We start from the raw sequence: 114,294 nt of genomic DNA, 5'->3' as shown, positions 1-114,294 counted from the left end.
CGCCAACTATCGTTTAGTCAACCCTTTGTTACCCCTTATCGAGCCATGGCGCCGACAAATGTGCCTTGCGCCATGTATTGCGTTTGCCGATACGTCTCATCCCTACACACGATTGGTCCAGCTTGCCGGCTTCCTCCATCTTGAGTGGCAAGTCGTGGCTCTAGCGTGCTGCCCGGCTCCCCTCACCGGTGTCCTGCCAACGCGCCGGAAGAACAATTTCAATGGAGTGGTAGTCATGAACATCATTGGCCTTGACGCGCTGGTATTTGGCGTCGATGACATTCAGGCATGTGCCGACTGTCTGCGGGATTACGGCCTGGCCGCTGTCGAGCTGAACGAAGGAGGAGGCCGCTTTGAAGCGCTCGATGGCACAGCCATCATCATTCGTCGGCATGACGATCCGACCCTGCCACCTGCCTTGGGGCCGGCACCTTCCCTTCGCGAAACCATCTATGGCGTCGAGTCGTCGGCCGACCTTGACGCGATTGCCGACGAACTCGGGCGTGACCGTGCTGTGCTGCGTGATGACCGGGGTGTCTTGCGTAGTGTCGACGACTTAGGCTTCGCCCTGGCGTTTCAGGTCACCTGCCGTCGAGCCTTCGAGGCTGAGGCTGACCTGACCAATGCGCCCGGTTCTGCTCCCCAGCGCCCGGCCAACAAGCCAGGCATCACGCCGGATATGCCTGCACTGCCACGTACGCTGTCGCATGTCGTGTATTTCGTGCCTGATGCCGCGAAAGGCGAGGCGTTCTACCGAGATCGTCTGGGCTTCGTCACCACCGATACCTTCGTCGGGGTCGGTCCGTTCATGCGCACCGGCGCAATGGACGATCACCACTGCCTATTCATGATCCAGACGCCACCGCACATGCGCGGTTGCGAACATTTCACCTTCCACATGGGCAGTGGCACCGAGGTGCTACTGGCTGGCCGGCGGTTCGAGCAAAAAGGCTGGACCAGTTTCTGGGGGCCGGGTCGTCATCTCTTCGGCTCCAACTGGTTCTGGTACTTCAACAGCCCGCTGGGGTGTCACATCGAATACGACGCAGACATGGACACTCATGATGATGAGTGGGTGGCCCGTCAAGCGCCGATGTCCGCGGATAACTCACAGCTATTCCTGTTCTCCTCCCGCGAGAAATGGGCCCCTGGCGGTCCGCCGCCCAAGCAGGGTTGAGCGTGTTTGTCGCGCTTTGCCGGCTCGATGAGCTGGTAGAGGGGCAGTCGCGTGGGTTCGACCCCTTGCAGCGTGGCAAGGATAGTCTTTTTGCCCTGCGTTACGCGGGGGCCCTGTACCTGTATCGCAACAGCTGCCCGCATCTGGATGTTCCTCTGCACTACCGCAAGGACCGCTTCCTGTCTGCCGATGGTTCTCGAATCATCTGCTATGCGCATGGCGCCCAATTCGTACCTGACACGGGTCTTTGCGTGTTCGGACCCTGTTTGGGGGAGCGGTTGGTGGCCGTACCTTGGAGGGAGCAGGAGGGGTGGCTGGCGGTCGATGAGCTGGCATTGCAGTGAGTTGAGGTATCGCGATCAACGATACATCGAATCCGAACATGCGATTAGTCAAATTCCTGATTTGGCCAGAAGCTGGTGGACAAGGTGCACAGCACCACGGCCAGCGGCCATTTCAAATAAGAACAAGAAGCGAGAAGTGCCATGAATTCAGTTAAGAGTGTTCTGGTCGTCGGTGGTGGAATTGGTGGTCTTTGCGCAGCCATCGCGCTGCGCCGCAAGGGTATTAGCGTCGACTTGGTCGAGCTTAAATCCGAGTGGACCGTTTATGGCGTCGGTATCATTCAGCAGAGCAATGTGGTGCGTGAGATGTCGCGCTTGGGCCTGCTCGATGCTTATCTCGATGCGGCCTATGCCTTCGAAGATGTCGCCATCTATACCACCGACGGGCAGCCGTTGGTGCGTATCCCCGGTCAGCGCCTGGCCGGTCCGCAGTACCCCGCCAATGTCGGTATTTCTCGACGTGCCCTGCACAAGGTACTGAGCGAGACGACCATCGAGCTCGGTGCCAAGGTGAGCCTTGGCACCACTGTGCAATCCCTGGAGCAGGATGAAGACGGCGTTGATGTCGTACTGACCGATGGCACCAGTGTTCGCTACGACCTCGTAGTTGGGGCGGACGGCCTCTACTCCAAGGTGCGCGAGATGCTGTTCGGCAACAAGTACATGCCGCGGTTCACGGGTCAGTCGGTATGGCGCTACAACTTCCCGCGTCTGCCGCAGATCAATCATCTGGCCAACTATCAGGGGCCTGCAGGTAACGCCGGTCTGGTGCCGCTGTCCGACGAGCTGATGTACATGTTCACCACCTCCCATGAGCCAGGTAATCCGTGGATGCCCAACGACTCCCTGGCAGCCGAAATGCGCCAGCGCCTGCAAGGCATGGGTGGACTGATCGCCGAGTTGCGTGAGCAGATTACTGACAATGAGCAGGTGGTCTACAAGCCGCTCGAAGCTGTCTTCGTCAACGAACCCTGGTATCGCGGTCGCGTCCTGATCATCGGTGACGCCGCGCATGCCACTACTCCCCATCTGGGCCAAGGTGCCGGCATGGCGATCGAAGATGCCCTGGTGCTTAGCGAGGAACTGACTGCCGAAGGGGATCTGAGTCAGCAGTTGGCGCGCTTCATGACCCGTCGCTTCGAGCGCTGTAAATACATCGGCGAGAAATCGCTACTGGCTGGTGAGAGGGAGATGGCGCGTGATCGCGACTTCGACCGTATCGGTCTGGTCAAGGAAATGCTGGAGGTCACCGCTCGACCGATTTGACGCCGTGAAGGCGGCCGTACTCGCCGATCTGCCGCCGGCGTGACCTTGCACAGGCGCTTTACACGATCCGCGTGACCTTGCAGCGATGTGTAAAAGAAGCAAAAAACGCTCATAAGAACAAAAAAGAGGCATATATCGATGGCAAATCGAGAGCTCGTTGCATCTTGGAGAAAGCTGGCTACCGAACGTCTGACGCTTACCGCAGCACTATTGGCCTGTACTAACCAGGCGCTTGCATTCCAGATTGATACTGGAAACCCCGATTTAAGTCTGCGTTGGGATAACACCGTAAAGTACAGCGCCGCCTGGCGTATGCAGGACCGCAGCAGCAAGCTTTCCGAGGGGACGGTCGCACGCAATCAGGATGATGGTGATCGTGCTTTCGGTAAAGGCCTGATCTCCAACCGCCTGGATATCCTCAGCGAACTGGACATTGGTTTGCGCGACTTCGGTGCCCGTGTCAGTGCCGCCGGTTGGTATGACACCGAGTACCAGAAAGACAACGACAACAATAATCCCACCCGCGCCAACGCCCGCTCGGTCGCCTATGACGAGTTCACCGCCGATACACGCCACCTGCATGGCGGGGACTCCGAACTACTCGACGCTTTCGCATATTGGAACGGCGAGCTTGCCGACAGAGCCCTGTCGGTGCGCTTGGGTCGCCATGGCTTGGTGTGGGGCGAGAGTATGTTCTTTGGCGCTAACGGCATTGCTGGCGGCATGGCGCCTGTCGATGTGGTCAAGGCGGTTTCGGTACCCAATACCCAGTTTAAGGAGATCACGCGTCCAGTCAGTCAAATCTCCACGACCTATCAACTTACAGATGATCTTTCGCTCGGCGCCTTCTATCAGTTCGAGTGGGAAGAGACACGCTTACCAGGAGCGGGTAGCTACTTCTCCGTGAGTGACACGATCGGCGAGGGCAATGAACGTTTGATCGTGGGTGATCCGTTTCCAGCATTCCTCGGTGGTAATCCGAACAGCCCAGCAGCGTTTTTCCACGGTAAAGACAAGAAGGCCAGAAGCTCCGGGCAGGGAGGGGTGCAGTTACGCATCACTGACGATACGGTCGAATACGGCGTGTATGCCATCCAATATCACGACAAGTCGCCCAAGCTCTACCTGAAACCCAGTGCCACCCCTGAGTTCAGTACCGGAAAGATCGGCGAGTATTACTGGGTCTACCCGGAAGATATCCGGGCGCTGGGAGCCAGCTTCATCACCACGGTGGGTGAGTACAGCTTCGCGGGTGAAGCCTCCATGCGCTGGAACATGCCACTCGTTTCCAATGGCCAGACGGTCCTTCCTGGCGTGGACGCGGACAATAACGATGACGCCCTTTACGCGGTCGGCCGAACCGCCCATGTCAACCTCAATATGATCGCGTCGTTCGGGCCGAATTTTATTGCCCAAGAGTCTGGACTGGTCGCCGAGGTCGCCTGGAACCGCCTGCTCAAGGTTACCCGGAATCGCAGTGCGCTGGACCCCAATGCGACTGACGACGCGGTTGGCATGAAGCTGGTGTACACCCCTACGTATCGCCAGGTCATGCCTGGCATCGATCTGAGTGTGCCAATTGGTGTCAGCTACTTCCCAATGGGTAAGTCCGCTGTAGTCGGCTCTTTCGGCCCAGACAAAGGCGGGGACTTCAACATTGGCGTGAGTGCCACCTACCTCGACCGCGTCACCCTCGGGCTGACTTACACACACTACTACGGCCCCGAGGATACCAATCTGAACGCGGCCACCCAGTTCAATTACAAGCAGTCGTTGAAAGATCGCGATTTCTTGGCCTTCTCCGTGAAAACCACATTCTGAGGATCGCGCACATGGCTATTCAGTTTGCACTCAAGACGTTTTGCCTGACGCTCGCAGGAGCGATGGCCCTGAGCTTGCAGCCAGTGATCGCTGCTAGCGCCGACGATCTTGGCAAAAGCCTGACCCCGTTTGGCGCTGAAGCATCCGGCAATGCCAATGGCAGTATCCCAGCCTGGACAGGCGGCATGACCACGGTCGATCCCTCCTTCAAACCCGGTGGCAAACGTAGCGATCCATTTGCCTCGGAAAAGCCGCTGTTCAGCATTACCGCGAAGAACATGGCCCAGTACGAAGGCAAGATTAGCGACGGCACCAAGGAGATGCTCAAGCGCTACCCAGACACCTATCGTCTGGATATCTACCCGACGCACCGCACTGCCGCTGCACCGCAGTGGGTGTACGACAACACCGCGAAGAATGCGCGTAACGCCAAGCTGGTCGAGAGCAGTGCGGGCCTTATCCCAGAGGGTGCCTATGGCGGTATTCCGTTCCCGGTACCGAAAAATGGCAGCGAGGCGATGTGGAACCACCTCCTGAACTGGCGTGGTACGCCGCTGGCCATGGATTTCCGGCATTACCTGGTAACTGCCGAGGGTACACCTGTCATGACCACGGACGGCAAGGCCATCCAAGAGATGCCCTACTACTATCAAGAGGGTTCGGCGGACACGTTCGATGGCGATTATTGGTTGTTCCGCTTGACCAACGTGGGTCCAGCTCTGCGTGCGGGCGAGCAAATCATGGGGCGCACTAACCTGAACGGCGACAAGAGTCAGGCGCACGTCTATCTGGCGGGGCAGAGACGTGTGCGTAAGCTGCCCAACGCCTGCTGCGACACGCCGACTCCGGCTACCGCCGGCGTCATGTCCTTCGATGAGTTGAATGTGTTCCAAGGACGCATGGACCGCTTCAATTGGAAGTTGGTCGGCAAGCAGGAAATGTACATCCCCTACAACACTAACAAAGTGCAAACGGCAAACAACCCAGAAGATGTATTGGGCAAGCACCATATGAACCCGGACTACGTGCGCTGGGAGCTGCACCGCGTATGGGTCGTCGAAGCTGACCTTGCCCCTGGCAAGCGCCATCAATTGCCGAAAGGGCGTTACTACCTCGACGAAGACACTTGGCAAGCCATTCTGGGTGATCGCTGGGATGCTAACGGCCGACTGTCCAAGAGTCTCTGGTCGCTACCAGCGGTCATGCCGGACATCCCCGCAGTGGCCCAACTGTCGTCTGGCTTCTACGACCTGACCTCCAACACCTGGTTCATCCAGAACCTCTATGCGGGCAAAGCGCAGCAGTACGCAATCGTCGATCGCTATAAGTCCTCCGAGTTTTCGCCAGCAGCGATGGCTGGCCGAGGCGTGCGCTAGAGCCTGATCGGGAGGGCCCATAAGCCCTCCCTGTTCGATGTAGTTCGAGGTGAATGATGAGCAGATCGAGATGGACAAGTGGCCTTCTTTTGACCCTTACCTTGCCCTTTTCGTTAGCCACCCATGCACAGCCATTGGCTGTAGCTGACGTGTTGCAAAGCCCTGCGATGCAGATATCGAATGCAGCGCATGCCGTTTTCAGCAGTGTCGTGCGTGCAGAGGATCGACTGGTTACCGTCGGCGAGCGTGGGTTGATCCTGCTGTCCGATGACAATGGCCTGACCTGGCGTCAGGCCCGCGTGCCGGTTTCGGTGGGTTTGACGGCAGTGCAGTTCGTTGACGCACGACATGGCTGGGCAGTAGGCCACTGCGGTGTGGTGTTGTTTAGTGAGGATGCTGGTGAAAACTGGCGGGTGCAGCTCGAAGGGCAGCGGGCCGCTGAGCTGGAATTGGTTGCGGCCCAGCAGGCGCTGGGCGTCGCGGCGGATGTCGACGCGGCTCAGGCGCGTGTCGATATGGCGCAGCGGTTGATGGATGAGGGGGCGGACAAGCCGTTCCTCAACCTGCACTTTACCGATCAACAACACGGCCTTGTTGTCGGCGCCTACGGTATGGCGCTGCGTACAGTCGATGGTGGAAGGTCTTGGCAGTCGGTGGCTGGCCAGATCGACAATCCGACAGGCCTGCATCTGTATGCGGTGGCTCAACAAGGCCTTGACTGGTACCTGGCCGGTGAGCAGGGCTTCCTCGCCCACTCCAGCGATGATGGTCAGCACTTTGAGCAACTACCAAGCCCCTATGAGGGCACGTTTTTTACGCTGGTACCGCGACAAGACGGTTCGCTGTTGCTGGGCGGTCTGAAAGGCAATGCTTTCCTCATCCGCAGCGCTGGCAAGCTAATCGAACCACTGGCGGTGACCATGCCGGTGTCCTTCAGCGATGGCACACGCCTTACCGATGGCCGTGTGCTGCTGGCCAACCAAGCCGGCGCCGTGTTCGTCCTCGAGGCTGCCGGCCACCGCTTGCAGCAACTGATACCAGCACAAGGGCGGCCTCTTGCCGGACTGACCCAGGCCGCCGACGGTAGTCTGGTCGCTGCTGGCTTCACCGGTCTGTCTCAGTTGTCTACATCTGCTGCGAAGGTTTCGGAGTGATTTCATGACTTTCAATACGTCTGCCTGCCAGCAAACCTTCGATCCGGGCTCCGGTTCGTTGATCGAGCGAGCCTTGTTCAATCACCGTCATTGGGTGCTGTTGGTTTGCCTGGTGAGCACGCTGCTGCTTGGCTGGCAATCGACCCGCCTCGAACTCAACGCCAGCTTCGAGAAAATGATTCCCACGGGGCACCCCTACATTGTCAACTACCTGGAGAACCAGAAAGAGTTGTCCGGCCTAGGCAACGCGCTGCGTATTGCTGTGGCTAATCAAAAGGGTGATATCTACGACGCCGACTACATGAAGACCCTGCAGGCACTGAGCGATCAGATCTACCTGCTGCCGGGCGTTGACCGCGCGTTCATGAAGTCGTTGTGGACTCCCGCCACACGTTGGGTATCGGTGACCGAAGAGGGCCTTGATGGAGGCCCGGTGATTCCTGACCAGTACGACGGCAGCCCTGCCTCGCTGGCGGAGCTGCGACGCAACGTGCAATTGTCCAACGAGATCGGCCAGTTGGTATCGTTCGATCAACGCTCCAGCATCATCTACGTACCACTGCTGGCGACCAGTGCCGATGGTCAGCCGCTCAATTATGCGCAACTGTCCGCTGAGGTCGAGGAACTGCGCAACCGCTTCCAGAGCGACCGTATTGCCATTCACGTGACTGGCTTTGCCAAAAAAATCGGCGACTTGATTGCCGGGCTGGAGCAGATTCTGCTGTTCTTCGCTGCCGCGATTCTGATTACAACGGTGGTGCTCTACAGCTACACCCGCTGCGTGCGTAGCACCTTGCTGGTGGTCATCTGCTCGCTGGTAGCGGTGGTCTGGCAGCTTGGCCTGCTGCCGTTGTTGGGGTATGAGCTGGATCCGTACTCGGTGCTGGTGCCGTTCCTAGTGTTCGCGATTGGAATGAGCCACGGCGCGCAGAAAATGAACGGAATCATGCAGGATATCGGTCGTGGCATGCATCGTTTGGTGGCCGCCCGTTTCACATTCCGACGTCTGTTCCTGGCCGGTCTTACCGCGCTACTGTGCGATGCCGTGGGCTTCGCGGTGCTGATGATCATCAAGATCCAGGTGATTCAGGATTTGGCCATCATCGCCAGCTTGGGCGTAGCGGTGCTGATCTTCACCAACCTTATCCTGTTGCCCGTGCTGCTTTCCTATGTGGGGGTGAGTGCGAAGGCTGCCCAACTCAGCCTCAAGAGCGAGCGAGCCGAGCAGTGCGGTCAGGCACGGCATCCCTTCTGGCGCTTCCTCGATCTGTTCACCCGTCGTCCTTGGGCTGGTATGTGTGTGGCAGTGAGCCTTGCGTTGGCGGTGCTGGGTTTCATCGTCAGCCTGCACCTGAGCGTTGGGGACCTCGATCCAGGCGCCCCGGAACTGCGTGCCGATTCGCGCTACAACCAGGACGATGCTTTTCTCACCCGTCACTACGGCGCCAGTAGCGACTTGTTCGCGGTGATGATCCATACACCGGCGGGTGCCTGCGCACGCTACGACATCTTGCGCAAGGTCGATCAGCTGGATTGGCAGTTGCGCAGCCTGCAAGGCGTGGATTCGACCAATTCACTGGCGTTGCTCAACCGTCGCATGCTGGTCGGGCTGTCCGAAGGCAGTCCGAAGTGGTACGAGCTGCAAAACAACCAGGCGACGCTGAACATGATTACCGCCAGCGCGCCTCGGGGGCTCTACAACGAGTCGTGCAACCTGCTGACCCTGTATGTCTACCTCACCGACCACAAGGCCGAGACGCTGACTCGCCTGGTCGATCATGTCGAAGCCTTTGCTGCTGCCAACAACACTGAAGAAGTGCAGTTCATGCTCGCCGCTGGCAACGCGGGTATCGAGGCAGCCACCAATATTGTCGTGAAACAGGCCAATCGCGAGATGCTGTTCTGGGTCTACGGTGCGGTGATTCTGCTGTGCCTGATCACCTTCCGTTCCTGGCGCGCAACACTGTGCGCTGTGATTCCGCTGATGCTCACCTCGATTCTTTGCGAGGCGCTGATGGTCTGGCTGGGCATTGGGGTGAAGGTCGCGACGCTGCCGGTCATCGCCCTGGGCGTGGGCATTGGTGTGGACTACGCGCTGTATGTCATGAGCATCATGCTCGGTCATTTGCGCGAGGGGACTAGCCTTTCGCAGGCCTATTACCGTGCGCTGCTCTCCACCGGCAAGGTGGTCATGCTGACCGGCGTCACCCTGGCTATCGGTGTGGGTACCTGGGCGTTCTCTCCCATCAAGTTTCAGGCCGACATGGGCATTCTTCTGGCATTCATGTTCGTCTGGAACATGGTCGGTGCGCTGCTGTTGCTCCCGGCCCTGGCCTATTTCCTTCTACCTGTCGGCAGGCGCAATACCCCGGTGGTCGAGCTTGCGCCCGAGCATCAGGCATACGCCCTACCGACAGAGCCGGTCGAGCCTGCGCCGCGCATTGCCCACGGCTGAACCCTTACCTTCTAAAACAACAATAGGCACCGCCAATGAAACGACTGACCTTGCTGCTCAATGGCCTCCACGAGGGGCTCATCGTCTATGGCGCCGCGTTCTCGGGCCTCCTGCCGGATGAGGTGAGTCATGCGCGCTGATCGCCAGGCGGGGCTCGCACAATCCGCGCTGCTGCTGTTCGGTAGCTGTCTGCCTGTGCTGGGGGCGGTATTGATCGCGCCGATCTTGCCGCGTATGCAGGCGCATTTTGCGGACACGCCGAGCGTAGCGATTCTGACGCCTATCGCGTTGACCATTCCAGCGCTAGTGATCGCATTGCTGGCCCCTTTTGCCGGGGTGATTGCTGACCGTTTAGGGCGAAAACCTCTGCTGCTCGGTTCGCTCATGCTGTACACGCTTTGCGGGCTGTTGCCTTTGTGGCTGGAGTCGTTGCCGGCGATCGTCGCCAGCCGGGCCGGACTTGGCTTGGCGGAGGCCGGCATCATGACCTGCTGTACCGCGCTGATGGGCGATTACTACCAGGGTTCGCGACGTGAACGGCTGTTCGCGTTACAGATGGTTGCCACCTCGCTTTCGGCAGCGGTGTTCATCGCCCTGGGCGGGACCTTGGGGCAGAACGATTGGCGCGTACCGTTCACGCTCTATGCCGCCGGGTTGTTGCTATTGCCGATTATGGCGCGGTGCCTCTGGGAACCACGTCCCTCGGAGGCAAACTCACAACAGGTCGCGCCAGCGAAGTTTCCATGGAATGCGCTGTTGCCGCTCTACGCGTTGACCATCTTGGCCGGTGTCAGCCTGTTCATCGTGCCGGTGCAGGCGGGCTATTTGCTCACCCTCCTGCAAGTGGACTCGCCCCAGCAGATTGGCATGACCATGGGCGCGAACCAGCTTGGGGTTCTGATCGGTGCTCTGCTTTTCCGGCTGCTGACAAGCCTGCGTCGGCAGAACGTGATGCTGCTGGCATTCGCCACTGCCGGGCTAGGCGGCATGCTGATGGCGAAAGCGGATAGTCATGGGTGGGTAATCGTCGCCGTGCTTATCAATGGTCTGGGGGTTGGTCTGATGCTGCCGACCCTGATCACCTGGGTGATGAGCAAGGTCAGCTTTGCCCAGCGTGGTCGCGCGGCTGGTGGCTTTACTGCGGCGCTGTTCGCCGGTGAGTTCATCAGCCCCTTGGTGGTGATTGCCTTCACAGGCGGCCAGCTTACCGCCTTGCCGACGGTGCTTTCCTGGATCGCCATCGCGCAGCTCGTGCTGGCGCTGGTTTGCCTGGTTTTGCACCGCGTATTCCGCGCCTTGGCCGAACCGGCCCCCGCGCTTGCTTGATCCGTTCGAGGTTGTCCATGAAACATCTGCTGAATTCCGCGATGCTCGACCAACTGTTTTTGACGGCTCGCTCGCATAACCGGTGGCAAGATCGCCCGGTGCCTACCGAACTGCTACATCAGCTCTATCAAGTTCTGCGACAGGGGCCGACCAGCAATAACTGTTGCCCTGCGCGTTTTGTTTTTCTGTCCAGCCTCGAGGCCAAGCACAAGCTGTTGCCGGCGCTCAAGGGGCACAACGGCGAGAAAATGCTGCAAGCACCTGTGACGGTCATCGTCGCCTGGGACAGTCGTTTCTTCGAGCACCTTCCCGAGCTGTTTCCGATTTATGACGCCGCTGCGGTTTTTCGTGACGACCCCCAGGCGACCTTTGTAGCGGGGCTTCGAAACAGCAGCTTGCAGGGCGCCTACCTGATGCTTGCCGCCCGGGCGCTGGGCCTGGATTGCGGACCGATGTCCGGCTTCGATGCAGGCCAGGTAGACGCCACCTTCTTCCCGGACGGACGCTGGCGCAGCAATTTCCTTTGCAGTCTGGGGTATGGCGATACAGCGAGCCTGCATCCGGGCGGGCCGCGATTGTCCTTCGAGCAAGCTTGTCAGGTGCTGTAAGTCCACGGTCTTAGGAGTCTTCGCATGCAAACACTTCCTGCATTCCGACGCATCGTTACGGGCCATGACGGCAAAGGCCGCGCGGTAGTCGCCATAGCCGGTGAAACACCGAATAAATTTCCGCTCAAGGCCGTGCCCGGCACGGTGTTTCACGAGGTATGGAACAGCCCCAACAGCCCAGCCCTTATAGACAACTCGGACGATCCCACTGGTAAACCTCTGCAACTCAGTCCGGCAGCCTCAGGCAGTGTCATCCGGGTGGTCGACATCCCGCCGGACAGCCTGCAGAACGAGGTTAGCGCCGAGGACGCTGCCGCTGCGTTCGCCGAGATTGGTCAAGCGCAGGCCGGCACCGGCAAGCCCGATTCGAAGCATAAGCTCATGCACCGCACCGAGACCTTGGACTACGGCATTGTCACCGAAGGCGAGGTCTGGCTGGTGCTCGATGGTGAGGATGTCCACCTCAAGCGCGGTGACATCGTGGTACAGCGCGGCACCAACCATGCGTGGAGTAACCGTACCGAACAGATGGCGCGCATGGTCTTCATTCTGCTCGATGGCCGCTATGCCGATGAATTAAAGGAGTTGGTTGAATGAAATTGGCAACGTTGAACGACGGCAGTCGTGATGGCCGCTTGCTGTTGGTCTCCCGCGACCTGGCGCGTGCTGTGAGTGCTGCCGATCTGGTGCCCACGCTACAGGCTGCCATCGAGCATTGGCAGAACGTCGAGCATGGGTTGCGACGTCGCTATGACGCGCTCAATCGCGGCGAAGCGCAGGACGCATTCGATTTCGATCCAGGCCAAGTGATGGCACCGCTGCCACGCGCCTGGCAATGGCTGGATGGATCGTGCTTTCTCAGCCATAGCGAGCTGATGCAACGCGCGTTCAACCTCGATCCTATCGAGGGGGTAGAGCACACGCCGCTGATGTATCAGGGGGCTGGCGACGACTTCCTCGGCCCGCGTCAGGACATCCCACTACCCAGCGAGGCCCACGGTATCGACTTTGAGGGTGAGTTCGCCGTACTGGTCGACGCGGTACCGATGGGTTGCACGGCTGAACAGGCACGCCAGCACATCAGGCTGTTAGTGCAGGTTAATGACGTCAGTCTGCGCGCACTGGCGCCGCGTGAGATGCGCACCGGCTTTGGCTTCGTCCAGGCCAAGTCGTCGTCAAGCTTTGCTCCCGTGGCGGTGACTCCCGACGAACTGGGTGCGAGCTGGTGCGATGCGCGCGTGCACCTGCCGTTGCAGGTCGAGTGGAACGGTGAGTGGTTTGGGCATCCGCACGGCGGTGCCATGCACTTCGGCTTTGATCAGTTGATTGCCCATGCAGCGCTCACTCGCCGCCTGAGTGCCGGCACGCTGATCGGTTCCGGAACGGTCTCTAACCGTGACCGTAGCGTCGGCTCGGCCTGCATTTCCGAGCGTCGGGCCATCGAGATGATTGAGCACGGTGCGCCCCGCACGGGTTTCATGCGCTTCGGAGATCGCATCCGCATGGAGGCGCGCTGTGCAGACGGCAGCCCGCTGTTCGGCGCCTTGGACCAGTGCGTGGTGCAAGAGGCAACCCTATGCGAGTGATGATCACCGGTGCTAACGGGTTCGTCGGGCGCGAGCTGGTAATGCGTCTGCTGGCCGATGGCGTGCTGCGTGGCCAGCCTGTGGAGGCTGTGCTGCTGCTGGATCGATCTCTGGATGGCTTTCCCGAAGAAAAGCGCATCCGCCGCTACTGCGGCAGCGTGACCGATGCCGCCTTGATGCGTCGCGCGCTTGCCGACGGTATCGATGTCGTGTTTCACCTGGTCAGTGTGCCGGGCGGCGCCGCCGAGGCAAATTACGAGCTGGGTTATGAAGTGAACCTGAAAGCCAGCCTGGAATTGCTGCATCAGTTGCGTAATGCGGCCCGTCCGCCACGCATGGTTTACGCCAGCAGCATCGCGGTGTACGGCAGCGATCTCGCGTTGCGTATGGATGAGGCGTCAGCCTGCTTGCCGCAGTTGTCCTACGCCAGTCACAAACTCATCGTAGAAACCCAGCTTGTCGACCTGGCTCGGCGTGGCGAGGTAGATGGGATCGCGCTGCGCTTGCCCGGTATCGTGGCCCGTCCGCGCCAGTCACGTGGGCTCAAGTCCGCCTTCATGAGCGACCTGCTGCAGGCCTTTGCGGCGGGAGAGCCCTACGTGTGTCCAGTGTCAGCGCAGGCCACGGCCTGGTGGATGTCGGTTCGTTGCTGTGTGGACAACTTGATGCACGCCGCTGAGCTGCAAGGCGAACTGGCCAGTCGGGTCGTCCAGTTGCCAGTGCTACAGCTGTCGATCGAGCAAGTGCTCGATGCGCTGTCGACCTGCTTCGGCGAGCAGCAACGCGCTCTGCTCAGCTTCGCTCCGGAGCCAGAGTTGGAGGCCCTGTTTGGCTGTTATCCGCCGCTGCGTACACCCCAGGCCAAGGCTATGGGGTTCCACCACGACGGCTCCGTGGCCGCTCTGCTGCGCAATGCCCTCCATCTACCTGCGACGCCGCGAGCGCGTCGTTTCGTTCCTACTCTTGCAGGAGCTTCATCATGAGCCAGAAGACGCGTCGCCTGGTTGATCTGTCAGTCACACTCGACAACAACCCCTACACTGACCCGCCGCCCTTGCTGCCCAAGATCGACTACATGGATCACCAGCAGGGCTGGCCAGAGATGGCTGCGATGTTCCCTGGCTTGCGCAAGGAGCAAATGCCGGGCGATGAGTCCTGGGCCGCAGAGCGCCTGAACATTACCACTCATAGCGGCACGCACATGGATGCGCCTTGGCATTACGCGTCGACCACAGATGGCGGCCAGCCCGCATTCGGTATCGATGAGCTGCCGCTGGAGTGGTGCTTGCAGCCAGGTGTCAAACTGGATTTCCGCCATCTTCCTGATGGTCATGTGGTGAGCGCAGCCCAAGTGGAGGCGGAGCTGGCGCGCATCGGGCATGATCTTCAACCGTTGGACATCGTGCTGGTCAACACGCGTGCTGGCAGCCTATTTGGTCAGCCGGGCTACTTGGACGCTGGTGTTGGCATGGGCCGCGAGGCCACCCTGTATCTGCTGGAACGCGGGGTGCGTGTGGTCGGGACCGATGCCTGGAGCTGGGACGCCCCGTTTAAATACACGCGTCAGCGTTTCGAAGAAACCGGTGATGCCTCGCTGATCTGGGAGGGGCACAAGGCTGGGCGAGATATCGGCTACGGGCAGATGGAAAAACTCGCCAACTTGCAGCTGTTGCCGGCCAACGGTTTCCAGGTTTCGTGTTTCCCCTACAAGATCAGGCATGCCTCGGCGGGCTTTGTGCGCGCCGTGGCGATCTTCGAAGAATAAAAAGGAGTTTACTGTGCGCCTTTGTGCCTTGCTTACCGTCGCGATTTGCCTGGCAAGTGCCAGCGTCGTGGCCGCCGAACGTCCCAATATTTTGCTGATCGTCGCAGACGATCTTGGTTATTCCGATCTGGGGGCATTTGGTGGTGAGATCAAAACGCCCAATCTGGATCGGTTGGCCGCCGATGGCCTGCAACTGACCAGCATGTACGCGGCGCCGACCTGCTCGCCGACCCGAGCCATGCTGATGTCCGGCACGGACAACCATTTGGCAGGTCTGGGCACGATGGCCGAGGCTATCCAGCCGTTCCAGCGAGGCAAGCCGGGTTACGAGGGCTACCTCAGCCAACAAGCGCACTCCATCGCCGAGCTGCTGCGCGATGGTGGTTATCGAACCAGCATGGTAGGCAAATGGCACCTGGGCCTGGCACCCGAACAAGGGCCAGATCGCCGTGGCTTCGAACAGTCGTTCACGCTGCTAGAGGGCGGTGGCGTGCACTTCAAACCCACACCTGGATCCACAGCGAAGATCGAGCAAATTACCTACCGCGAGAACGGCCAGCCGGTGGAGTTGCCGGAGAGTTTCTATTCCACCGATTTCTATACCGACAAGCTAATCGACTATCTCAAGACCGGAGAGGGCAGCGCCAAACCGTTCTTTGCGTATGCCGCCTATACCTCACCCCATTGGCCCCTGCAGGCGCCTGACGCCTACCTCGACAAATACCGCGGTCGCTATGACGGCGGCTACGACGAAGTACGGCTGGCGCGTATTGAGCGGATGAAAGAAAAGGGCTTGTTGCCTCCTGATTTCCAAGCGGCGGAGCCACTGCCAGTGACCCCGCTGTTACCTGGCTGGCAACAGTTGGATACGCAGCAGCGGCAGGTCGAGGCACGCAAGATGGAGATCTACGCTGCCATGGTGGACAACCTTGATCACAACATCGGACGGTTGCTCGACTACTTGCGTAAGAGCGGACAGCTGGACAATACCTTAATCGTGTTCATGTCTGACAACGGCGCAGCCGGGGAGCGCCACGAGCTGTTCTATCCGGCCGCTCCAGATACCGACAATAGCCTGAAAAACCTGGGACGACGCGGTTCGCAGATCGACTATGGACTACGTTGGGCCGAGGTCAGCGCTGCACCGTTGCGCCTTTTCAAGGGCACTACCGCCGAGGGCGGCATCAGCGTTCCGGCCATCGTTCAGCTTCCCGTCAGCCTGCGGCGTCAAGGTTTGGAGCGCAGCGTGGCACGCGTTGATGACCTGGCGCCGACCTTCCTCGCTCTGGCGGCGTTGCCGGATCCAGGCGATACCTATCGAGGCCAGGCCAAGCATCCCATCACGGGCCGCTCGATGCTTCCGATGCTACAGGGCAAAGCCCGTGATGAAGGGGTCATGGCGGGCGAACTGTTCGGTAGCCGCTACTACCGCGAAGGTAACATGAAGTTGCTGGGTCTGGTCCCGTGGGCGAAGCCGGGGGAAGCTCCGCAGCCTCTACGTTGGCAACTGTTCGATCTCGCGCGTGATCGTGGCGAGCAGCACGATCTGTCGGATAGTCAGCCGCAGACCACGGAGCGTCTCAAACAGGCCTGGCAGGCCTATGCACGCCAGGTTGGCGTGGTCACGCCACCGCAAGCCGCCAAGCCATGAAGCGCTGGTTGGTCAGCAGTTTTATCCTGGCGGGCGTTTTATGGGCGGTGGCCGCCTTATGGCCACGTCCCGTGCCGACGTTGGGTAGTCGTACCGCCTGCGAGGCTTATGACGGCTTGCCCAACGGCTGGGGAAGCGATCCACTGGCCGGCATGGTCCGTGTTAGTGGGGGGCGTTTCACGCCCGGCAACGAAGCGGGATACCCGGATGAACGTCCCTTGGGAGCGGTGGATGTAGGAAACTTCTGGATTGATCGCAGCGAGGTGACACGCGCCCAGTTCGGTGCCTTCGTGGCCGCCACCGGCTACGTCACCGAGGCCGAACGCGCGGGCGTAGGCGCCGTGTTCAGGCCGTCACAGGAGGGGGCCCAAGATACCACCCCACTTAACTGGTGGAAGCTGGTCAAAGGGGCTGACTGGCGCCATCCCGATGGCCCTGATGCTCCCCCTGCCGCCCTTGATGGGCGGCCTGTCACCTTGGTGACTTTGGCGGACGCCCAGGCCTATGCAAACTGGCGCGGCAATCAGTTGCCCAGTGAGGCTGAATGGGAGTACGCCGCGCGTGCAGGTTCCGCCTCGCAACGGTTGGGCGAGCTACCGTTAGATGCCCATGGTAAGCCGGCTGCCAACTATTGGCAGGGCATATTTCCGCTGATGGACATGGGTGAAGACGGTTACACCGGCTTGGCCCCGGTCGGTTGTTTTGCCCCTAACGCCTTTGGTCTGTTCGACATGATTGGCAACGTTTGGGAGTGGACCACCGATACGCAGTGGGGGCCTTTGATGAGTCATGCCAATGGCGATCCCGGCCAGTTGCGGGCAATCACAGGTCGATCAGCTTCCCGGATCATCAAAGGTGGTTCTTATCTGTGCGCGGACAACTACTGTGCACGCTATCGCACGGCGGCACGGGAACGCCAGGAAGCTGATTTAGCGACCTCGCATGTAGGTTTTCGCACCATTCGCCCTATCGTTCCCTAGGGATAACCGCCGTGGAGTGAAAACAATGTGTGCTCGTCGATAACCAAGCTAACAGCGGCAGTTTTAGTTCCAGATCCACTATTGGCGTGAGCCACGGTATGGGATCTGGACGAACAAATCTATCTGATATGAATCGCGGCCACTGGACTGTGCGCTAACTGATGCTGCGTGGAGCCGATTGGGTTTCTATGGGCATGGGCCGTACGTCTGAGCGTACATAGGAGTTGGAAATGCGTTTGATGACATTCTTTTGTAGTGCCTTGTTGTTGCTGAGTCACGGTTTTGCGAGCGCCGATGAACAGCAGCGCGCCCGGCAACTGCTCCAGCGCGCGGTGGAATACTACCGCGTTCAGGGCGATGTCGCCTTTGCAGCATTCAGCCGCCAGGGAGAGTTCATCGACGACGAGCATTATGTGTTCGTCGTCGACACCACCGGCACCCTGTTGGCAAGCGGCGGTACGTCGGCGACCTGGATTGGTCGGGATGTAACCGAGGCATTTGAGCCCGAGGTGCGCGACGGATTTCGCCAGGCGCTATCTGGTGCGGAAGGGCAAGTGTTGTCTGCAGAATACCGCTGGATGAATGCGCAGGACGGCAGGGTCGAACGCAAGCGGGTGTTCTTCGAACGAGTCGGTGATCGCGTACTCGCCGTTGGAATGTACCTGCCGCGCGCAACAGCAGATCAAGCCAAGGCGTTTCTGAACCGAGCGGTAGAAGCCATTGAGCGTGAGCCCGAAGCCAGCCTGCGGGCCATCAATAGCCTGTCTGCGCGTTTCAATGAGGACGACCTGTACCTGTTCATCATCGACCTGCGCAATGGTCGTTACCTGGCCCACGGCTACAACCGTCGGCTGCTGGGCGTCGAGTTCGCAACGGTCAAGGATCCAGACGGCAAACCAGTCGGCGCGCCCATCCTTGAAATGATGAAGAGCCGGTCTGAAGGGGGGTACGGTTACCGCTGGCGTAACCCCGTGACGGGCAAGGTTGAAGACAAATATGCGCTGCTGCGCAAAACTGGCCATCTGCTCGTGGCGACGGGGTATTACCTGAGGGCCGAATAAGCGAAACCCGCTGTGGATCTAAGCGTGGCAAGGCTGCAACAGCGGGTTGCTGAGGTTGTGCTCGTTGCTGAAACCTCGGATCGGAGTGAGCGCTGTAGATGAATTGGGCGAACTATGTTGTGAGCCCTTTAGTTATCGTTGCACAGAATGGGTTGAACTATTTTTTCATTAAATCCGCAAGAGCAGCGAACGGATTATGAGTTGCCTTAGCGGTAGTGGGGGTCTTTAAAGAATCGTCGGAAAAGTACTGCTGATCGGTATAGCGCGAGTGCTCGTTATCGTGGCAGTACAGGCACAGCAACTCCCAGTTGGAGCCATCCTGCGGGTTGTTGTCGTGGTTGTGGTCGCGGTGGTGCACGGTCAGTTCGCTCAGGCGCTTGCCGGAGAACTCGCGGGTGCAGCGGCCGCAGACGTGCGGGTACATCTTCAGCGCTTTGTCGCGATAGCCCATTTCCTTGTCGCGCTTGGCGTCGGCAAGGATGCGGTCGAGGCGGGCGGTGGCGGCGGAGGTGGAGCTCATGGGGATACCTTTGTTCTGGTCAGGCCGGTAATAACCTTGAGTCTAGCGCGCCAGTGGCCTGGGCGGACAGGCAAAAACCGCAGGATCGGCATAGCCTGTAGAGACACACACGACAGGAGGCTGCCATGCTGCCCGCGATGCTCGCCACGCTGCTGCTCGCCGCCGTGCCGATTGCCCATGCAGGTGGCCAGCAGGCCGGGCCGTTGACCCAGGTTCCCGGCGCGCCCGGCACGCCGACGCCTAGCCCGTACCCGCAAATCACCCCCAGCACGCCCCCCAAGGCCGGCGACAGCCAAGCCGGCGCTCCGTTATTGCCGCCCATGCCCTTGCCGGCACCGCCGAAGGATCAGCCATTGCCAGGCTTGCAGCCTGAGGTGCAAACACCGTCGCCAAAAGCCGACTAGGCCAGGCGCTGGCCATCGTGCATGCGCAGGCGTTTGGACAGCGTCACGGCCAGCACCCGGATGATCCGTGCGCCGATACGGGGCGCTTCGTTGAGCATCTTGTCCAGCGAGTCCTTGCCCAACGTCAGCAGTTGGCAGGGCGTCGCCGCCACGCAGGTAGCCGAGCGGCGTTCGCCGTCGAGCACGGCCATTTCACCGAAGGTACGGCCTTTGCGCAGGTTGGCGATTTCCACCTGCGCGCCGTGGCTGTCGGTCTTGCGTACCGAGACCACGCCATGCTGCAAGATGCACATGAAGGTTCCGGCGTCGCCTTCGTGGAAGATGGTCTGGCCTTGCTCGATACTGGCAAGGCTGAAGTACCCTGCGGCGGTGGCGAAGTCACCGGGCTGGAGGCTGTCGAACAGGCCGCAATCCATGAGCATGTCGCGAATTTCGGCGTTCAGGTGCAGTTCGTCGGGCATGTGTTGTTCTTCTTTGATGTCAGGTGGGCGCCGCTCCCACAAGCTCCGGCACCTCACTTCAGGGTGAGCAAACCCTATGACAATGAAAAACGCTTTTTACACCACCCCCAGCTCATTGAGCACGAACGCATATTCCAGCGCCACGTCACGCAGCCCTTGATAGCGGCCGCTCATGCCGCCGTGGCCGGCGCCCATCTCGGTCTTGAGCAAAAGCAGGTGGTCGTCGGTCTTCAGGGTACGTAGTCGCGCCACCCATTTGGCCGCTTCCCAGTACTGCACCCGGCTGTCGTTGTAGCCGGCGATCACCAGCATGGCCGGGTAGGCCTGGGCGCTGACGTTCTCGTACGGTGCATAGCCCTTGATCCGGGCGTACACCTCCGGCACTTCAGGGTTGCCCCATTCGTCGTACTCAGTGACGGTCAACGGCAGGTCGGGGTCGAGCATGGTGTTGAGCACGTCGACGAACGGTACTTCAGCGATGGCGCAGCGGAACAGTTCCGGGCGCAGGTTGAGCACCGCGCCAATCAACAGGCCCCCGGCACTGCCGCCGCTGATGGCCAGGCGTTCGCGGGTGGTAACGCCTTCGCTGAGCAGGTGCTCGGCGCAAGCGATGAAGTCGTCGAAACTGTTGTGCTTGTGTGCCTGCTTGCCGGCCCGATACCAGGCTTCGCCCAGCTCGCCACCGCCGCGCACGTGGGCGATGGCGAAGGCCACGCCGCGCTCCAGCAGGCTCAGGCGGGCGTGGGAGAACCACGGGTCGAGGCTTTCGCCGTAGGCACCGTAGCCGTAGAGGTACAGCGCCGTGGTGCGGCCCAGATCGGCGCGGCGGCGCACCAGGCTGATCGGCACGCGGGTGCCGTCCTTGGCCACCGCCCACAGCCGCTCGCTGACATAGTCGTCGGCATCGAACGTGCCCAGCACCGGGGTCTGCTTGAGCACCTGCTGGGCGCCCGTGGCCAGCTCCAGCTGACGCACCTGGGCTGGGCGATTGAGTGCCTCGTAGCGCAGGCGGATGCGGTCGCTGGCGAACTCCAGGCTGTCCTGAACGTAAAGGCTGTAGGCCGCATCGGGCAACTCGACGCGGTAGGCCGCCAACCCCTGCGGATGCACCTCGATGATCGGCAAACCGCCTTCACGCAGGCTCAGCGACAGCGCTGCGGCGTTCAGACTGAGGCCTTCGAGCATCACGTCGTCGCGGTGCGCCACCAGCACCTGCCACTGCTCACGGCTCGGCACCTGATCGGCCGGGGCGTGGTAAAGGGCGAAGTTGATACCCTGCTGATTGCTGCGAATGAACCAGCGCCACTGACCGTCTAGCAGGCCGTGGTCGGGGAAGTATTCATGGCCTTCGACCCGCGCTGCCAGGCAGGTGAAGGCCGCCTGTGGGGTCGCGGCGTCGAGCACCCAGGCTTCGCTGGTGGTCTTGCTGTTGAGCAGCAGCACCAGCTGACGCTCGGAGCTGGCGCGGTAACAGTGCAGGAAGAAGCGCCCGTCGGGCTCTTCGAACACGCACTCGGCGCCTGCCGTGCCAAGCGTATGGCGGCGCAGGCGCCAGGGGCGGTGGGTGTCGTCCAGCTCGGCGAAGAACAGCGTCTGGCCGTCGTTGGCCCAGGTCATGCTGCCATCGCAGTCGTCGAAGGGCAGGGTGGTCAGGGCTGCGCTGGCCAAGTCCTTGACGTACAGGGTGTAGACCTCGTCGCCACTGATATCGAGGCTGTAGGCCAGCAGGCGGTGGTCGGGGCTGACGCTGAAGGCGCCCAGGGACAGGAAGCCGCCGTCCGCCAGGGCGTTGGGGTCCAACAGCAGTTCTTCGCGGCTCTCATCGACGCGGTTGCTGTCGTCTGCCGGACGTGGGCAACGGTAGTGGCGCGGGTACTCGTCGCCTGCGGTGGTGCGGGTGTAGTACAGGTACGGGCCCCAGGGCGATGGAAGCGACAGGTCGGTTTCGAGGATGCGGCCCTTGATCTCTTCGAACAGCTGTTCGCGCAGCGGCGCCTGCTCGGCCAGGCAGGCCTCCTGATAGGCGTTTTCTTGTTGCAGGTAGTCGAGGACTTCGGGGGTGTCGCGTTGTTGCAGCCAGGCGTAGGGATCGGTGGCTTGTTCCTTGCGGGCGACGGGAGGCTTGATCTGCATGCTGGATCTCTTGATTAGGGTCGCCTGTGCCGGCCTCTTCGCGGGTAAGCCCGTGAATAGGCCGGCGCGGTCCTGAATAGGATGGGGGCGCCTGCGCCAGTAAAAGTGTTTATCATAGGCGCCTCTTTGCCTGGCTTGCACGAACACCATGACCGAACACGACTATCTGCTGGCCTGGGGCCTATACGCCGTTGCCGCCCTGGGTTGCCTGCTGGTGGCTTTCAAGTTCACCGGCTGGATGTGGCGCTGGCTGCGCGAGCCATTGCGGGTGATCGTCGCCGTGTTGCTGTTGAGCCCGACCGTGGTCGATCCGGTCAAGGACAGCTTCGCTCCGGCCATTGCCATCACCACCCTGGATCTCGCGTTCAAGGTCGGCAACAACGCCTGGCGCGCCGCTTCCGACCTTGCCATGTACGGCATGATCGCTTTCGCCTTGTACTTCGTCTTCGTGCTGATCCGCTGGCCGCTGGAAAGGCGCGCCAGGGAGCGCCGCGCGCAGCGCGAGGCCGCTGCCCAGCGTCAGAAGCAGGAGGATGACCAGATGATGGCCGAGACCTCGCTGGCCGCTGAGCGTAACGACCGCTACCGCGATGAGCCGCCACCTGCCGCCGTGCGCCGCGCAGGCCCGGACCAAGGCCGCGTCGAGCCACGCCTGTAAACGGAGCTGCGAACATGTGCGAATTGCTGGGCATGAGCGCCAACGTCCCCACCGACATCGTCTTCAGCTTCACCGGCCTGATGCAGCGCGGCGGGCGCACCGGCCCGCACCGCGACGGCTGGGGCATTGGTTTCTACGAGGGGCGCGGCCTGCGCCTGTTCCAGGACCCGGCGGCGAGCAGCGAGTCGGAGGTGGCCAACCTGGTGCAACGCTATCCGATCAAGAGCGAAGTGGTCATTGGCCATATTCGCCAGGCCAACGTCGGCAAGGTCTGTCTGTCCAATACCCACCCGTTCGTGCGCGAGCTGTGGGGGCGCAACTGGTGCTTTGCGCACAATGGCCAGCTCGGCGATTTCAGCGGCTTGCGTACCTTTTACCGGCCCGTTGGTGACACCGACAGCGAAGCGGCCTTCTGCGACCTGCTCAACCGCGTGCGCGAAGCTTTCCCGGAGCCGGTTGCGATCGAGCAACTGCTGCCCGTGCTGGTCGAGGCGTGTAACGAGTACCGTGGCCAGGGCGTGTTCAACTGCCTGCTCAGCGACGGTGACTGGCTGTTCTGCTTCTGCTCCACCAAGCTTGTACACATCACCCGTCGCGCCCCGTTCGGCGCCGCGCGGCTGAAGGACGTCGACCTGATCGTCGACTTCCACACGCAAACCACCCCCAACGACGTGGTCACGGTGATCGCTACCGAGGCCTTGACCGAGAACGAAACCTGGCAGCGCTACGCGCCGGGCGAATGGGCCCTGTGGCGGCACGGCGAGTGCACCGCCCACGGACAAAGCCAAGGACGCTGAATGTTCAGAAGTTACCTGCGGTTGCTGTTGTTCACCTTTGGTCTGCTGGCCGGTGTCCAGGTGCCCGGGCTGGTCAAGGACTATAGCCAGCGGGTCGAGGCGCATGTGCTCGAATCGCGCCAGGCCTTGGATGGCTTCCGCCAGACTGCCCAGCGCTTTTTCAACGGCGATCTCGAGGCTCTGGTGCGGCATTACCGCAGCAGCGATGACCCTGTGTTCAACAGCGATGCCAACAGCATCGAGAGTCTGCTGATCCGCAACCAGTTGCTCGAGCGCGAATGGCAGGCGCTGCAAGGTTCGTGGCTGAGCCGTACCTGGCATGTGCTGGTGCAGCCAGAGCCGGCGCTGCGTGAAGAGACGCTCAAGGGCTACAGCTACCAGGTTCTGCTGGTGCCCGAGGCGATCGGCTGGGGCATCGGCGCCGGGTTCGTGCTGGCGTTCGTGGTCGAGAGCCTGTTGCTGGTGATCGGCTGGGTGATCCTGGGTGGACGGCGCAAGGCGGTCAAGGAAAGCTGGCGCTGAGGGCAATGCCAGTCAGCTAAGCCAATGGGGCCGCTACGCGACCCTTTCGCGACGCAAGGCCGATCCTACAGCCGGTATTCATGAGGATCACACGGTCGTGTAGGAGCTGCCTCGCGCCGCGAAAGGGTCGCGCAGCGGCCCCAACTGTTGATAGCTTTCCACAAACACGCGGCAAACAGTTGCAGGCGCGTTAATGTAGGCCATATGAACATGCACATGGGAGGCCGCCAAGTGAATCGCCTGCTGCTCAATTGCGACATGGGTGAAAGTTTCGGCAACTGGCGCATGGGCCTGGATGCCGAGGTGATGCCGTACATCGACTGCGCCAACATCGCCTGCGGCTACCACGCCGGCGACCCTGGCAGCATGCGCAGCACCGTGGCACTGGCGCTTGAGCATGGGGTGAGCATCGGCGCGCACCCGGCCTACCCGGATCTGGTTGGCTTTGGTCGCCGCTCCATGGCTTGCAGCGTCGAGGAGATCCGCGACCTGCTGCACTACCAGATCGGCGCCCTGGATGGCATCTGCAAGGTACTTGGCGCCAAGGTGAGCTACATCAAGCCGCATGGCGCGCTGTACAACGACATGATGGCCGATCCGCTCAAGCTGCGTGCGGTGCTCGAAGCCGTGGCGGCCTATGGCAGCGATCTGCCGCTGATGCTGATGGCCACCGCCGACGATAGCGCCGCCCAGGCATTGGGTGACGAGATCGGCGTGCCGCTGTGGTTCGAAGCGTTCGCCGACCGCGCCTACACCGCCAGTGGCCACTTGGTCTCGCGGCGTCTGCCAGGGGCCGTGCACCACGACCCGGCGCGGGTGGTCGAGCAGGCCGTGCGCCTGGCCCGTGGCCAAGCGCTGGTGGCCGATGATGGCAGTGCACTGCTGCTGAACGCCGCAACCCTCTGTGTGCACGGCGACAACGACAGCTCCGTGGCCGCCGTGCGCCAGATTCGCCAGGCCCTCGATGCGCTGGAGGCGCGATGAAGCTGCGTATCGAAGTCGTGGCCATCGACAGCCTGATGGTGCGCTTGTTCGACCGTATCGACGAAGCCAACATGCCGTGGATCCTTGCCGCCAGTCAGCGCCTTAGCGCGGCGTTCGGCGCGCACTTGCTCGACCTGGTGCCGTCCTATACCACGCTGATGGTGCAGTTCGATCTGCCACCGGCTCAGGCGCGGGCGCTGATCACCCAGGCACTGGACGGGTTGCAGCCAGACACCGGCAGTGCAGGTCGGCGTCATGATATCCCGGTGTGGTACCACGCCAGCGTCGGCCCGGAACTGCCCGTGCTGGCAGCGCGCAGCGGGCTGAGTGAAGCCGAGGTGATCCGCTTGCACTGTGAACGTGAATACCCGGTGTTCGCCCTGGGTTTCGCACCCGGTTTCGGCTTCATGGGGCTGGTCGACGAACGCCTGGCCAGCCCGCGCCTGAACACCCCGCGCAAGCGTGTGGCGGCTGGCAGCGTCGGTATCGCCGAACGCCAGACGGCGGCTTATCCGGCAGTGTCGCCGGGAGGCTGGAACCTGATCGGGCGCACCCCGGTACGCCTGTTCGACCGCGAACGTGAAGGCTACAGCCTGCTACAGCCAGGGGACCGGGTGCGTTTCGTGGCGGTATCGCGGGAGGAATTTCTGGCCTTGGGCGGCGATGTGGAGGCGCAAGGGTGAAGCGCTTGAGGATCGAGGCCAGTACCGCCTTGTGCCAGTTGCAGGATGCCGGGCGCGTTGGTGTGCGTCATCTGGGCGTGACACAGGGCGGCGCGCTGGATTGGGTGGCGATGTATTGGGCCAACTGGTTGCTGGGCAACCCACTGGGGGCGCCGCTGGTAGAGGTGGCGCTGGGTGGTTTTGCGCTGGTGGCCGAGCAGGATTGCGTGCTGGCGCTGGCCGGGGCAGACCTGGATGCACGGGTGGATGATCAGCCAGTGCTGCCATGGCGTAGCGTGCGTTTGGCTAAAGGGCAGCGCTTGATCCTGAAACAGCCGAAGCAGGGTGTACGGGCGTATCTGGCCGCCCCGGGCGGGTTTCTTGGTGACGCTGTGTTGGGCAGCTGTGCCACGGTCGTGCGCGAGGAACTGGGCGGGATCGATGGGCGAGGGGCAGCGTTAGCTAAGGGGCAGGTGCTTTCCTTTGCCGGTGATTCGCCGGCCTTGCGCGAAGTACCGGCGGCCCTGTGCCCGTGCCATGTGGCCAAGCCGGTACTCGACTTGGTGATGGGCGCACAGATCGGTGACTTCAGCGGGACCAGCCTGTTCGAGGCGTTCAATCGTGGCTGGACACTGGACAGTCGCGCCGATCGCATGGGCATTCGTCTACTGGGCCCGCAACTGGTGTACCAGGGCGCACCGATGATCTCCGAAGGCATCCCGCTGGGGGCCGTGCAGGTGCCGCCGGATGGGCAGCCGATCGTGCTGCTCAATGACCGGCAGACTATTGGCGGGTATCCGCGATTGGGGGCTTTGACGCCGTTGGCGTTGGCACAGTTGGCGCAGTGCATGCCAGGTGCGGTGGTGCGGTTCAGGGCGGTGGTGCAGGACGAGGCGTGGCGCGAGCAGCAGGCTTACCTGGAACGTTGGTCGTAAGGTGGCTGGCCTATTCGCGGGTAAACCCGCTCCCACAGAATGGGCCAGCACAGGCTGCGTCACTTGGACAGGTAGCGCATGCCGTCTTCCAACCCTTGCAAGGTCAGCGGGAACATCTTGTCCTCGATCAAATCGCGTACCAGATGGGTCGAGGCGGTGTAGTCCCAGGTTTGCCTGGGGTAGGGGTTGATCCAGATGATGCGCTTGAATTTCTCCATGAAGCGCTGCATCCACACGTAGCCTGCCTCTTCGTTCCAATGCTCGACGCTGCCACCGGGCTGGGTGATTTCATACGGCGCCATGGCCGCGTCACCAACGAACACGACCTTGTAGTCGTCGCCGTACTTGTGCAGCAGGTCGAAGGTCGCGAAGCGTTCAGAGGTGCGCCGCAGGTTGTTCTTCCACACTGACTCATAGATGAAGTTGTGGAAGTAGTAGTACTCCAGGTGCTTGAACTCGGTCTTGCAGGCCGAGAACAGCTCTTCGCACACCTTCACGTGGGCATCCATCGAACCACCGATGTCGAACAGCAACAGCAGCTTCACCGTGTTGCGCCGCTCGGGGCGCATCTGGATGTTCAACAGGCCCGCGTCACGCGCGGTGTGGTCGATCGTGCCGTCGATGTCCAACTCCTCGGCGGCGCCCTCGCGGGCGAACTTGCGCAGGCGGCGCAGGGCCAGCTTGATGTTGCGCGTGCCCAGTTCGACCTGATCGTCGAGGTTCTTATACTCGCGCTGGTCCCATACCTTGACCGCCTTGCCCTGGCGTTTGCCGGCCTCGCCGACGCGGATGCCCTCAGGGTTAAAGCCCCCAGAGCCGAACGGGCTGGTGCCGCCGGTGCCGATCCACTTGTTGCCGCCGGCATGGCGTTCCTTCTGTTCTTCCAGGCGTTGCTTGAACGCCTCGATCAGCTTGTCCAGGCCGCCCAGTGACTGGATCTGCGCGCGCTCCTCGTCGCTGAGCGAACGTTCGAACTCCTTGCGCAGCCAGTCTTCCGGGATCAGTGCCTCGATATGCCGGTCGAGGTTTTCCAAACCCTTGAAGTAGGCGGCGAAGGCTCGGTCGAACTTGTCGAAGTGGCGCTCGTCTTTGACCAGGATTGCGCGGGCGAGGTAGTAGAACTCGTCCATGTCGGCGAACACCACGCGCTTTTCCAGGGCATGATGCAAATCAAGCAGCTCGCGCACCGATACCGGCACCTTGGCTGCACGCATTTCATTGAACAGGTTGAGCAGCATGGCCCGGCTCCTGTCAGCGGTTGCCGCGCCGGCTCATGAAGGCCAGGCGCTCGAGCAGTTGCACATCTTGCTCGTTCTTGACCAGGGCGCCGGCCAGCGGCGGGATGGCCTTGGTCGGATCGCGCTCGCGCAGCACCGCTTCACCGATGTGGTCGGCCATCAGCAGCTTGAGCCAGTCGACCAGCTCGGAGGTGGAGGGTTTTTTCTTCAGGCCCGGCACCTTGCGCACGTCGAAGAACACGTCCAGCGCTTCGCTGACCAGCGACTGGCTGATGTTCGGGTAGTGTACGTCGACGATGCGCTGCAGGGTGTCGCGGTCGGGGAAGGCGATGTAGTGGAAGAAGCAGCGGCGCAGGAAGGCGTCGGGCAGCTCCTTTTCGTTGTTGGAGGTGATGATGATGATCGGGCGCTGCTTGGCCTTGATGGTCTCGTCGATTTCGTAGACGTAGAACTCCATCTTGTCGAGTTCTTGCAACAGGTCGTTGGGGAACTCGATGTCGGCCTTGTCGATTTCGTCGATCAGCAGAATGACTCGCTCGTCGGCCTCGAAGGCTTCCCACAACTTGCCTTTTTTCAGGTAGTTGCGCACGTCATGGACCTTGTCCACACCCAGTTGCGAGTCGCGCAGGCGGCTGACCGCGTCGTACTCGTACAGGCCCTGGTGGGCTTTGGTGGTGGACTTGATATGCCAGGTGATCAGGCGTGCGCCGAAGGAGGCGGCCAGTTGCTCGGCAAGCATGGTCTTGCCGGTGCCCGGTTCACCCTTGACCAGCAGCGGGCGCTCCAGGGTGATGGCCGCGTTGACCGCCAGTTTCAGGTCGTCTGTGGCGACGTAGTCGCGGGTGCCTTCGAACTTCATGAAGCGGGTCCTCTGGAAGGCCTCATTGCGGGGCCAGGAAGGTTTACGAGTATTCAGCGACTATAACCCCGGCCCTGCGCGCTGAAAACGCAGACCGGGTATTCAGTCCCTGAATGGTGCGTCACTCGGCCCTCGCCGCTCACTTGGCTTTGCGGTATCGGGCTTTCATCAGCGGCTCTTCAGCATCAGGTGAGCGCTTGACCGTCGCCGGCCCGGTCGAGTTCGAACGGGCTTTACGCACCTAGGCCATGGGCTTACCCTGCGCTTTTAAGCAGCATCATCCGACTTTTCAAGGACCCTGCCATGAGCCGTATCTACGCAGACAACGCCCACTCCATCGGCAACACGCCATTGGTGCAGATCAACCGTATCGCCCCGCGCGGGGTGACCATTCTGGCCAAGATCGAAGGGCGCAACCCGGGCTATTCGGTGAAATGCCGGATCGGCGCGAACATGGTCTGGGACGCCGAAGGCAGCGGCAAGCTCAAGCCGGGCATGACCATCGTCGAGCCTACTTCGGGCAACACCGGCATTGGCCTGGCCTTCGTCGCTGCGGCGCGTGGCTACAAGCTGATGCTGACCATGCCGGCCTCGATGAGCCTGGAACGGCGCAAGGTGCTCAAGGCCCTGGGCGCGGAACTGGTTTTGACCGATCCGGCCAAGGGCATGAAGGGGGCCATCGAGAAAGCCAACGAGATCGTCGCATCCGACCCTGCCTTGTACTTCCTGCCCGGCCAGTTCGAGAACCCGGCCAACCCGGCGATTCACGAAAAGACCACCGGCCCGGAAATCTGGAACGACACCGACGGCGCGGTGGACGTACTGGTCGCTGGCGTGGGCACTGGCGGCACCATCACCGGGGTGTCGCGCTACATCAAGCACACCCAGGGCAAGTCGATCCTCTCGGTGGCGGTGGAGCCGACGAGTTCGCCACTGATCAGCCAGACCCTGGCCGGCGAGGAACTCAAGCCCAGCCCGCACAAGATCCAGGGCATCGGCGCAGGCTTCGTGCCGAAGAACCTCGACCTGTCGATCGTCGACCAGGTCGAGACAGTGACCGACGATGAAGCCAAGGCCATGGCCATCCGCCTGATGCAGGAGGAGGGCATACTCTGCGGTATCTCCTGTGGCGCGGCGATGGCGGCTGCGGTGCGACTGGCCGAGAAGCCGGAAATGCAGGGCAAGACCCTGGTGGTGATTCTGCCGGACTCCGGCGAACGCTACCTGTCGAGCATGCTGTTCAGCGACCTGTTCAGCGAGCAGGAAAACCAGCAGTAAGCGGCAAGTTGCAAGCTTCAAGCCGCACGATCATGGCCTGCATTGACGTAGATCAGCTTGCCGCTTGCAGCTAGAAGCTTGCAGCGCCCCCGGAGGGGGTTATCATGTCCGGCTATCTGGGGATGGCCTGATTTCCCCTCCAAGGAGTGTTGCATGACCTTTTCCTTCGTCGCCAAGGCGGGTGTCCTGCTGGTGTTCATCTCCAGCGTGCTGTTCGTTCACCTGCGCGGCAAGGCGCGCCTGCCGGTGCTGCGCCAGTTCGTCAACCATTCGGCGCTGTTCGCCCCCTACAACGCCCTGATGTACCTGTTCTCCGGCGTGCCGTCCAAGCCTTACCTGGACCGCGAGCGCTTCCCCGAGCTGGACGTGCTCAAGCACAACTGGCAAACCATCCGTGAAGAAGCCATGCGCTTGTTCGACGAGGGCTACATTCGCGCCGCCGAAAAAGACAACGACGCCGGTTTCGGCTCGTTCTTCAAGAAAGGCTGGAAACGCTTCTACCTCAAGTGGTACGACAAGCCGTTGCCCTCGGCCGAAGCCCTGTGCCCCAAGACCGTGGAGCTGCTCAGCGGTATCCCCAACGTCAAGGGTGCGATGTTCGCCCTGCTGCCTGGCGGCAGCCACCTGAACCCGCACCGCGATCCGTTCGCCGGCTCCCTGCGTTACCACCTGGGCCTGGCCACGCCGAACTCCGACGCCTGCCGCATCTACGTCGACGGCCAGCCCTACGCCTGGCGTGACGGTGAGGACGTGATGTTCGACGAAACCTTCGTGCACTGGGTCAAGAACGAAACCGACGTCACCCGGGTGATCCTGTTCTGCGACGTCGAGCGTCCGCTCAACAGCCCGCTGATGACCCGCATCAACCGCAAGGTCAGCGCCTTCCTCGGGCGTGCCACCGCGCCGCAGAACACCGACGACGAGCGCGTGGGTGGGATCAACCAGGCGTATGCCTGGAGCAAGCGCTTCAGCAATGTGATCAGCTCGCGGGTGAAGACCTTCAAGCGTGCTAACCCCAAGGCCTACCGCGTGTTGCGGCCGGTGCTGGCGGTGCTGGTGGCTTACGCGTTGTATCGCTGGTTGTTCTGAATCAGTTTTAGCCTGTCAGGGCCTATTCGCGGGCAAGCCCTGACAGGCAGCTGACCTTTCAGAGCTTGTTCAGCCCTCGATTCGCCGTTATAGTCCGAAGCTCTCAATTCTTCCCAAAGAACCGTGTCCATGCCAGCCATCCCTTCCAGTACCGCTTTTGCCTCCGCGTTCGTCGCGGGCATGCGCGTGCATGGCAGCCAGCAGGCCGCGTTCAATGGTCAATACCCCCCACCTGTCAGTGGCGTCGTAGGCGGCGTAGCTCCGTCTCTTTGCGTGGTCGTGCTGGGCTGAGTCCCTGCGCACCTGCAACCTACTGAAATACGGTCGGCTATCCCTTCGCTAACGCGATAGCTGCGCCGTGCGGCTTTTCTTGCCCATACAGGTGGCATACATGTCTGTCTTCAACAAAGCATCCGTGGCCGCGGCGGCCACTACCAGCCTGTTCGTCCTGCTGTGGAGCAGCGGGGCGATCGTCTCCAAGCTTGGCCTGGCGCAGGCCAGCCCGTTCGCGTTCCTGCTGCTGCGCTCGGCACTGGCGCTCACCGGCCTGCTGCTGATCGGCCCGTTGCTGGGGCTGCGCTGGCCGCGTGGACGCGGCGCGATTCTGCGCGCGCTGGGCACCGGTTGCGTGCTGCTTGGCGCCTACCAGATCTTCTACCTGCTGGCGCTGAACACCCACGTGACCCCTGGCATCATGGCCACGGTCATGGGGGTGCAACCGATCCTCACGGTAGTGCTGATGGAACGCCAGCGTTCCTGGAGCCGGCTGTTCGGACTGGCTCTCGGGCTGGGCGGTCTGGTGATGGTGGTCTATCAGGGCATCAACCTGGGCGGTGTGTCGCTGGCCGGCATGCTGTTCGCCCTGCTGGCGCTGGCCAGCATGACCGGTGGCTCGATCTTGCAAAAACGCATTACCGACAACCCCATGGGCACGCTGCCTCTGCAATACGTCGCCGGGTTTGCCCTGTGTGTGCTGTTCGCGCCGATGCAACCGCTGCACGTGCAGTGGAGCGCTGGCTTCTTCGGAGCGTTACTGTGGATGGGGCTGGTGGTGTCGCTGCTGGCGAACCTGCTGCTGTACCGGCTGATCGCGCGGGGCAACCTGGTGAATGTCACCAGCCTGTTCTACCTGGTACCAGCGGTGACTGCGGTGATGGACTTCATGATCTTCGGTAACCGCCTGGCGCCGCTGAGCTTGCTGGGTATGGGCTTGATCGTAGTGGGGTTGTTGTTCGTGTTCCGCAAGCCGGCGCTGCGTGCCGCCGAGGCCTGAGCGGTCTGGCCGGGGCGCCGGACAGGCAGGAAAGGGCTGCGCAGTAGCCCCAGGATCTTGGCATCCTGCATAGATCGTCGGGGGCCGCTTTGCGGCCCGTTCGCGGCGCAAGGCCGCTCATACACGGTCCGCGCCGTTGTTGTCATTGCCTGGCAGGTTTGAGCACCAGCCACAGCGCTGCGCCAATCAGCACACCGCCATACAGATGCGCCATCGACAGCGGTTCATCCAGCAACCACGCCCCCCACAACACCCCGAACACCGGGATCAGGAAGGTCACGGTACTGGCCTTGACCGGCCCGATCTCGGCCAGCAGGCGGAAGTACAGGATGTAGGCGAACGCCGTGCACAGCAGCCCCAAACCCAGCAGCGACAGCCACACCTGCCAGCCGCCCCAGCTGGCAGGTGGCTGGGTCAGTGCGCTCCAGGCGAACAACGGCGTCAGCATCAAGGTCGCGCCGAGCATGCTGCCCAGGGCCGACAGGCGGCTGTCCAGGCCGCTGATCCAGCGGCGCGCGAGAAAACCGGCAAAGCCGTAGCAGGTGGTTGCCGCGAGGCAAGCCAGGGCGCCTTGCAGCAGGGCTAGGTCCAGCGCCACAGGCCCGGCGCCGCTGAGTATGCCAACGCCGAACAAACCGAGGAAAATGCCGCACAGCTTGGGCAGGGTCATGGCTTCGCGGAAGCACAGTGCGCCGATCAGCACGCCCATCAACGGCGTGGTGGCGTTGAAGATCGCCGAATAGCCAGCCGGCAGTACCTGGGCGGCTACCGAGTAGAAGGTCGCCGGGATCCCTGAGTTGATCATGCCCAGCACCAGGCAGGCGCCGAGCTTGCCTTGGAAGTCCCAGCGCACCTTGGCTGTACCCAGGATCGCAATCAGCCCCAGGCAGGCGATCGACACCCGCAAGAACGCCGTCGGTACGCTGCCAAGCTCCGGGGCGATGATACGCATGAACAGAAAGCTCGCCCCCCAGACAGCGGCAAGGGTCAGCAGGCGGGCAAGGGCGATGGGACTCACGGGGGGGCTCCGGCGATAGGGCAGGGGCGCGAGTGTACGCCAGGCAGGGGCGCAGATTCTTGTGCTTTCTTGCGGCACTGTCGGGGCGATTCGGGCGGCGAAACAGATGCAGGCGGCTAAGCTCTTTCACTCCACCCTTACCGAGGCCCTGCCATGTCCCAACCCTGGCCCGCCACCGACATCGCCCGGACGATCCTCGAGGGGTTCGACGACTACCGCGAGCACTTCCGGCGCATTACCCTCGGCGCCCGCGAGCGCTTCGAGCAGGCGCGCTGGCAGGACATCCAGCACGCGGCGGCCGCGCGCATCAACCTGTACGAAGAGAAAGTCGCCGAGGTCAACGGCTGGCTGCGCAAGCGCTTCGCGGCGCAATTGCTGCTGGAGGTGGAGCAGTGGCCGCTGGTCAAGAGCGCGTACATCCGCCTGATCGACCCGCGTCTGGACGATGAGTTGTCCGAGACGTGGTACAACTCGCTGTTCTGCAGCCTGTTCAGCCATGATCAGATCAGCGATGGCTGCATGTTCATCCACACCACCCGGCCATCGATGCGCAGTCACGAGCGCGCCGCGCAGATCCGTACCTACCGCCCCGATGGCGGTCTCAAAGGGCTGCTGCGCACGGTCTTTGCCGATTACGCATTCGAGGTGCCGTTCGCCAACCTGGAAGGCGACCTGGAGCGGCTGCAAGAGCAGTTGCGCGAGTGCCTGCCCGATTGGGTCAGCAAGGATCCCTCGCTGGTGCTGGAGCTGTTCACCCCGGTGCTTTACCGCAACAAGGGGGCGTACCTAGTGGGCCGCTTGCACAACCGCGACGAACAGTGGCCGCTGGTGATCCCGCTGTTGCACCGCGAGGGCCAGGGGCTCGAGGCCGATGCGCTGATCACCGACGAAGCGCAGGTGTCGATCATCTTCTCGTTCACCCGTTCCTACTTCATGGTCGATGTGTCGGTGCCAGCCGAGTTTGTTAATTTCCTCAAGCGCATCCTGCCAGGCAAGCACATTGCCGAGCTGTACACCTCGATCGGCTTCTACAAGCACGGCAAGTCGGAGTTCTACCGCGCATTGATCAATCACCTGGCCAACAGCGACGACCGTTTCATCATGGCTCCGGGGGTGCGCGGCATGGTCATGAGCGTGTTCACGCTGCCGGGCTTCAACACCGTGTTCAAGATCATCAAGGACCGTTTCTCGCCCTCGAAAACCGTGGATCGTGCCACGGTGATCGATAAATACCGCCTGGTGAAGAGTGTCGATCGCGTCGGGAGGATGGCCGATACCCAGGAGTTCGCCGATTTTCGCTTCCCAGTGGCCAAGTTTGAGCCCGACTGCCTGGCCGAGTTGCTGGAGCTGGCGCCGTCCACGGTGGTATGTGAAGGCGACACGGTGCTGATCCGCCATTGCTGGACCGAACGGCGCATGACCCCGCTCAACCTGTACCTGGAACAGGCCAGCCCAGCGCAGGTGCTTGAAGTGCTGGAAGACTACGGCCTGGCAATCAAGCAGCTAGCGGCGGCGAACATCTTCCCAGGCGACATGCTGCTCAAGAATTTTGGCGTCACCCGCCACGGCCGAGTGGTGTTCTACGACTATGACGAGATCTGCTTGCTGACCGAGGTGAACTTCCGTCGGATTCCACCGCCGCGTTACCCGGAGGACGAGCTGTCCGGCGAGCCGTGGTATTCGATTGGGCCGCATGATGTGTTCCCTGAGGAATTTCCGCCGTTTCTGTTCGCTGATATCACGCAGCGGCGCCTGTTCAGCCGGCTGCATGGCGAGTTGTATGACGCCGGATACTGGCAGGGTGTGCAGGCGGCAATCCTGCAAGGCAAGGTGATTGACGTGTTTCCATACCGGCGCAAGGTACGCTGATTAGACGCCCGTCTGCGCTGGCGCAGGGCGTGCAATCTACCGGGCTTTAGCCGCGTGTGCTCGTCGAGCGGTTCAGCCTTTCAGGCACTTAAGCTCACTAAAATCCGCCCGCACCTTGTCCAGCCGCTGTTGCAGGAACTGCCGCTGCTCGGGGCTGCTCTGTTTCATCAGATCCACCAGCAGGCTGCGTGCCTGCTGCTCGGTGTGCTGGAAGGCCTTGCGGTACTCCGCTGTCCACAGGCTTTCACGGCGTTGCAGCAATTGCGCCAGGCGTGGCTCGAAGCTGGGCGTGGTGCGCTGCTCCATCACCAGCAGCAGTTGCTGCTGCCAGTGGGCACGGTTGGCGATCCATGCGCGGTTCTGGTCGCCCAAGGCCTCGGACCAACGCTCGACGCGCAGGCGCTGTTCGGCATTGAGCTTGCCCAGCCACGGCGTCAGGCGCTTCTGCATGCGTGTGGCGCGCGCTTCGATCTGTCGGGGCAGGGGCGTATCGACGTATTCCTTCTGCCGCTTGGCGATATCGTCGCGAAATGCCTGGCGCATCTCGGCCACCTGGTCGTCGCTCATGTCACGCAGCAACACAGTGGCCGAAGGGGTGATCTCGGCGGCGACTCGGTCAATCGCCTGGCGTATTTGCGCGGTACGTTGACGCAGGGCGTCATCGGTCACCGCATCGTCGGCCACCATCTGGCGCACACCGTCGAGCCAGTCGAGGTAACCGGGCAGCTGTGTCTTGCAGTGCCAGGCCAGGTGTTCCTTGAGCCGTTGGTCCAGCAGGTTTTTCTGTTCGCGGTTCATGTCCAGGTAGTCGCCCAGTGACCAGGGCACCAGACGGTCGAGGTTGCGGTAGGCCAGGTCGATGCGGCTGCAGGCCATGAGCGACAGGGCCAGGGCAATCAACAGCAACACGGGCTTTATCAGGCGTAATGGCATGGTGCAGATCCTTGCAACGGCAGACCAGGCGGTAGATGCAAAGGGCGCGCGGCGGTTCCGGCGGATGTGCGCGCGGGCGGGCGGACGGGTCAGGTGTTAGAATAGTCGCCTTGTCTTGAGGATCTTCACACATGGCTCTGCTTGGGCGTTACAACAGTTTGCAAATCGTGAAACACGTGGAATTCGGCCTGTACCTGGACGGCGGTGCCGACGGCGAAATCCTGCTGCCACGGCGTTATTTCCCCAAGGATGCAGAGCTTGAACTCGATGATTGGCTCAACGTGTTCATCTACCTGGACAGCGAAGACCAACTGATCGCCACCACCGAGAAACCGAAAATGCAGGTCGGCGAGTTCGCCAGCCTCAAGGTCAAGGACATCAACGGTGCGGGTATCTTCCTCGACTGGGGCCTGTCCAAGGACCTGTTGATGCCGTATTCGGAAGAGTCGCGGCCGTTGAAGATCGGCGACTACTGCGTGGTCCACGCCTACCTGGACAAACGCACCCGGCGCATCACCGCTACCGCCAAGCTAGACCGCTACCTGGACCGTACCCCGGTGGACTACACGCCCGGCCAGCCGGTCGAGCTGCTGGTGGCCGGCGAGACGCCGATGGGCTTCAAGGCGATCATCAACAACCGCCACTGGGGCCTGATCCACAAGAACGAGGTGTTCAAGTTCCTGCGCTCGGGCATGCACGAGAAGGGTTTCATCAAGGAAGTGCGCCACGACGGCAAAATCGCCTTGAGCCTGCAACCGGTGGGCCAGGCCCTGGCCGACAGTCTCAATGAGCAGATCATGCAGCGCCTGGACGCTGCGGGGGGCGTGTTGCCGGTGTGTGACAAGAGCGATCCGGCGGTAATCAGCCAGATGTTCAATGTCAGCAAGGGCAACTTCAAGAAGGCGATTGGCGCGCTGTTCAAGCAGGGCCGCATCGTCATCCATGACGACCGGATCGAGCGGGCCTGATCAGGCCTGCACGAAGGTGCTGAAATCCAGCTGCTCGCCGCCTGGACGGGTGTCGCGCAGCAGGCTGTCGCGGTCGGCGCTCAGCGCCAGACTGATGGTCGAGCGACGCTTGCCGGGGTGGCGGATTTCCATTTGCTCCTGGTGAGCACGCAGGAAGTTGGTCGGCACCTTCAGGTGTTGCAGTTCGTCGGTCTGCGGGGTGTGCAGCAGCAGGTTGACCCAGTCGGGCTGGCCTTTGCGCAGCAGTGCCACCGGCACTTCGAACCACCACAGGTTGCGCTTGCTGTCGAGGATCGCGAACAGGGTGTTGTCGCGGCTGAGCACCGGTCGCGCCAGTGCTTCGTTGCGCCGGGCGATGGCGGTGGGTTTGTCGAGTTTCATGCAGGTTCCTGCGGGTTGACGCCAGAAAGGCCTGTCATTGTGCGGCCGACCTGATCGCGGGGCAAGCACCGCATGCCGCTGTTGAAACGGGCTTGCCAGTCATCCACCGCGTTTTCTGCTGCGCGGCCTTGCCGATTCGATGCGATAGTCGCCCGCTGTTTGCCATTAGGCTGGCGGGTCGCAACGTGGATGAAACTCTCGCCAATGTCGGTGGGTCCACCTCATGTCGACACGATTTCCCGTGTCTTTAATGCAAGGAGTCATCCCATGAGTGGCACCAAGGATAAAGCGAAAGGCCTGGCCAACGAGGCGATCGGCAACATCAAACAGGGTGTGGGCAAGGTGACCGGTAACGACAAGCTGCGCGCCGAAGGCAAGGCCCAGGAGCTGAAGGGCGAGGCGCAGCAGGTCAAGGGTGATGTCAAGGATGCCGTGAAGAAGCCTTGACCCGCAGCGCCACCTCGCGGGGCCCCTCGCACCCATGCCAGCGGCGGGGCGGGTGTCCCTCGCGAGGTTTTTTCGACGCTGCACGGAGTCGTCACACTCGCTACGTGGTCTATTAGACTTGTCCGTATCGACAAGGCCTTCGCGTTCAGTCGGCCAGCCTCAACTGATGATCAAGCGGCGAAAGGAGACGCTATGATTTTCCCCGACCTGCGCGGCCTGCCTTTGCACCGTGTACTGGTGCGTACCGTCAAGGAATTCCTAGACGACGAGATGTCTACCTACGCCTCCGCGCTGGCCTATCAGATGTTGTTTTCGTTGTTCCCGTTCTTGTTGTTCCTGATTGCCCTGATCGGTTTTCTGCACCTGCCGGACTTCTTCTCCTGGCTGCGCCTGCAATCGGAACTGGTACTGCCGCCGCAAGCCCTGGAGCAGGTCAATCCGGTGATCGACCAATTGCAGCAGTCCAAGGGTGGATTGGTGTCGGTGGGTATCGTGATTGCCCTGTGGACCGCCTCGGCTGGCGTGCGCCTGATGATGAGCGCGATGAACGCTGCCTACGACGTACCTGAGGGGCGTCCGGTATGGAAGCGCATTCCGCTGTCGATCATCTATACCGTTGGCATTGCCGGTATGCTGCTGGCCGCCGCCGCACTGATGGTGCTCGGGCCCCAGGTGATGGAGTGGATCGCCGCTCAAGTCGGCTTGCAGGAGGCAGTGGTCACCGTATGGACCGTGCTGCGCTGGCCCGCGATCATCATCCTGATGATGGTGGCGGTGGCGCTGATCTACTACGTGATGCCCGATGTGAAGCAGAAATTCCGCTTCATCACACCAGGCTCGGTGTTGGCGGTGGTGGTATGGATCATCGCCTCGTTGGGCTTTGCCTATTACGTCAGGACGTTCGCCGACTACAACGCCATGTACGGCAGTATTGGGGCGATCATCGTGCTGCTGCTGTATTTCTACATCTCTGCTGCGGTACTGTTGCTCGGTGCCGAAATGAACGCGGTGATCGAGCACATGTCGGCCGAGGGCAAGAACCCCGGCGAGAAGGATTTCGACGACCGGCAGCCGACTGAGACCATCACCGTGCTCGGTCATGAACACCCCGCCCAACCCCATGAGTCCAGCCGCCCATGATCCATGACGTGCTCAAGATGGGCGACGAGCGCCTGTTGCGCATCGCCAAGCCCGTGCCGGAATCCATGCTCGGTACACCCGAGCTGCAGCGACTGATCGACGACATGTTCGAAACCATGGCGCATGTCGGCGGGGTTGGGCTGGCGGCGCCACAGATCGGTATCGACCTGCAACTGGTGATCTTCGGTTTCGAGCGTAGCGAGCGCTACCCGGATGCCGAGCCCGTGCCGCGTACCATCCTGCTCAACCCGGTGATCACTCCGCAGGTCACCGAGATGGAGGAAGGATGGGAGGGGTGTTTGTCAGTGCCTGGCTTGCGTGGTGTGGTGCCGCGTTACAAGCACATCAGCTACACCGGCATCGATCCAGCGGGTAATCCCATCGCGCGCTTCGCCGATGGCTTTCACGCACGGGTGGTGCAGCACGAGTGTGATCACTTGATCGGCCGGCTGTACCCCTCGCGCATCCAGGACTTCAGCCGCTTCGGCTACACCGAGGTGTTGTTCCCTGGGCTTGAAGTGCCCGAGGACTGACCGCCGACCAATGCCACCAGCGGTTTGCTGCGTTGATAACGGGCCAGGCGCGAGGCCAGGGCCTGGGGCAGTTGCTCGGTTTCGGTGAACCCCAGGCGTGCGTAGAGCGGCGTCAGCAGCGGGTCGCAGAACAGCCAGACTGGCCCGGGATTGGCCTGCAAAGCCGCTTTCAGCAGGCGCGAGGCCACCTGCCGGCCACGATGCGGCGGCGCAACGAACAGGCCAGTCAGCCAGTGCCCGGCAGCCACGGGCACCAGGTTCAGCCCTGCGACGATTTCATCTTCCCGTGCCACCCATTGCACACCCTCGCCAGCGGCGCGCATGCGCGAGCCGTGCTGACGGTAGAAGAGCGCCAGCAAGCGGCGTTGCGGTGCGGGAAGAGGGGCGCAGGTCAGCGTTGGCATGGCGAGTCCTGAGGCAGTGGCGGTGCGCTTTGTCGCAGATTGTTGCAAATCCCGCAAGGGTGAATATCCGACTTCGGGGTTCAACTATTCTGGCGCAGGCGTAGACTTTTTCTCATCCCCACTGCAATACGAAAGCGTGGGATCGGTACTTCGTGTCATCCCGTCAGTCGATGACAACTTCTCCGCGCCATTGACGGCATCAGAAGTCACACGATCAGCCATCAAGGTTCGCTACTCATGAAAACGTTACTGATTCTTGCATTGGTCGGTATGTCCTCGTTCGCCCTCGCCGATGAGGTCAAGCCCGCCAACTCAAAACCGGTGGTCGAGCAGTACGACTATTCCACCAACCTCGACATCAAGCGCGTGATCAACCTCTCGACCCTCCCCAACGTCTGCGATGTGGTCCCGGCCACGATGACGTACGAAGACCACCACGGCCAGGTGCACACGTTGCAGTACCGTGCCATGGGCGAGGGTTGCAGCCAGAGTTGAGGCCAGCCTGACCCTGCCGCCTCTTCGGGCTGCGTTGTCACGCAGAGCACTGATATCGCAAGCGCACCGCGTACCCCGTGCCAGGCGTGGTTGCGTCACTGGATCAGGTGTATTTTCAGCACATCCAGCCCCTGCTTGAGCTGTGCCCGGCTCGCTGCTGCGGACAGGCTGATCCTGATGGCCTGGGGGATTTGCGTGGACACGGCGAACACGCTGGCGGGGACTACCTCCACCCCTTGTTCACGGCACGCCGCCGCCACCTGCTCCGGGCTGCCTGAGGTCGCCACCCAGGCATGCGGTGACGGCTCGCCATCAGCGCGCATCGCAGACCCCAGCAACGTCCGCGCCAGCCGCCAGCGTTCGGCGATTTCCTGGCGTTGCCAGGTCAGCCGCCTGGCGGCGGTGCCGTCGGTGATCCATTGGCAGGCGATGCGCAGGTTCAGCGGTGAGACCGGCCAGTGGGTGGCCTGGGCATGCGGATCGATGCGTGCCAACACGTGCGGTTCTGCGACGATCCAGCCTAGGCGCAAGCCGGCGGCCACGGTCTTGGACAGGCTGCTGACCAGCACCCCACGCCCTTCCAGTAGCGGATACAACGGTGCCCGGTCGGTCAGCGCGCCGTACACATCGTCTTCGATCACCCGCAAATCGTAACGCCTGATCACCTGCGCCAAGGCCTGGCGGCGGCTTTCGCTCATGCAGGCGCCGGTGGGGTTGTGCAGGGTTGGCGTGGTCACCAGCACCCGTGCGCCGCTGGCGCGGGCCATGCGCTCCAGAGCCTCGGGGCGCAGGCCCTCGGCATCGAGTGCCACGCCATGTACCGGCAGGTGCAATTGGCGACAGGCCGCCTTGATACCTGGCGCGGTCAGGGCCTCGACCAGCACCGCTTCGCCCGCTTGGCACAGCGACTGCAACACGCTCATCAGCGCCTGCTGGGCACCGCCGCTCAAGGCTACCTCGTGCGGCGTCAGCTTCAGCCCCCGGCCGGCGAGCCAGCGCGCGCCGTGCACGCGCCCCAGGAGCAGTTGCTGCGGGCCCAGGTAGTGATCGAGCAGTGCGCTGTCGGCTTGATCGAGCAGGGCGCGCAGGCTGTCTTGCAGGTCGCTGTTGTGCGGGTCGACCACCGGCACGTTGGTCGACAGGTCGATCAGCCCGTGCCCTTGGCCTTGCTGTTTCAAGCGAAATAGCGTGGCTTCCTTGCTGCCCGCCAGCACGTAGGTGCCGCGGCCCACTTCGCCGGCTACCAGATGACGCGCTGCCGCCTCGCGATAGGCCTGCTGGGTGGTACTGGGGTTCAGCCCCAGTGCCCAGGCCAGGCGGCGTTGCGGTGGTAGGCGTTGGCCGACCGCCAGTTCGCCGTGTTCGATGGCGTTGGCGATGGCCGCGACCAGCGCCAGGTAGCGGGGCTGGCCATCGTCGGCCAGGGTAGGTATCCACACAATATTGTCGCCCATGCAATATATCGGTTGGCCCATACAATGCCCGGCGCTTAGCATCGGTTCAACCTCAGACCGATGAAGGATGCTCCTGATGTTCGACTTGTCCGCCCTGCGTGAAGCCGCCGCCTTCGTTCGCCAGCATGTCCCGCCTACCCCGCAGCACGCCTGGCCGTTGCTGGTCGAGCGGCTGGGCTGCCAGGTCTGGGTCAAGCACGAGAACCACGCGCCCACCGGGGCCTTCAAGGTGCGTGGCGGCTTGGTCTATGTCCGTTCGCTGCTGGCTGGTGGCGAGGTGCCGCGCGGGTTGGTCACCGCCACCCGTGGCAATCATGGCCAGAGCATGGCCCTGGCGGCACGTCAGGCGGGAGTGCCGTTGATCATCGTGGTGCCCGAAGGCAACTCGCGGGAGAAGAATGCCGCCATGCGCGCCCTGGGTGCGGAATTGGTCGAGCATGGCGTGGACTTCGATGTAGCGCGCGAGCAGGCCGCGCGGCTGGCCGAGGCACATGGCTATGCGATGGTGCCGTCGTTTCACCCAGAGCTGGTGCGCGGGGTCGCCACCTATGCGCTGGAACTGTTCGAGGCGGTTGCTGATCTGGATTGCGTGTATGTGCCGATAGGCATGGGTTCGGGCATTTGCGGTTTGATTCAGGCGCGCAACCTGCTGGGGCTGCGTACCGAAATCGTCGGCGTGGTGTCGCAGGCTGCGGATGCCTACGCACAGAGTTTCAAGCTGGGCCGCATCGTCACCACCGACAGCGCCGACACCTTCGCCGATGGCATGGCCTGCCGCGTGCCACACCCGGAGGCATTCGCTCTGGTACGCGAGCATGCGGCGCGTATCGTACGGGTCAGCGATGCCGAGATCGGCGCTGCTATGCGCCTGTATCACGAAACCACCCATAACACCGCCGAAGGGGCAGGGGCTGCGGCATTGGCTGCGCTGATGCAGGAGCGCGAGCATCAGGCCGGCAAGCGGGTGGCGGTGGTCCTCAGCGGGGCGAACGTTGACCGCGCCGTGTATGCCCGAGTGCTTGCCCAGTAGAACGCACTGGGCCGTGGTTGGCACAAAGGGGGCGTTATTCCCTACAATCGCCGCTCCCTTTTGCCTACCTGAGTGTGTGATGCCTTTCTCGAATGGATTCCTGCTTAGCCTTTCCCTGTGTCTGGACATCGGTATCGCCAACATCGCGATGATCACCCTGGCCATGCAGCGCGGGTTCCTCCAGGGCTTCTGGCTGGGCTTGGGCACCTGCGTGGGCGATCTGGTGTACGCCGTCGCTGCCCTGGCCGGGATGACCGTGCTGTTGCAGTTCGAGAGCGTACGCTGGGGATTGTGGCTGGGCGGATCGGCTTTGCTGGTGTGGTTTGCCTTTAAGATGCTACTGGCGGCCTGGCGTGGCGGACACCTCGAGGCGCGCGCTGAGGTGGTGATCGAGTCAGGCTGGCGCGAGTTCTTGCGCGGCATCTTCCTGGCCATGTCTTCGCCAACGGCCATCCTCTGGTTCGCGGCGGTGGGGGGCGTGTTGATCTCGCGCTCCGGCGGTGGCAGTGCCATGGACGCCGGTTTGTTCCTGGCGGGCTTTTTCGCTGCCGGGCTGGTCTGGTGCATGACCCTGTGCGGTGTCGCCAGTCACGGTGGGCGCCTGCTGGGTGACCGTTTGCTGACCTGGTCGTACCTGCTGTCGGCGGCGATCTTCTGCTATTTCGCAGGTTACGTGATCATTTCCGGTTATCGCGAGTTCATTCTGGCAGCCCCAGGGTTGTAAGCGGCGCAGTTGCACCGGCAACTGGGCAATGTCGAGCAGGCCCGCCAGGCGTGGCAACAGGCGCTGGCGCGACAGGGGCGTGAGCTGCGTATATCGAGCATTGTCTGCCGCGCCCGGGCTGAGCGCTGGATCGCAGGGGCGTCCGGCAGCCACCGTGCGCCCTGCGACCGGGCGTAATTAGCTGGCGACGAAGTTCGGTGGGCTGACCAATTCGACGGTTTGCTGTTTGCGCGGCGCGAGGATTTCGGCCTCGCCTTCGACTACCAGTTCGTCGTTCTGGTTGTACACGTTGGTGGCGATGCGCACCTTGAACTTGGGCAGCTTCTCGAGAATTTCCAGGCGTACGGTCAGGCTGTCGCCGATTTTCACCGGCTTTTGAAAGCTCATTTTCTGGCCCAGGTAGATGGTGCCAGGGCCTGGCAGGGTGCAGGCCACGGCGGCGCTGATCAGCGCGCCACTGAACATGCCGTGGGCGATACGCTCGCGGAACATGCTCTTGGCGGCAAATTCGGCATCCAGGTGCACCGGGTTGTGGTCACCGGACATCGCGGCGAACAGCTGGATGTCGCGCTCTTCAACGGACTTCTTGTATTCGGCTTTCTGGCCGACTTCGAGGGCTTCGTAAGGCGTGTTGGTGACCTGAGTCATCGGGGCTTCCTTGGAGGGTGGGCGAGGGCGCCGATCATTCGCTGCGGGTAGGGCGGCCAAGGGCCAGCGCCTGTTCCAGCCAGCCGATGATATCGGCGGTAACCTCATCGCGATGGGTTTCATTGAGCACTTCATGCCGCGCGCCGTGGTACAGGCGCAGTTGCACGTGGCGGTTGCCGGTCGCGCGCAGGGCGTCGGCCAGATGGGTGAGACGCTTGCCGGCACTCACCGGATCACATTCGCCGCCAATCACCAGTATCGGCAGGTTCGGGTCGATCTGCGCCAACGACCTTGGCTGGCTGATCTGCGTCAGGCCTTGAAGCAGGTCGAGCCACAGCTGGTTGCGGCAGCGAAAGCCGCAGAGCGGATCAGCGATGTAGGTGTCGACCTCGGCCGGGTCGCGGCTGAGCCAGTCGAACGCGGTCCGGTTGGGCTTGAAGGCCTTGTTGAAGGCGCCGAACGACAGCCAGTCGATCAACGCACTCTGACCCATGGGCCCTTGGCGCCAGGTTTCCAGGCGAGCGATCAGCCGCGCGGCGCGGTACAGCGCAGGCGGCTGGAAATTCGAGCCGCTGAGGATCGCCCCTTGCAGGCTGGCGCTGTGGTGCAGCAGGTAGGCCTGGGCAATGTAGCTGCCCATGCTGTGGCCGAATAAAAACAGCGGTGTGGCGGGGAACTGTTGGCCGATGTGCTGAGCCAGCACCCCCAGTTCGTTGACCACGGCATTCCAGCCATTGTGCGCGGCGAACAAGCCCAGGCTGCCGAGTTCGGCGGTGCGCCCATGGCCCCGTTGGTCGTGGGCCAGCAACGCGTAGCCGGCGGTATTCAGCGCATGGCCCAGGCGTTGGTAGCGATTGGCATGCTCGGCCATGCCATGGGCCAGCAACACCACGGCCTTGACCGGCCGGGACGGCAGCCACTGGTGCACGTACAGGCTGCAATGCTCGCTGGCAGGTAGCCAGAAGGCGTCATGGGGCATGGCGGGTCCTTGCACGCGGGGGATGGATCAACAGTGTATGCGCAAAGCGCGAGATTGCAGGAAGGGCACAAATAAGATTCACAATGTTAATGGCGGCATCTGGCGTATTTGCCACCTGGGGGGGACCTGCTAACGTCGGCTCAACGCCTTTTTGCCATACGGCAATCTGGTCAGGGACGGTCCCGGCAGAGGAACAAGAATAAATGCAAGCCGATTTCTGGAACGACAAGCGCCCGGTGGGCGTACCCTCCACCCTCGATATGACGGCCTATGCCTCGGTGGTCGACGTCTTCGAGCGCTCCTGCAAGCGCTTCGCCGACCGCCCAGCCTTCAGCAACCTGGGTGTAACCCTGAGCTACGCCGAACTCGAACGCCATTCGGCCGCCTTCGCCGCCTGGCTACAGCACAACACCGACCTGGTGCCGGGTGATCGCATCGCGGTGCAGATGCCCAATGTGTTGCAGTACCCCATCGCCGTGTTCGGCGCCATGCGCGCAGGGCTGGTGGTGGTCAACACCAACCCGCTGTACACCGAGCGCGAGATGCGCCACCAGTTCAAGGACGCCGGCGCACGTGCCTTGGTGTACCTGAACATGTTCGGCAGCCGGGTCCAGGCGGTGTTGCCGGACACCGACATCGAGTACCTGATCGAGGCGAAGATGGGCGACTTGCTGCCGAGCGCCAAGGGCTGGCTGGTCAACACGCTCGTCGACAAGCTGAAAAAGATGGTTCCGGCCTATAGCTTGCCCCAGGCCGTGTCGTTCAAGCAGGTGCTGCGCCAAGGTGCGGGCCTTTCGCATCGCGCAGTGGCGCGCACCCTGGATGACGTCGCGGTGTTGCAATACACCGGCGGTACCACGGGGCTGGCCAAGGGCGCGATGCTCACCCACGGCAATCTGGTGGCCAACATGCTCCAGGTCCTGGCGTGCTTCGCCCAGCATGGGCCAGATGGCCAGCCACTGATCAAGGAAGGGCAGGAGGTAATGATCGCGCCGCTGCCGCTGTACCACATCTATGCGTTCACAGCGAACTGCATGTGCATGATGGTCACCGGCAACCACAACGTACTGATCACCAACCCGCGGGATATTCCAGGCTTCATCAAGGAGCTGGGCAAGTGGCGGTTTTCGGCGTTGTTGGGGCTGAACACATTGTTCGTCGCACTGATGGACCACCCAGGCTTCAAAGCGTTGGATTTCTCGGCACTCAAGGTCACCAACTCTGGCGGCACTGCGCTGGTCAAGGCCACCGCCGAACGCTGGGAGACACTGACCGGTTGTCGCATCGTCGAGGGCTACGGCCTTACCGAAACCTCGCCGGTCGCCAGCACCAATCCCTATGGCCAATTGGCGCGGCTGGGCACCGTGGGCATTCCGGTGGTGGGGACGGCGTTCAAGGTAATCGACGATGACGGCAACGAGCAGCCGCTGGGGGAGCGTGGCGAGCTGTGCATCAAGGGCCCGCAGGTGATGAAAGGCTACTGGCAGCAGCCCGAGGCCACCGCCCAGGCGCTTGATACGCAGGGCTGGTTCCGTACCGGCGACATCGCGGTGATCGACCCGGACGGCTATACCCGCATCGTCGACCGCAAGAAAGACATGATCATCGTCTCGGGCTTCAACGTGTACCCCAACGAAATCGAGGATGTGGTGATGAATCACCCACAGGTGGCCAGTTGCGCAGCCATCGGCGTGCCGGACGAGCGCTCGGGCGAGGCGGTCAAGTTGTTCGTGGTGCCCAGGGCAGGAGGGGTCAGCGTGGATGAACTCAAAGCCTACTGCAAAGCCAATTTCACCGGCTACAAGGTGCCTAAGCATATCGTGCTGCGTGATTCACTGCCCATGACGCCCGTGGGCAAGATCCTGCGCCGCGAGTTGCGCGATATCGCCTGAAACAGCTGCAAGCGGTAAGTTGCAAGCCTCAAGCTGGAGCGCGTTTTGGCTCTGGCTTGCCGCTTGGAGCTGATTGTTTGGATCTCTTGTATAAATACTCTAAAAATGACCTGAATCATTCTTTGAGTCATTTTTGTGACCGTAAGGCCTGTTTCGGCCTCTAGGCGACCCCAGGCAAAGCTGTTACTCTCGGCGCGCTTTCCGAGGATCCGGTTTGCAATGAGCCGGGCTTCCATATCAATAATAAGCGCATCGACGCGTACCGAATTCGCTGTTGCTGAAGGAGCGGGCTTCCATGATCGAACATTTTTGGAAGGATAAGTACCCTGCCGGGGTCACGGCGGACATCAATCCTGACGAATTCCCCAATATCCAGGCCGTACTCAAGCAATCCTGCCATCGTTTTGCTGACAAACCTGCCTTTAGCAACCTGGGCAAGACCCTCACCTATGGCGAGCTGTACACCCTGTCCGGTGCGTTCGCCGCGTGGCTGCAGCAGCACACCGACCTCAAGCCAGGCGATCGCATCGCCGTGCAGTTGCCCAACGTCCTGCAATATCCTGTCGCGGTGTTCGGCGCCATGCGCGCTGGGTTGATCGTGGTCAACACCAACCCGCTGTATACCGCGCGGGAAATGGAGCACCAGTTCAACGACTCCGGCGCCAAGGCGCTGGTATGCCTGGCCAACATGGCGCACCTGGCCGAGAAGGTGGTGCCCAAGACCCAGGTCAAGCATGTGATTGTCACCGAAGTGGCCGACCTGCTGCCACCGCTCAAGCGCTTGTTGATCAACAGCGTGATCAAGTACGTGAAGAAAATGGTGCCTGCCTACAACCTGCCCAAGGCCGTGCGCTTCAATGACGCCCTGGCCCTGGGCAAGGGGGGGGCGGTCACCGAGGCCAACCCGCAAGCGGACGATGTGGCTGTGTTGCAGTACACCGGCGGCACCACTGGGGTGGCCAAGGGCGCGATGCTAACCCACCGCAACCTGGTGGCCAACATGCTGCAATGCCGTGCGCTGATGGGCGCCAACCTGCACGAAGGTTGCGAAATCCTCATCACCCCGTTGCCGCTTTACCACATCTACGCGTTCACCTTCCATTGCATGGCCATGATGCTGATCGGCAACCATAACGTGTTGATCAGCAACCCGCGTGATCTGCCGGCCATGGTCAAGGAACTGAGCAAGTGGAAGTTCAGCGGTTTCGTCGGGCTCAACACCCTGTTCGTCGCCTTGTGCAACAACGAGGCATTCCGCGCCCTGGATTTCTCCGCGCTGAAGATCACCCTGTCTGGCGGCATGGCGCTGCAATTGAGTGTGGCTGAGCGCTGGAAGGCCGTTACCGGCTGCGCTATCTGCGAGGGCTACGGCATGACCGAGACCAGCCCGGTGGCGGCGGTCAACCCGGCCGAGGCCAACCAGGTGGGCACCATCGGTATCCCGGTGCCGTCGACCCTGTGCAAGATCATCGACGACAACGGCCAGGAGCTGCCGCTGGGCGAAATCGGCGAGCTGTGCGTCAAGGGGCCGCAGGTGATGAAGGGCTACTGGCAGCGCGAAGAGGCCACCGCCGAAATCCTCGACAGCAACGGTTGGCTGAAAACCGGCGATATCGCCCTGATCCAGCCGGACGGCTACATGCGTATCGTCGACCGCAAGAAGGACATGATCCTGGTCTCGGGCTTCAACGTGTACCCCAATGAACTCGAAGACGTGCTCGCTGCCCTGCCGGGCGTGCTGCAGTGCGCGGCCATCGGTGTGCCGGACGAAAAATCCGGCGAGGTGATCAAGGTGTTCATCGTGGTCAAGCCGGGCATGACCCTGACCAAGGAGCAGGTGATGGAGCACATGCGTGCCAATGTCACCGGCTACAAGGTACCCAAGTCCATCGAGTTCCGCGACGTCTTGCCGACCACCAACGTGGGTAAGATCCTGCGGCGTGAGTTGCGCGACGAAGAGCTGAAGAAACAGGGCTTGAAGAAGATCGCCTGATCCGGGCTTGTCGCTGAAATCCTGGGGCTGCTTTGCGGCCCTTCCCGGTCGGTCCGGCGCCAGAACCTCGCAGCCCCCTGTAGGAGCGGCCTTGTGCCGCGAAAGGGCCGCAAAGCGGCCCCAGGATTTCAGCCATAGCAAAATTGATGGGGTGTCACGCGCCCCGTTCGCGATACCACGGCGCGCTACCTCAGCGCAGCTTTTCAAGCATTTGGTAGTACCACATCCCCGCCGCCAGCAGCGGATTGCCCAGCACATCTCCCATCGGCACCTTGATGTGCTTGCAGCCTGCAAAGGTATCGAACTTTTCCAACGTGCCAGTCAGTGCCTCGGCCATGATCTCGCCCATGATGTGGCTGGTGGCGATGCCGTGGCCTGAATAGCCCTGGCAGTACCAGACGTTGTCCGACAGCTTGCCCAACTGTGGAATGCGGTTGACCACGATCCCCATCGCGCAGCTCCACTTGAATTCGATCGGCACGCCTTTGAGCGCTGGGAAAGTGCGTTCGATGCACGGTCGCAGCTCGGCCTCGATGTCTCGCGAATCACGCCCGGAATAGTTGGCGCCGCCGCCGAACAGCAGGCGCTTGTCGGCGGTCAGGCGGTAGTAGTCGAGCACGAAGCGGCAGTCATACACCGCCAGGTCCTGCGGGTTGATCTGCGCGGCCAGCTCGCCCAAGGGCGCGGTGGTGACGATGCCGCCCATGGCCGGGAAGATCTTGCCCTTGAGCTGGCGCTTTTCCAGCTTGTGGTACACGTCGCCGGCGAGCATCACCTGGCGGGCGTTGATGCGCCCGTGGCGGGTGACCACGGCTGGGCGCGCGCCGTGCACTATTTCCAGGACCTCGGAGTGCTCGAAGATCAGCGCCCCGAGGCTTTGCGCGGCGCGCGCTTCGCCCAGGCACAAGTTGAGCGGATGCAGGTGCAGGTTGCGCAGGTTCTTTAGTGCACCCAGGTACAGCGGGCTTTGCAGGTGCGTGGCCATGGCCGCACGGTCGAGTAGTTGCACCTGATCGCCCATGCCGCGCCGCTCTGCCTCTGCGTACGCTGCCTTGAGTTCGTTCATGTGCGAGGATTTCATCGCCGCATGCAGGTGGCCATGCTTGAGGTCGCAGTCGATGGCGTAGCGGGCCACCCGCTGTTCGATGATTTGGTGCCCGCGCCAGCGCAGGTGCCAGATGAAATCATCCACCTCGTTGCCTAGGCGCTGGCGCATTTGCGTGCGCATGGCCTCGTCGCCCGACAGGCTACCGGTGACCTGCCCGCCGTTGCGCCCGCTGGCGCCCCAGCCGATGCGGTGGGTTTCGACGATGGCGACTTTCAGGCCGCGCTCGGCCAGCTCCACGGCTGTGGCGACGCCAGTGAAGCCGCCGCCGATGATCGCAACGTCCACCTCCTGCGTGCCCTTGAGCGTGGGGTAGACGGTGCTGTCGTTAAGGGTGGCGGTGTAGTAGGACGGCGCGCGTTGGGCGCTGTCGGTATTGATTGCTGCGTTCATGAGTAGTCCTTGTTGTAGTACGCGGGCTCAGGCCTGATGCAGGTACCAGCGCCAGTCCTGTTCACCGACCTCGGCCATGAACTGGCGGTACTCGGCCTGCTTGACCTTCAGGTACACGTCGACGAAGGCCTTGCCCAGCGCTTCCCTGGCCCAGGTCGAATGCTCCAGTGCATCGAGTGTGGTGAGCCAGTCGGTGGGCAGCTGCTCGGTGGCCTGGGCGTAGCCGTTGCCTTCGACCGGTGCGCCGGGATCGAGCTGTTCGCGGATGCCCTGGTGGCTGGCGGCGAGGATTGCTGCAGCGGCCAGGTAAGGGTTGGCGTCGGCCCCGCAGATGCGGTGTTCCACATGCCGGGTGTGGGCCGGACCACCTGGCACGCGCAGGCTCACCGTGCGGTTGTCCACGCCCCAAGTGGGCGCCAGCGGCGCGTAGCTGTTGGCCTGGAAGCGTCGGTAGGAGTTGGCGTTGGGGCAGAACAGCAACAGCGATTCGCGTAAGTGACGGAGCATGCCACCGACCGCCTGGCGCAGCAGCGCGGTGCCGGCTGCCTCGCTGCTGGCGAACAGGTTGTTGCCTTCGGCGTCCGCCAGGCTCAGGTGCATGTGCATGCCGGTGCCGGCCAACTGGGCGAACGGTTTAGCCATGAAGCAGGCCTGCATGCCGTGGGCGTTGGCCACGCCCTTGACCAGACGCTTGTAGCGCACGGCTTGGTCCATCGCCGCGAGCGCGTCGCCGTGTTCCAAGGTGATCTCCACCTGGCCGGGGGCGTATTCGGAAATCGCCGTGCGCGCCGGAATGCCTTGCGCCTTGCAGGCGGCGTAGAGATCGGCCAGGAACGGCTCGATCTGCTCAAGCTCACGCAGGCCGTACACCTGCGTGGTGCGTGGCCTGCCGCCATCGCGGTCCAGCGCCGGTTGCGGCCGACCATCGGCATCGCGCTGCTGGTCGAGCAGGTAGAACTCCAGCTCGCAGGCCATCACCGGATGGTAGCCGTCGGACTTGAGGGCATCGATGGTGCGGATCAGCACATGGCGCGGGTCGGCGATGCTCGCAGGCAGCCCTTCGCTGGGGTGCATGCTGACCTGTACGGCGGCCGTCGGCACGCGGCGCCAGGGCAGGCGCACCAGGCTGTCTGCGAGGGGGTAGGCGCGGCAATCGATATCGCCGACGTCCCACACCAGGCCCGAATTCTCCACGTCGTCGCCGTTGAGGGTCAGGCCCAGGATGGTGCTGGGCAGCGGGCGCCCGCTGTCGAACACCGCCAGCAGTTCGTCACGGTGCAGCAGCTTGCCGCGGGGGACGCCGTTGGCGTCGAGGATGAACAGTTCGATCAGCTCGATATCGGGATTTTCGGCCAGGAAGCGTCTGGCCTGCTCTGCAGGAGCAAAGTGCATGATGGGTTCGCTCGCGCCCACGGGCGCATGGGACCGCCTGCCAAGCAGGTGCGGTCGGACTGAAAGACCGGCGCAGGTGGCCGGAACGGGTCAGTGCAGGGCGGGCGAGGTGTCCGGTGGGCGCGCGTGGCGGCAATGCCACAGGGCCCAGAAGGCGAGGATGATATGCACCAGCGGATTCTCGCCGGCACGCGCCCTGGCCTTCGGCAGCGAAGGGTGGGGCAGTAGGCGGGCAATCAGCGGGTCGGGGAGCATGAATCGATACTCACATGGGGCGTAAGGTTGATTAAAGCAGTGAATGGCGACGTTCATTCCGGTGTGAGCTAAACATTGGCAAGGTTTGCCCGTCGCTTCACTTTAGCTTAGGAAGCCTCCCACAGCTTTATCGGACCTAGGCTAGTTTGCAGGGCTAGTGCTAGAGGTGAAAGTCCCTACGTTCTGCAGAATAGGCAAGCGACAGGGACAGCCATGCGAGCACAGAGGACTTATCAGGTAGTTGCACATCACGCGATCGTCTTCGATGTCAGCGAGTTCGTCATCCAGCCAGGGGAATGTTGTCAAATTCGGCAAACGAGCCTGCCGTGGGTGCATGCCGGACACTATCGGATTGTTGAAAAAATGGCGGAGCTTTAGGACCGGATGCTGGCAGGGCAGCGGCCCTGCCATATGACGGTTGCAGTATCACGCCCGTTAACTCGTCAGCAGGGAGACAGCCTCAATCAGCAGCGATACAGGGTTTCGGGCATTTTCAGCAGCGCAGCGGGAAAAGCGACGGCTGATGTTGCGATAGCTATGGCAGGTGGGCCTGCGGGAGCGGTCGCAGGGATCGCTGTCACCGGTGCTGTGGCCTGGTTGATTCAGAATAAAATTCCTACTTTTCATGCTGGGGATGTGCTGGCATCACTATCAGCCACTGTGAAGGGCGGTATTGGTCCTCAATTCAGCAGCCTGATGTTGATTATCTGAAGGGGGGGCGGATATGTGGGTGCTTTATGCTATTTGCTATGCTCTCGTGGTCGGCACGTTAGTCGACTGGGCATGCCGGTCAAGGTGCATCAGGCTTTTTCTTTACATCGTGTTCAGCGTCACAGGGATCACTGCTTGTACTCAACTGGGTGAAGAGCAGTTCCTGCAACTTGATGGTATTGGCTGGTCAGCTTTTTTCATGGCAATCGCTACCCCGTTGCTATTCAAGCGTTCCCGCTATTTCGAGCGTGATCGTGACTGATGGTTGGCATGGGCAGCATCCATCCGGCAAATCTGCGACAATCGCGCCCCTTACAAATGCCGACCATGTAAAAGCAGCGCCCACCTGCATCACTAAAAAGCCCCATGACAGACCACGCCATCGACCAGTTGCTGAAGAACCTCGACCACGCCATGATCGCCGACCGCCATCGCCTGCGGCGGCAGTTGCACGAGCTGCGCAAACGCCCCGATGAGGGCAAGCTCGCGCAGTGGGTGGAAAAGGTCCAGGCTTCCTGCGCCCAGGTCACCGCGCGCCAGCATAGCGTGCCGACCATCCGTTATGACGACAGCCTGCCGATCGCGGCCAAGCGTGACGAGATCAAGAAGGCCCTGGCCGAGCACCAGGTACTGGTGATCGCTGGTGAGACCGGCTCGGGCAAGACCACCCAGTTGCCGAAGATCTGCCTGGAACTTGGGCGTGGTAGTCACGGCTTGATCGCCCACACCCAGCCGCGCCGGATCGCCGCGCGCAGCGTCGCGGCGCGGGTCGCCGAGGAGCTGGGCACGCCGCTGGGGGCGCTGGTCGGCTACCAGGTGCGTTTCGAGGACCAGAGCGACGCCAATACCCTGGTCAAGCTGATGACCGACGGCATCCTGCTGGCCGAAACCCAGCACGACCGTTTTCTGGAACGCTACGACACGATCATCGTCGACGAGGCCCACGAGCGCAGCCTGAACATCGACTTCCTGCTCGGCTACCTCAAGACCCTGCTGCACCGCCGCCCGGACCTCAAACTGATCATCACCTCGGCGACCATCGACCTGGAGCGTTTCTCCCAGCACTTCGATGGCGCACCGATCATCGAGGTGTCCGGGCGCACCTTCCCGGTGGATACCTGGTACCGCCCGCTGACCCGCGAGCAGGACGAGGAAGGCAACCAGGTCGAGGACGATATTTCGGTCGACCAGGCGATTCTCGCCACCCTCGATGAGATCGCCCATCACGAGCGCAGCCAGGGCAAGGGCCCAGGCGATGTGCTGGTGTTCCTGCCCGGTGAGCGCGAGATCCGTGATGCTGCCGAGATCTTGCGCAAGGCGCAGCTGCGCCACACCGAGATCCTGCCGTTGTACGCGCGCCTGACCCCGGCCGAGCAGCAGAAGATCTTCCAGTCCCACAGTGGTCGGCGGGTAGTGCTGGCGACCAACGTCGCCGAAACCTCGTTGACCGTGCCGGGTATTCGCTACGTGATCGACAGCGGCACCGCGCGCATCAGCCGCTACAGCTACCGCGCCAAAGTCCAGCGCCTGCCAATCGAGGCCGTCTCGCAAGCCAGCGCCAACCAGCGCAAGGGCCGTTGCGGGCGGGTCGAGCCGGGTATCTGCATCCGCCTGTACAGCGAGGACGATTTCAACGCGCGTCCAGCGTTTACCGATCCCGAGATCCTGCGGACCAACCTGGCAGCGGTGATCCTGCAGATGCTGCACCTGCGCCTGGGCGCAATCGATGCCTTCCCGTTCATCGAGCCGCCAGATGGCAAGGCCATCAGCGATGGTTTCAACCTGTTGCAGGAGCTGTCGGCGGTCAATCGCGAGAACCAGCTCACCCCGCTGGGGCGTCAGCTGGCGCGCCTGCCGATCGATCCACGGCTGGGCCGGATGCTGCTCGAAGGCGCACGCCAAGGCAGCTTGCAGGAAGTGCTGATCGTCGCCAGCGCGCTGTCGGTTCAGGACCCGCGTGAGCGCCCACCGGAGCGCCAGCAGGCCGCCGATCAGGCGCATGCGCAGTGGAAGGACGTCGACTCCGACTTCGCCGCGCTGGTGAACCTGTGGCGCGGCTTCGAGGAACAGCGCCAGGCACTCACCGCCAACCCCCTGCGCAACTGGTGCCGCAAGCAGTTTCTCAACTACCTGCGCCTGCGCGAATGGCGTGATGCGCATCGCCAGTTGTCGCTGATCTGCCGCGACCTGCAACTGACGGTGAACAAGGAGCCCTGCGACTACCCGCGCATGCACAAGGCCATTCTCAGTGGCCTGCTCAGCCAGATTGGCCATAAGGCCGAAGAGGGCGACTATCAGGGCGCGCGCCAGCGCCGTTTCTGGATTCATCCATCCTCGGGCATCGGCCGCAAGCGCCCACAGTGGGTGATGGCCGCGGAGCTGGTAGAAACCACCAAGTTGTATGCGCGCATGGTGGCCAAGATCGAGCCGGACTGGATCGAGCCGCTGGCCAGTCACCTGATCAAGAAGAACCACTTCGAGCCGCACTGGGAGAAAAAGCGCGGCCAGGTGGTGGCCTTTGAGCAGATCACCCTGTACGGCCTGATCCTGGTGGGTCGCCGGCCAGTGCACTTCGGCCCGATCGACCCGGTTACCTCGCGCGAGCTGTTCATTCGCGAAGGTCTGGTCGGTGGCCAGATCCAGTCGCGGGCCAAGTGCCTGGCGGCCAACAAGCGCTTGCTGGAGCAGTTGGACGAACTCGAAGCCAAGGCGCGCCGCCGCGACATCCTGGCCGACGAAGAGACATTGTACGGCTTCTACGAGGCGCGCTTGCCCGAGGAGATCCACCAGACCGCGACTTTCGACAGCTGGTACCGGATGAACAGCCAGAAGGACGCCAACCTGCTGATCATGCGTGAGGAAGACGTACTCGCCCGCGAGGCCAGCGAGGTCACCGCCGCGCAGTACCCGGACCACTTGCAGGTGGGCGAGCTGCGCCTGTCGCTGAGCTACCACTTCGAGCCCAACCACCCCCGCGATGGCGTGACCGTAAGAGTGCCGGCGCCGTTGTTGCCGAACCTGCCGGGCGAGCGCCTGGAATGGCTGGTGCCGGGATTACTCGAAGCCAAGTGCATCGCGTTGGTCCGTAACCTGCCCAAAGCCCTGCGCAAGAACTTCGTGCCGGTGCCGGACTTCGTCAAGGCGTCGCTGGCACGCATGACCTTCGCCCACGGCGCCTTGCCTCAGGCGCTGGGTCAGGAACTGCTGCGCATGACCGGTGTGCGGGTCAGCGACGAGGCCTGGGCCGAAGCGGCAAGCCTGGTGGAAGGCCACCTGCGGATGAACATCGAAGTGGTCGACGCTCAGGGCAAGTTCCTCGGCGAAGGCCGTGACCTGGCCGAACTGACTGCGCGCTTCGCTGCCGCTAGCCAGGCGGCGTTGGCCTTGCCGCGTAACGAAAAAGCCGAGCAGCCGGTGCAAGCCAAGGCCTTCAGCCAGGTCGCGCAGACTGCTCAGCAGAAGATCGCCGGCCTGTCGATGACGGTCTACCCGGCGTTGGTGGAAGAGAGTGGCAGCGTGCGCGAGGGCCGTTTCTCGACCCAGGCCGAAGCCGAGTTCCAGCACCGCCGTGCGTTGCAGCGCCTGCTGCTGCAACAGCTGGCTGAGCCTGCCAAGTTCCTGCGTGGCAAGTTGCCCGGGCTGACCGAGCTGGGCTTGTTGTACCGCGAGCTGGGCCGGGTCGAGGCGCTGGTGGAAGACATCCTGCTGGCCAGCCTCGACAGTTGCGTGCTTGAAGGTGAAGACCCGCTACCCCGCGACGGCGCCGGCCTGGCCTCGCTCGCCGAGCGCAAGCGCGGCAGTTGGACCGAGCACGCCGAGCGCCTGGCGCGCCAGACCCTGGAGGTGCTCAAGCTGTGGCATGGTTTGCAGAAGCGCTTCAAGGGCAAGATCGACCTGAGCCAGGCGGTGGCACTCAACGACATCAAGCAGCAGTTGGCCAACTTGGTGTACCCAGGTTTCGTGCGGGAAACCCCGGGCGCCTGGTTCAAGGAGTTGCCGCGCTACCTGAAAGCGGTGGAATTGCGCCTTGAAAAGCTCGGCTCGCAGGTGCAGAAGGATCGCGTGTGGAGCAGCGAGCTGGCCAATTGCTGGGCGCAGTACAAGGCGCGTGCCGACAAGCATGCCCAGGAAGGCAAGCGTGACGAGCAACTGACACTGTACCGCTGGCTGCTGGAGGAGTACCGGGTGTCGCTGTTCGCTCAGCAACTGGGCACCAAGGTGCCGGTTTCCGACAAGCGTTTGAGCAAGCAGTGGAGCCAGGTGGAAGCCTAACCGTTGTAAGTTGTGGCAAACTTGCAGGAATTTGCGGCCGCTGTGCGGCCGTTCGTGAGTGGACCCGCGCCCACCAGGCCGCGCAGCCTGGATGGATGCGGAGCGACCCGTGAACGAGGGCTTGCCCTTCGCCTGCAAATTGGCACCAAGGTGCCAGTATGATGCCCCCTATCCCGGCCAGCGCCGCGTGGCGATGGCCTCTGACCAGAGGAACGACCGTGCATAACGTCGTGATCAGCGGCACCGGCCTGTATACCCCGGCCCAGAGCATTTCCAACGAAGAACTGGTGGAATCCTTCAATACCTGGTCGCAACAGTTCAATCGCGACAATGCCGCTGCCATCGAGCGTGGCGAGGTGGAAGCGGCACCGCTGTCGGATGCTGCGTTCATCGAGAAGGCCTCAGGTATCAAGAGCCGCTTCGTCATGGACAAGGCCGGGATCCTCGATCCGCAGCGCATGAAGCCACGGCTGCCTGAGCGCAGCAACGACGAACAGTCGATCCTTTGCGAAATGGGCGTGGCCGCCGCGCGTCAGGCACTGGAGCGTGCTGGCCGAACAGCTGCGGATGTCGATGGCGTGTTGGTGGCGTGTTCGAACCTACAGCGTCCGTATCCGGCTATCGCCATCGAGGTGCAGCAGGCGCTGGGCATCCAGGGCTTTGCCTTCGACATGAACGTGGCCTGTTCGTCGGCCACCTTCGGTATTCAGACCGCTGCCAACAGCGTGCAACTGGGCCAGGCCCGTGCCGTGCTGGTGGTTAGCCCAGAGATTTGCACCGGTCACCTCAACTTCCGTGACCGCGACAGCCACTTCATCTTCGGTGATGCCGCCACCGCCGTGCTGGTCGAGCGCGCCGACCTTGCCAGTTCCGAGCATCAGTTCGATGTGGTGAGCACCAAGTTGGCGACGGTGTTCTCCAACAATATTCGGAACAACTTCGGTTTCCTCAACCGTGCTGGTGAAGAGGGTGTTGATGCGCGCGACAAGTTGTTCGTGCAGGAAGGGCGCAAGGTGTTCAAGGAAGTGTGCCCGATGGTTGCCGAACTGGTCGGCAAGCACCTGGCTGAAAATGGCCTGCAAGCGTCGGACGTGAAGCGTTTCTGGCTGCATCAGGCCAACCTCAGCATGAACCACCTGATCGTCAAGAAGCTGTTGGGGCGCGAGGTGAACGAGGATGAGGCTCCCGTTATTCTGGACCGCTATGCCAACACCAGCTCCGCAGGTTCGGTGATCGCCTTCCACCTGTATCAGGATGATTTGCCCAAGGGCTCGGTTGCGGTGCTCAGCTCGTTCGGGGCGGGGTATTCGATTGGTAGCGTGATTCTGCGCAAGCACTGAGGCGCAGCGGCGAGCTACAAGCTACAAGCAAGAGCAGATCTGTGGTCCCCCGCGATCTGCTTTTACTTGAAGCTTGCCGCTTGCCGCTAAAAAAGGCGGGAAACGCCGGATGGGGGGTCGGCATTTCCCGCCTCAGAGTGAAGCAGAGGAGGGTGTCGCTTAGAACTTCGCTTCCAGGTCTACCTGCAGCGTGTCTACGTCGGCATCGCTGTTCGGCAGGTTGGAGTAGTCGGTCTTGGCCATCAGGTAGGCCGCACCCAGAGAGAAGTTCTTGTCGATTTCGTAACCGACCTTGAACTTGTGGCCGCGCGAGCCGGTGAAGCCGTTGCCGAAGTCCGAATCGGTGAACAGGCTCACCACACCGTTACGCTGCACGTCACGGTAGTTGTAGTCCAGGCTCCAGGCGCCGAGCTTGGTCTTCACACCGGCCAGCCAGGCCTTGTCCTTGCCATCGGTGCTTTCGGTGTTCTTGACGAACTGACCGTACGCCGACAGCGGAATGGCGAAGCCGGTGAAGTCCAGCTGACCGAAGCCTTCGACCAGGTTGAACTCGTCGGTGGTGTTGCCCAGCGAGCGCAGCACGGCAGAGGCCTTGTCGTTGTCGTAGCCGTAGATGCTGCCGCCAACGGTCATCTTCACGGTGTCAGCCAGGTTGAACTTGGTGCCCAACTGGCCGTGGTACAGCTGTGCGTCGTGCTTGTACTGCACGCCGTCGCCATCGACGTTGTCCTTCAGGTTGTAGTGACCGACGCTGCCGAACACTTCGGCTGCGCCCAGGTTGGTCTTGTAGGTGACGGCCACGCCTTCCGGGTTGATGTCGCTGTCCCAGATGATGTCGCCCATGCTCACCCATGGCTGGGCCATCTTGCCGCCGATGATGTGCAGGTTAGGCACGGCGGTTGGGTGCCAGTCGAGGTAGGCCATGTCGACCCACAGCGCCTTTTTCTCGAAGTAGTTGTCCAGGCTCTGGTTGGTCGAGCGGGCATCGGCGCTGCTGCCGGTGGCCACCCGCACGCCGGCGTCGACCTGCGGGTTGATCTCGCTGTAGAAACCGACGCGGGCACGCACGCGCTCGCGGTCCTGATTGCCGCTGCGGGCAATCGGGTTGTCGACGTTGACGTCTTCGTAACGCAGGCGCACATCGCCTTTGATCTGGGTCTTGGCAGCCCATGCCACTTTCTGTTCGAACGAACTCATGCGCTCTGCTTGCGCTTTTTGAGCCGCCTTTTCCTTGGTTTCGGTCGCCAGGTCCTGTTGCAGTTCGGCGTACTGCTCCTGGTTGATCGAGCCGTTGGCGCGGAGCATTTCGAGCAGCTTGGCGTCGACTGCGGCACTGGCCGGAGTACTCAGAGCCAGCATCATGCCGGTGAGGCTCACTCCGGTGAGTGTGGAAACAAGACGCATAAGGTTCTCCCTGTTGGAAAGGTGGGGGAGGCTCAAGCGCTCGCCCCCGAGTTGGCATGTCTTCGGAAAGGGCCTGAATAGACAGGTTCTGGGGTTTCGGAAAACAGGCGCAAGTATTGCGGGGGGGAATGACAGAATAATGTCCAAACAGTGGCACTGTTGTTAACAACGTGTTGTCATTTGAGTGCGCGTAGCGCTTTGGCAATACTGGCGTCCTACTTTCAGCGAGTCGTCGATGTGATCAGTCTTCACAGCCTTGCCCACCTGCGTGAACTACCGGCCAGCACCTGGGATGCGTTGGTGCCAGACGGCCAGCCGTTCCTGCGCCATGCCTTCCTCAGTGCCATGGAGGACAGTGCCAGCGTCACTCCCGAGACCGGATGGGCCGCCGAGCATCTTGTGCTGGAACGCGATGGGCAGGTCCGTGCGCTATTGCCGGCCTACCGCAAATGGCATTCGTTCGGCGAGTACGTGTTCGACCACGGCTGGGCGGATGCCTGCGAGCGTGCCGGCATCGCCTACTACCCCAAGTTGTTGGGGGCGGTGCCGTTCAGCCCAGTGAGTGGGCCGCGCCTGCTCAGCGCCGAACCCGCCGACGGCTTGCTGCTGTTGCAGGCGATTCCCGAGTACCTGAACAAGGCTGGATTGTCCGGGGCGCATATCAACTTCACTGACACGGCCTTGGACGACGCAATGGCGGGCTTGCCTGGCTGGATGGAGCGTCTGGGCTGTCAGTTCCACTGGCGCAATCGCGGCTACCGCGACTTCCAGGACTTTCTCGACACCCTCAGCTCGCGCAAGCGCAAGCAGATGCGCAAGGAGCGCGAGCAGGTGGCGGGGCAGGGCATCGAGTTCGCCTGGTATCGCGGCGATGAGCTGAGCCAGGCGCAGTGGGATTTCGTCTACCGGTGTTACGCCAACACCTATGCCGTGCGTCGCCGCGCGCCATACCTGACGCGTGAGTTCTTCAGCCTGCTGGCCGAGCGCATGCCCGAGGCGGTGCGGGTGGTGATCGCCCGCCAGCACGGACGTGAAGTGGCCATGGCTTTGAGTCTGGTGGGCGGCGACAGCCTGTATGGGCGTTACTGGGGCTGTCTGGATGAGTTCGACCGGCTGCATTTCGAGACCTGCTTCTACCAGGGCATGGACTTTGCCATTGCCGAGGGGCTGCAGCGCTTCGATGCTGGTGCACAGGGCGAGCACAAGCTGATTCGCGGTTTTGAACCGGTCATCACACGGTCATGGCACTACCTGCTGCACCCAGGCTTGCGTCGGGCTGTAGAGGAATTCCTGCAGCAGGAGCGGGTGGGGGTACGCGGGTATGCCGAAGAGGCCTGCGCGGCATTGCCTTATCGCAAGGCGTGAAGCTCTCATCTGAGCAGCGCCCCGGCGAGGCCGTTCCTTGGCCTCGTATTTACCTTGTTTGGCCGGTAAGGGCTTACAAGGTAAAGCGCTTCACCAAGCCATTGAGCCCACTGGCCAGGCGCGACAGTTCCTGGCTTGAAGCGTTGGTCTGCTGCGCGCCCGTTGCGCTCTGCACCGAAAGGTCGCGAATGTTGGTCAGGTTGCGGTCCACCTCGCGGGCCACCTGGGCCTGCTCTTCGGCGGCGCTGGCGATCACCAGGTTGCGCTCGTACATCTCGCTGATCCCCGAAGTGATCGCTTGCAAGGCCTGGCCTGCACTCTGGGCCAGTTCGCGGGTATCGCGGGCGCGCGTGCTGCTGGTTTGCATGGCGCTCAGGGCCAGGCTGGCGCCGCTGCGCATCTGCGAGACCATCTGTTCGATCTCCTGGGTCGAGTTCTGCGTGCGGTGGGCCAGGGCGCGGACTTCGTCAGCGACCACGGCGAAGCCACGGCCCGACTCACCGGCGCGGGCGGCCTCGATGGCGGCATTGAGCGCCAGCAGGTTGGTCTGCTCGGCAATCGCTCGGATTACATCCAGCACCTTGCCCACTTCCTGGGACTGCTCAGCCAACTGCCCCACCAGCGCGGCTGAGGCCGCTACTTCTTCGGCCAGGTCGCTGATCGCCTCGATGGTCTGGGATACCCGGGCCTGGCCCTGTTGCGCCGACTCGGTCGACTGCCGCGAGGCTTCGGAGGTGGACACGGCATTGCGTGCCACCTCTTCGACCGCAGTGCTCATTTCATTGACGGCAGTGGCGGCCTGCTCGATTTCGTCGTGCTGGCGAGTGATGCCGCGCCCGGCTTCCTCGGTAACCGCATGCAGCTGCTCGGACGCGGCGGCCAGTTGCGTGGAGGAGCCGGAGATCTCGCCTAGCGTGTCACGCAGGCGTTCACGCATCTGTGCCAGCGAATGCTGCAACTGGCTCACTTCGTCGTTGCCGTTGGCGACGATAGCGTTGCTCAGGTTGCCTTCGGCCACCTGCTTGGCCGCCAGCACGGCTTCCTTGAGTGGCTGCACGATGCTGCGTGTGAGCAGCCAGGCCAGGGCGACGGTGACCAGCGCGGCCAGCAGGATCACGCCGATGACAATGGCGCGAGACTGGTCATAGCGCTCGGCCGCCTGGTTGCCTTCACGCTCGATGCTCTTGCCGTAGAGGTCACCCAACTCCGCCAGTTGTGCACCGGTGCCATCGACGACCGGCTTCATGTCTACCAGCACCAGTTTGTGCAGGGCCTGGATATCCCCCTTGCGGGCCAGGGCGAAGGAATCGGACATGCCTTTCTGGTAGGTGGCGAAGTCACGCTGGAACTGCTGGTAAATACGGGTTTCTTCAGGAGTGTCGACGAATGCTTCGTAGTCCTTGATGTTCTGCATCAGGATCTTGTTACGGGCTTCGTACTGGCCGAGGTAGGTGTCGACGTTGGCCGGGTTCGGGTCGAGGGCGACGCGCAGTGAGATGGTACGTACACGCAACATGTTCTCGCGGATGGCGTCCACGGTGCGGATGCTCGGCACCCAGTTTTCTTCCATGGCCGTGGCCGAGTCGCGGATGTCGTCCATCTTCGCGAGGGAGAACATGCCCAACAGGGCAACCATCAAAGCGATGCACGCGAACCCCGATGTTGCCCGGGGCGCGATACTCCATTGGCGTAACAGCATTACCACCTCGCCGGCCCACCTGGGCCAATCAATTGTTGTACGACAACCTGTATCGGCCAGGCGGGCAGCGGCTTGAGCGGTGTGCGAGGTTAATCCACGCCGACGAACCCGCCGGTCTGGTGGTGCCACAGTCGCGCGTACAACCCGCGTTGTGCCAGCAGTTGAGCGTGGCTACCGACCTCCACGATACGTCCTTTGTCGAGCACCACCAGGCGATCCATGCGTGCGATGGTGGAGAGGCGATGGGCGATGGCAATCACCGTCTTGCCTTGCATCAGGGTTTCGAGGCTTTCCTGAATTGCAGCTTCGACCTCCGAGTCCAGCGCCGAGGTAGCCTCGTCCATGATCAGGATCGGGGCGTTCTTCAACAGCACGCGGGCAATCGCGATACGCTGGCGCTGGCCTCCCGAGAGTTTTACCCCACGTTCGCCCACGTGGGCGTCGAAACCGTTACGGCCCTGGGCGTCGGACAGCTGTGGGATGAACGCGTCGGCCCGCGCCCGTTGCACGGCGTCCCAGACGTCCTCTTCGCGGGCCTCGGGGCGGCCATACAGCAGGTTGTCGCGGATCGAGCGGTGCAGCAGCGAGGTGTCCTGGGTGATCATGCCGATCTGCGCCCTCAGGCTGGCCTGGTCGACCTCGGCGATGTCCTGCCCGTCGATGAAAATGCGCCCGCCTTGCAGGTCGTAGAGCCGCAGCAGCAAGTTGACCAGGGTCGACTTGCCGGCACCGGACGGGCCGATCAGGCCGATTTTCTCGCCGGGGCGGATCTTCAGGTCGAGGCCGTCGATCACCGTGGCGCCTTTGCCGTAGTGAAAGCTCACCTGCTCGAAATGTACCTCGCCACGGGTGACCTTGAGCACCGGTGCGCCGGGCTTGTCGCCCACGGTGACCGGTTGGGCGATGGTCTGCAGGCCGTCCTGGACCATGCCGATGTTCTCGAAAATGCCATTGACCACCCACATGATCCAGCCGGACATGTTGACTATACGGATCACCAGGCCTGTGGCCAGGGCGATTGCACCGACGCTGATCAGCGACTGGCTCCACAGCCATAGGGCCAGGCCCGTGGTGCAGACCACCAGCAGGCCGTTGAGCGAGGTGATGACCACATCCATGCTGGTGACCACCCGCGCTGCCAGCTGGGTCTTTTCGGTCTGCTCGCGAATCGCTTCGCGGGCGTACTGGCGCTCGTGGTCGGTGTGGGCGAACAGCTTGAGGGTGGCGATGTTGGTGTAACCATCGACGATGCGCCCCATCAGCTTGGAACGGGCATCCGAAGAGATCACTGCGCGTTCCTTCACCCGAGGCACGAAGTAGTAGAGCGCGGCGAGGTAGCTGGCGATCCACACCAGCAGCGGCAGCATCAGCCGCCAGTCGGCCTCGGCGAACAGCACCAGCGAGCTGACCGCGTAGATCAGCACGTGCCACAGCGCGTCCACGGCCTGCACCGCTGAGTCCCGCAGCGAATTGCCGGTCTGCATGATGCGCTGGGCGATGCGCCCGGCGAAGTCGCTTTGGAAAAAGTTCAGGCTCTGCTTGAGTACGTAGGTGTGGTTCTGCCAGCGAATCAGGCTGGTCATGCCGGGGCTGATGGTCTGGTGCACCAGCAGGTCGTGCAGGCCAAAGAACAGCGGGCGCAGCAACAGGACCACCACCAGCATCCAGATCAGTTCGCCGCTGTGCTGCTTGAAGAAATCGGTGTTGGGGGTGCCTTGGGCCAGGTCGATGATACGGCTCAGGTAACTGAACATGGCCACTTCGATGATCGAGGCGAACAGCCCCACGATCAGCAAGGCGACGAAGCTTGGCCACACCTGGCGCAGGTAATACAGGTAGAAGGGCCAGACCTTGTCGGGAGGCGCCTCACTAGGCGCCTCGCGAAAGATGTCGATCAATTGCTCGAAACGGCGGTACAACATGAAGGCAAAGACTCCTGTTGCATCCGACCCTCAGGCGCTATCACGCGTATCGTGATACCCGCGTTCAGTCGATGCGTTTGGCTGACTTGATGTAGACCGGGTCGGCCGGCACGTCACGCATGCCTTTCTTGATCGTGGTCGGCGAGTTGACGATCTGGTCGACCACTTCCATGCCCTTGGTGACCTTGCCGAACACGGCGTAGCCACGGTCGCGGCCGGGGTTGAGGAAGTCGTTGTCAGCCACGTTGATGAAGAACTGGCTGGTGGCCGAGTTCGGATCGGAAGTGCGCGCCATCGACAGCGTGCCGCGGGTGTTCTGCAGGCCGTTGCTGGCCTCGTTGCGGATCGGATCCTTGGTGCTTTTTTGCACCATTTGGTCGGTGAAGCCGCCACCCTGGACCATGAAGCCTGGGATCACGCGATGGAAGATGGTGTTGTTGTAGAAGCCGCTGTCGACGTACTCGAGGAAGTTCTTGGTACTGATCGGCGCCTTTTCTGCGTTGAGTTCGATTTCGACCTGGCCGAAGCTGGTGTCCAGCAGGACGTGTGGGGTCTTGTCGGAGGCCATGACGCTGGTGGCGAAGGCGAGCGAGCAGGCGGTGAGCAGGAGTTTTTTCAGCATGGGCTCAAAGATCCTTGAGGGGTGGAAGCGGCTGCGAGGAACTGCAGCACGGTGAGGTTGAAGACCTCGGGTTGGTCCAGGGGCGTAGCGTGACGCGAATCCTCGATGACCGCCAGCGTGGCGTTGGGCATCAGGGCCACATAACGCTCTTTCAGTTGTATCGGTGTGTAATCCTGATCGGCGGCCACCACCAAGGTCGGACACGCGATCTGCCCGATGCGTTCCTGTACGCCCCAATTGACGATGGCATCGAAGCTTTTCAGGTACGCGCGCTTGTCGTTGCGCGCCCAGCGCTCGGCCATGGCGCGGCGTAGGTCGGCCTGCTGCGGCTTGGGGAACAGCCGGGCGGCCAGGCCCTGGCCGACGGTTTCGACGCTGAGCAGGCGTGCCAGGCCCCAGCGCTTGAGCCACCACAGCCAATCGCTGCGGGTGCGGCGCTTGACCTCAGGCGCGCTGTTGACGATGCACAGGCTGCGCAGCCAGGCGGGGTGATCGACAGCGAACTGAAAGCCGAGCATGCCGCCCATGGACAGTCCGACGAAGTGCACCGGGCCGGTCTTGAGGTGCTTGAGCAGGGCCAGCAGGTCTTCGCTGAACGTCTTGATCTGGTAGCCCCGGCGCGGTTTGGACGATTGCCCGTGGCCGCGGATGTCCATGAGGATCACCCGGTAGTGGCGGCTGAATTCGGGTACTTGCAACTCCCAGTCCTGGCTGCTCGAACCCAGCCCATGCAGCAGCACCAGAGGCTCGCCCTGGCCGTGTATTTCGTAATGCAGCAGGCATCCATCATGTTCGAACCAGGCCATGGGCAGCTTCTCTCATGCTTGGGGAGGGGCTGCGAAGGGTACGTCCAAGGGCGCGGTGTCAAAGTTACGCAGCAACTCGATGAGGATCTGCGTGGCCGGGCCCAAGGTCTTTTCCTTGCTCGAATAAAGGTAGAACAGCGGGTGGCGACTGCCACCCTGATCCAGCGGCAAGGGCTTGAGCACGCCTTCGCGCAGCTCGCGCTCGATCATGTGGCGGGGCAGCCAGGCAAAGCCCAGGCCGCTGCTGACGAAGGTGGCCGCGGTGCCTAGGCTGCCGACGGTCCAGCGCTGTTCGGCACCGAGCCAGCCGACATCCCTCGGCTGGGCGCGGCCGGAGTCACGGATGACCACCTGCAACTGGCTTTCGAGGTCCTGGAAGGTGATCTCCCGGCCCATGCGGTGCAGGCTGTGCTCGGGGTGGGCGACGGCGACGAATTCCACCGGGCTGAGTTCGGTGCCCAGGTAGCCGCCGATGTTGAAGCTACTGATGGCCAGGTCCGCGATGCCCTCGTGCAGCACTTCCTCGACCCCCGACAGCACCTCCTCACGCAGGCGCACCCGGCAGCCACGGCTTTGCGGCATGAACGCGCTCAGGGCACGGACCAGGCGCGCGCTGGGGTAGGCGGCATCGACCACCAGGCGCACTTCAGCTTCCCAGCCTTGCTCCATGTGGTGGGCAAGATCCTCCAGCTGGCTGGCCTGTTTGACCAGGTGCCGCGAGCGACGCAGCAGCACGTTGCCGGCTTCGGTCAGCACCGCCTTGCGCCCGTCGATGCGCAGCAGCGGTACGCCCAGTTGCTCCTGCATGCGCGCCACGGTGTAGCTCACCGACGACTGCGAGCGGTGCAGGACCTCGGCGGCCTGGGCGAACCCGCCATGGTCGACCACCGCTTGCAGGGTCCGCCACTGATCCAGGGTTACGCGCGGCGCTTTCATCTATGGCTCCTGTTGTCCTAAGCTGCGCTCTTCTCACGGAGAGCGCCCTATGAAGAAAAGTTGTGTGGCTTTGCTGCTGTGCCTGCCCTTCACCGCCATGGCCTATCCCATCGACGTGGACAAGCAACTCGATGGCGTCAAGCTCGACTACACCGCTTACGACACGGCCTACGACATCGGTGCGATCACCTTGAACAACTACGGCAAGGTGCCGGCCGCCTGCCGGGTGATGTTCCGCAACGGCCCGGAAGCCCCGCGGGTGCGCAGGGTGAACGTGCCGGCTGGCAAAAGCGTGGATGTGACTGCCAAATTCACCCGGCAGATCATCAAAATGCGCATCAGCCTCGACTGCAAAGCGGAATAAACTGATTAATCGATAGATTGAACCCACTTTTTACGCTTTTTTATCGATAGGTCAACCTCTAATCTCACCTCCATCGAATCGCAACCCTTTCCCGCCGATGGAGGCACCCATGTCCCGCGTACTGATCATCGAAAGCAGCGCCCGCCAGCAGGATTCCGTTTCCCGTCAGCTGACCCGTGACTTCATCCAGCAATGGCAGGCCGCCCATCCGGCCGACTCGATCGATGTACGCGACCTGGCTGTGAACCCGGTGCCGCACCTTGACGCCGATCTGCTTGGCGGTTGGATGAAGCCCGAAGCACAGCGCAGCGCTGCCGAACTCCAAGCCTTGGCTCGCTCCAACACCTTGACCGACGAGCTGCTGGCGGCCGACGTGCTGGTGATGGCAGCGCCAATGTACAACTTCACCATTCCCAGCACCCTCAAAGCTTGGCTCGACCATGTGCTGCGCGCAGGTATCACCTTCAAGTACACCCCGACTGGCCCGCAAGGCCTGCTGACCGGCAAGCGCGCCATCGTCCTGACCGCCCGTGGCGGTATTCACGCCGGCGCCAGCAGCGACCACCAGGAGCCCTACCTGCGCCAGGTGATGGCTTTCATCGGTATCCATCAGGTGGACTTCATCCACGCCGAAGGCCTGAACATGAGCGGTGAGTTCCACGAGAAGGGCCTGAACCAGGCCAAGGCGAAGCTGGCAGCGGTAGCCTGAGCCGCAACGAATTCCCAACCCTGACACCTTGTTGCTCCTTTAGGTGTACCTGCCCGGCCTGTATGGCCGGGCTTTTTTATAGGAGCAGATTTTTGGGGGGGCGCGTTGCACCCTTACAAACCTCAGGGTTGAACAGCCTGGACTCAACCCGCTAAGGTCGCCGCCTTGATTCACGAGAGGCAACCATGGGCTACCTGATAATCGTCGCGCTGATCCAGGCGTATTCTTTCAACCTGATCGGCGAGTACCTGGCCGGCCATGTCGACAGTTACTTCGCGGTGCTGGCGCGGGTGGCGCTGGCGTTGCTGGTATTCCTGCCGCTGACCCGCTGGCGCCAGGTCGAGCCACGCTTCATGCGTTCGATGTTGTTGATCGGCGCCTTGCAGTACGGCATCACCTATGTCTGCCTGTACCTGAGCTTCCGGGTGCTGACGGTGCCGGAAGTGCTGTTGTTCACCATCCTTACGCCGCTGCATGTCACGCTGATCGAAGACGCCCTGAACCGGCGCTTCAACCCCTGGGCACTGCTGGCCGCGCTGGTGGCGGTGGCCGGTGCTGCGGTGATCCGCTTCGACAGCGTCACTGGCGAGTTCTTCCTGGGCTTCTTGCTGCTGCAACTGGCCAACTTCACCTATGCCGCCGGCCAGGTGCTGTACCGCCATCTCGTCGCCCGCCACCCCAGCGACCTGCCGCACTACCGGCGTTTCGGCTACTTCTATCTGGGTGCGCTGCTGGTCGCGTTGCCTGCGTTCCTGCTGTTCGGCAACGCCCAGCACTTGCCGAGCACCGACACCCAATGGCTGGTGCTGCTGTTCCTCGGCCTGTGCCCGACCGCGCTGGGGCTGTACTGGTGGAACAAAGGTGCCTGCCTGGTTTCCGGCGCCACGCTGGCGGTGATGAACAACCTGCATGTGCCGGTGGGGCTGCTGCTGAACCTGTTGATCTGGAACCAGGACGAGCCATTGGGGCGGCTTGCCGTGGGCGGGGGGATCATCCTGGCGTCGGTGTGGCTGAGCCGCTTGGGCGTGCAGGGCAGGGGCGTGTCGGCATCGCGTTGAGGCGCTGCCGACGACGCGTTTTCAGGCCAGCTTCGGGGGCGTGTGACCCGCGCCGCCAAGCCAATGCACATTCAGCGCTGAATCGCGATCTGATGTGTGGATCCTGAACTTCTCGCGAGGCGAACGGTAAAACAGGTATCGCGCTTCGCTGATCTTCAGATGCAGGCCATCAGCTATTGCTCGACCTCTTCGACCCTGCCGCCACAGGCTATGTACTTGTCTTCATAATCAGAGCGGCAGTCGTTGGGCACACGTGTTGGAGTGGGGGGCGGTGGGCAAGCATTAGGTATGTTCAGGCGGTTGTTGTGCTCGCACTGCTGCGTGGAGAGCGCTTGAAACTCGTGTAGACGGTCGTAATTGTCCTGCCGTGCTTTGACCCTGGCCTCGCACTCATTCACCTGGGCGTCAAGTTTGTGGAGGCAATCCAGACCTTCTGGGGTCTGTGGGTCAATGTGGCGGTAGTGGGTGCAGGCAGTCAGCGATATCCCCAAGGCCAGGGCGAGTAATCGGGTCAACACAGTCGCGGTTCCTTCCAGTTCGAACGTGACGGTTTGGACTTCGAAATGCCATCTGCGTTCAGGTGGCGGGTCGAGCGCTGGTTGGCCTGCCGCCTGGCGAAATCTTGGACAGTCAAACTACGCCATAGCAGAACAGCAATGCTCACGTCGTCGCAGCTCACCAACCTTTTCGGGATAACGCTGCCGACTCACCGGGCGTCCTATCTGGGCGTTTCTGTGAGGTTTGAGGGCTTCTAAAAAACCCTACGATTACCATATGCCTGGCGCCCGGCCATGCATCCATGATCCTGATTTTTCGGCATTCCGCAGTTGGCAGTGCAGCCAGAAGCACGTTTTGATTCCGATCATAATCTTTAATGTTGACTTTTTTGATTGTGATTGACATCATAAATTCATGCGCAAAGTCCGGACCAAATTTTATGGGCGGCCGGAGCCGGCGCTTCATGTAACCCTACGTCGAAAGCAAATGCCTTTGTATCAATTGCTTTGGTCAACGTGACCGGTTAACGCCTTCACTGTCTGGAGTGGGATTTATGAGTCAACCGACTGCAATAGTGTTTGGCGTAGGTACGACCCGAGGCGTAGGGGGAGCTGTCTGTAAGCGTTTTGCCCAAGAGGGGTATCACGTCATTTTCACAGGCCGAACCTTGGAAAAGATCCAGGAAGTAGTTGCAGATATTCGGAGCTCCGAGGTCGGGAGCGCGGAAGCGTTGCAGACCGATGTCACTGTCGAAGAGCAAGTCATCGCAGCGTTTGATCTTGCGATGTCTCCAGGCACGGGCCGAGCTCCTGCCGACGTCGTGATCTTCAACGCGGGCAATAATGCCCTGATCGATTTCACTCAGCTCACGGCCAGCCAGTTTGAAAATTTTTGGCGAGTAGGCTGTTACTCCGGCTTTCTGGTTGGTAGAGAAGCTGCCAGGCGCCTGGTTCCTCTGGGGCGGGGTACCTTGATTTTTACCGGTGCTTCAGGAAGCTTGAGGGGCAAGCCTGGCTTTGCCCACTTTGCCGCTGCCAAGGCGGGATTGCGAATGATCTCCCAGAGCATGGCACGCGAGTATGGGCCTAAGGGTATTCATGTCGCTCATGTGGTGATCGATGGCGGCATCCTGGGGGACCGACTGCGCAATGCTGCCCCGGCCATGGTAGAGGCTCTTGGGTCGGATGGGTTGTTGGGATATGGAGCAATAGCTGAGAACTATTGGATGTTGCACCGGCAGCCACGCTCCGCGTGGACTCAAGAACTCGATATCAGGCCGTATAAGGAAAACTGGTAGTTTTTCTGTATCGATATGGCCAAAATTTAGCGATCTGTAGGTCGTTTGTCTATTCGATAGAGAGTATCGAAGAGGGATTGGAGTTTTATTTATATGAAAGCTTTGACTTTTAAACGCTATGGAAAGGCTCCTGATATTGGGTTTTCGGAAGTCGCTAAGCCATCGATCAAATCGAACGAGCTTCTGGTTGAGGTTTATGCGGTGGGGCTGAATCCTATTGATAATATGATTCCTACCGGTATATTTAAAGAAGTATTGAAGTTCGAAATGCCGGCTACTATGGGCAGCGATGTTGCTGGTGTCGTTGTCAGCGTGGGCAGTGCCGTGACGAAATTCAAGGTTGGCGACGAAGTGTTTGCCAGTGTATTCGACCTGGGTGTGGGAACCCTTGCTGACTTTGCGGCTGTACCTGAGTTTGCAGCTGCCCATAAGCCAGAGAGCCTAAGTTTTGTACAAGCAGCTTCTGTGCCTATGGTTGGCCTGACTTCGTGGCAAGCCTTGACAGAGCGCGCCAATCTGGAGGCAGGTCAGAAGATATTCATACCTGCAGGCTCAGGTGGTATTGGGACTTTCGCTATTCAGCTAGCTAAGTATGTAGGCGCTAGGGTTGCAACAACTACCAGTGCTGTAAATACTGGTCTGGTACGTAGCCTGGGGGCTGATGAAGTAATCGATTACAGATCACAAAAATTCGAAAATGTTCTGGCGTCTTATGATCTGGTTCTTGGTACAGTCAGAGGCGATGAACTTGAGCGGTCTATTAGTGTTGTCAGGGCGGGTGGAAAAATCGTCTCTCTCATTGGCCCATTGGACAGCGCCTTCGCCGAAAAGCGCGGGATGAGCTTCATTTTTAAATTCATATTTGCTCTGATGGGCTGGAGGACCAAGAGGCTTGCCAGGAAACGCGGAGTAAGTTATTCATTCTTATTTGTTCGCCCCGACGGTGCTCAGCTCAAAGAGATAGCAGCCATTATCAGTGCTGGTTCGATTAAGCCGGTTATTGACAAGGTATTTGCTTTCGAGGATGTCAAGGAAGCGCTAAGCTATCTCGCCCAGGGACGAGCGAAAGGCAAGGTTGTTGTACAGATGAAGTGAGTGGGGCTGAGAGGTTTCTTCAGGGGGGCGTTAGCCTGTGCAGGAGGCGGATCGAACCTTGCTCCCGACTCGATAAGACGCCGAAAAAGGGAAGCTAAAGTTCCCCGTGTTATGGTTATAGTTTAGATCTGTGTAGATATTGATCAGACGCCTTGCCTTGGGTCTTAAACAATGTTCAAGATGTAGATGATCGCAGTAGTCATTATATTTGCCCGCACTAATTCAAAGGCTATATGTGCGTAATGACTACTCTCTGGATTACCTTTCTTGTAGTCCGGCAGCAGGAGCTGTTAGGCCTGTCAGAGAACTCAAGGCATTCATGCGCCTGTCGCCGACACACAGTTATGTGCAGTTTTTCAAAGCTCTCGTGAGCTTCAAGTTTAATGGATGAGTGCTTAAGGGTTGAGAGTCAAGTCTGGCAAGTTTTTAATGGTTGTCTATATTTAATTTTGGTTTTTAGAAACTCATGCAGTCGCTCTACTACTGCTGCTGGAGACGAGTCTGGGAAGAAGTGGCCTCCCGGTACTGCCGCCGATTTTAAGTCGGAGCAGCGCTCTGACCAAACGCTCGGAATATCATAAAGTCTAGCCATTACTGAATTTTCACCATACATTACCAAAGTGGGGGTGCTAACTTTTCGGCCCTGATCGGCTATGTCATGATCAAAGTCTATAGCTAATGTTGCGCGGTAGTCATTGCAAAAACCTGAAACTGTCTTCGGGTTTCGCCAGCTTTCTCGATAGGCAGCAAGCTGCTCAGGATTGAAGTCAGCCTCACTAGCACCACCCCATCCGAAAAGGCAGGCCTGAAAAAAATAATCAGGATCCTTAAGGATGATTTGTTCTGGGAAAGGAGCGGGCTGCGCTAGGAAGTACCAGTGCCAGTAGCTTTGCGCAACGTCCTTGCGTATGTCTTTTAGCAATACATCTGTTGGAACGATGTCCATAATGGTGAGGCTGGAAATCATCTCAGGGTTATCTAATGCCAAGCGATAGGCTGCACGAGCACCTCTATCATGTCCTATGACGTGAAAATGTTTGTGGCCCAACGCCTGCATTACTTTAATCTGATCGGCAGCCATGCAGCGAAAACTGTAGTTTTTATACTCGACACTCGCACATGGTTTGTCAGATGCTCCATAGCCCCTCAAATCCGCACATATAACTTGGTAGCCAAGCTTAACTAAGGCAGGAGCGATAGTTGCCCAAATTGCCATGGTTTGCGGAAAACCATGTAGTAGTAGGATAGGTGCGCCTACTCCAGCTACCACGCATGATATCTCCAGCTCGCCAGTGTCGATACGCAAGTGTTCAAAGTTATCAAACATCAGCTTTCTCCCGTTTGAGACAATAATTTTTGTTCTGGTCTTGCAGAAGGCTTTGTTCTTTTATATGTCTTTATAAGATTTTATTGACGGCGCTGTATGTGTCCAGCTTGTTGAGTTTTCTTAAAGGTGTGCATGACTAACTAGCTACTTAAGAATCTTAAAGCCTTTTCTAGGAATTCCGAGCTGTATTGGAATACTGCCCCATGTCCGGCGTCCTCAAAAATAACCACCTCTGAGTTAGGGATGCGTTGTCCCATATCATGGCTAAGTTTGGTAGGGACCATGATATCGCTATCACCATTCACAATTAGTACAGGCATATGCAGCTTATTAAGCTCCGACCTTTCTTGCCTGGCCCAGAAATTTATGGCTCTGAGTTGATTGAAAAACGCGCGTGGTGTGGGCCCCTTATCGCGATTAAGAGTGCGTTGCTTTAGTCTAGCTAGAAACCCTTTGGCAGCAATTTTCCCATTCTTTGTTGATGTGAAGAAGAGATAAGTCTTGGGGTCTGTAAAAGTTAATAGCCCTTTTATCATTAATGGCCAGGTAACAGACCAAACCTTACCAATGCCGTCCCCGCCTGCAGGGCCGGTTCCTGCTAGGATTAGCTTCCCCACGAGCGATGGTGCTTTCAGCGCTATATCCTGCGCAACAAAACCCCCTAATGAAAAACCAAGCAGATTCACTTTCTCGAAGCCCATTGCACGGACTAAGGAAATTGTGTCGTCCGCCATTTCCGATACCGTTACTGGTGCTGTACCAGTAGATAGACCAATACCTTTATAGTCTATGGCGATTACTCGATGGTTTAGTGACAAGCCATTTAACAAGTTTGGGTCGAAATTATCTAGGGTAGCGCCCCAATGGTTGAGCAGGAGAATTGGAGGTGCATCATTCTTGCCCAGCTCTCGATAGGCGAATGTGATTCCATCGACTAATATTGATTTGTTGAGTGCGCTATCAAATGAGAAACTATAATCTTGCCGCATACTTGAACTCCTTGTGGCTGCACCTGGCCCTTAAATATGAATGCTAAGAGTCATGTTGGATTTGTATCTTTTGGTTGAGTGAAGCGGGCGCTCTAATGAAATTCGAGAAATGCTTTGTTGCCCCCTGTGTCTTGCAGGAGGCATAAAATATAAAGTGGATGTTATCTATGCTTTCGCTTTATAACGCTCGGCGGCATGTGACTGCCGAATGTCGGAAAGTAGCCCTTGACGTGCTTGATCAAGCCGATCCCATCTGACTTCTTCGTGTAGCGGTGGGATGGTTACGAGCTCACCTCGATCAAAGCCGATGAGGGCAGCATCGACCAGCTCTTCAACATCCATTACTTCAGCGATTGAATTAATATCAATTCCCGCGCGCTCCCAGATTTCTGTACGTGTAGCAGCCGGTATAACCGCCTGGACATATACGCCCTTAGGTGATAATTCCAGGCTTAGACCCTGAGACAGATATAGAACGAACGCTTTTGTCGCGCCGTAAATCGACATCCCGAACTCCGGTGCAAATCCTACCACTGAACCTAGGTTGACGATTGCCCCTGCTCCTGCTTGCGAGAAGCGCGGTGCTACTGCTGCGGCCAAACGTGTGGGGGCGGTTACATTGAGTGAGATTAGCTGCTCAATATCAGCAGGACTCTGCTTGGTAAAAGCTCCTGACTGAGCTATACCTGCATTGTTGATTAGAATTCCGATTTTCTCGTCCTCTCGCAAACGAGTTTCAACGGCTGAAAGATCTGTGCTATCAGTCAAATCAGCCTGATGTACTTGGACGTTGACGTAATTATCCTTTCGCAGCTGTTCAGCCAGGCTTTCGAGCCTGGCTTTATCCCTCGCGACAAGTACGAGGTCATGCCCGCGACTAGCAAACCGTTTCGCGTATATAGACCCGATGCCAGTTGATGCGCCGGTAATAAGTACAGTTGGAAGCGTGTTCATTTTCATCCTCTAATTAAAGTGTTGACTATATAATGATTCACTGATCTTGTGTGGTGAGGGTTGGGTAGTCGGTATAGCCTTCAGCTCCGCCGCCATATAAAGTTTTTGGATCAATTGCCGCGAGTGGGTAGCCAGTCTTCAGTCGTTCCACGAGATCCGGGTTGCTGATGAAATAGCGGCCGAAGGCGAAGAGGTCTGCTTTATCTTCACTCAAGCTGCTAGTAGCCAGCTCTAGATCATATCCATTATTGGCAATGTAGGTCTGCTTGAATCGTTGGCGTAGTGATTCATAATTGAAGGGGCTGATATCGCGTGGCCCTCCTGTTGCACCCTCAACAACATGAATAAAAGCGATACCTAGTGCACTGAGTTGGTCAGCGATATAGTCATATTGAGATTGCGGATCGCTGCTGGAGACGTCGTTGGCAGGTGATACAGGTGAGATTCGAACACCAGTGCGTTCGGCACCGATCTCACCGGTAACGGCGGTTACAACTTCAAGCAAAAGACGCGCGCGGTTCTCAATGGATCCGCCGTAAGTATCTGTACGCTTGTTAACGCTGTCCTTGATGAACTGATCAATCAAGTAGCCGTTGGCTCCATGGATTTCCACTCCGTCAAAGCCCGCAGTAATAGCGTTCGCTGCTGCCTGGCGAAAATCATTCACGATGTGTGGCAGTTCGCTCAACTCAAGCGCGCGTGGGTTGCTAACGTCCGTGAACACACCATTAACAAAGGTTTTGGTCTGCGCGCGGATACCAGACGGTGCGACTGGTGCTGCGCCGCCAGGTTGCAGGTCAGTGTGTGAGACTCTGCCTACATGCCACAGTTGGGCAAAGATTCGTCCCCCTTTTGCATGTACAGCATCTGTGACCCTCCGCCACCCGTCGATTTGGTCTGCGGTGTACAGCCCAGGAGTGTCTTGGTATCCCTGGGCCTGAGGAGATATTTGAGTGGCCTCAGTAATGATCAGGCCGGCTGAAGCTCGCTGTGCGTAATAGTCCACTGTGAGCTGGCTGGGTGCTAGGCCTTTACCTGCGCGGTTACGTGTCAGAGGCGCCATGACGATGCGGTTAGCGAGTGTCAGATTGGCCAGGTTATATGGCTCGAAAAGCGGATTTAGCTGCATTTTGTGGATCTCAGGGGGTGTGAGAACATAATGATTACGCTCAACATCTAAATATGTCAATCCTTTGATGTCGACCATAATCAATGTATGATGTCCGTATTTCACACCACTCCTGGAGCAATGATGAAGGTCACCAAAAAGCAGGCGCAGGCAAACCGCGTGCACATAGTTGAGACGGCATCAGCCCTCTTCAAGGAGCGTGGCTATGACGGAATTGGAATCGCAGAGCTGATGGGGGCTGCTGGGTTTACTCAAGGTGGCTTCTATAAGCATTTCGAGTCTAAGGCTGATTTGATGGTGCAAGCGTCAGCCTGTGGTCTGACTAAATCAGCAAATCTTATGTCTGGCGCTTCATTAGTTGACTTCATCAATGCTTATCTATCGCGTGAGCATCGAGATCACCGAGCGTCAGGTTGTACACTTGCAGCCCTGTGCGGGGATGCTGCTCGCAAAGAAGTTGAAGTAAAGGCTACATTCGCTGATGGAATAGAGAGCCAGATTAAGGAGTTCCTAGATAGTGCCGCCCAGCAGGGCGAATCTGGGACAGTACAAATGCGTGCAAAGATCTTAGCTGCTATGGCTCAATCTATAGGGGCAATTGTAATGTCTCGCGCATGCCCAGACGACTCTCCACTTGCCGATGAAATTCTCATGACGTGTCGGGATGCACTGCTTCAATACCTCAGCAAGAACTAGGTAATGGGGTTCTAGCTGAGTAGATTCTCTTTGAAAAATGCGTTGAGTTTGATGATGAGATTTTTGGTTGCCTTAGGTGAGAATCCCATAGTTGCACCTTTTATAACGTCGGAGTCGTTATAGGAGAAAGGTACACCTGTTCTTGCATTAATTAGAAGTCCTGGGCTAATTTCTTCCACTTGGCAATTCACGGTTGACTGAGCCTCTGGGAAAAATTTTGCTGGAATAAGCGCGTCCCAGTCAAAAACATGATGCGCGTCATCGTACCGATGTAATGTTATATCAGCGTTGCGACTTTTAGCGCGATCACAAAATATTTGTGTTGCACTCGCAGGGTTGTAGTCATCCGCGTCGCCATGGTGAACGCTGATGGGCTTGCAGTCGAGTAAGTTGTCTTCGATGTAACGTGTGGTGCAGTTTGGATATAGCGCAACATATGCACGGAATGTTAGGCTTGTACAAAGGTGCATTCGCTGAAAGCGCTTCACTGATGCGTATAGAGCACCTTGCCCACCTCTTGAAAACCCCATAACAGCAATTTTAGATTTATCGATGGCATGCATTTTCGAGCAAAAATCAAGAGCGCTATACGCATCCATAATGCTTACCAAGCGCCCAAGGGCGTCTTGGTTGTCTCTTACACTGGTCAGTCCTCTCCCGGTGAAGCTATCGACTGCAAATGTCCCAATGCCAATTTTTTGTAGTCTTCTTACCCATTGATTTATCAGGGGCCCGCGACCACCAGAGCCGTGGAGTAAAATCACTAACGGACTTGGTTTTTTTTCGGGGAGTGGCAGCGTAAGTACGCCATCTATGATAGTTGGATGTGAGGCCGTGCCCCTTAAGAACTCACTGTCGCTCGGCGTATAGCTTTGGAAATACAACTTCACTATTTTCGTACCTGCTCATTGCATTTCTATTTCAGTGTGCGAGAGGCTTTTGGTTGGCCTCTCACACTTGGGCCCATGCCAAGGGCTTTACAATTTACGAGGCCATTGAGACTGCTGCTGTATTACCCTCTAGGCTACTTGCACTATTTAGCCTGGTGAGTTGCTCATGTGAGAGGTTGAAGGATAGTGCGCCAAGATTGTCAGCGAGTTGTTGCTCGGATCGAGGGCCGATGATGGGGACTCCTCCATGTGTGCATGCCCACGCAATAGCAACTTGGCCAGCACTTACATCGAGTTCTTTTGCGATATCTAGCACCGTGTCTAGGATCAGTGTCCGCTGTGCCGAGTTCTCTGCTTGGAAAACCTTTCCGCCAAAGCCTTCTGCTCGACCTTTTTCACCTTGCCTATATTTACCTGTCAGCATTCCACCGCCTAGAGGAGACCAAGTAACTACCCCCAGCCCTAGTGCATTTGACGCTTGAAGGAGATCAGCTTCTGGCTCCCGACGAACTAAGCTATGCTCAAACTGCGCTGCTGCAATCGGTAACGAATTTGTCAATTCAGCTAATGTAACTGCACGCGCGAGTTTCCAAGCTGGAAAGTTAGACAGACCTGCATAAAGAATTTTTCCATCGCGTGCCAAGTCCTCAAAACCCCTTATGATTTCTTCAAGGGGGGTTACCCCATCCGGATGATGTGCCCAATAAATATCGATGCGATCCGTTTTAAGGCGTTTTAGACTTGCCTCTACCGAGGTCACCATGGCCCGGCGACTGTTCCCTGTGGCTAAACGATCAGTGTTTGGCCCTGTACCATTCGTGAATTTTGTGGCCAGGACAAAACTATCGCGTCTTCCTGTTAGTAAAGTTCCGAGTAGCTCTTCTGATTGACCAAATTGATAAATGTCAGCTGTATCTATGAAGTTCCCGCCAGCTTCGGCGTACGCATTGAATATAGCTTTGCTAGACTCGTAGTCGGCACCATAGCCCCAGCCAGTACCAAAGTTTCCTGTGCCTAAAGCAAGCTCAGATACGCTGAGTCCCGTCTTTCCGAAAGCTTTATAGTTCATGTTGATCTCCAGGTGTTTGTGGTAGCGACTTGGTGGCTATCTGCTTTAAGTTAGTTTGTTTGCTATGGTTCTAGCATCAAACTGCGCCATATAATTTTGGACGGATCCTGTAATTTAGGGCGGGCGGAACTACTGTCAGTTTGAGATGATTCCTTTTTTGGTGAGGCCATGCCTCGGCCTGCTGAATCTTCGCTCTCTACAGATGTCGCAATATTTGGGTTTTCTGCTTTAGGTTCGCCAATAGGAGCAATTCCAGTCAGCTCTGATCGCTTCGTAATTGAGTGAGCTGACAAACTGTCCCCGATTTCAAATTCTGGGTGTTTAGAGCCCCTTGAGACTTTGCTATTCATGTCTAGTCCGAACCTAGTCGCCTGGGCCTTGGGGGGCTCGCTTTTAGGCGGCCTTACCCGGAACGGCTTAATGATGTCGCTCGAAATCTAAAATGTCAATTCTTAGATTTTGATCGACATCTAAGTCACCTCGCCAAGCGCTATGGTGTGTTTCACTGGGATCTGGCAGTGATGTGGGGGGTGTATAGAAGGTGAGTAATTATTGATTTTTAGAATGAATTCGTATGTATTTTTGGATTTATTAATCTATATTTTTGATTATTATCGCCGTCGACTGACCTAGTATCCAGCAAACCAACTGAACTCCCCGTTCAGGGCTCCTTGAAGGAAATTCTGAAGAATGCTTCGATAATCGATCGTCCCCGGAGGCCACTAGCTTTTTTCGACCTTTCGACCTTTCGACCTTTCGACCCTGCCGCCACGGCTATGTATTTGTCTTTATAACCAGAACGGCAGTCGTTAGGCACACGTGTGGGAGTGTGGGGCGGCTTGCAAGCATTAGGTATGTTGAGGCGGTTGTTGTGCTCGCACTGCTGCGTGGAGAGTGCTTGAAACTCGTGTAGACGGTCGTAGTTGTCCTGCCGTGCTTTGACCCTGGCCTCGCACTCATTCACCTGGGCGTCAAGTTTGTGGAGGCAATCCAGACCCTCTGGGGTCTGGGGGGGCAATGTGGCGGTAGTGGGTGCAGGCAGTCAGCAGTATCCCTAGGGCCAGGGTGAGCAATCGGGTCAACAATGTCTCGGCTCTTTCCAGTTCGAACGTGACGGTTTCTACTTCGAAATGCCATCTGCGTTCAGGTGGCGGGTCAAGCGCTGGTTGGCCTGCCGCCTGGCGAAATCTTGGACAGTCAAACTACGCCATAGGAGAACAGCAATGCTCACGTCGTCGCAGCTCATGTCACTGGCCCGTGGCGCGCACGAGGATCTGAAATCGTGGTCCAGCTTCGTGGCGCTGACGGAGTTTGTCTGGCAGAACACCACCCTGGTCTCGGATGCTGCCAAGTGGGAGTCTATTTGGTTCGAGATGGAGATCGTCAACGCACTCGCCTTGGCGCAGTGGGAGGAACAGGGCTCACCTTTGGATTGGCACGCGCGCTGGTGCGAAGGTTACCAAGCGGATGCTCAGGCCTTATCGTCTGAACTGACTCGCCTGATCGTCACGCAGGTAGCCAGCGAATAGTGTGTCGTGGTGGGTAGCCAGGCAACTGGCCAGAACGGATACGGTTGTGAGGAACGACCCGAGCAAGGTGCCCATGCCTGATAGGTGCGAATGGGCCGCAACGCGGCCCCGGTGATTTCAGGCTTCACTCCAGCTCTTTCAGCCGCTGTGCCGCCGGCTCGACAGCTCGCCCAGCCAATCCCACGCGCATATCGTTGCCACTAGGCTGTTGATACAGCCCCAGGCCGAACTCCGGCAGCACCGCCAGCAGGTAATCGAAGATATCGCCCTGGATGCGTTCGTAGTCGGCCCATACCGTGGTGGTGGTGAAGCAGTAGATCTCCAGCGGTACGCCTTCGGCGGTGGTTTGCATCTGTCGGACCATGCAGGTCATGCCCTTGTGTACCTCGGGGTGGTTCTTCAGGTAGGCCAGGGCGAAGGCGCGGAAGGTGCCGATGTTGGTCAGCTTGCGGCGGTTGGCCGAAAGCTCCGCCACCGGTCCCAGGGCTTGGTTCCATTCGTGCAGTTCCTGGCGCTTACCGGCCAGGTAGTCGCCCAGCAGGCGCACCTGGCCCAGGCGCTGCTCTTCATCGCGGGTCAGAAAGCGCACGCCGGTGGCATCGATGAACAGGCTGCGCTTGATCCGTCGCCCGCCGGATTGCTGCATGCCGCGATAGTTGCGAAATGACTCGCTCATCAGCCGCCAGGTAGGGATGGAGACGATGGTCTTGTCGAAGTTCTGCACCTTGACTGTATGCAGGGTGATGTCGACCACGTCGCCATCGGCACCGGCCTGGGGCATTTCGATCCAGTCGCCGACGTGCAGCATGTCGTTGCTGGTGAGCTGCACGCTGGCGACGAACGACAGCAGCGTGTCCTTGTACACCAACAACAGCACCGCCGACATGGCGCCCAGACCCGACAGCAGCAACAGCGGCGAGCGGTCGATTAGGGTGGCGACGATGACGATGGCGGCGAAGATCCACAGCATCATCTTGGCCAACTGCATGTAGCCCTTGATCGAGCGGGTGCGGGCGTGTTCGGTGCGCGCATAGATGTCCAGCAGCGCATCGAGCAGGCACGACAGGGCGCGGGTCATGAACAGTAGGGTGACCGCCAGCGCTGCGTTGCCGAGCAGGTGCTGCGTGGTGTTGGACAGCTCCGGCACCAGTTTCAGGCCCGATTGCACCACCAGCGACGGGGTGGTCTGGGCCAGGCGATGCAGCACCTTGTTGTGGCGCAGGTCTTCGAGCCAGCGCAGCGCGGGTTGGCGAGCCAGCAGGCGGCAGGCATGCAGCACCAGAAAGCGTGCCACGCGGCCGATCAATAGCGAGACCAGCAGCAGCACGCTCAGGCCGATGGCGGCGTGCAGCAGCGGGTGTTGGTCGAGGGTACCCCAGAGGTCGAAGGCATCGCGCGAGAATCGTTGCAGGTCCATAAGTCGTCAAAGCGGTCTGTGTTGCGGTACGAAGCCGCATTAGAGCGCGGATCGGCGCAAAGTTGCCAAAAGAAATTCGGTTCTGGCCACGGAAAACGTTACCCTATGCAACTTGAATTTTTCGCACTTGCCCGAGGTTACCCCCGTGTTTTCCCAATTCGCCCTGCACGAACGCCTGCTCAAAGCCGTGGCCGAGCTGAAATTTGTCGAGCCGACCCCGGTGCAGGCGGCGGCCATTCCCCTGGCCCTGCAAGGGCGTGACCTGCGGGTGACGGCGCAGACCGGCAGCGGCAAGACCGCAGCCTTCGTGCTGCCGATGCTCAACCGCCTGGTCGACCTGAGCGGACCGCGCGTGGAAATCCGCGCGCTGATCCTGCTGCCGACCCGCGAGCTGGCCCAGCAGACCCTCAAGCAGGTGCAACTGTTCTCGCAGTTCACCTACATCAAGTCGGGCCTGGTCACCGGCGGTGAGGACTTCAAGGAACAAGCCGCCATGCTGCGCAAGGTGCCGGACGTGCTGATCGGCACTCCGGGCCGCTTGCTCGAGCAGCTCAATGCCGGCAACCTCGACCTGTCCCACGTGCAGGTGCTGGTGCTCGACGAAGCCGACCGCATGCTCGACATGGGCTTTGCCGAAGACATGGAGCGCCTGTGCAAGGAGTGCGAGAACCGCGAGCAGACCTTGCTGTTCTCCGCCACCACCGGTGGTGCTGCGCTGCGCGACATCATTGGCAAGGTCCTCAAGGACCCCGAGCACCTGATGCTCAACAGCGTCTTGCAGTTGGCCGAAGGCACCCGCCAGCAGGTCATCACCGCCGACCACGATCAGCACAAGGAGCAGATCGTGCAGTGGTTGCTGGCCAACGAGACCTACCAGAAGGCGATCATCTTCACCAACTACCGTGCCTTGGCCGACCGCATCTACGGCCATTTGGTAGCCAAGGACGTCAAAGCCTTCGTGTTGCACGGTGACAAGGACCAGAAAGACCGCAAACTGGCCATCGACCGCTTCAAGGAAGGCGGCTCCAAGGTGCTGGTGGCCACTGACGTCGCCGCCCGCGGCTTGGACATCGACGGCCTGGACCTGGTGATCAACTTCGACATGCCGCGCAGCGGCGACGAGTACGTGCACCGTATCGGGCGTACTGGCCGCGCTGGTGGCGAGGGCTTGGCGATCTCGCTGATCACCCATAACGACTGGAACCTGATGTCGAGTATCGAGCGCTACCTCAAGCAGCAGTTCGAGCGCCGCGTCATCAAGGAGGTCAAGGGCACCTATAGCGGTCCGAAAAAGGTCAAGGCCTCGGGCAAGGCCGCTGGCACCAAGAAGAAAAAGGTCGAGAAGAAAACCGGCGAGAAGAAGGGCGCCGCCAAGCGCAAGCCGGCCGCCAAGCCGAAAGCCAAAGGTCCATTGGCCAGTGCCGATGGCCTTGCACCACTGAAAAAGCGCAAGCCAGCCGCTGAGTAACACCGCGCTCGATCAGGCCCGCCACTGCAACGGTGGCGGGTGCTTCTAGGCTTTCCCTGAACGTTGTAGGGCTTTTTCCAAGCTGTTCCAAAGCCCAGGTTGTTCAATGCCGCGCGCCGCGCCCAAGCGCTGGCCGACCCGACGCGATCAAAGATGGCATTGAAGAGCCCACGACTCGATAATCCCTGCTGGATCCCATTCGACTGCCGAGCCGTGCCAATGACCTATTCGATAAAAGGAGCCCGCCTATGAGCGAGGCCCGCAAGAATCCCGACGCCTTTGCCTTGCAGGTGATGCTGGGGCTGTGCCTGATTTGGGGCTGCCAGCAGGTTTTGATCAAGTCGGCGGCGATGGACATCGCGCCGGTGATGCAGGCGGCGTTTCGCAATGGTATTGCGGCTGTGCTGGTGGGGTTGCTGATCTGCTGGCGTGGCGGCTGGGAGCAGGTGGGCAGTACCTGGCGCGCGGGGCTGCTGGCCGGTGCGTTGTTCGGGCTGGAGTTCCTGTTCATCGCCGAGGGCCTGAAGTTGACCTCGGCGGCGCACATGTCGGTGTTTCTGTATACCGCGCCCATTTTCACTGCCCTGGGACTGCATGTGATGATGCCTAGCGAACGGCTGCGGCTGTTGCAGTGGCTGGGCATCGTACTGGCGTTCGGCGGTATCGCCCTGGCCTTCGCCGGAGGCGTGTCGTTCGAGCAATTGGACGGGCGCATGTTGCTCGGTGATGCTTTTGGCGTGCTCGCCGGGCTGGCCTGGGGGGCAACCACGGTGGTGGTGCGCGCTTCGAAGTTATCCGAAGCGCCAGCGACACTCACCCTGTTCTACCAGTTGGCCGTCGGTTTTGCCGGGTTGGTTCTGATTGCCTTGCTGAGCGGTCAGATCGGGCAGTTCACCCTCACGCCGCTGGCGGTGGGCAGCGTGCTGTTCCAGGGCGTGGTGGTGTCGTTCGTCAGCTACCTGACCTGGTTCTGGCTGCTGCGCAAATACCTAGCGTCCAACCTGGCAGTGTTCTCGTTTATTACCCCGCTGTTCGGCGTGACCTTCGGTGTGCTGTTGCTGGATGAGCCGCTAAGCCTGAATTTCGTGCTCGGCGCGGTGATGGTGCTGATCGGTGTGATCATGGTCAGCGCTGAACAGTGGGTGCGCCAGCAACTGCGCAAAGTGGTGGGTTAAGCCCTTTCATCAGCACCAGCACGCCGGCCACGCCCAGGCCCATGGCCGCGAGGATCAGCGCCGGTTGCAAGCCGCCGCTGACATGGCTGCTGACTGCCGCCAGCAGTGGGCCGCTCAGTTGGCCAAGGGCGAAGCATGCGGTGAGCAGACCGGCATTGCGTTGCGTGGCATGCGGCGCCAACTCCCGCGAGCGCTGCATCACCAGCTGCATGCAGGCCAGGAACGGCCCACCGCACAGCAGCACCCCCAGCGCTAGGCCCAGGCCATCGCCCAGCAGGCAGGCCAGCACGCCCAGGCCTTGCAGCCACAGGGTTGCGCTGAGCCAGGCTGCGGTACGACGTGGCCTACGCAGGCCAACCACCAGCACGCCGAGTGCTGCCGCCAGACCGAACGCTGGCCAGAACAGGTCGGCCTGCCATTGGCCGTGGAACTGATGGCTGGCCATCTGCGACAGGAACGTGGCGGGCAGGATATAGCCGATGCCATACAGTGCGTACACCAGGCCCAGGCGGCCAATCCCCGTACCACGGGTCGGACCTTGGTTGATCACGCCAGCACTGGGCTGCACGGCGCGCGGCAGCCACGGCAGCACCGCCAGCAGCATCACCAGCGCCGCCACGGCGTAGATCAACCACAGCGCCGACGAACCGAGCCCAAGCAGATGCGCCACCAACGCCAGCAGCCCTGTCAGCGCAATACCGGCACCGGGCCCGGCGAACACCAGGGCGCCCTGGCGTTGGCAGCCGTGTGCGTTGGCCAGTTGCTGGGTGAGACTGGTGATCATCACCAGTACCCAGGCGCTGGCGATGCCTGTGCCGAAACGCAGCAGCAGGTGGCTCCAGAATCCGTCGGCGGCTGCTGAGGCCAGGGTCAGCAGCACGCACAGCCATAGCCCCGCGTGCAGGCGCAAGCGTACTTGGCTGGGTTGACGGGCGAACATGCCGTCCACCGCGCCCAGAAAATAGCCTAGGTAGTTGGCTGCCGCGATCAGGCCGCCGGCGGTCAGGTCGAGCTGGCCTTCTGCGATCAGCCGGGGCAGTTGCGGGGTCAGGGCGAAACGCCCGATACCCATGGCCATCATCAAGGCCACGGCGCTGGCCAGCAGTTGGGCGAAGAGCGACATGCTGAGTCTCCTGCTCGAAAGGATGTGATGGCTGGCAGGTTAGGCGTGATTGACTTTCAGTAAAATTGAATAATGATGATCAAGTTGTTCTGTTTTGGAGAATCTCATGGAGTTCAGCCAGCTGCGTATTTTCCAGGCTGTAGCCGAAGAGGGCTCGGTCACGCGTGCCGCCGAGCGCCTGCATCGCGTGCCGTCGAACCTGTCCACACGCCTGCGACAGCTCGAAGAGCAGTTGGGCGTGGAGCTGTTCCTGCGCGAGCGCCAGCGCTTGCAGTTGTCGCCTGCCGGCAAGGTGCTGCTGGACTACGCCAACCGCCTGTCCGCGCTGCGCGACGAAGCGATGGCGGCGGTGCAGGGCGGCCAGCCGGCGGGGGACTTCGTGCTGGGCACTATGTACAGCACCGCCGCCATCCACCTGCCGGCGTTGCTGGCGCGCTATCACCAGGCCTACCCTGCGGTGAACCTGCAAGTGCAGGCCGCCCCAAGTGGCGAGCTGCTCGAAGGGTTGCTCAACCATACGCTCGATGCCGCGCTGGTGGACGGCCCGCCCAGCCTGGCCGGGCTCGATGGCGTGCCACTGTGCGACGAAACCCTGGTGCTGATCAGCAGCCCCGAACACCCGCCGGTGCGCACCGCCAAGGATGTCGCCGGCAAGGCGGTGTTCACCTTCCGCCAGGGCTGCTCGTACCGCATGCGCCTTGAAGCCTGGTACGCGCATGCGCACACGCCCATGGGGCGGGTGATGGAAATCGAGTCCTACCAGAGCATGCTGGCCTGTGTGATCGCAGGTGCGGGCGTGGCGTTGATGGCGCAATCGATGCTCGACAGCCTGCCAGGCCGTGACCGGGTGCGGGCGCATCGGTTGCAAGCCCCCTTCGATCAGGCGACGACCTGGCTGATGTGGCGCCAAGGCATGCGCGGGGCCAATCTGCAGGCCTGGATCGATCTGCAACAAAGCGAAACGATTAGCCGACCGTCGGAAGCTGCGGCCAGTGCTTGATCCGAGTCAAAATCATCCCTATGTGTAGAACAGGCGAATGCGCAATGCAGGACATAGGGCTATGATCTGTATGAAGCATCGCAGGATTGACTGACCGTGAGGCTGACCCGTCGAGGGGGCACTATGAACGAACGCATGTACAACTGGCTCCACGACCTCGCCGTCGCCTTGGGTTTGCTACCGCCACCCTTACAGCCGGTGCCAATCCCGACCGACGAAGAACAGCGTAAGCGCCAGCCGCGCCGCCGCTGATTCCACCGCAGCAAAAGGCCGGCGCATCGTGAAGATGCGCCGGCCTTTTGCGTTTTATCGGTGTTCTGATCGTTTCAGGCCAGGTTCACCGCCGCTGCTGGCTTGCGCGAAGCCAGGCTGACGAGCACGAAACTCACCAGGCCAATGGCCAGGCTGTAGTAAATCGGTGAGTTGGCGTCCAGGCCGTCCTTGAACATGAACAGCAGAGCGGTGGCAAAGCCCAACGACATGCTGGCGATGGCCCCGGCGGTGGTGGCGCGCTTCCAGAAAATCGCCCCGATCAGCGGGATCAGCATGCCGCCCACCAGCAGGTTATAGGCCAGGGTCAGGGCGCTGATCACATCGTTCACTGCCAGCGCGATGCCCAGTACCACCAAGCCGGTGAGCAGGGTGAACAGGCGATTGATGCCCAGGCTCGACTGCTTGCCGCCACGCAGCTTGGGCAGCAGGTCTTCGGTCAAGGTGGTCGAGGCGGCCAGCAGGCCTGCGCTGGCGGTCGACATCATCGCGGCCAGTGCGGCGGCCATCAGCAGGCCTCGCACGCCCTCGGGCAGTTGGCCCTTGATCATCTCGGCAAATGCGTTGTTGGGGTTGGCAAGATCCGGCATCAGCACGTGGGCGGCCATGCCGATCAAGGCGCAGGCCAGGCCGTACAGCACGCAATAGACGCCTGCGGTGGTACCGGCGCGCTGGCAGACTTTCTCGTCACGCGCGGTGAACACGCGCTGCCAGATGTCCTGGCCGATCAGGATGCCGAAGAAGTAGATCAGGAAGTAGGTGATGATGGTGTCCCAGCCGATGGTGGTCCAGCTGAAGCTGGACGCCGGCAGCTTGGCCACCAGCATGTCCCAGCCACCGGCCTTGTACAGGCACACCGGCAGCAGGATGAACATCAGGCCTACGGTCTTGATGATGAACTGGACGATGTCGGTCAGGGTCAGCGACCACATGCCACCGATGGTCGAGTACACCACCACCACGCCACCGCCGAACAGCAGCGCCATCCAGAACGGCACATCCAGCAGCACTTGCAGCACGGTGCCCATGGCCAGGGTCGAGGTCACCCCGATCATCAGCGCGTAGGCGAGCATGATCGCCGCGCTGGCCTGGCGTGCCATGGGGTTGTAGCGACGCTCCAGCACCTGGGTGACGGTGAAGATCTTCAGGCGCAGTAGCGGTTTGGCGAGGAACAGGTTCAGCGCGATGATGCCAAGGCCCAGGGCTGCGCACAGCCAGAAGCCGGAGATCCCATGCACATAGCCCAGGCGTACGGTGCCGACGGTGGAGGCACCGCCCAGCACGGTGGTGGCCATGGTGCCCATGTACAGGGTCGGGCCGAGGTTACGCCCGGCTACCAGGTAGTCTTCATGGGTCTTCGCGCGGCGCATGCCGTAGTAGCCCAGCCCGAGCATGCCGACGGCATAGATCAGTACAACGATGATGTCCAAGGCCATTGGGGGTCTCCCGATTATCTTTATTATGGCGAGATCAGCCGCCCAGGCGGCTCATGGCGCCCGGCGGTGCTGTCTTGTGTTGGCGGGCCTCAGTGGCCCTCCCGGATGGCTCCTGCCGGGGGTGAATCAATTCGTCGCAGAGATCTCTGTAGGAGCGGCCTTGTGCGCGATGGGCTGCTTAGCAGCCGCGGATTTCCTGTACCACCGCATGTGCAGAGGTTGGGGCTGCTGCGCAGCCCATCGCGCACGAGGCCGCTCCTACAAAAAACAGGGCTTCACTGCAATCAGCGGCGTACCACCCCTGGCAGCACGCAGAGCATTTCGAACAGCAGATTGGCCCCCAGCAGCGAGGTGTTGCCGGTGGTGTCATAAGGCGGGGAGACTTCGACCAGGTCACAGCCGATAAGGTCCAGGCCGTGGCAGCCGCGGATGATCTCCATCGCCTGGATGGTGGTCAAGCCGCCGATCTCCGGGGTGCCGGTGCCCGGTGCCCAGGCAGGGTCGATGCCGTCGATGTCGAACGACAGGTACACAGGGCCGCCACCGACCTTCTCGCGCACTTCGGCCATCAGTGGTTGCAACGACTTGTGCCAGCATTCTTCGGCCTGCACCACGCGAAAGCCCTGGCGGCGGCTCCAATTGAAGTCGTCGGCGGTATAGCCCTGGGCGCGCAGGCCGATCTGCACCACGCGGTCGCAATCGAGTAGGCCTTCTTCCACGGCGCGGCGGAAGGTGGTGCCGTGGGCGATCTTCTCGCCGAACATGTGGTCGTTGACGTCGGCGTGGGCATCGATGTGCACCAGGCCGATCTTGCCGTGCTTCTTGTGCAGGGCACGCAGGATGGGCAGGGTGATGGTGTGGTCGCCACCCAGGGTCATGGGGATGACGTTGTGTTCGAGGATCTCGTCGTAGGCTTCTTCGATGATGCGCACGGCGTCCAGCAGGTTGAAGGTGTTGATCGCCACGTCACCGATGTCGGCTACTGACAGCGAGTCGAACGGGGCGGCGCCGGTGGCCATGTTGTACGGGCGTATCATCACCGATTCGGCGCGGATCTGCCGAGGGCCGAAGCGAGTGCCTGAGCGCAGCGAGGTGCCGATGTCCAGCGGTACGCCGATGAACGCGGCGTCCAGGCCCTCAGCGCTTTGCAGGTGGGGCAGGCGAAGCATGGTGGCGATGCCGCCGAAACGCGGCATTTCGTTGCCGCCCAGTGGTTGGTGGAGAATCTTGTCCACGGTGGGCCTCATCAGTCGGTCGATTGTTCTGTTTGTTCGAACCTGTTCCGCCACACGCCTGAAAGACCAAGGATGCCGGCGAGCAGGGACATTTCGCCGCAGTCTGCGCAAGGTAGTGCGTGGGAAGAATCGCTACCGACAAAAACTTACTTCAGGATTTTATGAACTAACCGCGCCGGGGCGCGTTAGACTCTGGCCATTGCCATCCAGCGGACCCCTGATTCCATGGCCTCATCGCTGCCCGACCTGAAACTGCTGCGGATCTTCGCCAGCGTGGTGCGCCACCAGGGATTCGCTAATGCCCAGCGCGACCTGAACCTGTCCACCTCGGCCATCAGTACCTACATGAGCCAGTTGGAAAGCGCCTTGGGTATCGTGCTGTGCCACCGCGGCCGAGGCGGGTTCAGCCTGACCAGCAAGGGCGAGTTGTTCCATCAGGAAACCTTGCGCCTGCTGGGCGAGCTGGACGGCTTCGAGCAGTACGCCGCCGCGCTCAAGGGCGAGCTGCGCGGCACCCTCAACCTGGGGGTGATCGATTCCACCGTGGGCGACCGCGCCTTGCCGCTGGCCGAGGCCATTGGTGCCTATAGCCAGGAGCACCCGGCGGTGCACTTGCACCTGTCGGTCTCAAGCCCCTATGAGCTGCAACTGGGCGTGCAGGACAACCGCCTGGACCTGGCCATCGGCGCGTTTTCCTCGCGCATGAGTGGGTTGTTGTACCAGCCGCTTTACCGCGAGCAGCACTGGTTGTATTGCAGCAGCCGGCATCCGCTGTACGGCGAACGGCGTATCCCGGAGCCGGTGATCACCCAGCAGCGCATGGTCGGGCGGGGTTACTGGAGCCAGGCAGAGTTGGCCCGACACGGCTTCAAGCACAGCGCTGCGACCGTGGAAAGCATGGAGGCGCAGCTGATCCTGATCCTCTCTGGCGCCTACATCGGTTATTTGCCCGAGCACTACGCCCAGGCCTGGGTCGACAAAGGTGACTTGCGCGTGCTGTCGCCGGCCACTTTCGGTTATCAGGCGCCGTTCTCGCTCATCATTCGCCGCGGTCGCAGCCGCGAACCCTTGATCCAGACCTTCCGCGACCTGCTCAAGAGCCAGCTCAACGTCGGCTGAAATCGTGCAGGTCATCAGGCCGAGTGAATTTCCTGCAAAACTTGCTGCTGTCGTGCTGGCCTTCTGCTAAACCTCTACGTGGTTTGATGTTTTACCACTCATCTGGATCAGCAAGGGACCGCCAACGATGCGCATGAATTTGCCCGTCACCGAACACGAGAGAACGTTTCCCAACGAACAGCGGCTGATTTCCACCACCGACCTGAACAGCCGCATCACGTATTGCAATGATGCTTTTGTGGCCATCAGCGGTTTCACCTATGACGAGCTGGTGGGACAGCCGCACAACCTGGTGCGCCATCCCGACATGCCGCCGTCGGTGTTTGGGCATATGTGGGACACCATCAAGCAAGGCAAGCCCTGGATGGGGGTGGTCAAGAACCGCGCCAAGAACGGCGATTTCTACTGGGTCAGCGCGTATGTCACGGCGGTGTACGAAAATGGCCGGATCAGTGGCTACGAATCGGTGCGATCGGTGCCCAGCCGCGCGCAAATCCGCCGCGCCGAGGCGTTGTATGCGCGCTTGCGTGGCGGCCGTGCGCCAGTGCCATGGGCGGCGCGGCTGGCGCAGTTCATGAGTAGCGGCTGGCCGTTGATCGGCGCCGGAGCCCTGTCGGCGCTGGCGTATCTGTGGCTGCCGGCCTATGCCGCCCTGGGCGTGCTGATGGCTAGCTTGCTGGTGGCTTGGTACCTGATCGAAGTGCGCCAGAACCAGGCGATCCGTAGTACCCTCGGCGAGCACCCCAAGGCCTTCACCAGCCCGCTGGTGGCGTTGACCTACAGCGACAGCCCTGGGCTGCGCGGCCAGCTGGACCTGGCTATTTTCAGTGAGGAGGCGCGCTTGCAGACCGCGCTGACGCGCCTGGTCGATGCCGGCGTTGGGGTGAAGTCGCGGGCTGCGCAATCGTCCGAGCTGTCCGATTCGCAGGCGCAGATGCTCGATCGTCAGCGCAGCGAGACCGACCAGTCGGCCACCGCCATCGCGCAAATGGCCGCGACTATCCAGCAAGTCACGCATAACGTACAAAGCACTGCCCACGCTGCCGGCGACGCTGACCAGCTTGCCCAGCAGGGCAGCGACCTGGCGCAGCAAAGCCTGCGCGCCATGGGCAGCATGAGCGAGGCGGTCAGCGATATCGGCCAGGCGGTCAACGCCCTGGCCGAGCAGACCCAGTCGATCGGCGGGGTGGTGGATGTGATCACCTCGATCGCCGAGCAGACCAACCTGCTGGCGCTCAATGCGGCCATCGAGGCGGCCCGTGCCGGTGAGCAGGGCAGGGGCTTTGCCGTGGTGGCCGATGAAGTGCGTTCGCTGGCCCAGCGCACTCGCGCTTCCACCGACGAGATCCACCAGCTGATCGCCACCTTGCGCTCGGGCGCCGACCGCGCGGTGGCCAGTGCCAGCCGTGGCCAGCAGATCTCCCAGGACAGCGTGCACAGTGTCGAGGCGGTGCAGCAGGCGTTGGCCGGTATCGCCCAGGCAGTCAGCCGGATCACCGGCATGAGCCAGCAGATGGCCACGGCCTCCGAGCAGCAGAGCCATGTGGCCGAGGATATCAACCAGCAGATCGTGCGCATCGCACAACTGTGCGATGAAAGTGCGGGCCAGGCCAGGCAAGGCGCCGAGATCAGCCAGGACCTCGAACGCATGGCGGAGTACCTGCACAGCCTAGCGGAGCGGTTCAATCGATAGGGTACGGCGTGCCGTGCGGTCCACGGTCAAGCCCGTTCCCATCGCTTGACACGTGTGTTTCCAGTGGGTGCGGGCCTGCCCGCGCCTGCTGCGCAGAACGGGCTGAAAGTTTCGGGATGTGGCAAAATTCGCCCGCCAACGGAGGCCCTCATGCCCAGACCCCGCTGCGAGCGCTGCCAGCGCCCGCTCGCCCATTGCCTTTGCCCGCTGATCCCGCGCCTCGCCAGCCGCACCCGTGTCGTGTTGCTGCAGCACCCCAGCGAGTCGGCGCACGCCCTCAACACGGCGCGCTTGGCGGCCCTGGGGCTGGTCAATGCCGAGTTGCGCGTGGGCGAAGTGTTCGAAGATCTGGACGCCTTGCTGCAAACCCCTGGCTATCGTCCGGCACTCTTGTTCCCCGGGGCACAAGCACAGGTGCTGGATGCCTACGCCATGCCAGACACCTGCCCGTTGCTGCTGATCGTCCCCGACGGCACCTGGCGCAAGGCGCGCAAGCTGCTGTACCTGAATCCACTGCTGGAAACGCTGCCAAGGGTTACCCTGGCGCAGGTCGCGCCGTCGCGCTATCGCCTGCGCAAGGCGCCCGAGCCTGGGGCGTTGTCGACCCTCGAAGCGGTGGTGCACGCATTGAACACGCTGGAGGCACCGACCGGCTTCGACGCCTTGCTGCGCCCCTTCGACGCCTTGATCGAAGGACAGATCAGCGCCATGGGGCAGGAAACCTTCGCGCGCAATCACGCAGAGCCTTGAGTCTCGGCAGCCTGTTTTGGTTCATCCCAGGAGGCGCGCGCTAGCGTGCGCCCTGTTCTGGTGCGTCGCCGCGCCAGTCGTCCCCTGCGTACCCCTTGGCGCACCTGATGTGGCGTGTTTTCGGCACTGCTATTGCTAGGTCAACTGCGCATCGTTAACGGATATGCATCGCGTGGTCAGGAGTTGAGTATGCCTCGGGACTTTTTCAATGAGATGTACGATGCGGCGGGCACTTGCCGGCCCCATTACCAGGCGTTCGCACGCTGGTTGTCCAACACGCCGTTGGAGCTGTTGGACCAGCGTCGTCGCGAGGCTGATCTGTTGTTTCATCGGGCTGGCATCACGTTCACTCTGTACGGGGATGAGCAGGGGACCGAGCGGTTGATCCCCTTCGATATCATTCCGCGCAGCATCAAGGCCAGCGAATGGCAGGTGGTCGAGCGCGGCTGCATCCAACGGGTGCAGGCCCTGAACCTGTTCCTCGAAGACATCTACCACGACCAGCGCATCCTCAAGCAGGGCATCATCCCGCCGGAGCAGGTGTTGGCCAATGACGGCTACCAGGTGGCCATGCAGGGGCTGGACCTGCACCGGGGTATCTATGCGCACATCGCTGGCGTCGATCTGGTGCGCGATGGCGACGGCAGCTACTACGTGCTCGAAGACAACCTGCGCACCCCCAGCGGCGTGAGCTATATGCTCGAAGACCGCAAGATGATGATGCGCCTGTTCCCCGAGCTGTTCGCCGCCCAGCGGGTGGCGCCCATCGATCACTACCCCAACCTGCTGCTCGATACCCTCAAAAGCTCAAGCCCGCTGGACAACCCCACCACCGTGGTATTGACCCCGGGGCGCTTCAACAGCGCGTATTTCGAGCATGCCTTCCTGGCCCGCGAAATGGGTGTGGAACTGGTGGAAGGTGCCGATTTGTTCGTGCGCGACAACCGCGTGTTCATGCGCACCACCTCAGGCCCCCAGGCGGTGGATGTGATCTACCGTCGCTTGGACGACGCCTTCCTCGACCCGCTGACCTTCAACCCTGACTCACTGCTGGGTGTACCCGGCCTGATCACCGCCTACCGCGCTGGCAACGTGGTGCTGGCCAACGCCGTGGGCACCGGGGTGGCCGATGACAAGTCGATCTACCCGTATGTCGACGACATGATCCGCTATTACCTGGCCGAGGAGCCGATCCTGCGCAACGTGCCGACCTGGCAATGCCGCAAGCCCGCCGAGCTGTCTCATGTGCTGGCCAACCTGCCGGAGCTGGTGGTTAAGGAAACCCAAGGTTCAGGCGGCTACGGCATGCTGGTTGGGCCGGCGGCCACGGCGGCAGAGATCGAGGCCTTTCGCGCGCGTATCAAGGCGCGTCCTGAGGCGTACATCGCTCAGCCGACGCTGTGCCTGTCCACCTGCCCAACCTTCGTCGAGAGCGGTATCTCGCCTCGGCATATCGACCTGCGCCCGTTCGTGCTGTCGGGCAAGGAAACCCGTCTGGTCCCTGGCGGCCTGACCCGCGTGGCACTGCGCGAGGGCTCGCTGGTGGTGAACTCGTCGCAGGGCGGCGGTACCAAGGACACCTGGGTGGTGGAGGACTGACTGATGCTTTCAAGGACCGCTTCGGACCTGTACTGGATGTCCCGTTACCTGGAGCGCGCGGAGAACCTCGCGCGCATGCTCGAAGTGAGCTACTCGCTATCGCTGATGCCCCAGGCTGGCCGCAGCGATGGCCGCGCGGAGCTGGCAATGTCGCTGCTGGCGGCCGGAACGCTGGACGATTATCACCGTCGGCATGGCGAACTCGACGTGGAGCGCATGCTGCATTTCTTCGCCCTGGACGACAGCAACCCCGGCAGCATCTACTGCTGTCTACGCGCGGCCCGTGCCAATGCCCATGCGGTGCGTGGGCGGATTACCGCCGATATGTGGGAGAACATCAACGCCACGTGGCTGGAAATGCGCAACATCGCCGACAAAGGCCTGGCGCGCTATGGCATCAACCACTTCTGCGAGTGGGTCAAGGAGCGCTCGCACCTGTTCCGTGGCGCCACGTCCGGCACCATCATGCGCAACGAAGCCTATGGCTTCATCCGCCTGGGCACGTTCCTGGAGCGTGCCGACAACACCTTGCGCCTGCTCGATGCACGCTACGAAATGTTCGGCGAGGAGTCCGAGGAGGTGAGCGACGACTCGGCCCGCGGCTATTACCAGTGGAGCGCCTTGTTGCGCGCGCTGTCTTCATTCGAGGCGTTCAACGAAATCTACCGTACAGCGCCGGGCGCCGAGCAGGTGTCGGAGATGTTGCTGTTGCGCGCGGATGTGCCGCGTTCGCTGCATGCCTGTGTCGAGGAGCTGGCGCACCTGCTGGCGGGATTGCCGGGCGAAAACGGGCGGCCAGCGCAGCGCCTGGCGGCTGAACTGAGCGCACGGCTGCGCTTCACCGGTATCGAAGAGATTCTTGAGTCCGGGCTGCACCAGTGGCTGACCCACTACATCGGTCAGATCAACCACTTGGGGCAGAACGTTCACGATTCCTACCTGGAGGTAGTATGAGACTGTCCATCCGCCATGACACCACCTATCACTACTCCGATGACGTGTGCATGAGCATCCAGCTCCTGCGCCTGACGCCCAAGAGCAGCGCCCGCCAGCGCATCCTGCAATGGCAACTGGAACTGCCGCGCGCGGTGGGCAGTCAGCTCGACCCATATGGCAACGTGCTGCATGTGCTGACCCTCGACGAGCCGCATGGGGCGCTGATGCTCAGCGCCCACGGTGAGGTGGAGATCGATCAGTACTTGGAGGTGGAATACGATACCCAGTCGCCGTTGCCGTTCCTGCGTTCGAGCAAGCTCAGCAGCCCGGATGAGGCCCTGCGCGCCTTTGCCGTGAAGCACTGTGGCGCCCGCCGCGATCGCGCGGCGCTGACCGACTTGATGAACGGATTGGCCGATCATATGCCCTACAGCCCTGGCGCCACGACGGTCGATACCGTGGCCGCCGAAGCCTTCGCCAGGCGTGTCGGGGTGTGCCAGGACCATACCCATGCCTTTCTGGCCTGCGCGCGCAGTCTGGGCGTGCCGGCGCGCTATGTTTCGGGCTACCTGTGCACCGAGGACGAAAGCCATCTGGCCAGCCATGCCTGGGCCGAAGTTTGGCTCGATGACGGCTGGTACAGCTTCGATGTGACCAACCGCCTGGCCCGGCCCGAACGCCACCTGAAGCTGGCGGTCGGGCATGACTACCTCGACGCCTGCCCGGTACGCGGCATGCGCCGTGGCGGCGGAACCGAGTCGATGCAGGCGCAGGTCCTGGTCAGTTCGCTGCCCGAGGCTCAACAGTAACAGCGCCCCCCTTTCATCTGCATGAGCCAGCACCATGACGTACTGCGTTGCCATGCACCTGGCCGATGGCCTGGTGTTCATTTCCGACTCACGCACCAATGCCGGGATCGACCAGATCTCGACGTTTCGCAAGTTGTTCGTGTTCACCCGTCCCGGCGAGCGCCTGATCGTGCTGCAAAGTGCTGGCAACTTGGCTACCTCGCAGTCGGTGGTGAGCCTGCTGCGCCAGCGCTGCAACCAGGAAGTCCAGCACCTGCTCAACGTGCCGACGCTGTATGACGCCACAGCGCTGGTGGCCGAGACGGTACGCGAGGTGATCGCCCGTGACAGTACCAAGCTGTCGGGCAAGGTCGACCTGAGCTGTTCGTTCCTGGTAGGCGGGCAGATCGCCGAGCAGCCCATGGGCGTTTACAGCATCTACCCGCAAGGCAACTTCATCCAGGCCACCGAAGACACGCCGTTCATGCAGTTGGGCGAGAGCAAGTACGGCCGGCCGATTCTCGATCGCAACCTGCTGCATCACACGCCGCTGGGGGAGGGGTTGCGCTGCGGGCTGATCTCGTTCGATTCGACCATGCGCAGCAACCTGTCGGTGGGCATGCCGCTGGATGTCTTGGTGTACCGCAAGGACAGCCTGGTGGCGAGCAACTGTCAGCGGATAACGGCCCAGGATCCGTATTTTCTGCAGATCCAGGCGCAGTGGGCCGATGGCCTGCGGGATCTGTTGGCGGCGTTGCCAGAGCCGCCACAGGCCTACCTCCGCCCGTGTTGACGGGACGTCGTAGGGCCGGGAACGGGCCGGTGCGTGTCACCCGGCTCAGCGCTCGCGCATCGCCTCGGTACGGGCCTTGAGCACCGGCTTCAACAGGTAGTCGAGTACGCTCTTCTGCCCGGTGATGATATCCACCGTGGCGACCATGCCGGGGATGATCAGCAGCGGCTTGTTGTCCCCGCCCAGGTGGTTTTTGTCGGTACGCACCTGGATCAGGTAGAAGGCATTGCCTTTGTCGTCGGTCACGGTGTCTGCGCCGATCAGCTCCAACTTGGCTTTGAGCCCGCCGTAGATCGTGTAGTCATAGGCACTGAACTTGACCATCGCGGTCTGCCCCGGATGCAGGAACGCTACATCCTGTGGTCGTACCTTGGCCTCGATCAGCAGGTTGTCCTCGATCGGCACGATCTCCACCAGGTCGCTGCCGGGCTGCACCACGCCGCCGATGGTGTTGACCTTGAGCATCTTGACGATGCCGCGCACAGGCGACACCACGGTGGTGCGCTTGACCCGGTCGTCGATGGCGATGCTGGTCGCAGTGATCTTCGACAACTCCGTGCGTTTGTCGTTGAGTTCCTTGGCCGCGTCTGAGCGGAAGCTGGCGTCGGATTCCTGGATCTTGCTGCGGATTTCTGCCACCGCCGCTTCGGCACGGGGGATGGCCAGGCTGGTGGCGCTGAGCTGGCCACGGGCTTCGACGCTGCGTTGTTTCAGGCGCAGGATCTCCACGGGCGAGATGGCGCCTTTGCCCACCAGCGGCGTGGACATGTCCAGCTCCTGCTGCAACAGGGCCACGGCCGAGCGGTACTGGTCGACTTTGGAGCGAAACTCGGCCAACTCCTGGGTCTTCTGACGCAGTTGTTCGTTGAGGGTCTGCTTTTCGCTGGCCAGCCGGCGCTGGCGCGAGTCGTAGAGTGCGGCCTCGTCGGCGGCGACCTGCGGGGCTTTGCTGCGCACTTCATCGGACAGCACGAACGGCTTGCCCTCGGCCTCGGCCGACAGGCGCTCGACCTGGGCGGTGAGGGCGTAGCGATCGGCTTCGCTTTCGCCCTTGTTGGACTTGAACCGAGTGTCATCCAGGCGCAGCAGGGTGGCGCCTTTGGCCACCATCTGCCCTTCGCGCACGAAGATCTCGGTGACGATACCGCCTTCGAGGTTCTGCACGACCTGCACCTTGCTCGATGGAATGGCCTTGCCCTCGCCGACCGTGACTTCGTCGAGCACCGCGAAGTTGGCCCACACCAGCGCTACCAGCAGCAGGCTAGCGGCCAGCCACACGGTCAGGCGCGAAAGACGCGGTGAATCCTGCAAGGTGGCGCCGGCAAGCTCGGGCATGTAGTCGCGTTCGGCGCGCTTGTCTGCACCTTGGACATAGCTGTGCACGCGATGCTCGATGAACATGGGCTACCTCCAAGACAGAGTAGGGCCGGTGCGGGGGCTGTGCGTTCAAAATGCCGAGCCGATACGCCCCTTGCGCAGCGCATCGATGACTGAGTCTTTCGGACCGTCGGCGACGATCTTGCCGTTGTCCAGTACCAACAGCCGGTCCACCAGGCTGAGCATCGAGGTGCGGTGGGAGACCAGCAGCAACGTCTTGCCAGGTACCCAGCCCATCAGGCGTTGGCGCAGTTGGTCTTCGCTGCTGTTGTCCATGTGGCTGGTGGGTTCGTCGAGAATCAGGATCGGCGGTTCCAGCAGCAGTGCCCGTGCCAGCAGCACCGCCTGGCGCTGGCCGCCGGAGAGCAGTTGGCCACGTTCGCCCACGGGGCGGTCGAAGCCTTGCGGGTGCTGTCGGGCCAGCTCGCTCACCCCTGTCAGTTCGGCCACCTCTAGCATGCGCGCGTCGCTCACCTGGCGGGCACCGAGGGTTAGGTTGTCGCGCAGGCTGCCGGCCAGCAGGGGCAGGTCGTGGGCCACGTAGCCAAGCTGGCTGCGCAGGTCGGCGATGTCCAACTGGCGCAGGTCGAGGTTGTCCAACAGCACCTGGCCTTCGTCGGGGTGGTGAAAGCCCATGAGCAGGCGCGTCAGGGTGCTCTTGCCCGAGCCGCTGCGGCCGATGATGCCGATGCGCTCGCCAGGCGCCAGGTTGAAGTGGATGTCGTTCAGCGCAGCAGCGCTTTGTCCGGGGTAGCGGAACGTGGCATGGCTGACGCTCAGGGCGCCTTGCAGGGCGGTGTGCTCAAGGGCGTGGTGTTCAGCCTGGCGCTCCTGGGGCAAGCCCATCAGGGCGTCGGTACTGCGCATGGTCAGTTGGGCCTGCTGGTAGCGTGTGATCAGCCCGGCGATCTGCCCGAGCGGGGCGAGTACCCGGCTACCGAGCATGTAGCTGGCCACCAGCGCGCCGACGCTGAGATTGCCGGCAATGATGCTGTACACGCCGGCCACGATGGTGGCCATGCCGCAGAACTGCTGGATGAACAGCGTCCCGTTGGTGGCCAGCGACGACAGGTTGCGCGCGTGGGCATCGAGCCTTGCGATAGCGCCGTTGGTGTGTTCCCACTGATACTGGCGTTCGCTCTCGGCACCACAGGCCTTGAGGGTTTCCAGCCCGCCAAGGGTCTCGATCAGCAGCGCCTGGCGCACGGCACCCAGGCTCAGGCTCTTTTGCACGGTGTCGCGCAAACGTGCCTGGATCAGCAGCGCCAGGCCCACCGCCAGTGGGAAGGCTATCAGCGGAATCAGCACCAGCCAGCCGCCGAGCAGGCCGATTACCACGAGCATCAGGGCAACGAAGGGCAGGTCGATGATGCTGGTCAAGGTCACTGCCGTGAGGAATTCGCGCAGGCCCTGGAAGTCATGGATGCTTTGCGCGAACCCGCCGATGGTGGCAGGACGTGCCTTCATGCTCATGCCGGTGATGCGCTCGAATAGCGTGGCAGAGAGGATCAGGTCGGTTTTCTTGCCAGCCTGGTCCAGCAGATGGGCGCGCACCATGCGCAACACCAGCTCGAAGGCCGTGCCGATGAACAGGCCGGCCACCAGCACCCACAAGGTTGATAGCGCCTGATTGGGGACCACGCGGTCGTAAGTCTGCATGACGAACAACGGCACCATTAGCCCCAGCAGGTTGATCAGCAGGCTCGCCAGCAGTGCGTCGCCGTACAGCCAGCGGGAATGGCGCAGGGTGTCGCGAAACCACGCCTCGACCCGAGGCAACAGCGGCGCGCGCAGGTCTTCAAGGGTATGCCGGGGGCGCGCGAACAGGGCGTGACCACTGTAGGCCTGGGCGAGCGCATCGGCCTCCACCCATTGTTCGCCGCCGTCGGCCTCGCATGGCAACAGCAGCGCACGGCCGTTGTCGTCCCTGCGTTGCAGTACCGCGCTGCGACCATCGTTGAGTATCAACAGTACTGGCAGGTTGAGCGGGGAAATGGCGTTCAGCTCGCGCGCCAGCACGCGAGCCTGCAACCCCGCCCGCGCGGCGGCGCGCGGCAGCAACGCCAGGCTCAAGCGCTGGCCGGCCATGGGCAGGCCACTGCACAAGCTCGCGCGACTGGCCGTGCAACCCTGTAGCCGGCACAGGATCAGCAGGCCATCGAGCAGCGGATCATCGATGTCCACACGCGGCTGCGCGCTTTGCATACTGGTCACGATGGCCTACTCCTGTCACGGTGGACGGGGAATGGGCGCTGGTTGAAAAGTCCTTGTTTCGTCCAGTCCCTGGGACGGGCGCGAAAAGTGGCCGCAGCGACCGGATGAACCTGCGCCCACGCAGGCACTTTTCGCACACGACTTCAACGCATGTCCGGTAGCCGGGCTTCGTTCCTCACGTCGGTCTTGGCTACGGCTTCCGGTGGCAACGAGATGCGTTGCTTGCTCAGCAACTCGCCCATGTTCGCCAGCAAGCGGTACATGGAAAACTCCTCGGTGTAACGCACCTCGGTGTAGCGTCGGTTGGCGTTGTACAGCTCGTTTTCGCTGTCGAGTACGTCGAGCAGGGTGCGCTGGCCCAGCCCAAACTGGTCTTGGTAGGCCGCGCGTACCCGTTGCGTGGTTTCGGCATACTCGCGCGCGCTCGGGGTCTGCTTGCGCGCGTTGTTCATGGCATTCCATGCCAGGCTGAGGTTTTCGTTGAGTTCGCGCAGAGCGTTGTTACGGATGTCCATGGCCTGGTTGATCTTATGCGCATCCGACTGTAGACGGGCCTTGTCGCTGCCGCCGCGGAACAGGTTGTAGCTGAGTTCGACACCGGCCTGCCAGTCATTGTTGGAATGGCCCTTCTGACCGCCGATATTGTTGTCGGCACCGGTGGCCAGTACGGCGTCCAGGCGCGGGTAGAACGGCGATTTGGCGACTTCGTACTGTTGCTCGGCCGACTGCACGTCGGCCTGGGCGGATTTGAGGTAGGGGTTGTTTTCCAGCATGCCTTGGCGAGCTGCCTGCAGGTCGGCAGGCACTTGGGCCTTGATGGTGGAGGGCGTTTCCAGTTCATCGGGCATGCGCCCGACGACACTGAAGAAGTTGGCCTCGGCATCGGCGAGGTCGACTTCGGCGGTGTCCATGTTGTTCTCAGCCAGTGCCCGACGAGCGCGAGACTGATCAAGGTCGGCGGTACTCCCCACGCCGCGCTCGCTGCGCAAGCCGATCTGGTCGTTGACCCGCAAGTGGGCTTGCAGGTTATTACGTGCCAAGGTAACCAACTCACGGCGTTTGAGCACTTCGAGATACACCTCGACCGCGCGCAGGGCCACCGTTTCAGCGGTGGCCTGGGTGTAGTAGGCCCGTGAGGCCGCGACCGCCTCGGTGCGACCGACTTCGTTGGCGGTGTTGAAACCGTCGAACAGCATCTGGCGCAGGCGCAGTTCGGACTGGGTGTAGTTGAGGGTTTCTTTATTGTGATTGCGCGTGCCGTCGGCGTTGAAGCCACGGGTATTGGTATTGTCCGAGCGCTGACGGCCGTAGCCGGCGACCAGGTCGACGGTCGGGTAGTACCCCCCGCGGGCGAATTTCACATCCTCGTCAGCCGACAGCCTGTTGTTGCGGCTGGCACTGATCTCTGGATGGTGGTCCACAGCGTTCTGGACGGCCTCGGTGATCGACATCGCCTGACTGTCGGCACACGCCATGGCCAACAGAATTGCACCGGTGATGGGCGTTAAAGCGCGCATGGGGTACTTCTCCCTGGTCTCAAAAATGTTCCTGCAATCGCCAAAAAAATGGCGAAAAATAAGAGTCAAACCGTTTCAGGTTTGTAACAACAGAGCTAAGAACATTTGTGGGGCAAGCTAAGAAGAATTTTTCATAAGGTATATGCGAAAAAAAACTTATGAGGTCTAAGGAATCCACGACATTGTTGCAAACAGGTGGCTCGATGAATCGTCTGGAATACGCGGTTTTTCGGGCTTCGGCGGAAGTTCCAGTTTTTTTGCAGCGAAGCAGACCGGGGAGGAAGGCGAAAGCGGTATTTGGCGACAATAAATTGGCATTTAAGAGTGGCCACTACCCGTAACCGCTATCGCGACAGTGTCACAAGGAATGTGATTTTCGACGTGAGGACGGCGCTCCAACAACCGTTAAACACCGGAGCGGCGCACGTTATACCCGACATGTCTTGATCTGCGAAAAGCCCATCGGCAGGGGAGGCGTGCGCACATGGCCAGATTAGTCGGCGTGGTCAGCAAGGTGATCGGGCAGGTATTCGCGGTGGATGACGACGGTCATCGACGCGTACTGGTGGAGGGCGACCGGCTGTACGCGGGCGAACAACTGGAAACCGGCAGCACTGGCGCGGTAGCGGTGCGCCTGCACAACGGCGCCGAACTCACGCTGGGGCGTGACAGCAGCCTTGAGATGACGCCCGAGCTGCTTGCCAATCGCGCGCCCCACCTGCATGCGCCTGATGCCGTCCCCAGCGAAGCGCAGCTCAGCGATGTGGAGCAACTGCAACGCGCCATTGCAGCCGGCAGTGACCCGACCCAGGATGCCGAGGCCACCGCCGCCGGCCCCAATCCTGGTGGCAATGGTGCGCTGGGCGGCGGACACAGCTTTGTGCTGCTGACCGAGGTGGCCGGGCGTGTCGACCCTAGCATTGGTTTTCCTACGGCGGGCTTCAACAATGTGCCGGAACTGGCCCGTGACTACCTGGGCGAGCGCAGCAACGACAGCAACCCGGGCACGTTTACCCCAACGCCGCCGGATCATCCGGTTACGCTGGTGGGACTGGATGTCGAGCCGGGTGAGCTGACCCTCGACGAAGCCAACTTGCCGCAAGGGTCGGTGAACGATCCGAGCCAGTTGACCCAACACGGAAGCTTCACCGTGGTGGCGCCGGACGGTGTGTTCAACCTCAGTGTCGGCGGCATCAATGTGGTCACCGCAGGCGTGGTCACCGGGGTTGGTCAGTCGATCACGACCGCGCTGGGTAACACATTGACGATCACCGGCTACAACCCTGGCACGGGCGTGGTGAGCTACAGTTACACGCTGACCGGTGCCGATCAGCATGCCGATGGGGCGGGCAACAACGTGCTGTCCGAGCATTTCCCGGTGCTGGTCAGCGACACTGACGGCGATGTGGCCAGCGGCTCGCTGGATGTGAACATCATCGACGACGTGCCCAAAGCGGTGGATGACCAAAACGCCACGCCTGCCACTGAACTGCACACCGAGCTGACCGGCAATGTGCTGGACAACGACACCCAGGGCGCCGACCGCGTGCCGGGCGGCATGGTCCAGGGCGGCGCCTTCACCGGCACCTACGGCACCTTGCTGTTGAACGCCGACGGCTCCTACACCTACACCCTCGACACCAGCGACCCGGACTTCAAGCAGTTGCTCGGCGGCGGTACGGGCGTGGAACACTTCACCTACACGATCAAGGACGCCGACGGCGATACCAGCACGGCCACCTTGACGCTCGACATCAAGAACCTCGACGACCCGGTCAAGCTCTGTGGCCTGGATGTCGAGGGCGGTGAAGTGACGGTGTACGAAAAACACCTGGGCGACGGCAGTGCACCGAACACCGGCGCGCTGACCCAAGGCGGCACCTTCACCGTCAGTGCCCCGGATGGCTTGCAGACCCTGACCGTGGGCGGCATTGCGGTAGTCAGCGGTGGGGTAGCGGCGGGCTTCCCGCAGTCGGTCACCACGCCTTTGGGCAACACTTTGACCATCACCCGCTACAACGCGGACACCGGGGTGGTCAGCTACACCTATCAACTGCTCGACAACGAAACCCACGCCAACGGCGACGGCACCAACAGCCTTTCAGAACACTTCACCGTCACCGCGACCGATGGGGACGGCAGCATCGCCAGCGGCTCGCTGGACGTGAACATCATCGACGACGTGCCCAAAGCGGTGGATGACCAAAACGCCACGCCTGCCACTGAACTGCACACCGAGCTGACCGGCAATGTGCTGGACAACGACACCCAGGGCGCCGACCGCGTGCCGGGCGGCATGGTCCAGGGCGGCAGCTTCACCGGCACCTACGGCACCCTGCTGCTGAACGCCGACGGCTCCTACACCTACACCCTCGACACCAGCGACCCGGACTTCAAGCAGTTGCTCGGCGGCGGTGCGGGCGTGGAACACTTCACCTACACGATCAAGGACGCCGACGGCGATACCAGTACGGCCACGCTTACCTTGGATATCAAGAACCTCGATGATCCGGTCAAGCTCTGTGGGCTAGATGTCGAAGGCGGGGAGATCAAGGTCTACGAGAAGAACCTCTGCGACGGCAGTGCGCCCAACCCTGCCGACCTGACTCAAGGCGGCACCTTCATCGTCAACGCGCCGGACGGCCTGAAAACCCTGGCCGTAGGGGGCATCATTCTGGTCAATGACGGCGTGGCAGCAGGCTTCCCGCAGTCGGTCACCACGCCTTTGGGCAACACTTTGACCATCACCGGCTACAACCCGGACACCGGGGTGGTCAGCTACACCTATCAACTGCTGGACAACGAAACCCACGCCAATGGCGACGGCACCAACAGCTTGGTGGAACACTTCACCGTCACCGCGACCGACCTCGACGGCAGCGCCGCCAGTGGCTCGTTGGATGTCAGCATTGTCGATGATGTACCCAAGGCGCATTGTGATTTCGCCGACGTCACCGAGGGCGGCAGCGTCAGCGGCAACGTGCTGGCCAACGATGTGATTGGCGCCGACGTGCGCGCAGATAGCCACTACGTGGTCGGTGTACGCGCGGGTGGCGACACCTCCACCTCGGCCATCGGCCATGTGGGCGAGCAGATCAATGGTGTGTACGGCTACCTGATCCTGGACGCTGACGGTAATGGCACTTATCACGCCAACGCCAACCAGCCCCTGCCACAGTGGGCCAGCGACACCTTCGTCTACACCATCCGCGATGCCGATGGCGACGAGAGCACCGCAACCATCACCATCAATGTGCAGGACTGCAAGCTGGTGGCCGGTGAGGATGACGTGACGGTGTATGAGAAAGCCCTGGACCTGTGCAAGACCGGCAACGACCTGGCGCCGGGCACGGTGGTGGGCAGCGATCCGCATTCCAGTGCCGAGACCGCTAGCGGTTCGGTGGCCGATGCCGTGAGCGGCGGGGTCGGTGCGCTGACCTTCAGCTTGGTGGGCAATGCCATGGGGCAGTACGGGCAGATCCTGCTCAACGCTGATGGTAGCTACACCTATACCCTGACCTCCGCGCCCAATTCGCCAACCCACGCTAACGACGGCGCGAACGTGGTCAGCGAAAGCTTCACCTACCAAGTGAAGGATTCGCTGGGCAATACCACCACCAGCACCATCGTCATCAACATTGTCGACGACGTGCCCCAGGCACATTGCGATTACGCCGATGTCAGCCAAGGCGGCACTGTCAGCGGTAATGTGCTGGCCAACGATGTGATTGGCGCCGATGTGCTCGCAGATGGCCAGTACGTGGTCGGTGTACGCGCAGGCCACGATACCTCCACCTCGGCCATCGGCCACGTGGGTGAGCAGATCACTGGCTTGTACGGTTACCTGACCCTCGATGCCCAGGGCAACGCCACTTACCATGCCAACGCCAACAGCGTGTTGCCGCCGTGGGCCTACGACAGCTTCGTCTACACCATCCGCGACGCCGATGGCGATGAAAGCACCACGGTCGTCCAGATCAATGTGCAGGACTGCAAGTTGGTGGCTGGCGTCGACAGTGACGTGACGGTGTATGAGAAAGCCCTGGACCTGTGCAAGACCGGCAACGACCTGGCGCCGGGCACGGTGGTGGGCAGCGATCCGCATTCCAGTGCCGAGACCGCTAGCGGTTCGGTGGCCGATGCCGTGAGCGGCGGGGTCGGTGCGCTGACCTTCAGCTTGGTGGGCAATGCCATGGGGCAGTACGGGCAGATCCTGCTCAACGCTGATGGTAGCTACACCTATACCCTGACCTCCGCGCCCAATTCGCCAACCCACGCTAACGACGGCGCGAACGTGGTCAGCGAAAGCTTCACCTACCAAGTGAAGGATTCGCTGGGCAATACCACCACCAGCACCATCGTCATCAACATTGTCGACGACGTGCCCCAGGCACATTGCGATTACGCCGATGTCAGCCAAGGCGGCAGTGTCAGCGGTAATGTGCTGGCCAACGATGTGATTGGCGCCGATGTGCGCGCAGATGGCCAGTACGTGGTCGGTGTACGCGCAGGTCACGATACCTCCACCTCGGCCATCGGCCACGTGGGTGAGCAGATCACTGGCTTGTACGGTTACCTGACCCTCGATGCCCAAGGCAACGCCACTTACCATGCCAACGCCAACAGCGTGTTGCCGCCGTGGGCCTACGACAGCTTCGTCTACACCATCCGCGACGCCGATGGCGATGAAAGCACCACGGTCGTCCAGATCAATGTGCAGGACTGCAAGTTGGTGGCTGGCGTCGACAGTGACGTGACGGTGTATGAGAAAGCCCTGGACCTGTGCAAGACCGGCAACGACCTGGCGCCGGGCACGGTGGTGGGCAGCGATCCGCATTCCAGTGCCGAGACCGCCAGCGGTTCGGTGGCCGATGCCGTGAGTGGCGGGGTCGGTGCGCTGACCTTCAGCTTGGTGGGCAATGCCATGGGGCAGTACGGGCAGATACTGCTCAACGCCGATGGTAGCTACACCTATACCCTGACCTCTGCGCCCAATTCGCCAACCCACGCCAACGACGGTGCGAACGTGGTCAGCGAAAGTTTCACCTACCAAGTGAAGGATTCGCTGGGCAATACCACCACCAGCACCATCGTCATCAACATCGTCGACGACGTGCCCCAGGCACATTGCGATTACGCTGATGTCAGCCAAGGCGGCAGCGTCAGCGGTAATGTGCTGGCCAACGATGTGATTGGCGCCGACGTGCGCGCCGACGGCCAGTACGTGGTCGGTGTACGCGCGGGTGGCGACACCTCCACCTCGGCCATCGGCCATGTGGGTGAGCAGATCACCGGGCAGTACGGTTATCTCGTCCTCGACGCCCAAGGCATGGGCACCTACCACGCCTATTCGAATCACCACTTGCCAGCGTGGGCCAGCGACACCTTTGTCTACACCATCCGCGATGCCGACGGTGACGAAAGCACCACGACCATCACCCTCAACGTCAAGGACGGCAAACCGGCAGACTGCGACGATCAGGGGCGTGGACCTGGCCAGCAAGCGCAAAGTCATCACGACGCCGGCGCAGCCAGTCAAGCCCAGGTGATTCGTTTCGATGCCCCGGAAAACAAGGCGGCGAACCAGTACCGCGACTTGGCGCGCAGCGAATTCACCGGCCTTGCGGGCAGCATGACCGCCGCGCTGGTGGTGGCGGGTTACCTGGGCGCAGTGGGCGGCGCCAATGCCGAGGACCGCTTCACTGTCAACCTGCACAAGGGCGAGACGCTGACCCTCGACCACGATCGCCCTGCCGGTAACCTGGTGCTGGCCTGGAAGGATGCTGGCGGCAGCTACCAGACCTTGGCCGATGGCGGCAGCTTCACGGCAAGCCATGACGGGCAGTACAGCATCCGCGTGACCAACATGGCCGACAGCGTGGGCGGCAGCAAGGCTGCGGAAAACTACAAACTGAACCTGGCGGTGGATTACAGCCAGGCTGGCAAGGGGCCTGAAGACACAGGACATGACGAGCATCGTGACGATGCCCAGGCCGGGTACGGGGGGCAGCGCCTGGCCGATGACGCGGTGAGGCATGGCGGCAGTCAGCCGCATCCGTCGGCAAGCGAGCACCCCGTTCACTCAGCAGACAACGCTGGAAGCGCCAAGACCGGGGCGGGCATGGAAAATCTGCTAGGCCCTGACCACGACGAGCTGTATGGTCAGGCCACTGAACAGACGTTCAAAGGCAGCGAGGGTAGCGATACGTTCGTTTGGCATAAGGGCGACAGTGGTCATGACACGGTCATCGACTTCACCCCGGGCAGCGATCATCTGGACCTGTCGCAGCTCTTGCAGGCTGAACAGGGCGGTGCAACCTCGTTGGACGAGTTGCTGAGCTTCAAGGTCAGTGGTACTGGGGCCAATGTGGTGTCGACCATCGAGGTCAGCCATGTTGGCGGTGGTGCGCACAGCCAGAGCATCGAACTGGCCGGAGTAGACCTTGCCCAGCACTATGGCGTCTCGGCCGGGGCGGGCGGGTTGATCGCCGCAGGGCATGACACCGCGACCATCATCAACGGCATGCTCAATGATCATTCGTTGAAGGTGGATACGGTGTAGCTGCCGTTGCCGGCGGCGTTTGCAGGTGAGGGCGCTGGGGGCAGATCAGCAGTGCCCGGCAGCTCAGCGCAGAGCAGGCTGTGATGCGTTCAGTGCGGTCGGCGCAGGGTTTTCTGCCGCAGGATGTACAGGCTGACCAGTACCGCGCTGGTCAGCATGAACACGCGTGCCCAGAACAGCGGCACCAAGTAGCAAGACAGGCTGATGCTCGCCCACATCAGGCCAATCGCGTACACCTTACCCTTGAGCGGAATGCCTTCACCGCTGAGGTAGTCGCGGATCCAAGGCCCGAGCTTCGGGTGGTGGACCAGCCAGGCATGAAAGCGCGGCGAGCTGCGGCCAAAGCAGGCCGCTGCCAGCAGCAAAAAGGGCGTGGTGGGCAGTACCGGCAGGAATATCCCCGCCACCCCCAGCGCGACGCTGAGCCAGCCGACGGCCAGCAGCAGGTAGCGCACCACCTCGATCAGTGGTGGCGAGGCTTGAGCAGAGCCGGTTTCTCTTCTGGAGCGTGCAGCAGCAGGAACAGTGCGCTGAGTGCCTCGGGGATTTGCACGATCATGTCGTCCTGCAGGTTGGCATTGCTGGCGATATCGGCGAACTCTGGTTGTTCGTCGAACAGGCCCGAGCCGACCATGATCGGCAGCAGCATTTCGCTGACTTCTTCTTCGGCGTTCTCGAACCAGGCCTCTTCACGCAGGAACACGCCTTCCATGAAGCCGATGCACCAGCCGCGCAGGTCGGAGTCGTCCGGCTCGTCGGTCAGGTCCAGCTCGCAAGGCAGGTCGAATTCTTCGTCGCTGGCCAGTTGGCGGGCGATGTGGCCCTTGAGCGCGATCAGAGTGGCTTCGATCTCGGTGCGCTGGGCGTCGCTGGCGTAGTGCGGTTCCTCGGCGAACAGCGCATCGATCCACTCACGCTCTGGCACTTCCTCCGAGCAGATCGACAGCGCGGTCAGGTAGCCGTGCGCGGCGACATAGTCCAGTGCTTCTTCGTGCAGTTCGTCGGCGTCGAGGAAGGCTTGCAGGCGGGTCAGTTGCTCGGCGAAGGACATTACAGGGCTACCTTGGGGGAATAAACGATAGTGAATTCTAGCACCTTGCGGCGCTGGCAGGGTAAAGGGAACGTCTGTCACCGGGGCATGCCGGGGCGTGGAGCACTCGGGTATACTGCGCGGCTTTTCATGCCGGGGGCGTTTTCGCCCACTTGGCAAAAACCGCTTACGCATTCGGTGCGCGTGCGGCGGGTTTATCGTCCAGCCTGTGTGCAGGTTGGTGCGGCGATTTTGGAGTGGCAAATGCTCGAACAGGCTCAGCGCGTTCTCAAGGATGTCTTCGGTTACGACAGTTTCCGGGGGCGTCAGGCCGCGATCATCGAATGCGTGGCCGGCGGTGGCGATGCCCTGGTGCTGATGCCCACTGGCGGCGGCAAGTCGCTGTGCTTCCAGGTGCCAGGGTTGTTGCGCCCGGGGTTGACGGTGGTGGTGTCGCCGCTGATCGCGCTGATGGACGACCAGGTGGCCACCCTGGATGAGCTGGGCGTGGCTGCTGCTGCGCTCAATTCCACGCTGAGCGCCGAGCAGCAGCGTGACCTGGCCGGGCGCCTGCGCCGTGGTGAGGTGAAGATGCTCTACCTGGCGCCTGAGCGCCTGGTGCAGCCGCGCATGCTGGACTTCCTGCGTGGCCTGGACATCGCCTTGTTCGCCATCGACGAAGCGCACTGCGTATCGCAATGGGGGCACGACTTCCGCCCCGAGTACCTGCAATTGGGCCAGCTCGCCGAACTGTTCCCGCATGTGCCGCGCATCGCCCTGACCGCCACCGCCGACATGCGCACCCGCGAGGAGATCGTCCAGCGCCTGCACCTGCAGGGCGCAGAGCGCTTCCTGTCGAGTTTCGACCGGCCGAACATCTTCTACCGCATCGTGCCCAAGGAGTCGCCGCGCAAACAACTGATGGCTTTCCTCGGCGAGCGCCGGGGCAATGCCGGAATCGTCTATTGCCTGTCGCGCAAGAAGGTCGATGAAACCGCCGCTTTCCTTTGCGAGCAGGGTTTTCCGGCGCTGCCCTATCACGCGGGCCTGGCCGCCGAGACCCGTGCGGCCAACCAGCACCGCTTTCTCAACGAGGAAGGGCTGATCATGGTCGCTACCATCGCCTTCGGCATGGGCATCGACAAGCCCAACGTGCGCTTCGTGGCCCACCTCGACCTGCCTAAGTCGCTCGAGGCCTACTACCAGGAAACCGGTCGCGCCGGGCGTGACGGCCTCCCCTCGGATGCCTGGATGGCCTATGGGTTGCAGGACATGGTGATGCTCAAGCAGATGCTGCAGAACTCCGAAGGCGACGAGCGCCACAAGCGTATCGAACAGCACAAGCTCGACGCCATGCTGGCCCTGTGTGAAGAAACCCGCTGCCGCCGCCAGTCGCTGCTGGCTTACTTCGACGAGGTGCTGGAGCAGCCCTGCGGGCATTGCGACAATTGCGTCGACCAGGTGCAGACCTGGGACGCCACCGAGCCCGCACGCCAGGCGCTGTCGGCGGTATTCCGCACGGGCCAGCGCTATGGCGTGGGCCATCTGGTGGACGTGTTGCTGGGCAAGGACACTGAAAAAGTGCGCAACTTCGGCCACGAGAAACTCTCGGTGTTCGGCGTCGGCAAAGCTCTGGCAGAGGCCGAGTGGCGCTCGTTGTTCCGCCAACTGGTGGCGCGCGGCCTGGTGGATATCGACCTGGAAGGCTATGGCGGCCTGCGCCTGTCCGACAGTTGCCGGCCATTGCTGCGCGGCGAGGTGAACCTGCAACTGCGCCGCGACCTCAAGCCACAGACCGTGGCCAAGTCTTCCGGCAGCAGTGGCGCCAGCCCGGCCAGCCAATTGGTACGCGCCGAGGAGCGCGAACTGTGGGAGGCCCTGCGGACCCTGCGGCGCAAGCTGGCCGAGGAGCACAGCGTACCGCCGTATGTCATCTTCCCCGACTCCACGCTGCTGGAAATGCTGCGCAGCATGCCCACCAGTCTCAGCGACATGGCCCAGGTCAGCGGCGTCGGTGCGCGCAAGCTGGAGCGCTATGGCCAGGCGTTCCTCGAAGTGCTCAACGGCGCCGGAGGCACCGAGGAGGCGCCGAAGGTGGTGCTCGACCTGCGCCACGAACTGGTCAGCCTGGCTCGTGCCGGTATGACCCCGGCGCAGATCGCCGGTCAGTTGAACTGCAGCGAGAAGAATGTCTACAGCCTGCTGGCCGAGGCCATCGGCCGCCAGGAGCTGAGCCTGGAGCAAGCTCTGGACTTGCCCGAAGAGCTGATGATGGAGGTGCAGGACGCCTTCCTCGACGGCGAGGGCGAGTTGCCGCCGGTGTCAGCCATTGCGCCGCTGTTTGGTGCGCGGGTACCTGAGGGTGTGCTGTATTGCATCCGTGCGGCCTTGGCGGCGGAGTTCGAGCTTTGATCGAGGGCATTTGCGCTATTGACTGACCTTGGTCATATCCGTTGACGGCTAACGGTCTTGCCTGATCGGGGCGAGCATGATTAGCTGACTAACAATTAGTTTTATTCATCGAGTTACTTATGCCCCTGACCGACAACCAACACCGCTTTGGCATGCAGCTGGCCCAGATGTCCCGGGGTTGGCGAGCCGAATTGGACCGCCGCCTGGCCGGGCTCAACCTGTCCCAGGCCCGCTGGCTGGTGCTGTTGCACCTGGCGCGCTTCGACGAGGCGCCCACGCAGCGCGAATTGGCCCAGAGCGTCGGTGTCGAGGGCCCAACGCTGGCCCGTTTGCTCGACAGCCTGGAAAGCCAGGGCCTGGTCCGTCGCCAGGCGGTGATGGAGGATCGTCGGGCCAAGAAGATCCTGCTGTGCCCGCCGGCCACACCGTTGATCGAGCAGATCGAGACGATTGCCAATGCCCTGCGGCTTGAGCTGTTCACCGGCGTCGACGAGGCTGACCTTGAGACGTGTATGCGCGTGCATGCGAAGATCCTCGGCAATCTCGAAAAATCCTGACATGTCCGACAGAAAGCCATACATCGTCATTACTTATTGCACCCAATGCCAATGGCTGCTGCGCGCCGCCTGGCTAGCCCAGGAACTGCTCAGCACCTTCGCTGACGATCTTGGCCAAGTGGCCCTGGAGCCTGGCACTGGCGGGGTGTTTCGGATCACTTGTGACGGCGTGCAGTTGTGGGAGCGCAAGGCCGATGGTGGTTTTCCCGAAGCCAAGGTGCTCAAGCAACGGGTGCGCGACCAGATCGATCCGCAGCGCGACCTTGGCCACAACGACCGCTGATTAAGTGTCCTCGGTGAGCGTACTCTGGCGTGGCGGCTGCTCGGCCGCCAGGCGACTGGACAGCACGATGGCGAAGATGATCAGCGCTCCGCCTGCGAGCATGCGCAAGGTCGGGGTTTCGGCGAATATTGCCCACGCCACGGCGATGCCGTAGACCGGCTCCATGCCGAACACCACGGCGGCGGTGCGTGCCTTGATCACGGCCAGCGCGGCGACGAACAGGCTGTGCGCAATGCCGGTGCAGAAGATGCCCAGCAGCGCGATCCACAGCCAGTCCAGCGGTGCTACCGCACCCAGACCGGGGGCTGCGAACGGCAACAGGCACAGGCCGACCACGAAGTTTTGGCAGAGCGCCGCCTGGGCGGCCGGCAGGCGCCCAGAACCGGCACGGTTGGTCAGCGACAGCAACGAGAACAGCAAACC

Annotated in this window: 100 protein-coding genes and 3 pseudogenes (1 of these 103 running past the window's edge); 65 read left to right on the top strand and 38 right to left on the bottom strand. The window is 61.4% G+C overall.

What is annotated here, in order from left to right:
• Positions 1-235 precede the first annotated feature (235 nt).
• The 16 genes from FEM01_RS05965 to FEM01_RS05890 all read left to right on the top strand — a co-directional run bounded on the left by FEM01_RS05965 (position 236) and on the right by FEM01_RS05890 (position 18,570).
• Positions 236-1,177: a VOC family protein gene (locus FEM01_RS05965; RefSeq protein ID WP_138218375.1), complete on the top strand. Its 942-nt coding sequence runs from the start codon at positions 236-238 to the stop codon at positions 1,175-1,177.
• Entirely contained in the window at positions 1,141-1,521 is a 381-nt protein-coding gene (locus FEM01_RS05960) for a Rieske (2Fe-2S) protein (RefSeq protein ID WP_138218374.1), read from the top strand. The genes FEM01_RS05965 and FEM01_RS05960 overlap by 37 nt, the downstream gene beginning before the upstream one ends.
• A gap of 141 nt (positions 1,522-1,662) precedes the next feature.
• The gene (locus tag FEM01_RS05955; RefSeq protein ID WP_138218373.1) at positions 1,663-2,787 is read left to right on the top strand and encodes an FAD-dependent oxidoreductase; all 1,125 of its coding nucleotides are present in this window, start codon (positions 1,663-1,665) and stop codon (positions 2,785-2,787) included.
• Between the two features lie 138 nt (positions 2,788-2,925).
• A complete protein-coding gene (locus tag FEM01_RS05950; protein WP_138218372.1) occupies positions 2,926-4,608 on the top strand; it encodes a DUF1302 domain-containing protein in 1,683 nt (560 codons plus the stop codon).
• A gap of 11 nt (positions 4,609-4,619) precedes the next feature.
• Positions 4,620-5,984, top strand: a complete 1,365-nt coding sequence (locus tag FEM01_RS05945) for a DUF1329 domain-containing protein (protein ID WP_138218371.1) — start codon at positions 4,620-4,622, stop codon at positions 5,982-5,984.
• A gap of 56 nt (positions 5,985-6,040) precedes the next feature.
• On the top strand, positions 6,041-7,138 hold the full coding sequence (locus FEM01_RS05940) for a YCF48-related protein (RefSeq protein WP_138218370.1): 1,098 nt from the start codon (positions 6,041-6,043) through the stop codon (positions 7,136-7,138).
• Between the two features lie 4 nt (positions 7,139-7,142).
• Positions 7,143-9,593 carry an efflux RND transporter permease subunit gene (locus FEM01_RS05935; RefSeq protein ID WP_138218369.1) on the top strand — a complete coding sequence of 817 codons (2,451 nt, stop codon included), beginning with the start codon at positions 7,143-7,145 and terminating at the stop codon, positions 9,591-9,593.
• A 129-nt stretch (positions 9,594-9,722) separates the two neighbouring features.
• Positions 9,723-10,919 (top strand): MFS transporter, encoded by a 1,197-nt coding sequence (locus tag FEM01_RS05930; RefSeq protein WP_138218368.1) that lies wholly within the window; start codon positions 9,723-9,725, stop codon positions 10,917-10,919.
• A 17-nt stretch (positions 10,920-10,936) separates the two neighbouring features.
• Positions 10,937-11,527, top strand: coding sequence for a malonic semialdehyde reductase (locus FEM01_RS05925; protein ID WP_138218367.1), 591 nt, complete (start codon positions 10,937-10,939; stop codon positions 11,525-11,527).
• A 24-nt stretch (positions 11,528-11,551) separates the two neighbouring features.
• A complete protein-coding gene (locus FEM01_RS05920) occupies positions 11,552-12,124 on the top strand; it encodes a cupin domain-containing protein (RefSeq protein WP_138218366.1) in 573 nt (190 codons plus the stop codon).
• Positions 12,121-13,113 (top strand): fumarylacetoacetate hydrolase family protein, encoded by a 993-nt coding sequence (locus FEM01_RS05915; protein ID WP_138218365.1) that lies wholly within the window; start codon positions 12,121-12,123, stop codon positions 13,111-13,113. Before FEM01_RS05920 ends, FEM01_RS05915 begins: the two co-directional genes overlap by 4 nt.
• Positions 13,104-14,096 (top strand): NAD-dependent epimerase/dehydratase family protein, encoded by a 993-nt coding sequence (locus FEM01_RS05910; protein ID WP_138218364.1) that lies wholly within the window; start codon positions 13,104-13,106, stop codon positions 14,094-14,096. Before FEM01_RS05915 ends, FEM01_RS05910 begins: the two co-directional genes overlap by 10 nt.
• Positions 14,093-14,878, top strand: coding sequence for a cyclase family protein (locus FEM01_RS05905; RefSeq protein ID WP_138218363.1), 786 nt, complete (start codon positions 14,093-14,095; stop codon positions 14,876-14,878). The genes FEM01_RS05910 and FEM01_RS05905 overlap by 4 nt, the downstream gene beginning before the upstream one ends.
• A 67-nt stretch (positions 14,879-14,945) precedes the next feature.
• Positions 14,946-16,529 carry an arylsulfatase gene (locus FEM01_RS05900; protein WP_431188558.1) on the top strand — a complete coding sequence of 528 codons (1,584 nt, stop codon included), beginning with the start codon at positions 14,946-14,948 and terminating at the stop codon, positions 16,527-16,529.
• Positions 16,526-17,509 carry a formylglycine-generating enzyme family protein gene (locus FEM01_RS05895; RefSeq protein ID WP_138218361.1) on the top strand — a complete coding sequence of 328 codons (984 nt, stop codon included), beginning with the start codon at positions 16,526-16,528 and terminating at the stop codon, positions 17,507-17,509. The genes FEM01_RS05900 and FEM01_RS05895 overlap by 4 nt, the downstream gene beginning before the upstream one ends.
• Positions 17,510-17,739: 230 nt before the next feature.
• On the top strand, positions 17,740-18,570 hold the full coding sequence (locus FEM01_RS05890) for a cache domain-containing protein (protein WP_138218360.1): 831 nt from the start codon (positions 17,740-17,742) through the stop codon (positions 18,568-18,570).
• A 157-nt stretch (positions 18,571-18,727) separates the two neighbouring features.
• Here FEM01_RS05890 and FEM01_RS05885 read toward each other — a convergent pair whose 3' ends face one another.
• Complete coding sequence (locus FEM01_RS05885; RefSeq protein ID WP_138218359.1) at positions 18,728-19,090, bottom strand: YajD family HNH nuclease; 363 nt, start codon at positions 19,088-19,090, stop codon at positions 18,728-18,730.
• A 125-nt stretch (positions 19,091-19,215) separates the two neighbouring features.
• Here FEM01_RS05885 and FEM01_RS05880 point away from each other — a divergent pair, with 125 nt between their 5' ends.
• Complete coding sequence (locus FEM01_RS05880) at positions 19,216-19,494, top strand: hypothetical protein (RefSeq protein ID WP_138218358.1); 279 nt, start codon at positions 19,216-19,218, stop codon at positions 19,492-19,494.
• Here FEM01_RS05880 and FEM01_RS05875 read toward each other — a convergent pair.
• Positions 19,491-19,955: a cyclic nucleotide-binding domain-containing protein gene (locus tag FEM01_RS05875; RefSeq protein WP_138218357.1), complete on the bottom strand. Its 465-nt coding sequence runs from the start codon at positions 19,953-19,955 to the stop codon at positions 19,491-19,493. The genes FEM01_RS05880 and FEM01_RS05875 overlap by 4 nt on opposite strands.
• 96 nt (positions 19,956-20,051) lie before the next feature.
• Positions 20,052-22,088, bottom strand: a complete 2,037-nt coding sequence (locus FEM01_RS05870) for a S9 family peptidase (protein ID WP_138218356.1) — start codon at positions 22,086-22,088, stop codon at positions 20,052-20,054.
• Between the two features lie 148 nt (positions 22,089-22,236).
• On the opposite strand from FEM01_RS05870, the gene FEM01_RS05865 reads away from it, so the two are divergent.
• The 6 genes from FEM01_RS05865 (at position 22,237) to FEM01_RS05840 (ending at position 26,646) form a co-directional block, all read left to right on the top strand.
• Positions 22,237-22,746: an MFS transporter gene (locus FEM01_RS05865; protein WP_138218355.1), complete on the top strand. Its 510-nt coding sequence runs from the start codon at positions 22,237-22,239 to the stop codon at positions 22,744-22,746.
• 14 nt (positions 22,747-22,760) lie between these two features.
• The gene (locus FEM01_RS05860) at positions 22,761-23,543 is read left to right on the top strand and encodes a class II glutamine amidotransferase (protein ID WP_138218354.1); all 783 of its coding nucleotides are present in this window, start codon (positions 22,761-22,763) and stop codon (positions 23,541-23,543) included.
• Positions 23,544-24,065, top strand: coding sequence for a DUF2937 family protein (locus FEM01_RS05855; protein WP_138218353.1), 522 nt, complete (start codon positions 23,544-23,546; stop codon positions 24,063-24,065). It abuts the gene before it with no gap.
• Between the two features lie 204 nt (positions 24,066-24,269).
• Positions 24,270-25,049 carry a 5-oxoprolinase subunit PxpA gene (locus tag FEM01_RS05850; protein WP_138218352.1) on the top strand — a complete coding sequence of 260 codons (780 nt, stop codon included), beginning with the start codon at positions 24,270-24,272 and terminating at the stop codon, positions 25,047-25,049.
• Entirely contained in the window at positions 25,046-25,732 is a 687-nt protein-coding gene (pxpB, locus tag FEM01_RS05845) for a 5-oxoprolinase subunit PxpB (protein WP_138218351.1), read from the top strand. Before FEM01_RS05850 ends, pxpB begins: the two co-directional genes overlap by 4 nt.
• Complete coding sequence (locus FEM01_RS05840; protein ID WP_138218350.1) at positions 25,729-26,646, top strand: biotin-dependent carboxyltransferase family protein; 918 nt, start codon at positions 25,729-25,731, stop codon at positions 26,644-26,646. The genes pxpB and FEM01_RS05840 overlap by 4 nt, the downstream gene beginning before the upstream one ends.
• A gap of 59 nt (positions 26,647-26,705) precedes the next feature.
• On the opposite strand, the gene FEM01_RS05835 is transcribed toward FEM01_RS05840, so the two are convergent.
• Both FEM01_RS05835 and FEM01_RS05830 read right to left on the bottom strand, forming a co-directional pair.
• Positions 26,706-27,884, bottom strand: a complete 1,179-nt coding sequence (locus tag FEM01_RS05835) for a vWA domain-containing protein (protein ID WP_138218349.1) — start codon at positions 27,882-27,884, stop codon at positions 26,706-26,708.
• A gap of 13 nt (positions 27,885-27,897) precedes the next feature.
• On the bottom strand, positions 27,898-28,743 hold the full coding sequence (locus FEM01_RS05830) for an AAA family ATPase (RefSeq protein WP_138218348.1): 846 nt from the start codon (positions 28,741-28,743) through the stop codon (positions 27,898-27,900).
• Between the two features lie 303 nt (positions 28,744-29,046).
• On the opposite strand from FEM01_RS05830, the gene cysK reads away from it, so the two are divergent.
• The 4 genes from cysK to FEM01_RS05815 all read left to right on the top strand — a co-directional run bounded on the left by cysK (position 29,047) and on the right by FEM01_RS05815 (position 32,383).
• Entirely contained in the window at positions 29,047-30,021 is a 975-nt protein-coding gene (gene cysK / locus FEM01_RS05825; protein WP_138218347.1) for a cysteine synthase A, read from the top strand.
• A gap of 153 nt (positions 30,022-30,174) precedes the next feature.
• Positions 30,175-31,110 (top strand): aspartyl/asparaginyl beta-hydroxylase domain-containing protein, encoded by a 936-nt coding sequence (locus tag FEM01_RS05820; protein WP_138218346.1) that lies wholly within the window; start codon positions 30,175-30,177, stop codon positions 31,108-31,110.
• Between the two features lie 129 nt (positions 31,111-31,239).
• The gene (locus tag FEM01_RS24145) at positions 31,240-31,401 is read left to right on the top strand and encodes a hypothetical protein (RefSeq protein ID WP_171030914.1); all 162 of its coding nucleotides are present in this window, start codon (positions 31,240-31,242) and stop codon (positions 31,399-31,401) included.
• A 100-nt stretch (positions 31,402-31,501) separates the two neighbouring features.
• Complete coding sequence (locus FEM01_RS05815) at positions 31,502-32,383, top strand: DMT family transporter (protein ID WP_138218345.1); 882 nt, start codon at positions 31,502-31,504, stop codon at positions 32,381-32,383.
• Positions 32,384-32,525: 142 nt separating this feature from the next.
• Here the strand turns inward: FEM01_RS05815 and FEM01_RS05810 are convergent, their stop codons facing one another.
• Positions 32,526-33,401, bottom strand: a complete 876-nt coding sequence (locus tag FEM01_RS05810; RefSeq protein WP_138218344.1) for a DMT family transporter — start codon at positions 33,399-33,401, stop codon at positions 32,526-32,528.
• A gap of 153 nt (positions 33,402-33,554) precedes the next feature.
• On the opposite strand from FEM01_RS05810, the gene aceK reads away from it, so the two are divergent.
• Complete coding sequence (aceK, locus tag FEM01_RS05805) at positions 33,555-35,270, top strand: bifunctional isocitrate dehydrogenase kinase/phosphatase (RefSeq protein WP_138218343.1); 1,716 nt, start codon at positions 33,555-33,557, stop codon at positions 35,268-35,270.
• 72 nt (positions 35,271-35,342) lie between these two features.
• Here the strand turns inward: aceK and FEM01_RS05800 are convergent, their stop codons facing one another.
• Entirely contained in the window at positions 35,343-36,203 is an 861-nt protein-coding gene (locus FEM01_RS05800; protein ID WP_138218342.1) for a DUF6279 family lipoprotein, read from the bottom strand.
• A gap of 131 nt (positions 36,204-36,334) precedes the next feature.
• Here FEM01_RS05800 and FEM01_RS05795 point away from each other — a divergent pair, with 131 nt between their 5' ends.
• Complete coding sequence (locus tag FEM01_RS05795) at positions 36,335-37,171, top strand: CvfB family protein (RefSeq protein ID WP_138218341.1); 837 nt, start codon at positions 36,335-36,337, stop codon at positions 37,169-37,171.
• On the opposite strand, the gene FEM01_RS05790 is transcribed toward FEM01_RS05795, so the two are convergent.
• Positions 37,172-37,552, bottom strand: a complete 381-nt coding sequence (locus FEM01_RS05790; protein ID WP_138218340.1) for a hypothetical protein — start codon at positions 37,550-37,552, stop codon at positions 37,172-37,174.
• 267 nt (positions 37,553-37,819) lie between these two features.
• Between FEM01_RS05790 and FEM01_RS05785 the strand changes: the two genes are divergently transcribed.
• The 3 genes from FEM01_RS05785 to def all read left to right on the top strand — a co-directional run bounded on the left by FEM01_RS05785 (position 37,820) and on the right by def (position 39,672).
• Entirely contained in the window at positions 37,820-37,999 is a 180-nt protein-coding gene (locus FEM01_RS05785; RefSeq protein ID WP_138218339.1) for a CsbD family protein, read from the top strand.
• A 192-nt stretch (positions 38,000-38,191) separates the two neighbouring features.
• Positions 38,192-39,139: a YihY/virulence factor BrkB family protein gene (locus tag FEM01_RS05780; protein WP_138218338.1), complete on the top strand. Its 948-nt coding sequence runs from the start codon at positions 38,192-38,194 to the stop codon at positions 39,137-39,139.
• Complete coding sequence (gene def, locus FEM01_RS05775) at positions 39,136-39,672, top strand: peptide deformylase (RefSeq protein ID WP_138218337.1); 537 nt, start codon at positions 39,136-39,138, stop codon at positions 39,670-39,672. Before FEM01_RS05780 ends, def begins: the two co-directional genes overlap by 4 nt.
• Here the strand turns inward: def and FEM01_RS05770 are convergent.
• Positions 39,627-40,076, bottom strand: coding sequence for a GNAT family N-acetyltransferase (locus FEM01_RS05770; RefSeq protein WP_171030913.1), 450 nt, complete (start codon positions 40,074-40,076; stop codon positions 39,627-39,629). The genes def and FEM01_RS05770 overlap by 46 nt on opposite strands.
• Positions 40,077-40,313: 237 nt before the next feature.
• Between FEM01_RS05770 and FEM01_RS05765 the strand changes: the two genes are divergently transcribed.
• The gene (locus FEM01_RS05765) at positions 40,314-40,571 is read left to right on the top strand and encodes a DUF2790 domain-containing protein (protein ID WP_138218336.1); all 258 of its coding nucleotides are present in this window, start codon (positions 40,314-40,316) and stop codon (positions 40,569-40,571) included.
• Positions 40,572-40,666: 95 nt separating this feature from the next.
• Here FEM01_RS05765 and FEM01_RS05760 read toward each other — a convergent pair whose 3' ends face one another.
• Positions 40,667-42,025 (bottom strand): PLP-dependent aminotransferase family protein, encoded by a 1,359-nt coding sequence (locus tag FEM01_RS05760; RefSeq protein WP_138218335.1) that lies wholly within the window; start codon positions 42,023-42,025, stop codon positions 40,667-40,669.
• A 76-nt stretch (positions 42,026-42,101) separates the two neighbouring features.
• Here FEM01_RS05760 and FEM01_RS05755 point away from each other — a divergent pair, with 76 nt between their 5' ends.
• Positions 42,102-43,055 carry a threonine dehydratase gene (locus FEM01_RS05755; protein WP_138218334.1) on the top strand — a complete coding sequence of 318 codons (954 nt, stop codon included), beginning with the start codon at positions 42,102-42,104 and terminating at the stop codon, positions 43,053-43,055.
• 79 nt (positions 43,056-43,134) lie between these two features.
• On the top strand, positions 43,135-43,779 hold the full coding sequence (locus FEM01_RS05750; RefSeq protein ID WP_138218333.1) for a LysE family translocator: 645 nt from the start codon (positions 43,135-43,137) through the stop codon (positions 43,777-43,779).
• Between the two features lie 177 nt (positions 43,780-43,956).
• Here FEM01_RS05750 and FEM01_RS05745 read toward each other — a convergent pair whose 3' ends face one another.
• A complete protein-coding gene (locus tag FEM01_RS05745; RefSeq protein WP_138218332.1) occupies positions 43,957-44,427 on the bottom strand; it encodes a MaoC family dehydratase in 471 nt (156 codons plus the stop codon).
• 34 nt (positions 44,428-44,461) lie between these two features.
• Positions 44,462-45,406 carry an alpha/beta hydrolase gene (locus tag FEM01_RS05740; RefSeq protein WP_138218331.1) on the bottom strand — a complete coding sequence of 315 codons (945 nt, stop codon included), beginning with the start codon at positions 45,404-45,406 and terminating at the stop codon, positions 44,462-44,464.
• Between the two features lie 203 nt (positions 45,407-45,609).
• On the opposite strand from FEM01_RS05740, the gene fadD2 reads away from it, so the two are divergent.
• Entirely contained in the window at positions 45,610-47,298 is a 1,689-nt protein-coding gene (gene fadD2 / locus FEM01_RS05735; protein WP_138218330.1) for a long-chain-fatty-acid--CoA ligase FadD2, read from the top strand.
• A gap of 295 nt (positions 47,299-47,593) precedes the next feature.
• Positions 47,594-49,291: a long-chain-fatty-acid--CoA ligase FadD1 gene (gene fadD1 / locus FEM01_RS05730; protein ID WP_138218329.1), complete on the top strand. Its 1,698-nt coding sequence runs from the start codon at positions 47,594-47,596 to the stop codon at positions 49,289-49,291.
• 190 nt (positions 49,292-49,481) lie between these two features.
• On the opposite strand, the gene FEM01_RS05725 is transcribed toward fadD1, so the two are convergent.
• The 3 genes from FEM01_RS05725 to FEM01_RS24140 form a co-directional block, all read right to left on the bottom strand.
• Complete coding sequence (locus FEM01_RS05725; RefSeq protein ID WP_138218328.1) at positions 49,482-50,789, bottom strand: NAD(P)/FAD-dependent oxidoreductase; 1,308 nt, start codon at positions 50,787-50,789, stop codon at positions 49,482-49,484.
• 27 nt (positions 50,790-50,816) lie between these two features.
• Positions 50,817-52,181 (bottom strand): glutamine synthetase family protein, encoded by a 1,365-nt coding sequence (locus FEM01_RS05720; RefSeq protein ID WP_138218327.1) that lies wholly within the window; start codon positions 52,179-52,181, stop codon positions 50,817-50,819.
• A 90-nt stretch (positions 52,182-52,271) separates the two neighbouring features.
• Positions 52,272-52,436: a hypothetical protein gene (locus tag FEM01_RS24140; RefSeq protein ID WP_171030912.1), complete on the bottom strand. Its 165-nt coding sequence runs from the start codon at positions 52,434-52,436 to the stop codon at positions 52,272-52,274.
• 411 nt (positions 52,437-52,847) lie between these two features.
• On the opposite strand from FEM01_RS24140, the gene FEM01_RS05715 reads away from it, so the two are divergent.
• From FEM01_RS05715 to FEM01_RS05700, 4 genes are all read left to right on the top strand, one after another.
• Entirely contained in the window at positions 52,848-53,147 is a 300-nt protein-coding gene (locus tag FEM01_RS05715; RefSeq protein ID WP_138218326.1) for a hypothetical protein, read from the top strand.
• 13 nt (positions 53,148-53,160) lie between these two features.
• Positions 53,161-53,409 (top strand): hypothetical protein, encoded by a 249-nt coding sequence (locus FEM01_RS05710; RefSeq protein ID WP_138218325.1) that lies wholly within the window; start codon positions 53,161-53,163, stop codon positions 53,407-53,409.
• Between the two features lie 104 nt (positions 53,410-53,513).
• A complete protein-coding gene (gene hrpA, locus FEM01_RS05705; RefSeq protein ID WP_138218324.1) occupies positions 53,514-57,419 on the top strand; it encodes an ATP-dependent RNA helicase HrpA in 3,906 nt (1,301 codons plus the stop codon).
• 218 nt (positions 57,420-57,637) lie between these two features.
• Entirely contained in the window at positions 57,638-58,759 is a 1,122-nt protein-coding gene (locus tag FEM01_RS05700) for a beta-ketoacyl-ACP synthase III (protein WP_138218323.1), read from the top strand.
• Between the two features lie 159 nt (positions 58,760-58,918).
• Here the strand turns inward: FEM01_RS05700 and FEM01_RS05695 are convergent, their stop codons facing one another.
• Positions 58,919-60,163 (bottom strand): putative porin, encoded by a 1,245-nt coding sequence (locus FEM01_RS05695; protein WP_138218322.1) that lies wholly within the window; start codon positions 60,161-60,163, stop codon positions 58,919-58,921.
• A 237-nt stretch (positions 60,164-60,400) separates the two neighbouring features.
• On the opposite strand from FEM01_RS05695, the gene FEM01_RS05690 reads away from it, so the two are divergent.
• A complete protein-coding gene (locus FEM01_RS05690) occupies positions 60,401-61,528 on the top strand; it encodes a GNAT family N-acetyltransferase (RefSeq protein ID WP_138218321.1) in 1,128 nt (375 codons plus the stop codon).
• A gap of 73 nt (positions 61,529-61,601) precedes the next feature.
• Here FEM01_RS05690 and FEM01_RS24670 read toward each other — a convergent pair whose 3' ends face one another.
• From FEM01_RS24670 to FEM01_RS05665, 6 genes and pseudogenes are all read right to left on the bottom strand, one after another.
• Entirely contained in the window at positions 61,602-62,645 is a 1,044-nt protein-coding gene (locus FEM01_RS24670; protein WP_431188569.1) for a methyl-accepting chemotaxis protein, read from the bottom strand.
• Between the two features lie 45 nt (positions 62,646-62,690).
• Positions 62,691-63,227, bottom strand: a pseudogene (locus tag FEM01_RS24665) (MCP four helix bundle domain-containing protein); the annotation flags it as partial.
• A gap of 89 nt (positions 63,228-63,316) precedes the next feature.
• Positions 63,317-65,149 (bottom strand): ABC transporter ATP-binding protein, encoded by a 1,833-nt coding sequence (locus FEM01_RS05680; protein WP_138218319.1) that lies wholly within the window; start codon positions 65,147-65,149, stop codon positions 63,317-63,319.
• A 64-nt stretch (positions 65,150-65,213) separates the two neighbouring features.
• Positions 65,214-65,771, bottom strand: a complete 558-nt coding sequence (locus FEM01_RS05675; RefSeq protein WP_138218318.1) for a peptidylprolyl isomerase — start codon at positions 65,769-65,771, stop codon at positions 65,214-65,216.
• Positions 65,765-66,577 (bottom strand): alpha/beta fold hydrolase, encoded by an 813-nt coding sequence (locus FEM01_RS05670; RefSeq protein WP_138218317.1) that lies wholly within the window; start codon positions 66,575-66,577, stop codon positions 65,765-65,767. The genes FEM01_RS05675 and FEM01_RS05670 overlap by 7 nt, the downstream gene beginning before the upstream one ends.
• Before the next feature lie 12 nt (positions 66,578-66,589).
• Positions 66,590-67,513 (bottom strand): LysR family transcriptional regulator, encoded by a 924-nt coding sequence (locus FEM01_RS05665; protein ID WP_138218316.1) that lies wholly within the window; start codon positions 67,511-67,513, stop codon positions 66,590-66,592.
• A 49-nt stretch (positions 67,514-67,562) separates the two neighbouring features.
• Here FEM01_RS05665 and FEM01_RS05660 point away from each other — a divergent pair, with 49 nt between their 5' ends.
• From FEM01_RS05660 to FEM01_RS05635, 5 genes are all read left to right on the top strand, one after another.
• On the top strand, positions 67,563-67,877 hold the full coding sequence (locus FEM01_RS05660) for a 3-phosphoglycerate kinase (protein ID WP_138218315.1): 315 nt from the start codon (positions 67,563-67,565) through the stop codon (positions 67,875-67,877).
• A 109-nt stretch (positions 67,878-67,986) separates the two neighbouring features.
• Positions 67,987-68,586 (top strand): FMN-dependent NADH-azoreductase, encoded by a 600-nt coding sequence (locus FEM01_RS05655; protein WP_138218314.1) that lies wholly within the window; start codon positions 67,987-67,989, stop codon positions 68,584-68,586.
• Between the two features lie 185 nt (positions 68,587-68,771).
• The gene (locus FEM01_RS05650; protein ID WP_138218313.1) at positions 68,772-69,644 is read left to right on the top strand and encodes a carboxylate/amino acid/amine transporter; all 873 of its coding nucleotides are present in this window, start codon (positions 68,772-68,774) and stop codon (positions 69,642-69,644) included.
• A gap of 1,051 nt (positions 69,645-70,695) precedes the next feature.
• Positions 70,696-71,439, top strand: a complete 744-nt coding sequence (locus FEM01_RS05640) for an SDR family NAD(P)-dependent oxidoreductase (protein WP_138218311.1) — start codon at positions 70,696-70,698, stop codon at positions 71,437-71,439.
• A 93-nt stretch (positions 71,440-71,532) separates the two neighbouring features.
• Positions 71,533-72,534, top strand: coding sequence for an NADP-dependent oxidoreductase (locus FEM01_RS05635; protein WP_138218310.1), 1,002 nt, complete (start codon positions 71,533-71,535; stop codon positions 72,532-72,534).
• 409 nt (positions 72,535-72,943) lie between these two features.
• On the opposite strand, the gene FEM01_RS05630 is transcribed toward FEM01_RS05635, so the two are convergent.
• From FEM01_RS05630 to FEM01_RS05615, 4 genes are all read right to left on the bottom strand, one after another.
• The gene (locus FEM01_RS05630; protein WP_138218309.1) at positions 72,944-73,861 is read right to left on the bottom strand and encodes an alpha/beta fold hydrolase; all 918 of its coding nucleotides are present in this window, start codon (positions 73,859-73,861) and stop codon (positions 72,944-72,946) included.
• A 140-nt stretch (positions 73,862-74,001) separates the two neighbouring features.
• Complete coding sequence (locus FEM01_RS05625; protein WP_138218308.1) at positions 74,002-74,850, bottom strand: alpha/beta fold hydrolase; 849 nt, start codon at positions 74,848-74,850, stop codon at positions 74,002-74,004.
• Between the two features lie 165 nt (positions 74,851-75,015).
• Positions 75,016-75,804 (bottom strand): SDR family NAD(P)-dependent oxidoreductase, encoded by a 789-nt coding sequence (locus FEM01_RS05620; protein WP_138218307.1) that lies wholly within the window; start codon positions 75,802-75,804, stop codon positions 75,016-75,018.
• Positions 75,805-75,841: 37 nt separating this feature from the next.
• Positions 75,842-76,933: an alkene reductase gene (locus FEM01_RS05615; protein ID WP_138219104.1), complete on the bottom strand. Its 1,092-nt coding sequence runs from the start codon at positions 76,931-76,933 to the stop codon at positions 75,842-75,844.
• Between the two features lie 123 nt (positions 76,934-77,056).
• Between FEM01_RS05615 and FEM01_RS05610 the strand changes: the two genes are divergently transcribed.
• The gene (locus FEM01_RS05610) at positions 77,057-77,629 is read left to right on the top strand and encodes a TetR/AcrR family transcriptional regulator (RefSeq protein ID WP_138218306.1); all 573 of its coding nucleotides are present in this window, start codon (positions 77,057-77,059) and stop codon (positions 77,627-77,629) included.
• Positions 77,630-77,640: 11 nt separating this feature from the next.
• Here FEM01_RS05610 and FEM01_RS05605 read toward each other — a convergent pair whose 3' ends face one another.
• A complete protein-coding gene (locus tag FEM01_RS05605; RefSeq protein ID WP_171030911.1) occupies positions 77,641-78,519 on the bottom strand; it encodes a dienelactone hydrolase family protein in 879 nt (292 codons plus the stop codon).
• Between the two features lie 94 nt (positions 78,520-78,613).
• Positions 78,614-79,588 carry an aldo/keto reductase gene (locus tag FEM01_RS05600; RefSeq protein ID WP_138218304.1) on the bottom strand — a complete coding sequence of 325 codons (975 nt, stop codon included), beginning with the start codon at positions 79,586-79,588 and terminating at the stop codon, positions 78,614-78,616.
• A 1,223-nt stretch (positions 79,589-80,811) separates the two neighbouring features.
• On the opposite strand from FEM01_RS05600, the gene FEM01_RS05590 reads away from it, so the two are divergent.
• On the top strand, positions 80,812-81,117 hold the full coding sequence (locus FEM01_RS05590) for a hypothetical protein (RefSeq protein WP_138218303.1): 306 nt from the start codon (positions 80,812-80,814) through the stop codon (positions 81,115-81,117).
• A 124-nt stretch (positions 81,118-81,241) separates the two neighbouring features.
• Here FEM01_RS05590 and FEM01_RS05585 read toward each other — a convergent pair whose 3' ends face one another.
• Entirely contained in the window at positions 81,242-82,534 is a 1,293-nt protein-coding gene (locus FEM01_RS05585) for a mechanosensitive ion channel family protein (protein ID WP_138218302.1), read from the bottom strand.
• Between the two features lie 145 nt (positions 82,535-82,679).
• Between FEM01_RS05585 and FEM01_RS05580 the strand changes: the two genes are divergently transcribed.
• Together FEM01_RS05580 and FEM01_RS05575 are read left to right on the top strand one after the other, a co-directional pair.
• Positions 82,680-84,002 (top strand): DEAD/DEAH box helicase, encoded by a 1,323-nt coding sequence (locus tag FEM01_RS05580; protein ID WP_138218301.1) that lies wholly within the window; start codon positions 82,680-82,682, stop codon positions 84,000-84,002.
• Positions 84,003-84,250: 248 nt separating this feature from the next.
• Entirely contained in the window at positions 84,251-85,177 is a 927-nt protein-coding gene (locus FEM01_RS05575; protein WP_138218300.1) for a DMT family transporter, read from the top strand.
• Here FEM01_RS05575 and FEM01_RS05570 read toward each other — a convergent pair.
• Entirely contained in the window at positions 85,128-86,300 is a 1,173-nt protein-coding gene (locus FEM01_RS05570; RefSeq protein ID WP_138218299.1) for an MFS transporter, read from the bottom strand. The two genes, FEM01_RS05575 and FEM01_RS05570, sit on opposite strands and share 50 nt — an antisense overlap.
• Positions 86,301-86,406: 106 nt before the next feature.
• On the opposite strand from FEM01_RS05570, the gene ptrR reads away from it, so the two are divergent.
• Together ptrR and FEM01_RS24490 are read left to right on the top strand one after the other, a co-directional pair.
• Entirely contained in the window at positions 86,407-87,300 is an 894-nt protein-coding gene (gene ptrR, locus FEM01_RS05565; protein WP_138218298.1) for a putrescine utilization regulator PtrR, read from the top strand.
• A gap of 123 nt (positions 87,301-87,423) precedes the next feature.
• Entirely contained in the window at positions 87,424-87,552 is a 129-nt protein-coding gene (locus tag FEM01_RS24490; RefSeq protein WP_256206021.1) for a PA1414 family protein, read from the top strand.
• 74 nt (positions 87,553-87,626) lie between these two features.
• On the opposite strand, the gene FEM01_RS05560 is transcribed toward FEM01_RS24490, so the two are convergent.
• Positions 87,627-89,006: a sodium:solute symporter gene (locus tag FEM01_RS05560; protein ID WP_138218297.1), complete on the bottom strand. Its 1,380-nt coding sequence runs from the start codon at positions 89,004-89,006 to the stop codon at positions 87,627-87,629.
• A 284-nt stretch (positions 89,007-89,290) separates the two neighbouring features.
• The gene (gene speB / locus FEM01_RS05555; protein ID WP_138218296.1) at positions 89,291-90,241 is read right to left on the bottom strand and encodes an agmatinase; all 951 of its coding nucleotides are present in this window, start codon (positions 90,239-90,241) and stop codon (positions 89,291-89,293) included.
• 225 nt (positions 90,242-90,466) lie between these two features.
• On the opposite strand from speB, the gene FEM01_RS05550 reads away from it, so the two are divergent.
• The 8 genes and pseudogenes from FEM01_RS05550 (at position 90,467) to FEM01_RS05520 (ending at position 97,919) form a co-directional block, all read left to right on the top strand.
• Positions 90,467-91,360: a LysR family transcriptional regulator gene (locus tag FEM01_RS05550; RefSeq protein ID WP_138218295.1), complete on the top strand. Its 894-nt coding sequence runs from the start codon at positions 90,467-90,469 to the stop codon at positions 91,358-91,360.
• A gap of 127 nt (positions 91,361-91,487) precedes the next feature.
• Positions 91,488-91,769, top strand: a pseudogene (locus tag FEM01_RS24660) (PAS domain-containing protein); the annotation flags it as partial.
• 309 nt (positions 91,770-92,078) lie between these two features.
• Positions 92,079-93,053: pseudogene (locus FEM01_RS24655) on the top strand (methyl-accepting chemotaxis protein); the annotation flags it as partial.
• 150 nt (positions 93,054-93,203) lie between these two features.
• Positions 93,204-93,803 (top strand): tRNA-uridine aminocarboxypropyltransferase, encoded by a 600-nt coding sequence (locus FEM01_RS05540; protein WP_138218293.1) that lies wholly within the window; start codon positions 93,204-93,206, stop codon positions 93,801-93,803.
• 189 nt (positions 93,804-93,992) lie between these two features.
• A complete protein-coding gene (locus FEM01_RS05535; RefSeq protein ID WP_138218292.1) occupies positions 93,993-95,402 on the top strand; it encodes a circularly permuted type 2 ATP-grasp protein in 1,410 nt (469 codons plus the stop codon).
• Positions 95,403-95,405: 3 nt separating this feature from the next.
• A complete protein-coding gene (locus tag FEM01_RS05530) occupies positions 95,406-96,356 on the top strand; it encodes an alpha-E domain-containing protein (RefSeq protein ID WP_138218291.1) in 951 nt (316 codons plus the stop codon).
• A complete protein-coding gene (locus FEM01_RS05525) occupies positions 96,353-97,147 on the top strand; it encodes a transglutaminase family protein (RefSeq protein ID WP_138218290.1) in 795 nt (264 codons plus the stop codon). The genes FEM01_RS05530 and FEM01_RS05525 overlap by 4 nt, the downstream gene beginning before the upstream one ends.
• A gap of 34 nt (positions 97,148-97,181) precedes the next feature.
• Positions 97,182-97,919 (top strand): peptidase, encoded by a 738-nt coding sequence (locus FEM01_RS05520; RefSeq protein ID WP_138218289.1) that lies wholly within the window; start codon positions 97,182-97,184, stop codon positions 97,917-97,919.
• A 45-nt stretch (positions 97,920-97,964) separates the two neighbouring features.
• Here FEM01_RS05520 and FEM01_RS05515 read toward each other — a convergent pair whose 3' ends face one another.
• The 3 genes from FEM01_RS05515 to FEM01_RS05505 form a co-directional block, all read right to left on the bottom strand.
• Complete coding sequence (locus tag FEM01_RS05515) at positions 97,965-99,320, bottom strand: HlyD family type I secretion periplasmic adaptor subunit (protein WP_138218288.1); 1,356 nt, start codon at positions 99,318-99,320, stop codon at positions 97,965-97,967.
• A 45-nt stretch (positions 99,321-99,365) separates the two neighbouring features.
• Positions 99,366-101,501 (bottom strand): type I secretion system permease/ATPase, encoded by a 2,136-nt coding sequence (locus FEM01_RS05510; protein WP_138219103.1) that lies wholly within the window; start codon positions 101,499-101,501, stop codon positions 99,366-99,368.
• Between the two features lie 152 nt (positions 101,502-101,653).
• Positions 101,654-103,027, bottom strand: a complete 1,374-nt coding sequence (locus FEM01_RS05505; RefSeq protein WP_138218287.1) for a TolC family outer membrane protein — start codon at positions 103,025-103,027, stop codon at positions 101,654-101,656.
• A 484-nt stretch (positions 103,028-103,511) separates the two neighbouring features.
• Here FEM01_RS05505 and FEM01_RS05500 point away from each other — a divergent pair, with 484 nt between their 5' ends.
• Positions 103,512-109,589: a retention module-containing protein gene (locus FEM01_RS05500; RefSeq protein WP_138218286.1), complete on the top strand. Its 6,078-nt coding sequence runs from the start codon at positions 103,512-103,514 to the stop codon at positions 109,587-109,589.
• A gap of 89 nt (positions 109,590-109,678) precedes the next feature.
• Here FEM01_RS05500 and FEM01_RS05495 read toward each other — a convergent pair whose 3' ends face one another.
• Together FEM01_RS05495 and FEM01_RS05490 are read right to left on the bottom strand one after the other, a co-directional pair.
• Positions 109,679-110,044, bottom strand: coding sequence for a YbaN family protein (locus FEM01_RS05495; protein ID WP_138218285.1), 366 nt, complete (start codon positions 110,042-110,044; stop codon positions 109,679-109,681).
• Positions 110,045-110,052: 8 nt separating this feature from the next.
• Positions 110,053-110,640 carry a YecA family protein gene (locus tag FEM01_RS05490; RefSeq protein WP_138218284.1) on the bottom strand — a complete coding sequence of 196 codons (588 nt, stop codon included), beginning with the start codon at positions 110,638-110,640 and terminating at the stop codon, positions 110,053-110,055.
• Between the two features lie 243 nt (positions 110,641-110,883).
• Here FEM01_RS05490 and recQ point away from each other — a divergent pair, with 243 nt between their 5' ends.
• From recQ to FEM01_RS05475, 3 genes are all read left to right on the top strand, one after another.
• Complete coding sequence (gene recQ / locus FEM01_RS05485; RefSeq protein ID WP_138218283.1) at positions 110,884-113,031, top strand: DNA helicase RecQ; 2,148 nt, start codon at positions 110,884-110,886, stop codon at positions 113,029-113,031.
• Positions 113,032-113,150: 119 nt separating this feature from the next.
• A complete protein-coding gene (locus FEM01_RS05480; RefSeq protein ID WP_138218282.1) occupies positions 113,151-113,588 on the top strand; it encodes a MarR family transcriptional regulator in 438 nt (145 codons plus the stop codon).
• A 1-nt stretch (position 113,589) separates the two neighbouring features.
• Positions 113,590-113,871 carry a SelT/SelW/SelH family protein gene (locus tag FEM01_RS05475; RefSeq protein WP_138218281.1) on the top strand — a complete coding sequence of 94 codons (282 nt, stop codon included), beginning with the start codon at positions 113,590-113,592 and terminating at the stop codon, positions 113,869-113,871.
• Here FEM01_RS05475 and FEM01_RS05470 read toward each other — a convergent pair whose 3' ends face one another.
• Positions 113,872-114,294, bottom strand: partial view of a DMT family transporter gene (locus FEM01_RS05470; protein ID WP_138218280.1) — the 3' portion only. Its footprint extends 468 nt past the window's final position; 423 of the gene's 891 nt are visible here — the last part of the coding sequence; its start codon lies beyond the right edge, outside the window; its stop codon occupies positions 113,872-113,874.

It is taken from the genome of Pseudomonas mosselii (genome assembly GCF_005796105.1).
Classification (GTDB): Bacteria; Pseudomonadota; Gammaproteobacteria; order Pseudomonadales; family Pseudomonadaceae; genus Aquipseudomonas; species Aquipseudomonas mosselii_C.
Note: the sequence above shows the minus strand (reverse complement) of the source record. Positions and strands in the feature narration are given on the sequence as shown.

Bases quoted from the DNA above. Each gene is read 5' to 3' on its own strand.
- FEM01_RS05965 (WP_138218375.1), top strand. From the start codon at position 236: ATGAACATCATTGGCCTTGACGCGCTGGTATTTGGCGTCGATGACATT.
- FEM01_RS05960 (WP_138218374.1), top strand. From the start codon at position 1,141: ATGGGCCCCTGGCGGTCCGCCGCCCAAGCAGGGTTGAGCGTGTTTGTC.
- FEM01_RS05955 (WP_138218373.1), top strand. From the start codon at position 1,663: ATGAATTCAGTTAAGAGTGTTCTGGTCGTCGGTGGTGGAATTGGTGGT.
- FEM01_RS05950 (WP_138218372.1), top strand. From the start codon at position 2,926: ATGGCAAATCGAGAGCTCGTTGCATCTTGGAGAAAGCTGGCTACCGAA.
- FEM01_RS05945 (WP_138218371.1), top strand. From the start codon at position 4,620: ATGGCTATTCAGTTTGCACTCAAGACGTTTTGCCTGACGCTCGCAGGA.
- FEM01_RS05940 (WP_138218370.1), top strand. From the start codon at position 6,041: ATGAGCAGATCGAGATGGACAAGTGGCCTTCTTTTGACCCTTACCTTG.
- FEM01_RS05935 (WP_138218369.1), top strand. From the start codon at position 7,143: ATGACTTTCAATACGTCTGCCTGCCAGCAAACCTTCGATCCGGGCTCC.
- FEM01_RS05930 (WP_138218368.1), top strand. From the start codon at position 9,723: ATGCGCGCTGATCGCCAGGCGGGGCTCGCACAATCCGCGCTGCTGCTG.
- FEM01_RS05925 (WP_138218367.1), top strand. From the start codon at position 10,937: ATGAAACATCTGCTGAATTCCGCGATGCTCGACCAACTGTTTTTGACG.
- FEM01_RS05920 (WP_138218366.1), top strand. From the start codon at position 11,552: ATGCAAACACTTCCTGCATTCCGACGCATCGTTACGGGCCATGACGGC.
- FEM01_RS05915 (WP_138218365.1), top strand. From the start codon at position 12,121: ATGAAATTGGCAACGTTGAACGACGGCAGTCGTGATGGCCGCTTGCTG.
- FEM01_RS05910 (WP_138218364.1), top strand. From the start codon at position 13,104: ATGCGAGTGATGATCACCGGTGCTAACGGGTTCGTCGGGCGCGAGCTG.
- FEM01_RS05905 (WP_138218363.1), top strand. From the start codon at position 14,093: ATGAGCCAGAAGACGCGTCGCCTGGTTGATCTGTCAGTCACACTCGAC.
- FEM01_RS05895 (WP_138218361.1), top strand. From the start codon at position 16,526: ATGAAGCGCTGGTTGGTCAGCAGTTTTATCCTGGCGGGCGTTTTATGG.
- FEM01_RS05890 (WP_138218360.1), top strand. From the start codon at position 17,740: ATGCGTTTGATGACATTCTTTTGTAGTGCCTTGTTGTTGCTGAGTCAC.
- FEM01_RS05885 (WP_138218359.1), bottom strand. From the start codon at position 19,090: ATGAGCTCCACCTCCGCCGCCACCGCCCGCCTCGACCGCATCCTTGCC.
- FEM01_RS05880 (WP_138218358.1), top strand. From the start codon at position 19,216: ATGCTGCCCGCGATGCTCGCCACGCTGCTGCTCGCCGCCGTGCCGATT.
- FEM01_RS05875 (WP_138218357.1), bottom strand. From the start codon at position 19,955: ATGCCCGACGAACTGCACCTGAACGCCGAAATTCGCGACATGCTCATG.
- FEM01_RS05870 (WP_138218356.1), bottom strand. From the start codon at position 22,088: ATGCAGATCAAGCCTCCCGTCGCCCGCAAGGAACAAGCCACCGATCCC.
- FEM01_RS05865 (WP_138218355.1), top strand. From the start codon at position 22,237: ATGACCGAACACGACTATCTGCTGGCCTGGGGCCTATACGCCGTTGCC.
- FEM01_RS05860 (WP_138218354.1), top strand. From the start codon at position 22,761: ATGTGCGAATTGCTGGGCATGAGCGCCAACGTCCCCACCGACATCGTC.
- FEM01_RS05855 (WP_138218353.1), top strand. From the start codon at position 23,544: ATGTTCAGAAGTTACCTGCGGTTGCTGTTGTTCACCTTTGGTCTGCTG.
- FEM01_RS05850 (WP_138218352.1), top strand. From the start codon at position 24,270: ATGAACATGCACATGGGAGGCCGCCAAGTGAATCGCCTGCTGCTCAAT.
- pxpB (WP_138218351.1), top strand. From the start codon at position 25,046: ATGAAGCTGCGTATCGAAGTCGTGGCCATCGACAGCCTGATGGTGCGC.
- FEM01_RS05835 (WP_138218349.1), bottom strand. From the start codon at position 27,884: ATGCTGCTCAACCTGTTCAATGAAATGCGTGCAGCCAAGGTGCCGGTA.
- FEM01_RS05830 (WP_138218348.1), bottom strand. From the start codon at position 28,743: ATGAAGTTCGAAGGCACCCGCGACTACGTCGCCACAGACGACCTGAAA.
- cysK (WP_138218347.1), top strand. From the start codon at position 29,047: ATGAGCCGTATCTACGCAGACAACGCCCACTCCATCGGCAACACGCCA.
- FEM01_RS05820 (WP_138218346.1), top strand. From the start codon at position 30,175: ATGACCTTTTCCTTCGTCGCCAAGGCGGGTGTCCTGCTGGTGTTCATC.
- FEM01_RS24145 (WP_171030914.1), top strand. From the start codon at position 31,240: ATGCCAGCCATCCCTTCCAGTACCGCTTTTGCCTCCGCGTTCGTCGCG.
- FEM01_RS05815 (WP_138218345.1), top strand. From the start codon at position 31,502: ATGTCTGTCTTCAACAAAGCATCCGTGGCCGCGGCGGCCACTACCAGC.
- aceK (WP_138218343.1), top strand. From the start codon at position 33,555: ATGTCCCAACCCTGGCCCGCCACCGACATCGCCCGGACGATCCTCGAG.
- FEM01_RS05800 (WP_138218342.1), bottom strand. From the start codon at position 36,203: ATGCCATTACGCCTGATAAAGCCCGTGTTGCTGTTGATTGCCCTGGCC.
- FEM01_RS05795 (WP_138218341.1), top strand. From the start codon at position 36,335: ATGGCTCTGCTTGGGCGTTACAACAGTTTGCAAATCGTGAAACACGTG.
- FEM01_RS05790 (WP_138218340.1), bottom strand. From the start codon at position 37,552: ATGAAACTCGACAAACCCACCGCCATCGCCCGGCGCAACGAAGCACTG.
- FEM01_RS05785 (WP_138218339.1), top strand. From the start codon at position 37,820: ATGAGTGGCACCAAGGATAAAGCGAAAGGCCTGGCCAACGAGGCGATC.
- FEM01_RS05780 (WP_138218338.1), top strand. From the start codon at position 38,192: ATGATTTTCCCCGACCTGCGCGGCCTGCCTTTGCACCGTGTACTGGTG.
- def (WP_138218337.1), top strand. From the start codon at position 39,136: ATGATCCATGACGTGCTCAAGATGGGCGACGAGCGCCTGTTGCGCATC.
- FEM01_RS05770 (WP_171030913.1), bottom strand. From the start codon at position 40,076: ATGCCAACGCTGACCTGCGCCCCTCTTCCCGCACCGCAACGCCGCTTG.
- FEM01_RS05765 (WP_138218336.1), top strand. From the start codon at position 40,314: ATGAAAACGTTACTGATTCTTGCATTGGTCGGTATGTCCTCGTTCGCC.
- FEM01_RS05760 (WP_138218335.1), bottom strand. From the start codon at position 42,025: ATGGGCGACAATATTGTGTGGATACCTACCCTGGCCGACGATGGCCAG.
- FEM01_RS05755 (WP_138218334.1), top strand. From the start codon at position 42,102: ATGTTCGACTTGTCCGCCCTGCGTGAAGCCGCCGCCTTCGTTCGCCAG.
- FEM01_RS05750 (WP_138218333.1), top strand. From the start codon at position 43,135: ATGCCTTTCTCGAATGGATTCCTGCTTAGCCTTTCCCTGTGTCTGGAC.
- FEM01_RS05745 (WP_138218332.1), bottom strand. From the start codon at position 44,427: ATGACTCAGGTCACCAACACGCCTTACGAAGCCCTCGAAGTCGGCCAG.
- FEM01_RS05740 (WP_138218331.1), bottom strand. From the start codon at position 45,406: ATGCCCCATGACGCCTTCTGGCTACCTGCCAGCGAGCATTGCAGCCTG.
- fadD2 (WP_138218330.1), top strand. From the start codon at position 45,610: ATGCAAGCCGATTTCTGGAACGACAAGCGCCCGGTGGGCGTACCCTCC.
- fadD1 (WP_138218329.1), top strand. From the start codon at position 47,594: ATGATCGAACATTTTTGGAAGGATAAGTACCCTGCCGGGGTCACGGCG.
- FEM01_RS05725 (WP_138218328.1), bottom strand. From the start codon at position 50,789: ATGAACGCAGCAATCAATACCGACAGCGCCCAACGCGCGCCGTCCTAC.
- FEM01_RS05720 (WP_138218327.1), bottom strand. From the start codon at position 52,181: ATGCACTTTGCTCCTGCAGAGCAGGCCAGACGCTTCCTGGCCGAAAAT.
- FEM01_RS24140 (WP_171030912.1), bottom strand. From the start codon at position 52,436: ATGCTCCCCGACCCGCTGATTGCCCGCCTACTGCCCCACCCTTCGCTG.
- FEM01_RS05715 (WP_138218326.1), top strand. From the start codon at position 52,848: ATGACGGTTGCAGTATCACGCCCGTTAACTCGTCAGCAGGGAGACAGC.
- FEM01_RS05710 (WP_138218325.1), top strand. From the start codon at position 53,161: ATGTGGGTGCTTTATGCTATTTGCTATGCTCTCGTGGTCGGCACGTTA.
- hrpA (WP_138218324.1), top strand. From the start codon at position 53,514: ATGACAGACCACGCCATCGACCAGTTGCTGAAGAACCTCGACCACGCC.
- FEM01_RS05695 (WP_138218322.1), bottom strand. From the start codon at position 60,163: ATGCGTCTTGTTTCCACACTCACCGGAGTGAGCCTCACCGGCATGATG.
- FEM01_RS05680 (WP_138218319.1), bottom strand. From the start codon at position 65,149: ATGTTGTACCGCCGTTTCGAGCAATTGATCGACATCTTTCGCGAGGCG.
- FEM01_RS05675 (WP_138218318.1), bottom strand. From the start codon at position 65,771: ATGCTGAAAAAACTCCTGCTCACCGCCTGCTCGCTCGCCTTCGCCACC.
- FEM01_RS05670 (WP_138218317.1), bottom strand. From the start codon at position 66,577: ATGGCCTGGTTCGAACATGATGGATGCCTGCTGCATTACGAAATACAC.
- FEM01_RS05665 (WP_138218316.1), bottom strand. From the start codon at position 67,513: ATGAAAGCGCCGCGCGTAACCCTGGATCAGTGGCGGACCCTGCAAGCG.
- FEM01_RS05660 (WP_138218315.1), top strand. From the start codon at position 67,563: ATGAAGAAAAGTTGTGTGGCTTTGCTGCTGTGCCTGCCCTTCACCGCC.
- FEM01_RS05655 (WP_138218314.1), top strand. From the start codon at position 67,987: ATGTCCCGCGTACTGATCATCGAAAGCAGCGCCCGCCAGCAGGATTCC.
- FEM01_RS05650 (WP_138218313.1), top strand. From the start codon at position 68,772: ATGGGCTACCTGATAATCGTCGCGCTGATCCAGGCGTATTCTTTCAAC.
- FEM01_RS05640 (WP_138218311.1), top strand. From the start codon at position 70,696: ATGAGTCAACCGACTGCAATAGTGTTTGGCGTAGGTACGACCCGAGGC.
- FEM01_RS05635 (WP_138218310.1), top strand. From the start codon at position 71,533: ATGAAAGCTTTGACTTTTAAACGCTATGGAAAGGCTCCTGATATTGGG.
- FEM01_RS05630 (WP_138218309.1), bottom strand. From the start codon at position 73,861: ATGTTTGATAACTTTGAACACTTGCGTATCGACACTGGCGAGCTGGAG.
- FEM01_RS05625 (WP_138218308.1), bottom strand. From the start codon at position 74,850: ATGCGGCAAGATTATAGTTTCTCATTTGATAGCGCACTCAACAAATCA.
- FEM01_RS05620 (WP_138218307.1), bottom strand. From the start codon at position 75,804: ATGAACACGCTTCCAACTGTACTTATTACCGGCGCATCAACTGGCATC.
- FEM01_RS05615 (WP_138219104.1), bottom strand. From the start codon at position 76,933: ATGCAGCTAAATCCGCTTTTCGAGCCATATAACCTGGCCAATCTGACA.
- FEM01_RS05610 (WP_138218306.1), top strand. From the start codon at position 77,057: ATGAAGGTCACCAAAAAGCAGGCGCAGGCAAACCGCGTGCACATAGTT.
- FEM01_RS05600 (WP_138218304.1), bottom strand. From the start codon at position 79,588: ATGAACTATAAAGCTTTCGGAAAGACGGGACTCAGCGTATCTGAGCTT.
- FEM01_RS05590 (WP_138218303.1), top strand. From the start codon at position 80,812: ATGCTCACGTCGTCGCAGCTCATGTCACTGGCCCGTGGCGCGCACGAG.
- FEM01_RS05585 (WP_138218302.1), bottom strand. From the start codon at position 82,534: ATGGACCTGCAACGATTCTCGCGCGATGCCTTCGACCTCTGGGGTACC.
- FEM01_RS05575 (WP_138218300.1), top strand. From the start codon at position 84,251: ATGAGCGAGGCCCGCAAGAATCCCGACGCCTTTGCCTTGCAGGTGATG.
- FEM01_RS05570 (WP_138218299.1), bottom strand. From the start codon at position 86,300: ATGTCGCTCTTCGCCCAACTGCTGGCCAGCGCCGTGGCCTTGATGATG.
- ptrR (WP_138218298.1), top strand. From the start codon at position 86,407: ATGGAGTTCAGCCAGCTGCGTATTTTCCAGGCTGTAGCCGAAGAGGGC.
- FEM01_RS24490 (WP_256206021.1), top strand. From the start codon at position 87,424: ATGAACGAACGCATGTACAACTGGCTCCACGACCTCGCCGTCGCCTTG.
- FEM01_RS05560 (WP_138218297.1), bottom strand. From the start codon at position 89,006: ATGGCCTTGGACATCATCGTTGTACTGATCTATGCCGTCGGCATGCTC.
- FEM01_RS05550 (WP_138218295.1), top strand. From the start codon at position 90,467: ATGGCCTCATCGCTGCCCGACCTGAAACTGCTGCGGATCTTCGCCAGC.
- FEM01_RS05540 (WP_138218293.1), top strand. From the start codon at position 93,204: ATGCCCAGACCCCGCTGCGAGCGCTGCCAGCGCCCGCTCGCCCATTGC.
- FEM01_RS05535 (WP_138218292.1), top strand. From the start codon at position 93,993: ATGCCTCGGGACTTTTTCAATGAGATGTACGATGCGGCGGGCACTTGC.
- FEM01_RS05530 (WP_138218291.1), top strand. From the start codon at position 95,406: ATGCTTTCAAGGACCGCTTCGGACCTGTACTGGATGTCCCGTTACCTG.
- FEM01_RS05525 (WP_138218290.1), top strand. From the start codon at position 96,353: ATGAGACTGTCCATCCGCCATGACACCACCTATCACTACTCCGATGAC.
- FEM01_RS05520 (WP_138218289.1), top strand. From the start codon at position 97,182: ATGACGTACTGCGTTGCCATGCACCTGGCCGATGGCCTGGTGTTCATT.
- FEM01_RS05515 (WP_138218288.1), bottom strand. From the start codon at position 99,320: ATGTTCATCGAGCATCGCGTGCACAGCTATGTCCAAGGTGCAGACAAG.
- FEM01_RS05510 (WP_138219103.1), bottom strand. From the start codon at position 101,501: ATGCAAAGCGCGCAGCCGCGTGTGGACATCGATGATCCGCTGCTCGAT.
- FEM01_RS05505 (WP_138218287.1), bottom strand. From the start codon at position 103,027: ATGCGCGCTTTAACGCCCATCACCGGTGCAATTCTGTTGGCCATGGCG.
- FEM01_RS05500 (WP_138218286.1), top strand. From the start codon at position 103,512: ATGGCCAGATTAGTCGGCGTGGTCAGCAAGGTGATCGGGCAGGTATTC.
- FEM01_RS05490 (WP_138218284.1), bottom strand. From the start codon at position 110,640: ATGTCCTTCGCCGAGCAACTGACCCGCCTGCAAGCCTTCCTCGACGCC.
- recQ (WP_138218283.1), top strand. From the start codon at position 110,884: ATGCTCGAACAGGCTCAGCGCGTTCTCAAGGATGTCTTCGGTTACGAC.
- FEM01_RS05480 (WP_138218282.1), top strand. From the start codon at position 113,151: ATGCCCCTGACCGACAACCAACACCGCTTTGGCATGCAGCTGGCCCAG.
- FEM01_RS05475 (WP_138218281.1), top strand. From the start codon at position 113,590: ATGTCCGACAGAAAGCCATACATCGTCATTACTTATTGCACCCAATGC.